The 112,731-nt window shown below is 53.4% G+C and carries 122 protein-coding genes and 6 pseudogenes (2 of these 128 running past the window's edge); 59 read left to right on the top strand and 69 right to left on the bottom strand.

Annotated elements, in window-relative coordinates; translation table 11 throughout:
- The 11 genes from QZ280_RS05825 to QZ280_RS05775 form a co-directional block, all read right to left on the bottom strand.
- A protein-coding gene (locus QZ280_RS05825) for a DMT family transporter (protein ID WP_293441628.1) crosses the window boundary here: on the bottom strand, positions 1-141 show its 5' end (the start). 699 nt of this gene lie to the left of the window's left edge; the window shows 141 of its 840 coding nt (coding positions 1-141); its start codon is at positions 139-141; the stop codon falls past the left edge of the window.
- 13 nt (positions 142-154) lie between these two features.
- Entirely contained in the window at positions 155-1,390 is a 1,236-nt protein-coding gene (chrA, locus tag QZ280_RS05820) for a chromate efflux transporter (protein WP_293441627.1), read from the bottom strand.
- Positions 1,387-2,193, bottom strand: a complete 807-nt coding sequence (locus QZ280_RS05815; RefSeq protein ID WP_293441626.1) for a sulfurtransferase/chromate resistance protein — start codon at positions 2,191-2,193, stop codon at positions 1,387-1,389. The genes chrA and QZ280_RS05815 overlap by 4 nt, the downstream gene beginning before the upstream one ends.
- 112 nt (positions 2,194-2,305) lie before the next feature.
- Positions 2,306-3,322 carry a fatty acid desaturase gene (locus QZ280_RS05810; RefSeq protein WP_293441625.1) on the bottom strand — a complete coding sequence of 339 codons (1,017 nt, stop codon included), beginning with the start codon at positions 3,320-3,322 and terminating at the stop codon, positions 2,306-2,308.
- Positions 3,323-3,583: 261 nt separating this feature from the next.
- Complete coding sequence (groL, locus tag QZ280_RS05805) at positions 3,584-5,236, bottom strand: chaperonin GroEL (RefSeq protein ID WP_293441624.1); 1,653 nt, start codon at positions 5,234-5,236, stop codon at positions 3,584-3,586.
- A gap of 51 nt (positions 5,237-5,287) precedes the next feature.
- A complete protein-coding gene (locus QZ280_RS05800) occupies positions 5,288-5,575 on the bottom strand; it encodes a co-chaperone GroES (RefSeq protein ID WP_293441623.1) in 288 nt (95 codons plus the stop codon).
- A gap of 256 nt (positions 5,576-5,831) precedes the next feature.
- The gene (locus tag QZ280_RS05795; RefSeq protein ID WP_293441622.1) at positions 5,832-7,853 is read right to left on the bottom strand and encodes a M3 family metallopeptidase; all 2,022 of its coding nucleotides are present in this window, start codon (positions 7,851-7,853) and stop codon (positions 5,832-5,834) included.
- Positions 7,854-7,914: 61 nt separating this feature from the next.
- Positions 7,915-8,952, bottom strand: coding sequence for a HesA/MoeB/ThiF family protein (locus QZ280_RS05790; RefSeq protein ID WP_293441621.1), 1,038 nt, complete (start codon positions 8,950-8,952; stop codon positions 7,915-7,917).
- Positions 8,952-9,404 carry a dUTP diphosphatase gene (gene dut / locus QZ280_RS05785; RefSeq protein WP_293441620.1) on the bottom strand — a complete coding sequence of 151 codons (453 nt, stop codon included), beginning with the start codon at positions 9,402-9,404 and terminating at the stop codon, positions 8,952-8,954. Before dut ends, QZ280_RS05790 begins: the two co-directional genes overlap by 1 nt.
- 45 nt (positions 9,405-9,449) lie before the next feature.
- The gene (gene coaBC, locus QZ280_RS05780; RefSeq protein WP_293441619.1) at positions 9,450-10,646 is read right to left on the bottom strand and encodes a bifunctional phosphopantothenoylcysteine decarboxylase/phosphopantothenate--cysteine ligase CoaBC; all 1,197 of its coding nucleotides are present in this window, start codon (positions 10,644-10,646) and stop codon (positions 9,450-9,452) included.
- A 68-nt stretch (positions 10,647-10,714) separates the two neighbouring features.
- Positions 10,715-11,593 carry an RNA polymerase factor sigma-32 gene (locus tag QZ280_RS05775; protein WP_293441618.1) on the bottom strand — a complete coding sequence of 293 codons (879 nt, stop codon included), beginning with the start codon at positions 11,591-11,593 and terminating at the stop codon, positions 10,715-10,717.
- Positions 11,594-11,693: 100 nt separating this feature from the next.
- Here QZ280_RS05775 and cobU point away from each other — a divergent pair, with 100 nt between their 5' ends.
- A complete protein-coding gene (cobU, locus tag QZ280_RS05770; protein WP_293441617.1) occupies positions 11,694-12,212 on the top strand; it encodes a bifunctional adenosylcobinamide kinase/adenosylcobinamide-phosphate guanylyltransferase in 519 nt (172 codons plus the stop codon).
- Complete coding sequence (locus QZ280_RS05765; RefSeq protein WP_293441616.1) at positions 12,213-12,788, top strand: histidine phosphatase family protein; 576 nt, start codon at positions 12,213-12,215, stop codon at positions 12,786-12,788.
- Between the two features lie 10 nt (positions 12,789-12,798).
- Here the strand turns inward: QZ280_RS05765 and gshB are convergent, their stop codons facing one another.
- The 3 genes from gshB to rsmI form a co-directional block, all read right to left on the bottom strand.
- On the bottom strand, positions 12,799-13,734 hold the full coding sequence (gene gshB, locus QZ280_RS05760; protein WP_293441615.1) for a glutathione synthase: 936 nt from the start codon (positions 13,732-13,734) through the stop codon (positions 12,799-12,801).
- Positions 13,735-13,822: 88 nt separating this feature from the next.
- Entirely contained in the window at positions 13,823-14,170 is a 348-nt protein-coding gene (locus tag QZ280_RS05755; RefSeq protein WP_293441614.1) for a YraN family protein, read from the bottom strand.
- Complete coding sequence (gene rsmI, locus QZ280_RS05750) at positions 14,163-15,023, bottom strand: 16S rRNA (cytidine(1402)-2'-O)-methyltransferase (RefSeq protein WP_293441613.1); 861 nt, start codon at positions 15,021-15,023, stop codon at positions 14,163-14,165. Before rsmI ends, QZ280_RS05755 begins: the two co-directional genes overlap by 8 nt.
- An 85-nt stretch (positions 15,024-15,108) precedes the next feature.
- Between rsmI and QZ280_RS05745 the strand changes: the two genes are divergently transcribed.
- From QZ280_RS05745 to murJ, 3 genes are read left to right on the top strand one after another with little or no spacing between them, the layout of a single operon-like run.
- A complete protein-coding gene (locus QZ280_RS05745) occupies positions 15,109-16,290 on the top strand; it encodes a penicillin-binding protein activator (RefSeq protein ID WP_293441612.1) in 1,182 nt (393 codons plus the stop codon).
- 7 nt (positions 16,291-16,297) lie between these two features.
- The gene (locus tag QZ280_RS05740) at positions 16,298-19,066 is read left to right on the top strand and encodes a [protein-PII] uridylyltransferase (RefSeq protein ID WP_293441611.1); all 2,769 of its coding nucleotides are present in this window, start codon (positions 16,298-16,300) and stop codon (positions 19,064-19,066) included.
- Entirely contained in the window at positions 19,063-20,607 is a 1,545-nt protein-coding gene (gene murJ, locus QZ280_RS05735; protein ID WP_293441610.1) for a murein biosynthesis integral membrane protein MurJ, read from the top strand. The genes QZ280_RS05740 and murJ overlap by 4 nt, the downstream gene beginning before the upstream one ends.
- Here the strand turns inward: murJ and QZ280_RS05730 are convergent.
- Complete coding sequence (locus QZ280_RS05730; RefSeq protein WP_293441609.1) at positions 20,604-21,305, bottom strand: rhomboid family intramembrane serine protease; 702 nt, start codon at positions 21,303-21,305, stop codon at positions 20,604-20,606. The genes murJ and QZ280_RS05730 overlap by 4 nt on opposite strands.
- Positions 21,306-21,386: 81 nt before the next feature.
- Between QZ280_RS05730 and trpS the strand changes: the two genes are divergently transcribed.
- The 16 genes and pseudogenes from trpS (at position 21,387) to QZ280_RS05650 (ending at position 33,683) form a co-directional block, all read left to right on the top strand.
- Entirely contained in the window at positions 21,387-22,406 is a 1,020-nt protein-coding gene (gene trpS / locus QZ280_RS05725) for a tryptophan--tRNA ligase (protein ID WP_293441608.1), read from the top strand.
- A gap of 182 nt (positions 22,407-22,588) precedes the next feature.
- Entirely contained in the window at positions 22,589-22,879 is a 291-nt protein-coding gene (locus QZ280_RS05720) for a hypothetical protein (protein ID WP_293441607.1), read from the top strand.
- A gap of 131 nt (positions 22,880-23,010) precedes the next feature.
- Positions 23,011-23,502, top strand: a pseudogene (locus QZ280_RS05715) (Hint domain-containing protein).
- Positions 23,503-23,784: 282 nt separating this feature from the next.
- The gene (locus tag QZ280_RS05710) at positions 23,785-24,240 is read left to right on the top strand and encodes a universal stress protein (RefSeq protein WP_293441606.1); all 456 of its coding nucleotides are present in this window, start codon (positions 23,785-23,787) and stop codon (positions 24,238-24,240) included.
- A gap of 68 nt (positions 24,241-24,308) precedes the next feature.
- Positions 24,309-24,632, top strand: coding sequence for a VOC family protein (locus QZ280_RS05705; RefSeq protein WP_365734269.1), 324 nt, complete (start codon positions 24,309-24,311; stop codon positions 24,630-24,632).
- A 74-nt stretch (positions 24,633-24,706) separates the two neighbouring features.
- Complete coding sequence (locus tag QZ280_RS05700) at positions 24,707-25,273, top strand: NifU family protein (RefSeq protein WP_293441605.1); 567 nt, start codon at positions 24,707-24,709, stop codon at positions 25,271-25,273.
- 3 nt (positions 25,274-25,276) lie between these two features.
- The gene (locus tag QZ280_RS05695; protein WP_293441604.1) at positions 25,277-25,705 is read left to right on the top strand and encodes a GFA family protein; all 429 of its coding nucleotides are present in this window, start codon (positions 25,277-25,279) and stop codon (positions 25,703-25,705) included.
- Entirely contained in the window at positions 25,702-26,280 is a 579-nt protein-coding gene (tsaB, locus tag QZ280_RS05690) for a tRNA (adenosine(37)-N6)-threonylcarbamoyltransferase complex dimerization subunit type 1 TsaB (protein WP_293441603.1), read from the top strand. Before QZ280_RS05695 ends, tsaB begins: the two co-directional genes overlap by 4 nt.
- The gene (locus QZ280_RS05685) at positions 26,277-26,681 is read left to right on the top strand and encodes a GNAT family N-acetyltransferase (RefSeq protein WP_293441602.1); all 405 of its coding nucleotides are present in this window, start codon (positions 26,277-26,279) and stop codon (positions 26,679-26,681) included. Before tsaB ends, QZ280_RS05685 begins: the two co-directional genes overlap by 4 nt.
- A 203-nt stretch (positions 26,682-26,884) precedes the next feature.
- Positions 26,885-27,880 (top strand): BMP family ABC transporter substrate-binding protein, encoded by a 996-nt coding sequence (locus tag QZ280_RS05680; RefSeq protein WP_293441601.1) that lies wholly within the window; start codon positions 26,885-26,887, stop codon positions 27,878-27,880.
- A gap of 83 nt (positions 27,881-27,963) precedes the next feature.
- Positions 27,964-28,320, top strand: a complete 357-nt coding sequence (locus tag QZ280_RS05675; RefSeq protein ID WP_293441600.1) for a molecular chaperone GroEL — start codon at positions 27,964-27,966, stop codon at positions 28,318-28,320.
- Positions 28,320-29,855 carry an ABC transporter ATP-binding protein gene (locus tag QZ280_RS05670; RefSeq protein WP_293441599.1) on the top strand — a complete coding sequence of 512 codons (1,536 nt, stop codon included), beginning with the start codon at positions 28,320-28,322 and terminating at the stop codon, positions 29,853-29,855. The genes QZ280_RS05675 and QZ280_RS05670 overlap by 1 nt, the downstream gene beginning before the upstream one ends.
- On the top strand, positions 29,855-30,949 hold the full coding sequence (locus QZ280_RS05665; protein ID WP_293441598.1) for an ABC transporter permease: 1,095 nt from the start codon (positions 29,855-29,857) through the stop codon (positions 30,947-30,949). Before QZ280_RS05670 ends, QZ280_RS05665 begins: the two co-directional genes overlap by 1 nt.
- Complete coding sequence (locus QZ280_RS05660) at positions 30,949-31,914, top strand: ABC transporter permease (RefSeq protein ID WP_293441597.1); 966 nt, start codon at positions 30,949-30,951, stop codon at positions 31,912-31,914. Before QZ280_RS05665 ends, QZ280_RS05660 begins: the two co-directional genes overlap by 1 nt.
- Before the next feature lie 93 nt (positions 31,915-32,007).
- A complete protein-coding gene (locus QZ280_RS05655; RefSeq protein ID WP_293441596.1) occupies positions 32,008-32,925 on the top strand; it encodes a sulfite exporter TauE/SafE family protein in 918 nt (305 codons plus the stop codon).
- Complete coding sequence (locus QZ280_RS05650; RefSeq protein WP_293441595.1) at positions 32,925-33,683, top strand: TIGR02186 family protein; 759 nt, start codon at positions 32,925-32,927, stop codon at positions 33,681-33,683. The genes QZ280_RS05655 and QZ280_RS05650 overlap by 1 nt, the downstream gene beginning before the upstream one ends.
- 26 nt (positions 33,684-33,709) lie before the next feature.
- On the opposite strand, the gene QZ280_RS05645 is transcribed toward QZ280_RS05650, so the two are convergent.
- The 6 genes and pseudogenes from QZ280_RS05645 to QZ280_RS05625 form a co-directional block, all read right to left on the bottom strand.
- The gene (locus tag QZ280_RS05645; RefSeq protein ID WP_293441594.1) at positions 33,710-35,239 is read right to left on the bottom strand and encodes an AAA family ATPase; all 1,530 of its coding nucleotides are present in this window, start codon (positions 35,237-35,239) and stop codon (positions 33,710-33,712) included.
- A 5-nt stretch (positions 35,240-35,244) separates the two neighbouring features.
- Positions 35,245-35,918 (bottom strand): annotated as a pseudogene (locus tag QZ280_RS05640) (acyl-homoserine-lactone synthase).
- Between the two features lie 84 nt (positions 35,919-36,002).
- Positions 36,003-36,287, bottom strand: a complete 285-nt coding sequence (locus tag QZ280_RS16275; RefSeq protein WP_365734265.1) for a helix-turn-helix transcriptional regulator — start codon at positions 36,285-36,287, stop codon at positions 36,003-36,005.
- On the bottom strand, positions 36,268-36,606 hold the full coding sequence (locus QZ280_RS16270) for an autoinducer binding domain-containing protein (protein WP_365734264.1): 339 nt from the start codon (positions 36,604-36,606) through the stop codon (positions 36,268-36,270). Before QZ280_RS16270 ends, QZ280_RS16275 begins: the two co-directional genes overlap by 20 nt.
- Positions 36,607-37,089: 483 nt before the next feature.
- Positions 37,090-38,373 carry a crotonyl-CoA carboxylase/reductase gene (gene ccrA, locus QZ280_RS05630; RefSeq protein ID WP_293441593.1) on the bottom strand — a complete coding sequence of 428 codons (1,284 nt, stop codon included), beginning with the start codon at positions 38,371-38,373 and terminating at the stop codon, positions 37,090-37,092.
- Positions 38,374-38,519: 146 nt separating this feature from the next.
- On the bottom strand, positions 38,520-39,875 hold the full coding sequence (locus QZ280_RS05625; RefSeq protein WP_293441592.1) for a 1-acyl-sn-glycerol-3-phosphate acyltransferase: 1,356 nt from the start codon (positions 39,873-39,875) through the stop codon (positions 38,520-38,522).
- Between the two features lie 71 nt (positions 39,876-39,946).
- On the opposite strand from QZ280_RS05625, the gene QZ280_RS05620 reads away from it, so the two are divergent.
- From QZ280_RS05620 to deoD, 5 genes are all read left to right on the top strand, one after another.
- Positions 39,947-40,252 carry a hypothetical protein gene (locus QZ280_RS05620; protein ID WP_293441591.1) on the top strand — a complete coding sequence of 102 codons (306 nt, stop codon included), beginning with the start codon at positions 39,947-39,949 and terminating at the stop codon, positions 40,250-40,252.
- Positions 40,253-40,268: 16 nt separating this feature from the next.
- Positions 40,269-40,529, top strand: a complete 261-nt coding sequence (locus tag QZ280_RS05615) for a GNAT family N-acetyltransferase (RefSeq protein ID WP_293441695.1) — start codon at positions 40,269-40,271, stop codon at positions 40,527-40,529.
- A 96-nt stretch (positions 40,530-40,625) separates the two neighbouring features.
- Positions 40,626-42,605 carry a protein meaA gene (locus QZ280_RS05610; RefSeq protein WP_293441590.1) on the top strand — a complete coding sequence of 660 codons (1,980 nt, stop codon included), beginning with the start codon at positions 40,626-40,628 and terminating at the stop codon, positions 42,603-42,605.
- 36 nt (positions 42,606-42,641) lie between these two features.
- Entirely contained in the window at positions 42,642-43,088 is a 447-nt protein-coding gene (locus tag QZ280_RS05605; protein ID WP_293441589.1) for a GNAT family N-acetyltransferase, read from the top strand.
- Between the two features lie 9 nt (positions 43,089-43,097).
- A complete protein-coding gene (gene deoD / locus QZ280_RS05600; protein WP_293441588.1) occupies positions 43,098-43,802 on the top strand; it encodes a purine-nucleoside phosphorylase in 705 nt (234 codons plus the stop codon).
- On the opposite strand, the gene QZ280_RS05595 is transcribed toward deoD, so the two are convergent.
- The 12 genes and pseudogenes from QZ280_RS05595 to QZ280_RS05540 all read right to left on the bottom strand — a co-directional run bounded on the left by QZ280_RS05595 (position 43,799) and on the right by QZ280_RS05540 (position 51,926).
- Entirely contained in the window at positions 43,799-44,644 is an 846-nt protein-coding gene (locus QZ280_RS05595) for a DUF1989 domain-containing protein (protein WP_293441587.1), read from the bottom strand. The two genes, deoD and QZ280_RS05595, sit on opposite strands and share 4 nt — an antisense overlap.
- Positions 44,645-44,731: 87 nt before the next feature.
- Positions 44,732-45,511, bottom strand: a complete 780-nt coding sequence (locus QZ280_RS05590) for a succinate dehydrogenase iron-sulfur subunit (RefSeq protein WP_293441586.1) — start codon at positions 45,509-45,511, stop codon at positions 44,732-44,734.
- A gap of 12 nt (positions 45,512-45,523) precedes the next feature.
- Complete coding sequence (locus QZ280_RS05585) at positions 45,524-45,841, bottom strand: succinate dehydrogenase (protein ID WP_293441585.1); 318 nt, start codon at positions 45,839-45,841, stop codon at positions 45,524-45,526.
- On the bottom strand, positions 45,841-47,646 hold the full coding sequence (gene sdhA / locus QZ280_RS05580) for a succinate dehydrogenase flavoprotein subunit (protein ID WP_293441584.1): 1,806 nt from the start codon (positions 47,644-47,646) through the stop codon (positions 45,841-45,843). Before sdhA ends, QZ280_RS05585 begins: the two co-directional genes overlap by 1 nt.
- A 17-nt stretch (positions 47,647-47,663) precedes the next feature.
- A complete protein-coding gene (gene sdhD / locus QZ280_RS05575) occupies positions 47,664-48,035 on the bottom strand; it encodes a succinate dehydrogenase, hydrophobic membrane anchor protein (protein ID WP_293441583.1) in 372 nt (123 codons plus the stop codon).
- Positions 48,036-48,048: 13 nt separating this feature from the next.
- Entirely contained in the window at positions 48,049-48,432 is a 384-nt protein-coding gene (gene sdhC / locus QZ280_RS05570) for a succinate dehydrogenase, cytochrome b556 subunit (protein ID WP_293441582.1), read from the bottom strand.
- A 132-nt stretch (positions 48,433-48,564) separates the two neighbouring features.
- Positions 48,565-48,861 (bottom strand): DUF4344 domain-containing metallopeptidase, encoded by a 297-nt coding sequence (locus QZ280_RS05565; protein ID WP_293441581.1) that lies wholly within the window; start codon positions 48,859-48,861, stop codon positions 48,565-48,567.
- A 6-nt stretch (positions 48,862-48,867) separates the two neighbouring features.
- Positions 48,868-49,278: pseudogene (locus QZ280_RS05560) on the bottom strand (DUF4344 domain-containing metallopeptidase).
- The gene (locus QZ280_RS05555; RefSeq protein WP_293441580.1) at positions 49,275-50,306 is read right to left on the bottom strand and encodes a MaoC family dehydratase; all 1,032 of its coding nucleotides are present in this window, start codon (positions 50,304-50,306) and stop codon (positions 49,275-49,277) included. The pseudogene QZ280_RS05560 and the gene QZ280_RS05555 overlap by 4 nt, the downstream one beginning before the upstream one ends.
- Complete coding sequence (locus tag QZ280_RS05550) at positions 50,307-50,513, bottom strand: DUF1737 domain-containing protein (protein ID WP_293441579.1); 207 nt, start codon at positions 50,511-50,513, stop codon at positions 50,307-50,309.
- Positions 50,514-50,516: 3 nt separating this feature from the next.
- Positions 50,517-51,062, bottom strand: coding sequence for an NnrU family protein (locus tag QZ280_RS05545; protein WP_293441578.1), 546 nt, complete (start codon positions 51,060-51,062; stop codon positions 50,517-50,519).
- Positions 51,063-51,068: 6 nt separating this feature from the next.
- On the bottom strand, positions 51,069-51,926 hold the full coding sequence (locus QZ280_RS05540; RefSeq protein WP_293441577.1) for a CoA ester lyase: 858 nt from the start codon (positions 51,924-51,926) through the stop codon (positions 51,069-51,071).
- A gap of 324 nt (positions 51,927-52,250) precedes the next feature.
- On the opposite strand from QZ280_RS05540, the gene QZ280_RS05535 reads away from it, so the two are divergent.
- Positions 52,251-52,556 carry a hypothetical protein gene (locus QZ280_RS05535; RefSeq protein WP_293441694.1) on the top strand — a complete coding sequence of 102 codons (306 nt, stop codon included), beginning with the start codon at positions 52,251-52,253 and terminating at the stop codon, positions 52,554-52,556.
- Here QZ280_RS05535 and QZ280_RS05530 read toward each other — a convergent pair.
- On the bottom strand, positions 52,553-53,320 hold the full coding sequence (locus tag QZ280_RS05530; RefSeq protein WP_293441576.1) for a sulfite exporter TauE/SafE family protein: 768 nt from the start codon (positions 53,318-53,320) through the stop codon (positions 52,553-52,555). The genes QZ280_RS05535 and QZ280_RS05530 overlap by 4 nt on opposite strands.
- A 142-nt stretch (positions 53,321-53,462) precedes the next feature.
- On the opposite strand from QZ280_RS05530, the gene mdh reads away from it, so the two are divergent.
- The 12 genes from mdh (at position 53,463) to lpdA (ending at position 65,129) form a co-directional block, all read left to right on the top strand.
- Positions 53,463-54,425 (top strand): malate dehydrogenase, encoded by a 963-nt coding sequence (gene mdh / locus QZ280_RS05525; RefSeq protein ID WP_293441575.1) that lies wholly within the window; start codon positions 53,463-53,465, stop codon positions 54,423-54,425.
- A gap of 84 nt (positions 54,426-54,509) precedes the next feature.
- Positions 54,510-54,980 (top strand): hypothetical protein, encoded by a 471-nt coding sequence (locus QZ280_RS05520; RefSeq protein WP_293441574.1) that lies wholly within the window; start codon positions 54,510-54,512, stop codon positions 54,978-54,980.
- A gap of 18 nt (positions 54,981-54,998) precedes the next feature.
- The gene (locus tag QZ280_RS05515) at positions 54,999-55,355 is read left to right on the top strand and encodes a hypothetical protein (protein ID WP_293441573.1); all 357 of its coding nucleotides are present in this window, start codon (positions 54,999-55,001) and stop codon (positions 55,353-55,355) included.
- Positions 55,336-55,680, top strand: coding sequence for a hypothetical protein (locus QZ280_RS05510; protein WP_293441572.1), 345 nt, complete (start codon positions 55,336-55,338; stop codon positions 55,678-55,680). The genes QZ280_RS05515 and QZ280_RS05510 overlap by 20 nt, the downstream gene beginning before the upstream one ends.
- Before the next feature lie 90 nt (positions 55,681-55,770).
- Positions 55,771-56,043 carry a hypothetical protein gene (locus QZ280_RS05505; RefSeq protein WP_293441571.1) on the top strand — a complete coding sequence of 91 codons (273 nt, stop codon included), beginning with the start codon at positions 55,771-55,773 and terminating at the stop codon, positions 56,041-56,043.
- 181 nt (positions 56,044-56,224) lie between these two features.
- On the top strand, positions 56,225-57,421 hold the full coding sequence (sucC, locus tag QZ280_RS05500) for an ADP-forming succinate--CoA ligase subunit beta (RefSeq protein ID WP_293441570.1): 1,197 nt from the start codon (positions 56,225-56,227) through the stop codon (positions 57,419-57,421).
- Between the two features lie 4 nt (positions 57,422-57,425).
- Entirely contained in the window at positions 57,426-58,307 is an 882-nt protein-coding gene (sucD, locus tag QZ280_RS05495) for a succinate--CoA ligase subunit alpha (RefSeq protein ID WP_293441569.1), read from the top strand.
- Positions 58,308-58,408: 101 nt separating this feature from the next.
- A complete protein-coding gene (locus tag QZ280_RS05490; protein ID WP_293441568.1) occupies positions 58,409-61,369 on the top strand; it encodes a 2-oxoglutarate dehydrogenase E1 component in 2,961 nt (986 codons plus the stop codon).
- Between the two features lie 3 nt (positions 61,370-61,372).
- Positions 61,373-62,860, top strand: a complete 1,488-nt coding sequence (odhB, locus tag QZ280_RS05485; protein WP_293441567.1) for a 2-oxoglutarate dehydrogenase complex dihydrolipoyllysine-residue succinyltransferase — start codon at positions 61,373-61,375, stop codon at positions 62,858-62,860.
- A 206-nt stretch (positions 62,861-63,066) separates the two neighbouring features.
- Positions 63,067-63,207: a hypothetical protein gene (locus QZ280_RS05480; protein ID WP_293441566.1), complete on the top strand. Its 141-nt coding sequence runs from the start codon at positions 63,067-63,069 to the stop codon at positions 63,205-63,207.
- Between the two features lie 52 nt (positions 63,208-63,259).
- Entirely contained in the window at positions 63,260-63,649 is a 390-nt protein-coding gene (locus QZ280_RS05475) for an MAPEG family protein (RefSeq protein ID WP_293441565.1), read from the top strand.
- A gap of 91 nt (positions 63,650-63,740) precedes the next feature.
- A complete protein-coding gene (gene lpdA / locus QZ280_RS05470) occupies positions 63,741-65,129 on the top strand; it encodes a dihydrolipoyl dehydrogenase (RefSeq protein WP_293441564.1) in 1,389 nt (462 codons plus the stop codon).
- Positions 65,130-65,133: 4 nt separating this feature from the next.
- Here the strand turns inward: lpdA and QZ280_RS05465 are convergent, their stop codons facing one another.
- Complete coding sequence (locus QZ280_RS05465; protein WP_293441563.1) at positions 65,134-65,871, bottom strand: lysophospholipid acyltransferase family protein; 738 nt, start codon at positions 65,869-65,871, stop codon at positions 65,134-65,136.
- Positions 65,868-66,314, bottom strand: a pseudogene (locus QZ280_RS05460) (FtsX-like permease family protein); the annotation flags it as partial. The gene QZ280_RS05465 and the pseudogene QZ280_RS05460, both read right to left, overlap by 4 nt.
- Before the next feature lie 224 nt (positions 66,315-66,538).
- Here QZ280_RS05460 and QZ280_RS05455 point away from each other — a divergent pair.
- Positions 66,539-67,366, top strand: a complete 828-nt coding sequence (locus tag QZ280_RS05455) for a zinc-ribbon domain-containing protein (protein WP_293441562.1) — start codon at positions 66,539-66,541, stop codon at positions 67,364-67,366.
- Here QZ280_RS05455 and QZ280_RS05450 read toward each other — a convergent pair.
- From QZ280_RS05450 to argH, 6 genes are all read right to left on the bottom strand, one after another.
- The gene (locus QZ280_RS05450; RefSeq protein WP_293441561.1) at positions 67,363-69,948 is read right to left on the bottom strand and encodes a TIGR02302 family protein; all 2,586 of its coding nucleotides are present in this window, start codon (positions 69,946-69,948) and stop codon (positions 67,363-67,365) included. The two genes, QZ280_RS05455 and QZ280_RS05450, sit on opposite strands and share 4 nt — an antisense overlap.
- Positions 69,949-69,984: 36 nt before the next feature.
- Entirely contained in the window at positions 69,985-71,250 is a 1,266-nt protein-coding gene (gene lysA, locus QZ280_RS05445) for a diaminopimelate decarboxylase (protein ID WP_293441693.1), read from the bottom strand.
- Positions 71,251-71,372: 122 nt separating this feature from the next.
- The gene (locus tag QZ280_RS05440; protein WP_293441560.1) at positions 71,373-71,969 is read right to left on the bottom strand and encodes a sugar-transfer associated ATP-grasp domain-containing protein; all 597 of its coding nucleotides are present in this window, start codon (positions 71,967-71,969) and stop codon (positions 71,373-71,375) included.
- The gene (locus QZ280_RS05435) at positions 71,970-72,431 is read right to left on the bottom strand and encodes a hypothetical protein (protein ID WP_293441559.1); all 462 of its coding nucleotides are present in this window, start codon (positions 72,429-72,431) and stop codon (positions 71,970-71,972) included.
- Between the two features lie 277 nt (positions 72,432-72,708).
- Positions 72,709-73,026, bottom strand: coding sequence for a DUF2834 domain-containing protein (locus QZ280_RS05430; protein WP_293441558.1), 318 nt, complete (start codon positions 73,024-73,026; stop codon positions 72,709-72,711).
- 171 nt (positions 73,027-73,197) lie between these two features.
- Positions 73,198-74,589: an argininosuccinate lyase gene (gene argH / locus QZ280_RS05425; protein ID WP_293441557.1), complete on the bottom strand. Its 1,392-nt coding sequence runs from the start codon at positions 74,587-74,589 to the stop codon at positions 73,198-73,200.
- A 21-nt stretch (positions 74,590-74,610) separates the two neighbouring features.
- Here argH and QZ280_RS05420 point away from each other — a divergent pair, with 21 nt between their 5' ends.
- Complete coding sequence (locus QZ280_RS05420; RefSeq protein ID WP_293441556.1) at positions 74,611-75,180, top strand: TlpA disulfide reductase family protein; 570 nt, start codon at positions 74,611-74,613, stop codon at positions 75,178-75,180.
- Between the two features lie 144 nt (positions 75,181-75,324).
- On the opposite strand, the gene QZ280_RS05415 is transcribed toward QZ280_RS05420, so the two are convergent.
- Both QZ280_RS05415 and QZ280_RS05410 read right to left on the bottom strand, forming a co-directional pair.
- Positions 75,325-75,507, bottom strand: coding sequence for an ectoine synthase (locus QZ280_RS05415; protein WP_293441555.1), 183 nt, complete (start codon positions 75,505-75,507; stop codon positions 75,325-75,327).
- Positions 75,508-75,620: 113 nt separating this feature from the next.
- Positions 75,621-76,082 carry an Lrp/AsnC family transcriptional regulator gene (locus QZ280_RS05410; RefSeq protein ID WP_009830363.1) on the bottom strand — a complete coding sequence of 154 codons (462 nt, stop codon included), beginning with the start codon at positions 76,080-76,082 and terminating at the stop codon, positions 75,621-75,623.
- A gap of 140 nt (positions 76,083-76,222) precedes the next feature.
- Between QZ280_RS05410 and ald the strand changes: the two genes are divergently transcribed.
- A complete protein-coding gene (gene ald / locus QZ280_RS05405; protein WP_293441554.1) occupies positions 76,223-77,338 on the top strand; it encodes an alanine dehydrogenase in 1,116 nt (371 codons plus the stop codon).
- A 62-nt stretch (positions 77,339-77,400) separates the two neighbouring features.
- Here the strand turns inward: ald and mscL are convergent, their stop codons facing one another.
- Positions 77,401-77,799, bottom strand: a complete 399-nt coding sequence (gene mscL / locus QZ280_RS05400) for a large conductance mechanosensitive channel protein MscL (protein WP_293441692.1) — start codon at positions 77,797-77,799, stop codon at positions 77,401-77,403.
- Positions 77,800-77,946: 147 nt separating this feature from the next.
- Here mscL and QZ280_RS05395 point away from each other — a divergent pair, with 147 nt between their 5' ends.
- The gene (locus QZ280_RS05395; RefSeq protein ID WP_293441553.1) at positions 77,947-78,645 is read left to right on the top strand and encodes a glutathione S-transferase N-terminal domain-containing protein; all 699 of its coding nucleotides are present in this window, start codon (positions 77,947-77,949) and stop codon (positions 78,643-78,645) included.
- On the opposite strand, the gene QZ280_RS05390 is transcribed toward QZ280_RS05395, so the two are convergent.
- The 4 genes from QZ280_RS05390 to pheS are packed head-to-tail and all read right to left on the bottom strand — an operon-like array spanning position 78,642 to position 82,940.
- Complete coding sequence (locus QZ280_RS05390; RefSeq protein ID WP_293441552.1) at positions 78,642-79,088, bottom strand: YtoQ family protein; 447 nt, start codon at positions 79,086-79,088, stop codon at positions 78,642-78,644. The genes QZ280_RS05395 and QZ280_RS05390 overlap by 4 nt on opposite strands.
- A gap of 58 nt (positions 79,089-79,146) precedes the next feature.
- Entirely contained in the window at positions 79,147-81,543 is a 2,397-nt protein-coding gene (gene pheT, locus QZ280_RS05385) for a phenylalanine--tRNA ligase subunit beta (RefSeq protein WP_293441551.1), read from the bottom strand.
- Between the two features lie 15 nt (positions 81,544-81,558).
- A complete protein-coding gene (locus QZ280_RS05380) occupies positions 81,559-81,876 on the bottom strand; it encodes a hypothetical protein (RefSeq protein WP_293441550.1) in 318 nt (105 codons plus the stop codon).
- Positions 81,876-82,940: a phenylalanine--tRNA ligase subunit alpha gene (gene pheS / locus QZ280_RS05375; RefSeq protein WP_293441549.1), complete on the bottom strand. Its 1,065-nt coding sequence runs from the start codon at positions 82,938-82,940 to the stop codon at positions 81,876-81,878. Before pheS ends, QZ280_RS05380 begins: the two co-directional genes overlap by 1 nt.
- A 211-nt stretch (positions 82,941-83,151) precedes the next feature.
- On the opposite strand from pheS, the gene QZ280_RS05370 reads away from it, so the two are divergent.
- Entirely contained in the window at positions 83,152-83,403 is a 252-nt protein-coding gene (locus QZ280_RS05370; protein ID WP_293441548.1) for a hypothetical protein, read from the top strand.
- Between the two features lie 193 nt (positions 83,404-83,596).
- Here QZ280_RS05370 and QZ280_RS05365 read toward each other — a convergent pair.
- From QZ280_RS05365 to pyk, 5 genes and pseudogenes are all read right to left on the bottom strand, one after another.
- Positions 83,597-84,154: pseudogene (locus QZ280_RS05365) on the bottom strand (Hint domain-containing protein).
- 510 nt (positions 84,155-84,664) lie between these two features.
- On the bottom strand, positions 84,665-85,030 hold the full coding sequence (gene rplT / locus QZ280_RS05360; protein ID WP_293441547.1) for a 50S ribosomal protein L20: 366 nt from the start codon (positions 85,028-85,030) through the stop codon (positions 84,665-84,667).
- 13 nt (positions 85,031-85,043) lie between these two features.
- Positions 85,044-85,244, bottom strand: a complete 201-nt coding sequence (gene rpmI, locus QZ280_RS05355) for a 50S ribosomal protein L35 (protein WP_293441546.1) — start codon at positions 85,242-85,244, stop codon at positions 85,044-85,046.
- Between the two features lie 115 nt (positions 85,245-85,359).
- Positions 85,360-85,584, bottom strand: coding sequence for a hypothetical protein (locus QZ280_RS05350; RefSeq protein ID WP_293441545.1), 225 nt, complete (start codon positions 85,582-85,584; stop codon positions 85,360-85,362).
- Between the two features lie 37 nt (positions 85,585-85,621).
- The gene (pyk, locus tag QZ280_RS05345) at positions 85,622-87,067 is read right to left on the bottom strand and encodes a pyruvate kinase (RefSeq protein WP_293441544.1); all 1,446 of its coding nucleotides are present in this window, start codon (positions 87,065-87,067) and stop codon (positions 85,622-85,624) included.
- Positions 87,068-87,215: 148 nt separating this feature from the next.
- Here pyk and QZ280_RS05340 point away from each other — a divergent pair, with 148 nt between their 5' ends.
- The 3 genes from QZ280_RS05340 (at position 87,216) to QZ280_RS05330 (ending at position 89,226) form a co-directional block, all read left to right on the top strand.
- A complete protein-coding gene (locus tag QZ280_RS05340; protein ID WP_293441543.1) occupies positions 87,216-87,956 on the top strand; it encodes an N-formylglutamate amidohydrolase in 741 nt (246 codons plus the stop codon).
- 6 nt (positions 87,957-87,962) lie between these two features.
- On the top strand, positions 87,963-88,862 hold the full coding sequence (locus tag QZ280_RS05335; protein WP_293441542.1) for a DMT family transporter: 900 nt from the start codon (positions 87,963-87,965) through the stop codon (positions 88,860-88,862).
- A 64-nt stretch (positions 88,863-88,926) separates the two neighbouring features.
- Positions 88,927-89,226 (top strand): DUF1244 domain-containing protein, encoded by a 300-nt coding sequence (locus QZ280_RS05330; protein WP_293441541.1) that lies wholly within the window; start codon positions 88,927-88,929, stop codon positions 89,224-89,226.
- Positions 89,227-89,270: 44 nt separating this feature from the next.
- On the opposite strand, the pseudogene QZ280_RS05325 reads toward QZ280_RS05330, so the two are convergent.
- The 5 genes and pseudogenes from QZ280_RS05325 to dgcN form a co-directional block, all read right to left on the bottom strand.
- A pseudogene (locus QZ280_RS05325) lies at positions 89,271-89,552 on the bottom strand (hypothetical protein); the annotation flags it as partial.
- Between the two features lie 273 nt (positions 89,553-89,825).
- Positions 89,826-90,689, bottom strand: coding sequence for a D-amino-acid transaminase (locus QZ280_RS05320; protein ID WP_293441540.1), 864 nt, complete (start codon positions 90,687-90,689; stop codon positions 89,826-89,828).
- A 25-nt stretch (positions 90,690-90,714) separates the two neighbouring features.
- Positions 90,715-91,338, bottom strand: a complete 624-nt coding sequence (locus QZ280_RS05315; protein ID WP_293441539.1) for a cysteine hydrolase — start codon at positions 91,336-91,338, stop codon at positions 90,715-90,717.
- 4 nt (positions 91,339-91,342) lie between these two features.
- On the bottom strand, positions 91,343-92,308 hold the full coding sequence (gene dgcA / locus QZ280_RS05310) for an N-acetyl-D-Glu racemase DgcA (RefSeq protein ID WP_293441538.1): 966 nt from the start codon (positions 92,306-92,308) through the stop codon (positions 91,343-91,345).
- 60 nt (positions 92,309-92,368) lie between these two features.
- Positions 92,369-93,370: an N-acetyltransferase DgcN gene (dgcN, locus tag QZ280_RS05305; RefSeq protein ID WP_293441537.1), complete on the bottom strand. Its 1,002-nt coding sequence runs from the start codon at positions 93,368-93,370 to the stop codon at positions 92,369-92,371.
- 278 nt (positions 93,371-93,648) lie between these two features.
- Between dgcN and QZ280_RS05300 the strand changes: the two genes are divergently transcribed.
- Positions 93,649-94,605, top strand: a complete 957-nt coding sequence (locus QZ280_RS05300) for an L-malyl-CoA/beta-methylmalyl-CoA lyase (protein WP_293441536.1) — start codon at positions 93,649-93,651, stop codon at positions 94,603-94,605.
- Here the strand turns inward: QZ280_RS05300 and QZ280_RS05295 are convergent.
- Positions 94,602-95,633 (bottom strand): zinc ABC transporter substrate-binding protein, encoded by a 1,032-nt coding sequence (locus tag QZ280_RS05295; protein ID WP_293441535.1) that lies wholly within the window; start codon positions 95,631-95,633, stop codon positions 94,602-94,604. The genes QZ280_RS05300 and QZ280_RS05295 overlap by 4 nt on opposite strands.
- A gap of 91 nt (positions 95,634-95,724) precedes the next feature.
- Between QZ280_RS05295 and QZ280_RS05290 the strand changes: the two genes are divergently transcribed.
- The 9 genes from QZ280_RS05290 (at position 95,725) to QZ280_RS05250 (ending at position 104,821) form a co-directional block, all read left to right on the top strand.
- Positions 95,725-96,207 carry a transcriptional repressor gene (locus tag QZ280_RS05290; RefSeq protein WP_293441534.1) on the top strand — a complete coding sequence of 161 codons (483 nt, stop codon included), beginning with the start codon at positions 95,725-95,727 and terminating at the stop codon, positions 96,205-96,207.
- Positions 96,204-96,941, top strand: coding sequence for a metal ABC transporter ATP-binding protein (locus tag QZ280_RS05285; protein ID WP_293441533.1), 738 nt, complete (start codon positions 96,204-96,206; stop codon positions 96,939-96,941). Before QZ280_RS05290 ends, QZ280_RS05285 begins: the two co-directional genes overlap by 4 nt.
- Positions 96,941-97,747 carry a metal ABC transporter permease gene (locus QZ280_RS05280; RefSeq protein ID WP_293441532.1) on the top strand — a complete coding sequence of 269 codons (807 nt, stop codon included), beginning with the start codon at positions 96,941-96,943 and terminating at the stop codon, positions 97,745-97,747. The genes QZ280_RS05285 and QZ280_RS05280 overlap by 1 nt, the downstream gene beginning before the upstream one ends.
- Before the next feature lie 3 nt (positions 97,748-97,750).
- Entirely contained in the window at positions 97,751-98,608 is an 858-nt protein-coding gene (locus QZ280_RS05275) for an acyl-CoA dehydrogenase (RefSeq protein WP_293441531.1), read from the top strand.
- On the top strand, positions 98,605-99,756 hold the full coding sequence (locus QZ280_RS05270; RefSeq protein ID WP_293441530.1) for an acyl-CoA dehydrogenase family protein: 1,152 nt from the start codon (positions 98,605-98,607) through the stop codon (positions 99,754-99,756). Before QZ280_RS05275 ends, QZ280_RS05270 begins: the two co-directional genes overlap by 4 nt.
- Complete coding sequence (locus tag QZ280_RS05265) at positions 99,756-100,931, top strand: CaiB/BaiF CoA-transferase family protein (RefSeq protein ID WP_293441529.1); 1,176 nt, start codon at positions 99,756-99,758, stop codon at positions 100,929-100,931. The genes QZ280_RS05270 and QZ280_RS05265 overlap by 1 nt, the downstream gene beginning before the upstream one ends.
- A 9-nt stretch (positions 100,932-100,940) precedes the next feature.
- Positions 100,941-101,333 (top strand): rhodanese-like domain-containing protein, encoded by a 393-nt coding sequence (locus QZ280_RS05260; RefSeq protein WP_293441528.1) that lies wholly within the window; start codon positions 100,941-100,943, stop codon positions 101,331-101,333.
- On the top strand, positions 101,330-102,535 hold the full coding sequence (locus QZ280_RS05255; RefSeq protein ID WP_293441527.1) for an FAD-binding oxidoreductase: 1,206 nt from the start codon (positions 101,330-101,332) through the stop codon (positions 102,533-102,535). Before QZ280_RS05260 ends, QZ280_RS05255 begins: the two co-directional genes overlap by 4 nt.
- Before the next feature lie 96 nt (positions 102,536-102,631).
- Positions 102,632-104,821 carry an NADP-dependent isocitrate dehydrogenase gene (locus tag QZ280_RS05250; protein ID WP_293441526.1) on the top strand — a complete coding sequence of 730 codons (2,190 nt, stop codon included), beginning with the start codon at positions 102,632-102,634 and terminating at the stop codon, positions 104,819-104,821.
- A 105-nt stretch (positions 104,822-104,926) separates the two neighbouring features.
- On the opposite strand, the gene arsJ is transcribed toward QZ280_RS05250, so the two are convergent.
- The gene (gene arsJ / locus QZ280_RS05245) at positions 104,927-106,153 is read right to left on the bottom strand and encodes an organoarsenical effux MFS transporter ArsJ (protein ID WP_293441525.1); all 1,227 of its coding nucleotides are present in this window, start codon (positions 106,151-106,153) and stop codon (positions 104,927-104,929) included.
- Complete coding sequence (locus QZ280_RS05240) at positions 106,150-107,148, bottom strand: ArsJ-associated glyceraldehyde-3-phosphate dehydrogenase (RefSeq protein ID WP_293441524.1); 999 nt, start codon at positions 107,146-107,148, stop codon at positions 106,150-106,152. The genes arsJ and QZ280_RS05240 overlap by 4 nt, the downstream gene beginning before the upstream one ends.
- 189 nt (positions 107,149-107,337) lie before the next feature.
- Here QZ280_RS05240 and QZ280_RS05235 point away from each other — a divergent pair, with 189 nt between their 5' ends.
- Positions 107,338-107,727, top strand: a complete 390-nt coding sequence (locus tag QZ280_RS05235) for a transposase (protein ID WP_293441523.1) — start codon at positions 107,338-107,340, stop codon at positions 107,725-107,727.
- A 32-nt stretch (positions 107,728-107,759) separates the two neighbouring features.
- Here QZ280_RS05235 and QZ280_RS05230 read toward each other — a convergent pair whose 3' ends face one another.
- Together QZ280_RS05230 and lepA are read right to left on the bottom strand one after the other, a co-directional pair.
- A complete protein-coding gene (locus QZ280_RS05230) occupies positions 107,760-108,194 on the bottom strand; it encodes a DsrE family protein (RefSeq protein WP_293441522.1) in 435 nt (144 codons plus the stop codon).
- A gap of 67 nt (positions 108,195-108,261) precedes the next feature.
- On the bottom strand, positions 108,262-110,061 hold the full coding sequence (gene lepA, locus QZ280_RS05225; RefSeq protein WP_293441521.1) for a translation elongation factor 4: 1,800 nt from the start codon (positions 110,059-110,061) through the stop codon (positions 108,262-108,264).
- 199 nt (positions 110,062-110,260) lie between these two features.
- Here lepA and QZ280_RS05220 point away from each other — a divergent pair, with 199 nt between their 5' ends.
- A complete protein-coding gene (locus QZ280_RS05220; protein WP_293441520.1) occupies positions 110,261-110,572 on the top strand; it encodes a hypothetical protein in 312 nt (103 codons plus the stop codon).
- Between the two features lie 2 nt (positions 110,573-110,574).
- On the opposite strand, the gene QZ280_RS05215 is transcribed toward QZ280_RS05220, so the two are convergent.
- The 5 genes from QZ280_RS05215 to QZ280_RS05195 all read right to left on the bottom strand — a co-directional run.
- On the bottom strand, positions 110,575-111,201 hold the full coding sequence (locus tag QZ280_RS05215; protein WP_293441519.1) for a glutathione S-transferase: 627 nt from the start codon (positions 111,199-111,201) through the stop codon (positions 110,575-110,577).
- Between the two features lie 91 nt (positions 111,202-111,292).
- Positions 111,293-111,769 (bottom strand): copper chaperone PCu(A)C, encoded by a 477-nt coding sequence (locus QZ280_RS05210; RefSeq protein ID WP_293441518.1) that lies wholly within the window; start codon positions 111,767-111,769, stop codon positions 111,293-111,295.
- 44 nt (positions 111,770-111,813) lie between these two features.
- A complete protein-coding gene (locus QZ280_RS05205; RefSeq protein WP_293441517.1) occupies positions 111,814-112,161 on the bottom strand; it encodes a hypothetical protein in 348 nt (115 codons plus the stop codon).
- 102 nt (positions 112,162-112,263) lie between these two features.
- A complete protein-coding gene (gene rpmB, locus QZ280_RS05200) occupies positions 112,264-112,551 on the bottom strand; it encodes a 50S ribosomal protein L28 (protein ID WP_009828955.1) in 288 nt (95 codons plus the stop codon).
- A 144-nt stretch (positions 112,552-112,695) separates the two neighbouring features.
- On the bottom strand, positions 112,696-112,731 hold the 3' end of the coding sequence (locus tag QZ280_RS05195; protein ID WP_293441516.1) for an acyl-CoA dehydrogenase family protein. The gene runs 1,200 nt beyond the window's last position; 36 of the gene's 1,236 nt are visible here — the last part of the coding sequence; its start codon lies off the right edge, out of view; its stop codon occupies positions 112,696-112,698.

Genomic DNA, 112,731 nt, shown 5'->3' with positions numbered 1-112,731 from the left:
CAACAACAGCGCACCCGACAAAAGGCGGATGGCTGCGTAGCTTGCGGGTCCCGTGTCACCCGGCGAAAGCGCCAGCCGGTTCAGGATCGAGTTGAACGCAAAAGCCGTCATCGTCAACGCGACCAACCAAAACACCTTCATAACCCAATCACCTTCATATCCAAGACACGCCCAATGCCAGTAACGCAGATATTGCAAGCACCTTGAGTAAGCCAATATGCAGTCTTAACAGCAAAATTGCGGCTACAAGGCTCAACACTAAAGCGCGCCAATTCAAGGTAAAAAGATCAGGGACCCAACCATAGGTCGCGCGTTCAACATCTGCGAATATGACATTCAAAGCGAACCAGATCGAGAGGTTCGCGATCACTCCTACGACAGCCGCCGTGATCGCAGATAGCGCACCGCTCAGACGTGGCTGCGCAGAGATCCATGCAATGTAGGGCGCGCCCGCGAAAATCCACAAGAAGCACGGAATGAACGTTGCCCAGAGCGTGACACAGGCCGCAAGCACGGCCAAGCCGGTGCCACCCGTATTAGAACCTGCCAGAAACCCCACGAATTGGGTCACCAAGATCAGTGGGCCGGGTGTGGTTTCGGCTAGCCCAAGACCGTCGATCATCTCATCCGCACTGATCCAATTGAGATTTTGCACCACTTCTTGCCCCATAAAGGCCAAAACTGCATAGGCGCCGCCAAAGGTGACAGTCGCGAGTTTGGAAAAGAAGATCGCTAGCTGGAATAGGAAATCTTGACCTATGATGAAGCCCAGAAACAAGATCGGCCCCCACCAAATTGTGAGCCAGATCAGAATCGTCATCGCAGTTTGTGTAACCGGGACGCGGGGTGTCGAAACATGCGACGCTTTTGGTGTGGTCAGATACCCTATCAAAGCCGCCACGCCGATGACGGCCGGAAACGGCAAGGCAAAGACGAAGATGGCGATAAAACTCGCGATGGCTAAGGCCCAATGTAGACCTGACTTAAACGCCCGTTTCGCAACTTTGATGAGCGCTTCAAGAACGATCGCAAGTACTGCGGCCTTCACGCCCAAGAACAGTGTTTGCACGACGGGAACGTCGCCGTAAGCCACATAGATCGCGCCAAGGGCGAGGATCACCAGCGCGCCGGGCAACACGAACAAAAGTCCTGCGATAAGGCCACCCAAGGTGCCCCTCAAGCGCCAGCCTGAATAGGTTGCCAATTGCATCGCTTCTGGTCCGGGAAGTAACATGCAGAATGACAAACCCGACAAGAAATCCTGTTCACTCAGCCATTTCCGGCTGTCGACCAGTTCTTTGTGCATCAAGGCGATTTGCGCAGCTGGACCTCCGAATGACAGGCAGCCTATCTTGCCAAATGTGCGCACCAAATCTGATAGTGGAGTCATGCGGTGCCTCCATGCGCGGCCCAGTCGTGGGTCTCGCCCTGAGCATCTCGTGCCCACCGATAAAGCGCATCATAGAGCGGTATCGCTGCTTCTAATTGCTCAAGATCGTCGCGGTACATGCGCGATAGTCCAAGCGAAATGGCAAGTAGACCAGCTGCTTCGGGTGCCCTCGCTTGTGGTGTGCCTTCTGCCGCGCGAATGACAGCCGCCATCGCGCGCAACGCAGAATGATCGAGGCCAAAACATGCAAGCATCGCATCGAAACTACATGTATTGTTGTGATGACTTAGCTCAGCACCCTCCACGTCAAATGGGGTTGCATTGAACTTTTCTGCAACCGCTAGCACTTCGGACGGGGCCACAAACAAAAAACGGGCATCAGGATCAATGAAACGCCGGATCAACCACGGGCACGCTATGCGATCAACTTTGGGGCGGTGTCGTGTGACCCAAAGCCCGCCACGTGCGGGCAAGCGATCTGCGCTAAGCAGTGTCCCACCAAAGTCACGCCAACCGAAAATGCCGCCTTCCAATACCTCCGCGTACACGCCCTGTGTGCGTAACAGCGCCATTACCCCTTGCGACAGTTTCTTGCCCTTTTGGCAAATCACAACCGTTTTGCGTCCTTGCAGATTGGGCAGCAATTCTTCGATCTGCTTGAAAGGATGGCGAAACGACGTTGGGATAAGTCTGGGATCTTGCGCAAAGTCTTCATCGATACAAACATCAACAAGCGCAGGGGCATCAGGTGTTCCGATCAGCCGCGCAAGCTGCGCGCGCTTCATAGTATTAGGAGCGGTCATGTCGCGTCCTCCCATGGTTGGGGGTTAATTCAGGACGCGAAACTTTGGCCGGAGCCTCACGGGGTGTTCGCGAGCCCCTTAGCGGTCAAAATGTGAGAACCCTACGTGGATGTCAACTATGGGCTTCTTTGAACGAAACGAGACGGTTCTTGGACGCATCCCAAAGATCCAAACGCGCGCACCGTAGGCTTTGGCGTAGGGTCATGCGGCCGCAATGAACGAGCTCTTCGTTATCGCGCAGCACATCCGTAAGATGATAAAACGGGATGCGACTATAAAGGTGGTGCACGTGGTGGATACCGATGTTTGCGGTGAACCAGCGTAGAACAACGGGCAAATCATAGTGCGAACTGCCTTCGAGCGCGGCTTCGTGCAATTTCCAGTCTTCGGTATTCTTCCAGTGCGTTTCTTCGAACTGATGCTGCACATAAAACAGCCAAACCCCAACGGAGGCGGCCAAAAGAACAGTTGGGAGCGTGACAAAGACAAGGGCTTGCCAGCCACCAAAGAACACGATCAGAAATACCACAAACGCCATTGCGGCATTGGTTCCCATCGCAGAAATCCAATATTTCTTACCTTGCGACATCAGGCCAAGCGGTAAACGGTTCTGCAAGACGAACAAATAACTCGGCCCAAGACCAAACATAACGGCCGGATGACGATAAAGGCGATACATGAAACGCTTGAACGGTGCGCGCGCGTAATATTCTTCAACCGTCAACGTCATCACATCGCCAATGCCACGGTGATCAAGATCACCCGCGTGGCTATGATGGATCGAATGCGTGCGGCGCCAAACATCATAAGGGGTCAATGTGAACACGCCCAAGACCCGTCCAACCCAATCGCTCAAAGTGCGATTGTCGAAGAAAGAGCCGTGTCCACAATCGTGCTGAATGCAGAACATGCGCAACAGAAAACCACCGTTCAATAGGGCAATGAAAAAGGCAGCCGTATAGCTGAACGATGCCATGTAACAGGCCGCGGCCCAGAGAGCGACGAAAGGAATCACGCTCACACCAAGTTCATAGCTACTGCGCAATGTGTTTGGTTCGCGGTACTTAGCGAGGACGGAAACCCATTCGCGGGCTTCGCGTTGATTGTGAGTACGGGAATCGTTGGACATCTACGGCTCGTTGTTCGGTTTGTTTCCATTGCGATAAAGCGAATATATGTGTTTAGCAAACAAGCATTTGTGCGCTTGCGTAAACTTGACGCGATTTATGGTGTAATTCGAAGACATTTCCAGTTTGTGACCAGCGATGAAGCAATTTGAGTTCATTTTTTTGGTCAAGCACCCAAACGAAAAGAGGCCGCCCGAAGGCGACCCCCTAATTAGTCTCCGGTATGGAGGCTGATCTAGTAATTCAACATAAGTTGAATGTGCTTACATCATGCCACCCATGCCGCCCATGCCGCCCATGTCAGGCATGCCGCCACCAGCGCCGCCGCCGGCTTTCTCAGGCTTATCCGCAACCATTGCTTCGGTTGTGATCAGCAAGGAACCGACAGATGCCGCGTCCTGAAGGGCTGTACGGCAGACCTTCGCAGGGTCGATAACGCCGAAGGAGAACATGTCGCCATACTCTTCTGTCTGTGCGTTAAAGCCGAAGGATACGTCGTCGCTCTCACGGATTTTGCCAGCAACAACTGCACCGTCAACGCCAGCGTTCTCAGCGATCTGGCGCAAAGGCGCTTCGATTGCTTTACGAACGATGTTGATACCAACAGTTTGATCGTTGTTTGCGCCTTCAAGACCGGCAAGTACCTTGCCTGCCTGAACCAGAGCAACACCACCACCAACAACAACACCTTCTTGAACCGCAGCGCGGGTCGCGTTCAGTGCATCGTCAACGCGGTCTTTACGCTCTTTGACTTCAACTTCGGACATGCCACCAACACGGATAACCGCAACGCCGCCTGCAAGTTTCGCAACACGCTCTTGCAGCTTTTCACGGTCATAATCAGACGCTGTCTCGTCGATCTGGCCACGGATCTGAGCAACACGTGCTTCGATCTCTGCCTTTTCGCCGTTGCCGTCAACGATTGTTGTCTCGTCTTTAGTGATCTGGATTTTCTTGGCAGTACCAAGCATGTCCATTGTCACGTTCTCGAGCTTCATGCCGAGATCTTCAGAGATAACCTGACCGCCCGTAAGGATCGCGATGTCCTGAAGCATTGCTTTGCGGCGATCGCCGAAACCAGGTGCTTTAACCGCTGCGATTTTCAGACCGCCGCGCAGTTTGTTCACAACGAGAGTTGCAAGCGCTTCGCCTTCAACGTCCTCTGCAATGATCAAAAGTGGCTTCTGGGACTGAATCACAGATTCCAAAAGCGGAACCATTGCTTGCAAAGAAGAGAGCTTCTTCTCGTGCAGCAAGATCATGCAGTCTTCGAGTTCTGCCGTCATCTTATCCGGGTTTGTCACGAAGTAAGGGGAGAGGTAGCCGCGGTCGAACTGCATGCCTTCAACAACGTCTGTCTCTGTCTCGAGGCCTTTGTTCTCTTCAACAGTGATAACGCCTTCGTTGCCGACTTTCTGCATCGCGTCTGCGATCTGACGACCGATTTCCGCTTCGCCGTTTGCAGAGATTGTACCAACTTGAGCAACTTCATCGGAATCAGATACTGGACGGGACGCTGTTTTGATCGCTTCAACAACTTTCGCTGTCGCCAGATCGATACCGCGCTTGAGGTCCATTGGGTTCATGCCAGCCGCAACGGATTTCAGGCCTTCGCGAACAATCGCTTGTGCCAGAACTGTTGCAGTTGTTGTGCCGTCGCCCGCTTCGTCGTTCGTGCGCGACGCAACTTCTTTGACCATCTGTGCGCCCATGTTCTCGAACTTGTCCTCAAGCTCGATCTCTTTTGCGACAGACACACCGTCTTTCGTAATGCGCGGTGCGCCGAAAGATTTGTCGAGAAGAACGTTACGACCCTTTGGGCCGAGCGTTACCTTAACAGCATCCGCAAGAATGTTGACGCCATTCAGCATCTTTGTCCGTGCGTCTGTGTCGAATTTTACTTCTTTAGCAGCCATTATGAATGCTCCACTTTAAATTAGATTGTAGGAATGAACAGGAAGGTCGTCTTAGGAAAGAATTCCCAGAACGTCGCTTTCTTTCATCATCAACAGCTCTTCGCCGTCAACCGACACTTCTGTGCCGGACCATTTGCCGAACAACACGCGGTCGCCGTCTTTGACTGCCATTTCGATCAGCTCACCGCTGTCTTTGCGAGCGCCGTCGCCAGATGCAACGATAACGCCCTCAGCAGGCTTTTCTTTTGCGCTATCAGGGATAATCAATCCGCCAGCAGTTTTCTCTTCGCCTTCTGTACGACGAACCAACACGCGATCGTGAAGTGGTTTCAATGCCATCTTTGCAGCTCCTTAAGCTCAAATGGTTACAATTTCGTCCCCAAGCCCTGAGGCTTTTCGCGGGGCATTAGCACTCATAGGGGTCGAGTGCTAACGGTGCATAGTTAGGAATGCTTTTGGAATGAGTCAACAGCCCTGCGAAAAACTTTCATCAGTTTTTTGGGCGGGGTTTACCAGCGCCTTACTTAAAAGGTTTAGGCGCTGGCAAATAGGTCAGGATTTACGCTTATTTGGCAAGATGAAGCAGGGCGTGGCTCTACGCTGCTAGGCCGCGCCCTTTGAGAAGTGCATCAACGCCCGGCATGCGCCCGCGAAACGCCAGATAAAGCGCGCCCGCGTCCTTTGATCCGCCTGAACTAAGCACAGTATCCGCCAAGCGTTTCGCAGTTTCGGGATCAAATGGATCGCCAGCCTCTTCAAATGCTTCAAACGCATCCGCATCCATCACTTCAGACCACATGTAGCTATAGTAGCCACTGGAATACCCATCACCTGCGAAAACATGCGCGAATTGCGGTGTCGCGTGGCGCATGCCGATTGCGTGGGGCATGCCGATCTCTGCAAGCACTTCCGCCTGTTTCTGCATCGGATCTGCAGTTGCATCCCCCTCGTGAAACGCAAGATCCACAAGCGCAGAGGCCACATATTCCACCGTTGAAAACCCCATGTCGTAGGTGGCCGCGCCCAAGACTTTATCAAGCAAATCTTGCGGCATCGCCTCACCCGTCTCCGCATGGGTCGCAAATTCCGCCAAAACTTCGGGAACATCGAGCCAATGTTCATAAAGCTGGCTGGGTAGTTCGACGAAATCGCGCGCAACGGATGTACCCGATACGCTTTCATACTCCACATCAGAGAGCATTTGATGCAGCGCATGGCCAAATTCATGGAACAATGTGCGCGCGTCATCGTAGCTTAAAAGCGCCGGTTTGCTTGCTGAGGGTTTCGCAAAGTTACACACATTGATCACGATTGGGGCTTGAACCTTGGGCTTGCGCGCTTGCCCACGCATTGCAGAGCACCACGCGCCGGATCGTTTGGATCCACGCGCGAAGTAGTCCCCGATGAAGACCGCAACATGTTCGCCGTCGCGCAAAACTTCCCATACGCGGCAATCTTCATGATAGAGCGGCAAGTCGAGCGGTTTGAACTCCAACCCGAATAAGCGGGTGGCGCAGGAAAAGCTGGCGTCGATCATGCGGTCCAGTTGGAAGTAGGGTTTGAGAACCGCTTCATCCAGATCATGTTCTACCTTGCGACGCTGTTCAGAATAGTAGCGCCAATCCCAAGGCTCTAGAGGTCCGTCAATTCCATCCGCATGCAGCATTTTTTCTAGAATGTCAGCGTCTTTGCCCGCTTGCGCCTTTGCGGGCTCCCACACTTGCATCAACAAATCGCGCACAGCAACAGGCTTACCCGCCATCTCCGTTTCCAACTTATAATGCGCAAAATCAGGATACCCGAGCAGGTGCGCACGGGTTTCGCGCAGCTTCAAGGTTTCGCCCGCAATGCCACGATTGTCCGTGTCGCCACCGTTCGCACCACGCGCGGCCCACGCTGCATAGGCGTTCTTGCGCAAATCGCGACGTGGGCTGAATTGCAGGAACGGTACGATTATCGAGCGCGAAAGCGTCACGACAGGGCCGCCCGTGCCCTTTTCATCGCCCGCCGCTCGTGCCGCGTCTTGGACAAAATCAGGCAGCTCCGCCAAAGCCTCATCCGACAAAGGCATGACCCAATCAGATTCATCTTTGAGCAGGTTTTGCACGAACTGCGTGCCAAGCGTGGCAAGACGCGACTTCACCTCTTTCATTAAATCTGCTTGCTCTCCAGCAAGTGCCGCGCCAGAGCGCACAAACCCGCGATGGGTGAGCATCAGAACGCGAGCCTGCTCTGGTGACAAGTCAAGCGTGTCACGGACGTTCCACAGGGTTTCGATCCGTTTGAACAGCGCCTCATTTGCGGAGATCGCAGAACTATGTGCGGATAATTTGGGGGAAAAATCGCGCTGTAGTTCCTGCCGCTTAGGTGTGCTGTCCGCCCCAGCGAGCGAGTAGAAAACCGACAGGACCTTATCTAGTGCTTCGCCCGCGCCTTCCATCGCTTCAATCGTATTCTCAAACGTTGGCGCGTCTAGACTGTCCGCGATCGCGTCGATTTCGGCCATATGGGCGCTCAATGCCTCATCCAAAGCGGGGGCGAAATGCTCATCCTCAATCTCTGCGAAGGGCGCAATTTGAAAGGGGGTGGTCCATGCTTGTAGCAACGGATTTGTCATGAAAGTCTCCTTTGAGCACAAGGTAGGGTCGCGCTTGGTTGGTTTCTAGTGCGCGCGTGTTTCACCCGCAGGTCGGACAATCTTCACGACGTTTGAGCGTTAACTTACGCGTTTCACCGAAAAGGCCATCGTAGATTAGCATCTCATCACGCAGCACATGCCCCGCGCCTGTGATCAGCTTGATCGCTTCTTGCGCCATCATCGCACCGATCACACCTGGAAGAGGTCCAATCACGCCCGCTTCTGAACATGCAGGGGCCAGCTCCGACGCAGGGGCGCTTGGGAAAATACATTGATAACAGGGAGTCCCATTCGCGGGATCAAAGACGCTGAGCTGTCCTTCCCACTGGCTCAAAGCGCCAGAAATCAGCGGCTTGCCCAGCGCATTTGCGGTTTCATTCACCAAATATCGCGTTTCGAAGTTATCGCAGCCATCCAATATCAGATCATATTCTGCAAATAATTCGGGCGCGATATCGCCAGTAAGGCGACGATGATACGGGCGCACCTCGATATGAGGATTTTGCGCATGCATGGCATTCTGCGCAGAGAACACTTTAGGCACGCCAATATCTTCATCACGATGGATGATCTGACGCTGGAGGTTCGCGTTTTCTACGATATCGTCATCAATGACGCCGATGGTGCCGACCCCTGCCGCTGCCAGATATTGCAGGACCGGCGCACCCAGCCCGCCTGCCCCGATGACCAGCACTTTCGCATGTTTCAGTTTCCTTTGCCCCGGCCCGCCAATTTCACGTAACACAATGTGGCGTGCATAACGATCGAGCTCCGTTGCTGAAAACGTCCCTCTGTTTGGTAGTACCTTGTTATCAGCTTTCGTCGCGACGCGCGCGCGGAGACGGTGCAAAAATGTGCGGTATACAAAGATCAAAGCCGCAAAGCCTGCGAGCAACGCATAAGGCTCCCATACGCCACCGAACGCATTGTGCAATCCGTGGTCTTCAGGAAAGATGAAAAGCATACCGACTACAGCAAGTAACAAGACGCCAATAAGGCTCCAACGCTGCGCTTTTGGCACTTTCATCACTGCACCCAAGCCATAAATTCCGCAGGCGATCAGGAAAAACAATGCCATCAGCCGCGACCTGTGGAGCCGAAACCGCCCTCCCCCCGAACAGTTTCGCTGAGCTGTTCGACGAGTTCGAAATCAGCGCGCACAACAGGGGCAACGATCATCTGCGCGATGCGGTCGCCATGGGCAATCGTGAATGACTCTTGTCCTGCGTTCAGCACGATCACCCCCAAAGCCCCGCGATAGTCGCTATCAACCGTGCCCGGGGCATTGGGAAGCGTAATTCCATGCTTTAGGGCCAATCCCGAGCGGGGACGAATTTGCATTTCAAAGCCCTCAGGAATCGCAAGGCGTAGGCCCGTCGGCACTAAAGCGCGTGCGCCTGCGGCCAATACCAACTCCCTGCAATCAGGAAAATTTGCCCGCAAATCAGCGCCTGCTGCACCTGCACTGGCATAGGACGGAAGGCCCAAAGATTGATCCGCGCCCGCATCCCACATCATTTCAATGCGCATCGCTGCCCCCCTTTATCTTGCTAAATAAACTCAAATCCCGCTTTCTCAATCCGCCAACGCCTCGGCCATTTTAAGCGCCAAACGCTCCGCAACCTCATTTTTTCCCATCCGTGGCCAATCCTCTGAACCATCTGCTGAAATCAACACCACGTCATTCTCGTTCCCACCCATGATGCCCGTTTCCGGCGACACATCATTGGCGACAATCCAGTCACAGCCCTTGCGTCTACGCTTGGCTGTTGCATTCGCGATCACATCATCGGTTTCCGCCGCGAACCCCACGATCAAGGCAGGACGTCCGTCTTTCAGCTGGCTCACTTGCGCAAGAATGTCGGGGTTTTCCGCAAACTCGAGCACGGGCATCTTGCCGTTTTTCTTCTTAATCTTGGAGCTGCTCTCAGTTGCGACGCGCCAATCGGCAACCGCAGCAGCAAAAACGCCCGCGTCAAAGGGCAACGCGGCCTCGACCGCTGCTTGCATTTGTACAGCACTTTGAACTTTGATCACCTCAACACCCTCTGGTGGCGCAACGTCCACAGGTCCCGTCACGAACACTACCTCAGCGCCAAGTCCCGCCAAGGCGACACCAATCGCTGTGCCTTGCGCGCCGGAAGAGCGGTTAGCGATATAGCGTACAGGATCAATAGGTTCATGGGTTGGCCCTGAGGTTACAAGAATGCGTTTACCTTTCAACGGACCGTCGCCGAGGGCACTGTCTATGGCTGCGACGATCTCCAAAGGCTCAGCCATGCGACCGGGGCCGTATTCACCGCAGGCCATATCGCCCTCGTTTGGGCCAACAAAGGCCACGCCATCCGCTTTTAAGACAGTCACGTTGCGCTGCGTCGCGGGGTGATCCCACATTCGAACGTTCATTGACGGTGCAACAAGCACCGGCGTATCCGTCGCCAATAGTAAGGTTGAGGCCAGATCATCCGCGCGCCCTTGCGCCATCTTCGCCATCAAATCCGCTGTGCACGGGGCAACCACCAGCAAATCAGCGGAGCGTGACAATTGAATGTGGCCCATTTCAGCTTCTTTGGTGAGGTCGAACAAATCGCTGTGCACTTCTGTACCCGCCAAAGCCGATACGGATAGTGGCGTGACAAATTCTCCGCCCGCGCGCGTTAATACTGGCGTCACCGTCGCACCACGTTCGCGCAGCTTGCGGATAAGATCGAGCGATTTATACGCTGCGATACCGCCACCAATGATCAGAAGAATGTGTTTCGAAGTCAGCATGCGCGCGCCTTATTAGCTATCATGTCTTAAGCTAAGCGGCGCACGCGGATCCTTCAAGCACTGAGCGCTTACATGAGGAAAGCGTGTACTTCGCTGCTGTTTGCTTCGAGCGTTTTACGCATTTTTTGAAACGCTGCTGCTTCGAGCTGGCGAATCCGCTCTTTCGAGAGGCCCAGCTCATTGCCCAGACTTTCAAGCGTGCGAGGCTCATCAAGCAATTTGCGCTCCCGCACAATAAAACGTTCGCGCTCGTTGAGCGCGTTCATCGCTCCAAGCAACCATTCGCGCATTTGCGCTGTGTCATGATTGTTTTCGACAATCTCTTCGGCCTGTGCGCCGTCATCTTCCAGCGCATCAATCCACTCGCGTCCCTCATCTTCGGCCGATTGCGTCGCGTTGAGCGAAAAATCAGAGCCGGACAAACGACCATGCATCATCTCTACATCGTTCAAAGGTACGCCGATCTCAGTAGAAATCATCTGATGCAGCTGATGGCGATCCAGTGCTTCACCACGCTGTTGTGCTTCACGTTCAAGGCGGGCTTGCACACGGCGCATATTGAAAAAAAGAGATTTCTGCGACGACGTAGACCCCGTGCGTACCATCGACCAGTTGCGCATCACATGATCTTGGATCGATGCTTTGATCCACCAAACCGCATATGTTGAAAAGCGCACGCCGCGGTCAGGATCAAACTTGTCAGCGGCTTTCATCAGGCCCAGACCTGCCTCTTGGATCAAATCATTCATCGGCGCGCCGTAGCGGCGGAACTTGGAGGCCATAGAAATGGCCAAGCGCATATAGGCATTGATCAAACGGTGAAGCGATGCTTCGCACCGCTCATCTCGCCAAGCGTATGCGAGCTTCAACTCTGTTTCAGCGTCCAGCATTTCAGCTTTCATTGCTCTGCGTGAAAACCGTGCGTCTCCTGCGTTGTCCAGCGCCATCGTAAATCTCCCTAGAGTTAGTTTGAACCCGGTTGGTTTTGACTTTGTGTTAGTTTAAGTACGCACAAAGGAATAAAACGGATCACTTGGAGTGTGAAAAATGTCTGGAACACTTTCTCTAGTGATCGGCGGTGCCGCTTCGGGCAAATCCGCGTTTGCTGAAAATCTCATCTTACAAAGCCAAAAGACACGCATCTACATAGCCACGGCCCGCGTGCTTGATGGTGAGATGGGTGAAAAGGTTCAGCTTCACAAAGATATGCGCGGGGATGGCTGGGATACGTTTGAAGCACCTCTCGCACCGGAAACGGTTTTGCACGATCGCTCCGCAAACGAAGCGGTTCTTTTAGACTGTGCAACGATGTGGCTGATGAATCATCTGATGGATGAAACAGATAGAGACCTCGCTGAGGGAAATTTGCTGGATGCGCTTATCAGCTCTGAAGCGGAGTGTGTTGTGGTTACAAACGAACTTGGCCTTGGCATCGTACCAGCTGATCCACTTTCGCGCGCCTTCCGGCAAGCGCAGGGGGAATTGAACCAACGGCTCGCCGCGCGTGCTGATCGGGTGATTAACATTGTGGCTGGCTTACCTAACGTCCTCAAAGGCACCCTCTGAATGCAACGATTATTTCTTGTACGGCACGGTCCGACCCACGCCAGGGGGATGATTGGATGGACTGATCTGACCGCCGATTTATCTGATACGGATGCGCTTGCACGGTTGAACACATATCTCCCTAACAACGCGCGTGTGGTCTCGTCCGATCTGATCCGAACCGTCGAAACGGCTCATATGATCACAGGAACCCGCCCACGCTTGCCCCATCAAATTGCCTTGCGCGAAATGCATTTTGGCGACTGGGAAAACCTCAGTTTCAATGAGGTATCAGCGCATGACGCAGACCATGTGCGCAGGTTCTACGAACAACCCGGCGACACCGCTCCACCCAATGGCGAAAGCTGGAATGAGTTTCGCGCGCGCGTATCGCCTATGATTGACGTGCTCTTATCCGATGCCCCTTCCGATCTAATCGTCGTGTGTCATTTCGGTGTTGTGCTGAGCCAATTGCAACGCGCAACCGGCCTGAGCAGTTATGACACATTCGCCCAACACATCGACAACCTCTCAGTCACAGAGATCCGAATCGAGGACGATGCCTGGACGAGCGGAGTGATCAATCACTGTCCGTGATAACGCTTGTTTAAGCGCGCTTGCCTTCAATCGCTTGCCAGATCTTTTCTGCGATATTGATCCCGTCAAAGCGTTCCAACTCTTGAATGCCTGTTGGGGATGTCACGTTAATCTCTGTCAAATAGTCACCGATCACATCAATACCGACAAAGACTTGACCCTTTTCTTTCAAAAGCGGGCCGATGCGGGTACAAATCTCCAGATCCCGATCGCTTAACCCAATCTTTTCAGGCCGCCCACCCACATGCATGTTGGAGCGCGTTTCACCTTTGGCAGGCACCCGATTGATCGCCCCGACAGGTTCTCCATCCACAAGAATCACACGTTTATCACCATTGGAAACATCGGGTAGGAATTTTTGCACAATCAAAGGCTCGCGATTAAAACCTGTGAAGAGTTCATGCAGTGATGTCAGGTTTCTATCGTTCGCATCAAGACGGAAAACCCCCGCACCCCCATTGCCATAGAGCGGTTTAAGAATGACGTCCTTGTGTTTGACCTTGAACACTTTGATCGTATCAAGATCACGTGCGATTGTTGTTGGTGGCGTAAGGTCGGGGAAATCAAGAACAAGCAGTTTTTCAGGATAATTCCGCACCCAAAATGGATCATTCACAACCAAAGTTTCTGGATGAATACGATCCAGAATATGTGTCGTTGTAATATAATTCATGTCAAACGGCGGATCTTGGCGCAGCCAGACCACGTCCATCTCGGCGAGATCAATCTCGCGTTCTTGACCCAGATGCACATGATCGCCTTGGATGCGCTGTACCGTAAAATCATGTCCACGCGCAGTGACGCGGCCCTCTTGGTAGGCGAGTTTGTCCGGTGCGTAATAAAAAAGCTCGTGCCCGCGCGATTGCGCTTCTTCAGCCAAACGGAATGAGCTGTCACCATCGATGTTCACATGCTCGATCGGATCCATTTGAAATGCAATTTTCATGTCTGCGCCTTCGTAGATTTTTCTTCTTACATGGCGCAGCGCCCATTGCTGTGCAATGGGTTTGGCTCAGAAAGCGCCAATCGTGTTTTCAAGAGTCTGAATTTCGCCACGTCCATTCACTAATGCTGAATCCACACGCATCGGTGTCAGCGACACTTTCGTGTTGTGTTCCTAAATATTCTTCTGCGGCAAGACAGATCTGTTTTTGTTGACGAGATGAAATGCGCCGTGACGCAACCGAAAAATTCTGTGCTGTTTTAATTTCAACGAAATCTATGCCTGCCCCATCAGAAAAAATAAGATCAACCTCATCAGCTTTTCCACGCCAGCGCCGTGCAGCGAACCGGTTTCCGCGACGGGCATAATCTGCCACCGCCTGATTTTCAGCATATGCACCTGAAAGATACGCAATCTTACCCGTCATCTGCTTATTCATTATCCCGATCCAATCCTAGCGCCAATTGATAGACTTTGCGACGTGGCAACCCATGTGCGCCCGCCACGACATCCGAGGCATCGCGCACGGTCATCCGGCTTAATGCATCTCTCAGGTCTGCTGCTAGATCGGAGGGGTTAACGGTTGATTGACCCGCGCGATCAATAACCACAACAATTTCGCCTTTAACCGGTTTTTCCTTCATTCCAACAGCCAATTCTCTCAAAGTTCCACGCCTGATTTCTTCGAACTTTTTGGTCAGTTCACGACAAACGGCGGCCTTTCGGTCACCAAGCACGCTTTGGCAATCAAGCAACATCGCCCCAATTCGTTTGGGCGATTCGTAGAAAACCAAAGTCGCAGGCACCTCGCGGAGGGTTTCAATTGCGGAAATTCGCGCAGATTTCGAGTTGGGCAGAAAACCCGCAAACAAAAATTTATCCGTTGGCAAACCTGCAAGCGTAAGCGCAGTTGCAATCGCCGTAGGACCAGGCGCAGAGGTAACTAGATACCCAGCCGTCGCAGCCTCAATCGATAAATCATATCCAGGGTCTGCAATCAGCGGTGTTCCTGCTTCGCTCGCGTAGGCGACAGAGCGCCCTTCAGCCAAGTATTGCATCAGTCTGGGGCGTGCGCGAGCGCCGTTGTGATCGTGATAGGACATGAGCGGACGGTCCCCTAAAGCAATACCGTGGATATCCATCAAACGTCGCATCGAACGCGTGTCTTCAGCCGTTAAAACATCTGCTGACGCAAGTATATCCAAGGCGCGCAAAGTAATGTCGCGCGCCGTCCCGATAGGCGTTGCGACAAAGTACAATCCGCCCTCCAATTTTACTGTCTTTGCATTCACCTCTGGACCCGCCTTTCCTTACGTTTATGATGCACCTCGAATTTGCGGCGCAGAAACGCGACCGTCTATCAGGGGGTAAGTCTCTATGTTTGCTTTTTTGGCTTCGGCCCGCAAGGCGCTGCCGAGCGGTGTTGTTCTATCCGGTGCATTGGCGCTGGCTGCATGTCAACCAATCTCAATCAGCGGGGGAACCTCTGGCGGAGGCCCAACAATTGACACGTCTGTTCCGGTTCCGGTCGCTTTGCTCGTTCCAAAATCAAGCGAAAGTGCGGGCGCAGTTGCCGCCTCTCTTGAGAACGCCGCGCGCTTGGCGATTGCTGATCTCACCAGCGTTAAGATTGATCTGCGTATCTACGACACAGGTGGCTCCACCGAACAAGCAGCAGCACTTGCCCAAAAAGCCGTAGCAGAGGGTGCGCAAATTATCCTCGGGCCTTTGTTCGCAGATGCCGCAAACGCCGCAGGTAATGCTGTCGCCGGTCAAAACATCAATGTCTTGAGCTTCTCCAACAACGCCTCGATCGCAGGTGGCAATGTGTTTGTGCTTGGCCCAACGTTTGAGAACACCGCCGATCGCATTATGAGTTTCGCAAAGCGTCAGGGTAAAACCAAGGTTCTGATTGCGCATCCCAACAATGTTGAAGGCCAATTTGGTCGCAACGCTGTGCAACAAGCAGCTTCGCGTAATGGCATTGCAGTTGCCTCTATAAACGGGTTCGAGTTTAGCCAACCCGGCGTCGTGGCCGTCGTGCCGCAGATCAAGGCCGCAATGGACAGCACAGGCGCGGACACATTGGTCCTTACGTCAAACTCTGCCGATGCTTTGCCGTTGCTCGCGCAAATGTTGCCAGAGGCCGGGGTGAGTCCGTCGAACGTGCAATATGCGGGCCTCGCACGGTGGGATGTTCCAGCGCAAACTTTGGAATTACCGGGCTTGCAGAACGGTTGGTTCGCGATGCCCGACCAAGGCATGATCCAGAATTTCCAAACCCGCTACACGCAAGCTTACGGAACAGCACCGCACCAATTGGCAGGCCTCGCCTATGACGGGATTGCAGCGATTGGCGCACTTGTCGAAGCTGGCAATAAGAAAGCGCTTACCACTGGTGCCCTGACACAAGGTGCTGGTTTCCAAGGTGTCGCAGGTGCCTTCCGCTTGCGTCCGAACGGTACAAATGAGCGCGCATTGTCCGTGGCAATGGTGCGCGACAAACAGGTCGTGATCATAGACCCCGCACCGATAAAGTTCTCTGGTGCGGGATTCTAAGTGTCCCATGCACCTGATCCTTCCTGCGCCCGAAAACCTTATTCTTCCGGCGCAGGATATATTTGATCAAACCGCACTGTTGGCCACGATTGAAACCGATCTCAAAGATCTTCGCAGCGCGATGGATATTCGCAAAGCTGTGGTCGGCCACCTGAATGCGGCCCGTGATACTGGCATGGCTCTGATTGCTGATGAACTGCGCGCTTCACCGCTTGCGGCGCGCCCAATGACACGGTCCTATACCTATCTCACGGATTGCTTGGTGAACGTCGCATTCACTGTAGCAACCCAAATTTTACATCCGCTGCCTAATCCAACTGAGCAAGAACGTATCGCCATCATTGCCGTCGGCGGCTACGGACGCGGTGAAATGGCACCGCAATCAGACGTCGATTTGTTGGTTATCACGCCCTACAAAGTCACCCCTTGGGCCGAGAGTGTGATTGAATCCATGCTCTACATCCTTTGGGATTTGCGCTTGAAAGTCGGGCATGCTAGCCGCACAATCAAAGACTGCGTGCGTCTCGGAACAGAAGATTTCACCGTCCGCACAGCCATGTTGGAACATCGCTATCTGATTGGCGATGCTGTTCTTGCCAAAGAGCTGGAAAATCGCCTTTGGGAGGATCTTTTCACGGGTTCTTCACGCGAATTCATCGAAGCTAAGCTCGAAGAACGCGAAATCCGTCACAACAAACAAGGCGGGCAGCGCTATATCGTTGAGCCGAATGTAAAAGAGGGCAAGGGCGGTTTGCGCGATCTGCAATCACTGTTCTGGATCGCGAAATATGTGCACGGTGTGCAAGATGTGGCAGATCTCGTCTCCGTGGGCGTTTTTACAGATGACGATATCAAGGCATTTGATGAGGCCGAAAGCTTTCTTTGGGCCGTGCGGGGCCATTTGCATTTGATCGCACGTCGCCCGATGGAACAACTAACCTTTGATCTGCAAGTCGAAGTCGCCGCACAAATGGGCTACGCGGATTCGCACGGTAGGCGTGCTGTCGAAATTTTCATGCAAGACTTCTTTCGCCATGCGACATCCGTTGGCGATCTGACCCGCATTTTCCTCACTAAACTTGAAGCGATGCATGCCAAAAGCGAACCCTTGCTTGAGCGTATTTTCCGTCGCAGGCCTAAACTGAAGTCAGGCTATATCGTCGTACATGGTCGTTTATCACTGACTAATCCAGACACTTTTCTCAGCGACAAACTGAATATTCTGCGCCTTTTTGAGGAGGGTTTGCGCACGGGTATGCTGATCCATCCGGATGCGATGCTGTTGGTGAAAGCGAACCTGCATCTAATCGACGATGCAATGCGCAACGATCCAGAAGCGCGGCGGATCTTTCTTGATCTGATGCTGAAACACGGCAACCCCGAACGCTCATTGCGTCGAATGAACGAGCTTGGGGTGTTGGGCGCGTTCATCCCCGAATTCGAAGTCATTGTCGCAATGATGCAGTTCAATATGTATCACCACTACACAGTCGATGAGCACACGATCCAATGCATTCGCAATCTGTTTGAGATTGAACAAGGCGATCTTGAGGAAGAGCTTCCGATTTCCACGGAAATTCTGACCAAAGATATAAATCGCAAGGTCCTTTATGTCGCCATGCTCCTGCATGATATCGGCAAAGGTCGCCAGGAAGATCACTCAATCTTGGGCGCGCAGATAGCGCGTAAGGTCGCGCCGCGCTTAGGTCTGAGCAAGAGCGAAACCGAAACGGTCGAATGGTTGGTGCGCTACCACCTGCTGATGTCGGATATGGCGCAGAAACGCGACATCGCCGATCCGCGCACGGTGCGCGACTTTGCAAAAGCCGTTAAAGATGTGCGGCGGTTGGACTTGCTCACCGTGCTCACGGTCTGTGACATTCGCGGTGTTGGCCCAGACACTTGGAACAATTGGAAAGCGGTGCTGATCCGCGCGCTCTATCGTCAGACGCGGCACGCCTTAGAGAATGGCCTTGAAGCACTGAACCGTGAACAACGAGGCACTGACGCAAAACGCGCGCTGCGCGAAGCGCTGGCGGATTGGCCGAAGAAAGATATCAAGGCAGAAACATCACGGCACTACCCGCCCTATTGGCAAGGCTTTCACATCACCGCACATGTCATTTTCGCCAAGCTTTTGCGTGATATCGAAGACGACAAGATCGCGATTGATATTCACCCAGATGAGGATCGCGATGCCACGCGCGTCTGCTTTGCTTTGGCAGATCATCCTGGCATCTTCTCACGTCTTTCCGGTGCCTTGGCGCTTGTTGGTGCGAACGTTGTTGATGCGCGCACGTTTACGTCAAACGATGGCTACGCGACAGCAGCCTTCTGGATTCAAGATGGCGATGATGGTCCCTATGAGAAGGCGCGCATTCCGCGGCTTCGGAAAATGATCGAGAAAACGCTCAGCGGTGAAGTCGTCGCCGCCGAGGCCATAAGAGATCGCGATAAAATCAAAAAGCGCGAGCGCGCGTTTCGCGTGCCTACGCATATCACGTTTGATAACGAAGGCTCTGAAATCTATACGATTATCGAGGTCGATACCCGGGATCGCCCTGGTCTACTGCATGATTTGACCCGCTGCTTGGCAAACATGAACGTCTACATTTCCTCCGCCGTGATCGCGACTTACGGTGAACAGGTTGTGGATACGTTTTATGTGAAAGATATGTTTGGTTTGAAGTATCACGCGGCAAGCAAGCAGAGAACTTTGGAAAAGAAAATGCGCGAAGCAATTTCAAAAGGCGCGGAACGGGCGAAAACCGCATGAGCAAAAATCGAATAATCGCGGGTGTCTTTACGGTTGGGGTATGGACCCTTTTAAGCCGCGTGATGGGGTTTGTACGCGACGCGTTAATCCTATCTTACCTTGGCACAGGTCCCGCGTATCAAGCATTCGTCGTCGCCTTCCGCCTCCCCAACATGTTTCGGCGTTTCTTTGCAGAAGGCGCGTTCAACCTCGCGTTTGTGCCCATGTTCGCAAAGCGATTGGAAGCGGATGATCAGCCTAACGCCTTCGCCAATGAGGCGTTCTCTGGCCTTGCGAGCGTTTTGATCGCCCTCACGATCATCGCACAGATCTCTATGCCCTGGCTTGTTTACGCTTTGGCAAGCGGCTTCGCGGGCACCGAAACCTTCGAACTCTCTGTGATCTTTGGGCGTATCGCGTTTCCCTATATATTATTTATCTCGCTTGCAGCACTGGCCTCTGGTGTTCTTAATGCAGCGGGCCGCTTTGCCGCCGCAGCGGCTGCGCCTGTTTTGCTGAATGTCCTGTTGGTCAGCGCAATCCTATGCGCCGCCTATGCTGGCTTTGATGTTGCGTTTGCTTTGATCTGGATGATCCCGTTAGCGGGGTTCGCACAACTGATGCTGGTTTGGAACACTGCGCGCCGCGCTGGGATAACGCTGCGCCTGCAACGCCCGCGCTTTACGCCAGATATGAAGCACCTCGTGAAAATCGCCGTACCTGCGGCCATGGCGGGCGGTGTGATGCAGATCAATCTCCTCGTGGGCCAGCAAGTCGCTAGCTATTTTGATCGCGCTGTCGGGTGGCTGTTTGTCGCAGATCGCCTGTATCAACTGCCTTTAGGTGTGGTCGGCATCGCTGTCGGCATTGTCTTATTGCCCGACCTGTCACGCCGCCTTCAAGCGGGGGATGAAGCCGGTGTGAAAGACGCGTTTTCGCGCGCTACAGAAATCTCGCTCGCTTTGACCATCCCTGCCTCTGTCGCGCTGATGGTGATCGCCTTGCCGCTTGTTTCTGTTTTGTTTGAGCGAGGCGCTTTGACGTCAGATGATAGCGCCGCCATTGCAGTCGCGGTCACAATCTACGGGTTCGGCCTTCCCGCGTTTGTCCTGCAAAAGACCTTACAACCGCTGTTTTATGCGCGCGAAGATACCAAATCTCCCTTCCGCTATGCGCTTATTGCAATGGCAGTCAATGCGCTTCTGGCCTTCGGCCTTGCGCCCTATATCGGCTGGCTTGCCCCCGCGATCGCGACGACATTTGCGGGCTGGGTCATGGTCTTGTGTCTTGCGCTGGGCACACGCCCCATGGGCGATGTCGCGCGCTTTGACGCCCAACTGAAGCGCCGGATCTGGCGGACTTGTGCAGCCTCAGCCGCCATGGGCACGATCTTGTGGAGCGCCAGCGCCTCCATGTCGACCTTCCTAGGGATGGCGGGTTGGCGCTACCTCGCGCTCGCCATTCTCGTCGGGATCGGCATGTTAAGCTACTTCGCGATCGCCCATCTAACTGGTGCAATTCGCTTGTCCGAACTGAAAGGTGCGATACGCAGAGTGCGTTAATCCCGCCGTATCATATCCCGCAAACGCGCAAAGCCACCGGGGCTGACAACAAACGACATCGCAAAACCGGTGGCGAACCCAAAGACGTCAGCGAGCCAATCGTTCTGCACGTCAAAAAACACACCAAAGATCAGCTGAATTCCCATCAAAAACCCGATCAGCGAGAAAGCACGCACCTGTTGTGCCCCCATCTCTCCCAGCCTCAGCCAAAGCAGATAGGTGAACGCACCAATCAAGCCATAAACTCCCGGGAACCCGCCGATCAGCGGTGCTTGTTCATCTAAGATAAGCGCATAAGCCAGCGCACCGATAACGCCAGAGACAATGAAAACGCTTAATGTGGCAAAGCCCGAGAAGACTTCGCCCACCATCTTGCCCAGCGCCAAAAGCATGACGCAGACGAACAGCGCGTGGGTGAAGCTGCCATGCACAAATAGATAGCTGATAAAACGGATCAGATGATCCACGGGCCATTGGTTGTTCGCCAGCATCCAGTCAAAAATCGGCCCCGAGAACGCGTAAGTCTGAAGCGCATCCAAACGCTGGCCAAGCCCTCCCGGCCCACCAATAATGCCGCGCCCCGCCAAAGTCAGCATGGCTTCAATCCCAATGATCATCAAAAATAGGGCCACCACAACGGGTGGCAAAGGATTCACAGGAGAGATAATTTCCGGTGTTTCATTGTGATCTTCGGACATGGGGGCCTGCCTGCTTTGCTTGACGTGTCTTGCCCCCATGGGTAGATCAGCCGAACCTAACAATCCAGATGGAGATTTATTATGACAGAGGTGGTCCACACACCCCGTGTCTTTTCAGGCATACAGCCCTCGGGCGGCCTAACCCTTGGCAACTACCTTGGCGCGATCAAGCGCTTTGTAGACATGCAAGAAAGCGGTATCGAGACGCTCTACTGCATGGTTGATCTCCACGCTATTACCGTCTGGCAAGACCCCGCCGATCTGCGCCACAATACGCGCGAATTGGCCGCCGGCTACATCGCGGCGGGCCTCGATCCGGCGAAATCCATTTTGTTTAATCAATCGCAAGTCAGCGCCCATGCCGAACTTGGCTGGATCTTTAATTGCGTCGCCCGCATGGGGTGGATGAAACGCATGACCCAGTTCAAAGACAAGGCGGGCAAGAACGCTGAAAACGCCTCATTGGGTCTATTTGGCTACCCTGCCCTTATGGCGGCTGACATATTGATTTATCATTCGACCCATGTTCCAGTTGGCGAAGATCAGAAGCAGCACCTTGAGCTGACACGCGATGTCGCAACCAAATTCAACCATGATTTCGGCGTAGATTTCTTTCCGATCACCGAACCCGTGATTGAAGGCGCAGCGACGCGTGTGATGAGCTTGCGTGACGGTTCAAAAAAGATGTCAAAGTCTGACCCGTCCGATGCGAGCCGTATCAACATGACGGATGATGCTGAAACGATCGCTAAAAAGATACGCAAGGCAAAAACCGATCCAGATGCGCTTCCTTCAGAGGCAGATGGCCTGAAAGAACGCCCCGAAGCGCGCAACTTGGTGAACATTTTTGCGGCTTTAAACGACCAAAGTGTCGATGCAGTGCTTACAGATGTTGGTGGCAAGCAGTTCTCTGAATTCAAGCCAATGCTTGTGGATCTCGCTGTTGAAAAGCTCTCGTCGATCAGTACAGAAATGGCACGCCTGATGAATGATCCTGCGGAGATTGATCGCATTTTGGGTGAGGGATCAAACCGCGCACGCGCAATCGCCAATCCCATCTTGCAAAAAACTTATGATATCGTTGGCATGATCCGCTCTTAAGCACTCCGTCTTAGCGGCAATCACAAAGGCGCAGCTTCGGTTGCGCCCTTTCTCAATCATTCATTATTCGCCAAACGCTAGACAAGTAATTTTCACGGTTCCGACATTTTCCACAGACATGTTAGAACGGTCAAGGTGAGCAGGTTTGTCTTTATTTTTAGACAACAGCAAAAGAGTAACTAGTGCCAGTATTTTCGAATTTAGCCTACTCAAACACAGATCTAGGCCGCCCCGCATGTTCTATTTCGACAGGAACATTCACTGTCGCCAGTGCAGGCGCAATAATAAACGTGCTCGATAACGATAGCGTGTTTGATGACGAAAGCACAGGGGGCGGACAAGCAGTAGACAGCAGCCAACAGGTGCTCGATTCCGCCTTTGACGGCAGCTACGTTGCAGGCCGATTCGTGCGCTCGGCCTTTCAATATAATGTTGTGACAAATAACACGAAAGGCGACACTGGCACGGCCTAATTGATCCACATTTACACGGGGAGCAATCCCGATCCCCTGGCGGCCAAGACTGCCCCTACTACAACACCTTTGACATCCCCGTTTCCTTGGGTGACTCGATCACGTTGTCATAGGGCAATTTTATTGGACAGGTGGATTATTCCGATCTTGTTGTGTGCTTCACATCCGGCACTGAGATTCTGACAAAACGGGGCAAACAACCCATCGAAAACCTGCGCGTCGGTGACATGATTGTAACCCGCGACAATGGCTTGCAACAACTCAAATGGATCGGCCCGAAAACTGTGCCCGCTGAAGGCTAAGCTACGCCAATTTGTATTTCAGCTGGCACGCTTGGCAATTCGAGCGATCTATTGATATCTCCCAATCACCGCATGCTGATTAGTGCCGCTTCAAGTGATTTGCTCTTTGGACTACAGGAAGTTCTCATCGACGCAAAGCATCTGCTGGGCACCCCCGGCATCTATGAGCAAAGCGGCGGCGAGGTCACCTACATACATCTGCTGTTTGATCGCCACAAAATCGTCTTCGCCAACGACGTCCCAAGCGAAAGCTTTTTTCCTGGTGAGCCAGCGCTGATCGTTCTTGAAGACGCAGTGCGCAATGAAGTTCTTTCGCTATAACCAGAGCTGAAAAATCGCACCAATTCAAACTTCGCCTCGACCGCACGGCTTTGCATTAGCCACGCGGAAGCGCTTCTGCTTGTCAACACCCTGTAATGATATCTAGCGCTTCTTCGGTCCTAAAACACCTCGGGGGGGGGGCCATCTTTGATGGACGGGGCAGCGCCCCAAATCTCATAAACTTTGGTTTGCGCAACACACTCCTTTTGACCAACGCCGAAACCCATTGCACCGCTCGCCCCCTTGCGCCATCATCTTCCCTAGCCTGCAAGGAGCAAAGACATGCGTAAATTTCTGGTAGTTCTCGATGATAGCCGTGAATGCTTGAACGCGATGCGCTTTGCCGCAATGCGCGCTGCTAATACAGGCGGTGGTGTGGAGATCCTGTCAGTCATTCCACCAGATGAATTTAACCACTGGATCGGCGTTGGCGACATCATGCGCGAAGAAACCCGCGAACGGATCCATGCTCACTTCGAGGTCTTTGCGAAGTGGATGCGGGACAAGCAAAACATCGACCCGGAACTGGTCATCCGCGAAGGCGACCCAGTCGAACAAATCTTGGCCCAATGCAATGACGATGCAGAGGTGGGCGTATTGGTCCTTGGTGCCAGCTCTGACAAAAAGGGCCCCGGTCCATTGGTAACACAACTGACCAAGAATTCTGGCAATTTGGATATACCAATCACAATTGTCCCAGGCGAACTAAGCAAAGAACGCCTCGAAGCAATCACATAACGCATGACACAGCATGTTTCAGCCGTGGCTTTGGTCGTGCCTGACTAAGACGTCGCACTCAATTTTACGTGGGCATTCTTGCCTTTGACTCGATCGAAGACACACACCTCAGCAACACCAAGCGTTGGGTTTTGATCGCGCCTAAAAATGCACAAACGCGACTGTTGCTTGCAAAAGCAGATGGACCAGAGCAAGTCGCGGCAATCGGCAATCAAACCGGAGGACGGGTTGGTTTTTTTCTGCATACCAATACGTTCGATGAGGATTTTGAAAGAATGACTGCCGCAGGGGTGCAGTTCGAAGAAAGTCCGCACAAAGAACCCTACGGTCAGGTTGCTGTTTTTCAGGATCCGTTTGGCAATCGTTGGGACTTGCTCCAACTCAGTAGCTAGTTTAGAATTATTCTAAACATTGACAAAGTGCTGCGCGCTTCACATATTTAGCGCACCCTTCCGGAGAGATGCATATGTTCATTCAAACAGAATCCACGCCAAACCCAGCCACGTTGAAATTCCTGCCCGGACAAACCGTGCTGGAGATGGGCACAGCCGATTTCCCAAGCGCTGTTGGCGCAGACGTCTCCCCACTGGCCGCACGTATTTTTGCGGTAGAGGGTGTAACGGGCGTGTTCTTTGGCACGGACTTTGTCACAGTCACCAAAGCAGACGCGGTTGAATGGGATCACATCAAACCCGCACTCCTCGGCGCGATTATGGAGCACTTCCAATCCGGCACTGCCGTGATGGCAGGCGATATGGCACAACCGAACTCTGGTCATGCCGAGCATACAGGCGAAGATGGCGAAATTGTCGTTCAAATCAAAGAACTGCTCGATAGCCGCGTGCGCCCCGCTGTGGCGCAAGATGGCGGTGACATCACATTCCACGGCTTTGAGCGCGGCATCGTTTATCTACATATGCAGGGCGCTTGCGCGGGGTGCCCTTCGTCTACTTTGACGCTGAAAATGGGTATCGAAAACCTATTGCGCCATTATATCCCCGAAGTCAGCGAAGTGCGCCCTGTCGCGGTATAAAGAATGAGTGATCAAGGCATCACTGAGCGGTGTTATTGCGGCACTGTTTCAATGAGCACGACGAGGCCGCCGATCACGGTGGCCTTTAGTCATTGCTCTGACTGTCGGCGTTGGACAGGAAATCCTGCGCCTACATTTGCGGCGTTTGACCCCAAGGATTTAAGCGCAGAGCCTGCTCTTGATGCACCTGTCATTACTAACCCTGGCGTAGAGCGTTGGAACTGCAAACATTACGGGTCCCCGCTTGCGGCTACGTTCGAATATATTCCAGATCAAACCTATACCCCTCTTGGCTTGATCGATCAGGCGGATCAACTGCCCGCTGAAATCCATTGTTTCAGCAAAAAGCAACTGCCTGGGCTGCATATCATGGACGATGCTACTCGCGGAATCGGTAGTACGTGCGATGCGCTGATCGGGACTGCCGAATGATCGTTCTTGGCTTTGACACCAGCGCTGCACATGTCGCAGCGGCGCTTTGGCGGGGTGGCAAGCTCCTTGCAGAGCAACGCGAAGAGATGTCGCGCGGGCAAGCGGAGCGGTTGATGGTGATGTTGGAAGATATGCTCGTGGAGCAAAACTTAAAATGGAGTGATCTTGACGCGATCGGTGTTGGTGTCGGTCCCGGTAATTTCACCGGAATCCGCGTGTCGGTGAGTGCTGCACGTGGGCTGGCCCTTGGGCTTGATATCCAGGCGATTGGCGTGAACCAGTTTGATGTGATCAAGACTGCGCTTGGGGGACATGGCCTCCCAAGTGTGTCGGCCCCACAGGACAAGGTTTATGTGCAAGAGGGCGACAAGGCTCCACGTTTGATGGATTTGAATGACGCGCGCACGCTTGGGCGGCCTTTGCTTTTTGAACCAGAAGAGTTCAACCCTGCACCAACAATTGCGCAGATTGCAGCAGATCGCATCGAGGAAACAAATGCACGCCCTGCGCCGCTCTACATCAAATCAGCGGATGCAGCACCAGCGCGGGATGCGCCGCCTCGGATCATTCAATGACACCACAAGAGATGGCCACATTGCACGCGAAAGTCAGTGACACCCCGTGGAATACACGCAGCTTTGAAGCACAGCTCGCCCAGCGCGGCGCGTTGTTCGCAGCCCAACCCCATGCTTTCGCACTTGGGTCCGTGACCTTGGACGAAGCCGAGTTGTTGCAAATCGCCACCGATCCCACTCATCAACGCATGGGGCATGCGCGCGCGATACTTGATCAGTTCGAAACGCTTGCCCGTAACGCGAAATGCACTCGGCTTTTGTTAGAGGTGGCCTTGCACAACAGCCCTGCTATCGCGCTTTATACCAACACAGGCTGGTTGCGGGACGGAGTACGTGCAAATTATTACCGCCTTAAAAACGGGCAACGTGCTGATGCAGTGCTCATGTCGAAAAGCATCTAACTTCAGATACTTCAGGCCAGAGTTCACTGACGTAAAGTCAAGACGAACCTTGGCATGCCACTCCGTAAAAACATTAAGAATCGGTTGACCCCGCCCGTCCTGTGCGCCCTAATCCTGCAATGAGCGCGCGATCAATCGCGCACGGTGTGAATGGACGTATGTCCATCTCTATACCCTTACACTAAAACAACTGGGAGACTTCAATGTCTGTAATGCACAAAATTCTTGGTGGCGCAGCCGCACTGGCGATGACAGCTGGCGCATTGGCCGCAGAGCCTGCGATGATCTTCGATCTTGGTGGCAAGTTCGATAAATCCTTCAACGAGTCTGCTTTCTCTGGAGCACAGCGCTGGGCAGAAGAGACAGGCGGTACATTCCGCGAGATCGAACTTCAGTCCGAAGCTCAGCGTGAGCAAGCCCTGCGACGTTTTGCGGAAGCGGGCTCAAACCCGATCGTCATGACTGGCTTCGCCTTTGGCAACGTTTTGGCCGAAGTTGCACCTGATTATCCGGACACGAAGTTCGCGATCATCGACATGGTCGTTGATCAGCCAAATGTCCGCTCCGTTGTCTTTAACGAGCACGAAGGTTCCTACCTTGTTGGTATGATGGCAGCGATGGCGTCCAAATCCAACACAGTTGGCTTCATCGGCGGCATGGACATCCCGCTGATCCGCAAATTCGCATGTGGCTATGCGCAAGGCGTGAAAGCCACGAACGCAGACGCGACAGTTGTAGCCAACATGACAGGCACGACGCCTGCGGCTTGGAATGACCCGGTAAAAGGCTCTGAGCTGACGAAAGCACAGATCAGCCAAGGCGCAGACGTTGTCTATGCAGCAGCTGGTGGCACAGGCGTAGGTGTTCTTCAGACAGCAGCGGACGAGGGCATCTTGTCTGTTGGCGTTGATAGCAACCAGAACTATCTGCACCCAGGCAAAGTTCTGACATCCATGATGAAGCGCGTTGATAACGCTGTGTATCAGGCCATGAAAGACGGCCCTGAGATGGAAACAGGCTTCAACGTAATGGGCATCGCAAATGGTGGTATCGGCTACGCGATGGATGAGAACAACGCTGAGTTGGTCTCTGCCGACATGCAGAAAATGGTTGATGACGCAGCCGCGAAGATCTCGTCAGGTGAGCTGATGGTTCATGACTACATGTCCGACGACAGCTGCCCAGCGCTGAGCTTCTAAGACCTGGGTCCTTACTAACGAAAAGGCCGCGCACAATGGTGGCGCGGCCTTTTTGATTTATAATTTTCTTTGGGAGAGATCAGATGAGCGACAGCATGACCACATTTTTCGATGCTTGGGGCATGATCGACGACGCGCCACGTGTGGAAGCGATCAGCGCTGCATTCAAAAGCGATGATAAGTATGCAGACCCACGCTCTCCCGATGCTTTACGAGGCCCAGCAGCTATTGCAAGCTACGTTTGCAATTTCAGCGCAGGCGCGCCTAATTGGACGGCAAAGGTGGTGAACCTCAGCACAATCGGCACCTCGCATGGCGCGGCAGTAGCAACTGGCGGTATGGAGCCAGATGGCAAAGAAATGTTGCAACACAGCCAATATTTTGCGGACATGGACGGCGACAAAATCACGCTCATGGTCGGTATTGGAGAGCCTGAATAATGACAGTCTCCCCCGCCATTGAACTCAAAGGGATCTCCAAAGCGTTTGGCCCAGTACAAGCGAACAAAGATATCTCTATCCGCGTGATGCCGGGCACAATCCATGGGATTATTGGCGAAAATGGAGCAGGTAAATCGACGCTGATGTCTATTTTATATGGCTTTTACAAAGCCGACAAAGGCGAGATTTTTATTGGCGGCACGCAGACATCTATTCCCGACAGCCAAGCCGCGATCGCTGCGGGCATTGGCATGGTGTTCCAGCACTTCAAGCTAGTGGAAAATTTCACGGTACTTGAGAATATCATTCTGGGCGCAGAAGATGGTGCGATGCTCCATCCATCCTTGGCGAAAGCGCGTCAATCGTTGACGGATCTGGCGGCAGAGTATGGTTTGGACGTTGATCCTGATGCGGTTGTCGAAAACCTGAGCGTTGGGCATCAACAGCGCGTTGAAATTCTCAAAGCGCTCTATCGTCAGGCCGATATTCTGATATTGGACGAACCAACAGGCGTGTTGACCCCTGCTGAAGCGGATCAACTGTTTCGCATTCTGAACCGTTTGCGTGAAGAGGGTAAAACGATCATCTTGATTACCCACAAGCTACGCGAAATCATGGATACAACGGATACCGTTAGCGTTATGCGTCGCGGTGAAATGACGGCGACGGTGAAGACCTCAGACACCTCTCCCGCTGGATTGGCAGAGTTGATGGTCGGGCGTAAGGTCTTGTTGCAAGTGGATAAAGTCCCTGCGACCCCGAAAGAAACAGTGCTTGAAGTCGAGAACCTGCGCGTTGTCGATGAAAAGGGTATTGAGCGTTTGAAAGGGATTTCGCTGGACGTAAAAGCGGGCGAAATTCTCGGCATCGCAGGTGTTGCTGGCAACGGTCAGTCTGAATTACTCGAAGTGCTCGGCGGCATCACATCAGGCACAGGTATGATTTGTGTGAACGGGCAAGATATCGACCTGACGGGGAAATACTCCAACGGACAATCCCGCCGTGCACGCGGCATTGCGCATGTGCCAGAGGATCGTCAGCGCGAAGGTTTAATCATGGACTATATGGCGTGGGAGAACACAGCGTTCGGATATCACCACGACCCGGCCTATCAATCCGGCATCTTGATGAATAACGCGGCGATCCGTGCGGACACGGAAGAGAAAATGGAGCGCTTTGATGTGCGTCCACCGAATCCGAGGCTCGCTGCCAAGAACTTCTCAGGCGGCAATCAGCAAAAAATCGTCCTGGCGCGGGAGATTGAACGCAATCCTGATTTACTGCTCGTAGGCCAACCCACGCGCGGCGTCGATATTGGGGCGATTGAGTTTATCCACCAACAAATTGTCGCTTTGCGAGATCAGGGTAAGGCGATCTTGCTAGTGTCTGTTGAGCTAGACGAAATTTTCGCTCTCTCGGATCGTATCGCGGTGATGTTCGACGGACAGCTTATGGGTTTCCGTGATCCTGCAAAAACAGATGAAAAAGAGCTGGGCCTGATGATGGCTGGCGTCGTTGAAGAAGAGGCAGCATAATGGAAAAGATGCCAACATGGGCCGACGCGGTCCTCGTCCCACTTATCTCGCTGTTGCTCGCGGCTATTCTTTCAGCGCTTGTGATCATTGGCATCGGTGAGGACCCCGTGGCGGCGGTCAAGCTCATGGTGCAAGGCTCTTTGGGCAGCACATATGGCTGGGGTTACACGCTTTATTACGCGACGAACTTCATGTTCACAGGACTCGCTGTCGCCGTTGCCTTCCATGCACGCATGTTTAACATCGGCGGTGAAGGTCAAGCGATGCTGGGCGGGCTAGGTGTGGCTGTTGTTTGCCTTTACATGCCTTGGCCACATTGGTCATTGGCCCTGATTTTCGCGACCTTGTCATCCGCTGTGTTTGGCGCTGCTTGGGCGTTCCTACCTGCGTATTTACAAGCGAAACGCGGCAGTCACATTGTGATCACGACAATTATGTTCAACTTCATCGCCGCGGCTTTGCTCAATTATCTCCTCGTCAACGTTATGCGCCCCAAAGGATCAATGGACCCAGCAACCGCGAAGTTTCCTGAAACGACGCATCTACCGACGCTGCACGATATCCTAGAACCTTTCGGCATCGCATTCTCCAAAGCAGCCCCAGCGAATGTGTCGCTGATCGTTGCAATCACCGCCTGTGTCGCGGTCTACTTCCTAATCTGGCGCACGCGTTTGGGCTATGAAATCCGCGCTTTCGGACACTCAGAATCAGGTGCGAAATACGCAGGCATCAGCCCTGTGAAAATCACAGTTGTCGCGATGCTTATTTCAGGTGGCCTCGCTGGTATGATGGCGATCAACAATGTCATGGGCGAAGGCGAGCGCCTAATCATGAACTCGACAGAAGGCGCAGGTTTCATCGGTATCGCTGTCGCACTAATGGGGCGTTCACATCCCTTCGGAGTATTCCTTGCGGCGATCTTGTTCGGCTTCCTCTACCAAGGCGGGGCAGAGTTGGCGCTTTGGACGACCATCCCACGCGAATTGATCGTGGTGATCCAAGCGCTGGTGATTCTCTTCACAGGCGCGCTTGATAATATGGTTCGTATGCCGCTTGAAAAACTCTTCCTGTTGTTTCGTAAGGGAGATGCATGATGGACTTTCTTACAATCATCCAAGTGCTCGACAGCACTGTGCGCCTCGCTACACCGCTTTTGTTGGCATGCCTTGCTGGCTTGTACTCTGAACGTGCGGGTATCTTCGACATCGGGCTTGAGGGCAAAATGCTCGCCGCAGCTTTCTTTTCTGCTGCGATTGCGGCGATGACAGGCTCTGTTTGGCTCGGGCTTCTTGCGGGTATTGCCGCGTCGCTCGTTCTGTCTGGCGTGCATGGTCTCGCCTCCATCACATTCCGTGGCAATCAGTTGATTTCCGGGGTCGCAATCAATTTCCTTGCGGCTGGCATGACGGTCCTCATCGCACAGAGTTGGTTTAAACAAGGCGGGCGCACGCCCTCTCTTATTGGCGGAGGTCGTTTCAACCCGATTGAATTGCCTTTCGCAGAAACGCTCAGCACCGTTCCGATCCTTGGCCCAATATATTCAGAGCTGATTTCAGGCCATTCCATCCTTGTCTATGTCGCTTTCGCCGCTGTGCCTGCTACCTGGTGGCTGCTCTACCGAACACGGTTCGGCCTGCGTCTCCGTGCTGTCGGCGAGAACCCTGCCGCGGTTGATACGGCCGGTGTCTCTGTCGTTGGCCTGCGCTTTGCCGCTGTTGCGATTTGCGGCGTTCTTTGCGGTATTGCGGGTGCCTACCTCGCCACAGGTTTGCAAGCTGGGTTTGTTAAGGAAATGACCGCTGGTCGTGGCTTTATCGCGCTAGCTGCGCTCATTTTCGCCAAATGGCGACCTTGGTATGCACTGAGTGCTTGCCTGTTGTTTGGTTTCTTACAAGCCATCGCGCTGCGCTATCAAAATATCGATCTCGGCGCATTCACGGTACCTGTACAGGTGATGGATGCGCTTCCCTACATCCTAACGGTAGTCATCCTCGCAGGCTTTGTAGGTAAAGCCGTTCCGCCGCGTGCGGGGGGTGAGCCGTATGTTAAAGAGCGTTAGGGTAAGTCCAGTTCTGCGATCCATATCAGTCCTGTGGTCGCAGAGGGGGCGCGCTGACTTGCATAAGACGCCCGCATGGGTTTAAGGAAGCCCATGCAAATATACCTCCCCATCGCCGAAGTTTCGGTTAACGCTTTTCTTCTTTTGGGGCTGGGCGGCATTGTGGGAATCCTATCAGGTATGTTTGGCGTTGGTGGCGGCTTTTTGATGACGCCGCTGTTGTTCTTTATCGGCATTCCCCCTGCTGTCGCGGTTGCGACGGAAGCGAACCAGATTGTTGCTTCCTCGTTCTCCGGTGTTCTTGCACATGTGAAGCGAAAATCTGTTGATTTCAGGATGGGAACGGTTCTACTGATAGGCGGCCTTGTGGGCGCAGCTTTAGGTGTTCTTGTCTTCAACTATCTAAAGAGCATGGGCCAAGTCGATCTGCTTGTGAAGCTATGCTACGTACTGTTCCTTGGCATCATAGGCGCGCTCATGTTTGTCGAAAGCCTGAACGCGATCCGCAGATCCAAAAAACCCGGAAGTGCGCCCAAGCGCAAGCAGCGTGGCTGGATTCACGCATTGCCGTTCAAGATGCGTTTTCGCACGTCGGGTCTTTATATTTCAGTTATTCCGCCACTAATCGTCGGCGTTTGCGTGGGCATTCTTGCAGCAATCATGGGTGTTGGTGGTGGCTTCATCATGGTGCCCGCAATGATTTATCTGCTGGGCATGCCAACCAAAGTGGTTGTCGGCACATCCCTCTTCCAAATTATCTTCGTGACTGCCTTCACAACGCTCTTGCACGCCACAACCAACTTCACGGTGGACATGGTCCTTGCGGTTCTATTGCTGGTCGGCGGCGTATTTGGTGCGCAGATTGGAACGCGGATCGGCACCAAGCTTAAGGCTGAACAGCTGCGCATTCTACTTGCAATTATGGTACTCACGGTGTGCGGCAAGCTCGCCTTCGATCTTCTTGTGATGCCATCAGAACTATATTCGCTTGGCGCGACGGGGGGGCACTGATGTTGCGCTGGCTCGCCATTCTCGTTGCCCTCGCCATGCCCGCATCCGCGGAAGAGGTTGTGCTTGGCATGTCCCAAGACAAAGTCGCGATCACAGCAAATTTTGATGGCTCGGAAATCCTGATCTTTGGCGCGGTGAAACGTGAAGAAGCGATCCCCGAGGGCGATCCTTTGCAAGTGATCGTTGCAATCCAAGGTCCATCAGAGCCGATTACCGTGCGCCGTAAAGAAAAGCGTTTTGGGATCTGGGTGAATACGCAATCTGTGGACGTTGACGCCGCCCCGAGCTTTTACGCTGTCGCCACAAGCGCACCGTTCGACGAGGTCCTCGGCTCGACCGAGGACCTGCGCTATAAGATCTCGATCCCAAGCGCGATCCGCTCTGTGGGTGCACCAATGACTGTGCAGGATTCCCAAAGCTTTACTGATGCGGTGATCCGCGTGCGCAAGGCCAACAGCCTGTTTCAGCTGAATGAAGGCAGCGTCGAGTTTTCGCAGGACACCCTGTTCAAAACGTCGATTGCGATGCCTGCGAACCTGACTGAGGGCGCATATCGCACGCGCATTTATTTGACCCGATCCGGCGTCGTTGTTTCAGAGTATGAGACGGAAATCGACGTGCGCAAAGTAGGCTTGGAACGTTGGCTTTACACGTTGTCGCGTCAACAACCTTTGATCTATGGGTTGCTGTCCCTTGCCATCGCAATTTTCTCGGGTTGGGCTGCCTCGGCGATCTTTACGGGTTTGCGCCGCGGCTAACCAATCATCCGTCGTTAGAATGGGTTTCAGCTCTCTTCGCTTTCCAAGGTCAGTGTTGCCGCCGGTGTGGCGCGCAAATCATCTACCTGCAACAGACCTGAAGGGCGCGACAAGCGGTTGCGCGTCACCCAGATAAGCCGCTCTTGTGCACGGGTGATGGCAACATAAGCAAGACGCTTCCAAAGCGGTTGGCCGGCTTCGACCCGCCCCATGTGCGCCGCAACAAATAGATCCGGCGAAAACACTTGCACCGTATCCCACTGACTTCCTTGCGCTTTATGAATGGTAACAGCGGCACCATGTAAGAAGGTCGCACCCATGCGGGCCGCAAACGGGATGAACGGTTCCTCTTCATCGGGCATTTCGATTTTCACGATTGATGCTGCCGAGACTTGCGGGTCTTCAGCGCCCATCACGTGCAAACGCGAAAATCCAGGCTTGCGACCGGGTCCAAGGTAGATGACCTGCGCCCCTTTAATCAGGCCGCGTGCTTCCAGATCGAGACGCTTTTTGCGGTGCTTCAATGGGAGTTCGATACCATCACAAATTAACGGTTCCCCCTCAAGAAGCGCGTCAGACGGTGCGCCGTGCACGGAGCGGAACGCGTTGATCAACCTGATCCGCGTCGCATTGCGCCAGACGAGAACAGGGGAGCGCGCCATCAAATCAACTTCGACGCGCAGACCCCAAACAACGCGCTCATCTTTCTGCGCGGCCTCTTCAACCATCTTTTCAAACGACTGAAAATCCAGCTGCGGGTCCGCCAAAGCATGAGCAAGATCAAGAATCGGATTGTCCGCATCTTGGCGATGAATTCGGCTAAGCTCCAATTTGCGCGGACCACTCAGCCCATCAAACACCATCGCACCCGATTGATTGACAGGCGCAAGCTGAGCAGGGTCGCCGAACAAAACCAAGGTCGGAAAAATCTCTTTCAAATCATTGAATTGCTTTTCATCGAGCATTGAGGATTCATCGACAAACCCAATATCAAGCGGATCTTCACGACGTTTCCAGCCTGTGATGAAGTCAGATCCGCGCAAACCTGCTGTCGCCAATGCGCCAGGGACAGACTTATTGAGCTGGTAAAACTCCATCGCGCGATCAAGCGCTTCGTCTGTAAGTCCATCAATGCTGGGACGTTCACCATTACCCGCAAGCCATTCGGCAACTTTTTCATATTCTGGATCATATACGGGGGTGTAGAGAATGCGGTGGATGGTCGTCGCTGGCACGCCACGCATCCGCAAAACAAATGCGGCTTTGTTTGTGGGTGCGAGGATCGCAAGCGTGCGCTTGTCTTTCTTTTTGCGGCTCTCAAATTCGCCGGACACAATGCCAACGCCAGCCACTTCAAGCGCTTTGTAAAGTTCGGCCAAAAGTAACGTTTTCCCAGAACCCGCCTTACCGATCAGAGCCATTACGCTTTGCTCTGGACCTTGCGGGGGCATGAGCAGCGAGTCCTCTAGATCGATGCCCGCAGAACGCAGCATATCTGTCACCGCATCAAAAGCGGCAGCCTGGTCGTCAGAGAGGGTAACGGATGGAAGCGACATGAGGCTCAAACTATCTGCACCCCATGCAAAGTGCCAGCGCTGGTTTGTTTAACTCGAGCGAATTCTGATACTTTTGGGGCGTCTGATCCGAAGGCCCACTCGCACCAGAGCTTTGAAAGTGCGGCAGAAATTCCTGCTTTTTGAGCGACAAGCAAACGCGCTTCATCGGTGAAAAACCACAGTCCGACGCTAATTTTCTCGCGACCGTCACCTGTGCTGCCCAGCACCTCGAGGCTTGCCCCTATCATGTAATAGATGCGCACATCAAACACACCAAAAAATGCTTCACCCCAAAGTTCTCCATGACCTCGCCCCCAGCCAGCATTAAGGCTGCGGCTGTGCGCGGCTCTGTGTTGCGTGCAAGACAAAATCGGGTGAATTCCCAGATGAATGGACTGCGCACATCACCGCTACCAAGGATCTCAGAGAAGTGTTCATTCACCATTGTACGCCCCGTGCTGGGCAGTAACCGCATCGAGCCACCCTGCGTACCATCCGCTTTTTGATAGATCACATAGAGAGGGTTGTGGCTGTCGTATTCATCTCGCTCATAGCCATTGTCTTCAAGCATCACATCCCAACCAAGCCGTGTTTTGAATTGATCCACACAGTCGAGAAACATGGTTTCTTTCAACAAGGGCGCTGTCTTAAGTTCATCTTCATACAAGTATCTGATCATTGCCGCACTCCACACAAAATTGATGTGGCCGCTTGCGACTAATGATTTTAGGGTATGTGAACAGGCCGCGCGGTAGCTTAAAGCTTACACAACGATCAGCCCACGGCTCATCGCGCGCGCGACCGAGTGGGTCGTATTGATTGCTCCCAATTTGAAGTGGGCAGATTCAATGTAGACTCGCAACGTGTGCTCCGAGATCTCCATCTTGTCGGCTGCTTTCGCGCGGTTGAAGCCCATAGCGAGAAATGTCATCGCGTCCGTTTGACGTGGCGACAGCGTTGTTGAGGCTTTAGGAACGCGATCAGGTTCAAACTCCAAAGCTTTCTGGTTGAAAAATGCGCGAGCAGGATCAACTGGTGGAGTGCTCATTTTTGAAGGTTTGCCAATCCTCATCAGAGCAATGATGTGACGCCATGAAAAACGCGTATTGCCCGTTCGGCCCCGTCATCGGGATAGAGAAGCCTTGATGGCCAACCCAATATTCCATCGCTTCCGCGCGAAAACCGCACGCCGCTTTTGATGACCAATCGAGACGTTTCCAATCAATAGGATGAAACCTTTGATAGCACCCCAAAATTACCAGATCGATGCGGAGGTATTCTTTCTCCAAATATCGTTCAACCCAAGCAGGTGAATATGTGCCGCACCCGTATTGGTCCCCTTGGCTATACACTTGGTGATAGACCATATGGTCGATCTTGCAGGCCTCACACAGCTTGACGATAGCCGTCTGCGGGTCTTGAAGCCCGGAAGCGCGTTCCAACTCGGCCAGACTGCGGTCAACGTCCGCGGTGTTCAGTTTTTGAGCCCAGGATTGGCCTTTTGTTCAATGCATCAAGTTCTGCGGACGCCACGCGATGTGTGCAATCAAGCTCGTTCTCCAAGGCTTTAAGGCCGTTCATAGATGTAAAAGTTTTCAAGTCCGTCAGAACGTCAAGTATCCAAGTGTTGTTCATAATGACTCTCGTTATTAGATGTTAATGAATAGTTGACTCAACCTTAACATGAGTCGGTTAATGAGTAGTATTCACGGAAAATACTCCCCAGAAGTAGCGAGGGAGAGAAATGCAACCTATTGAGAATGCTTGGAACACCACTGAAACGTGAAACGCCCGCGATCAAAAACCTGATTCACGGGCGCTTTGGTTTCCAATTTGTAAACAGCCAAAGCCTATTTAGCAGATAGAGCATCCTCAAATGTACGCAGACCCGTCTTTGGCGCTTGCACGAGAACCGACATATTGCCCGGTTTGTGTTCGTTGCGCAGCATTTTCATGTGAGCTTCGGGAAGATCATTCCATTCGAACACTTCAGACATGCATGGATCAAGACGACGTTCTAGCATCAACTGGTTCGCAGCGGAGGCCTGCTTGAGATGTGCAAAGTGGCTGCCCTGAAGACGCTTCTGATGCATCCACATATAGCGTACGTCAAACGTCAGGTTAAAGCCGGATGTGCCCGCGCAGATGACAACCATGCCACCCTTCTTCACCACAAACGTGGAGACAGGGAAGGTCGCTTCGCCCGGGTGTTCGAACACCATGTCGACGTTGTTTCCTTTACCTGTGATGTCCCAGATCGCCTTGCCAAATCTGCGCGCTTCTTTGAACCAATCTGCATATTTGGGCGTGTTCACCGTTGGCAGTTGACCCCAGCAGTTGAAATCCTTGCGGTTCAACACGCCTTTGGCACCCAAGCCCATAACAAAGTCGCGCTTAGATTCATCTGAGATCACGCCAATCGCATTTGCGCCAGCCGTATTAATCAACTGGATTGCATAGGATCCAAGACCACCAGATGCGCCCCAAACAAGAACGTTTTGGCCCGGCTTCAAGTCATGCGGCTCATGCCCAAATAGCATCCGGTACGCAGTCGCGAGGGTGAGCGTATAACACGCCGCTTCTTCCCACGTCAGATGCTTAGGACGGTGCATTAGTTGCTGCGCCTGCACGTTCGTGAACTGCGCGAACGAGCCGTCAGGCGTTTCATAACCCCAAATACGCTGACTTGGCGAATACATCGGATCGCCGCCATTGCAATGCTCATCATCACCATCGTCTTGGTTGCAGTGGATAACGACTTCATCGCCAACTTTCCAACGCTTGACTTTGTCACCGACGGCCCAAATGATGCCAGATGCATCAGAACCCGCTATGTGGAAGGGTTTACCATGACCATCAAACGGTGAAATCGGCTGACCCAAAGAGGCCCAAACACCATTGTAATTCACGCCCGCGGCCATCACGAGAACAAGCACTTCATGGCTATCAAGTACGGGAACATCGACCACTTCCTGCTGCATTGCTGTATCAGGCTCACCATGGCGTTCGCGGCGGATCGCCCATGTATACATCTTCTTCGGGACATATCCGAGCGGGGGCATTTCGCCTATTTCATACAGGTCCTTCTCCGGCGCATCATACGCCACAATCCCAGTCTCTGTGTTCAAAGCCATGGTGCCCTCCTCAATACAGTGCTGCGGCGCAAAATCGCCGTATCACGAACTGAGTTAGAGATTTTCACGCAACAATGCAACTAAAGAAAGTCAATTTAAGTAATTTTATAACCCAGCAACCGCAGCATTTATGCTGCAGACGCAAACTACCGTTTCAAGTGCGCAATGGAGTTGGCATAATAGCGCAACGCAAAACGCTGCTTCTCATCAACGACAATCATATCGCCTTCTGTTCGTAAAATGCGGCGTTCACTCAGGTGCTTGAGCGCAATTTCAACAGCATAACTAATCTCACCACGCGGCATATGAATATGCACGCTATTCAACTTGCTCAGCTCAACATCCAAAAGCGCTGGCAATTCATCGCATTTCACGCTTTCGCGGTCGCGCATCACGGAGGCCAGCAAGGGTACAGGAACGACAGGGACGATATCCGCGATCCTTTGCATTAGTTCTGTCGCCAATTGCTCCGCATCCGGCGCACCGTGGGTCTGAACATGAGCGCTAAGCGAAACAGCGGGACCGAAACTGACCGCAGCATATCCGAAACGATGAAAGCGTCCGCTTATGCGCAGCCAAAGCTGTTTGACGAAAAACCCGGTCACGACACCAATGCGCGCACGAAACCGACGCGTACCCGCCGCATCCGCAGCCATCAGAATGCGATCTTCGAGTACCCTGTCATAATTCAAAGCGACGGGAACGAATAGAACATCGCGGTCGCCATCGGCGTAACCATCAGTGATATATTTGAGCAAGCCCAGTTTAGGCGGTGCTAATTTCCCATCCAGGGATAGCCCACCCTCAGGAAACATCGCTTGGGTGACCCCGGCTTGCGTTGCCAGATGCACATAGCGCGCCAAAACCCGTCGATAGAGGTCCCCGCGTGATTTGCGGCGGATAAAGTAGGCACCCATTGCCTTGATCAAACGGCTTAGCGGCCAAACCCGCGCCCATTCCCCAACTGCGTAAGCAAGCGCAGAGCGCTCAGCCGCCAAATAAGTGACCAAAACATAATCCATGTTGGAGCGGTGGTTCATCACGAAAACAACCGTTGCATCTTTGTCGAGCGCGCTTAGCCCAGCGTCATCATGATAGCCCAAGCGCACACGATAAAGCGCATTGCTCATCCCACGTGCAATTCGGATCGCGATGCCAAAATACGCGGTCGCACTAAAGGAGGGGACGATCTCGCGGGCATATTTGCGCGCTTGCTCGAACGCTACGTTTTCAGGAACGCTGTTGCGCCTTGCGTGATCTGCAATCGCTTGGCTTACCTCAGGATCATAGATCAGGCGTTGGATCATATCGTAACGCCGCGCCAATTTGAATGGTTCAATCGGGCGTTCTAGACGTTCGTTCACACGCTTTACGACGCGCTCCATCCGGCGGCGAAAGAACCAACGCACAGACGGGAACAAAAAATGGGATGCAAAGGTAACCACTGCGAAAAACAGGATCAAAATAAAGAGCCAAATCGGCAGTTCAACAGTTTGCATCATCCGCGGACCCTTGCAGCAAGGGCCCCGAGGGTAAATATGTTTCTTATCAGCACGCATAGGATATCTCGAAAATGTCGAGCTTTCGCATCACTCAAGGGTTCACAGACGCCGAGCGTCCCATCGTCGCAGCACTGTTTTGGGAAGACTTCGGTGCAAAACTATCCATTGGCCTCAGCCCCGAGGCAAAAGCGCTGAAGTTTCTAGCACACGTCGCTGAGCCGCGCTTTGCGCGCGTGATGCCAATGGGACCCTTTTGGGGCGTCGTTGGTTTTAAAACGAGTAAAGGCGCGGTGATTTTGATGACCAGCACGCGGTGTTCGGTACAATGGGTGCCATATGGAGCACTGCATTACTGTCATTGCTGGAACGCAATTTAAAAGCGAAACCCAGTTGATGGATGGCATCTTCGTCACACAGAATGCGCGTGGTATGGGGCTTGGCCGCGCACTGCTGCAGGCGATCAAGACCAAAGCTGACCAGCGAAACTGTAGCGACGTGCGTCTCGATGTAATTGATAACAATCCACGTGCACGCGCACTGTATGAACGCGAAGGCTTTATCGCTGGCAAAGTACAGACGCTTGGTCCGCTCAAACATCTCTTCGGGTTTTCAAGTGCAACTGAAATGCGCTTTACGCTGCACTCGCATTCTTGAGAATGCCGCAACGCGGCGAATTGACAGTTGCGTAAAATTCCACATATACATTACCAAACGCAATAAAATTACTCAAGTAATTCAAGAGGGCGCGCCATGACTGATACACAACCTGCTGCTAAAAAAGATCGCCCTTGGCTCATTCGGACCTACGCGGGTCACTCAACGGCGAAAGCTTCCAACGCGTTATACCGTGGGAACTTAGCAAAAGGTCAGACCGGTCTATCAGTCGCTTTCGATCTTCCAACGCAAACAGGATATGACAGCGATCATGTGCTCGCTCGCGGTGAAGTGGGCAAAGTTGGCGTGCCCGTTTGCCACCTTGGTGATATGCGCACGTTGTTCGATCAAATCCCGCTTGAGGATATGAACACATCGATGACGATCAACGCGACCGCCCCTTGGTTGCTTGCTCTCTATGTGGCCGCTGCAGAAGAGCAAGGCGCGGATGTATCCAAGCTGCAAGGCACCGTGCAGAACGATCTGATCAAAGAATACCTGTCGCGCGGTACATATATCTGCCCACCAAAACCCAGCCTTAAGATGATCGCGGATGTGGCCGAATATTGCTACACGAACATCCCCCAATGGAACCCGATGAACGTGTGTTCCTATCACTTGCAAGAGGCAGGCGCGACGCCAGAACAAGAGCTGGCCTTCGCCTTGGCAACCGCCACAGCCGTTCTCGATGAACTCCGCCCGCGCGTTCCTGCCGAAGACTTCCCAACCCTTGTTGGGCGTATTTCTTTCTTTGTGAATGCGGGCATTCGGTTTGTCACTGAGATGTGCAAGATGCGCGCTTTCGTAGATCTATGGGATGAAATTTGTCTGGAGCGTTATGGCGTTCAAGACCCAAAGATGCGCCGCTTTCGATACGGTGTTCAGGTCAACTCGCTTGGTTTGACCGAGCAGCAACCAGAGAACAACGTCTACCGGATCCTCTTAGAAATGCTGGCCGTGACCTTGTCCAAGAATGCCCGCGCCCGCGCCGTGCAACTCCCCGCATGGAACGAAGCACTTGGCTTGCCGCGTCCTTGGGATCAGCAATGGTCGATGCGCATGCAACAAATCCTGGCCTATGAAACGGACTTGTTGGAATTCGATGACCTGTTTGACCAAAACCCTGCCGTGGAACGCAAAGTAGAAGAGCTCAAGTCTGGCGCGCGTGCGGAGCTTGCGAACCTTAGTTCCATGGGTGGTGCCATTGATGCGATTGATTACATGAAGTCGCGTCTGGTGGATTCCAACGCGGATCGCCTCAACAAGATCGAGCGCAATGAAACCATCGTCGTGGGCGTAAACAAATGGCAGCAAGGTGAGCAATCACCATTGCAAACAGAAGATGGCGGCATCATGGTCGTGGATCCCACGGTTGAAGACGAGCAAATTGCGCGTCTAAACGATTGGAAAGCCAATCGCGATGCCCAAGCTGTGCAAACCGCGCTCTCAAACTTGCGAGAGGCATCAAGGAAGGGCGAAAACGTAATGCCTGCCTCCATCCAAGCTGCGAAAGCTGGCGTCACCACTGGCGAATGGGCCACCGAAATGCGCAAAGTCCACGGTGAATATCGCGGCCCGACAGGCGTCTCCGCATCCGTGTCGAATAAGACAGAAGGGCTCGACGATATCCGTGAGGCTGTGAACGTGGTCAGCGATAAACTTGGTCGTCGCCTTAAGTTCCTTGTGGGCAAACCAGGTCTTGATGGGCACTCCAATGGATCCGAGCAGATTGCGTTCCGTGCACGCGATTGCGGTATGGATATCGAATACGATGGTATTCGTTTGACGCCTGAAGAGCTTGTCGCCTCAGCGATTAAGACCAAAGCACATGTGGTCGGGCTATCGATCCTTTCTGGCAGTCACATCCCATTAGTCGAAGACCTGATGAAACGCATGCGCGATGCGGAGCTTGGCGACACCCCCGTGATCGTTGGCGGCATCATCCCAGATGACGACGCTGAGCGTTTGCGCGCGATGGGTGTTGCACGGGTCTACACGCCCAAAGATTTCGAACTGAATGCGATCATGAAAGATATCGTCACGCTTGCTGATCCCAACGCGATTGCGGCTGAGTGATTGACCCTGCCACAGGGCGGTTCTACCGTCCAGCGCATGACAAACACTCTCACCATCCGCCTACTTAAGAAAAGCGACGAAGCCGATTGGCGCCGTCTTTGGAATGCGTATCTCGAATTTTATGAAAGCAGCGTTCCCGAAGAGGTCTATGCGACCACATTCGAGCGTCTAATTGACCCTGCAAATACCGCGCAAAGCGCCGCTTTGGCGTTTAGCGATGGCAAACCTGTCGGCCTCGTCCATTGGATTTATCATCCGCACAACTGGAAGATTGAAGACGTCATCTACCTGCAAGATCTCTACGCTGATCCATCTGTGCGCGGCAAAGGCATTGGGCGCGCTTTGATTGAACATGTTTACGATGTGGCCGATCAAGGCGAGACGCCGACGGTCTATTGGATGACGCAAGAATTCAACGCAACAGCGCGCCAACTTTATGACCGCCTCGCAAGCAAAACCGAATTCTTACAATACAAACGTTAGGACTCACCCATGACCATTCATATCGGTGCCGACAAAGGCCAAATCGCTGAAACCGTCCTTATGCCCGGTGATCCCTACCGTGCGAAATGGGCGGCTGAGACGTTTCTTGAGGACGCAGAGCTTGTAAACGAAGTGCGCGGAATGCTGGGTTTTACAGGCACTTGGAAAGGCAACCGCGTCACAATCCAAGGCAGCGGTATGGGCATGCCATCGCTGTCGATCTATGCCAATGAATTGCTGAAAGATTATGGTGCAAAGACCTTGATCCGCATCGGGTCTTGCGGAGCGATGCAGCCTTATGTCGGAATCCGCGACGTGATTATCGCGATGACGTCTTCGACGCTCTCCACGCCTTCGTTGGGGTTTTTCAAAGAGTTAAACTACGCGCCGTGTGCGGACTGGGGATTGTTGCGCGCAGCTGTAACAGCCGCCGAAGCAAAGGGCACGAAGACCCATATTGGCGGCATCTATTCAGCGGATGTTTTCTACGATGAGCGCCCAGATCTAAATGAGCAGATGACCCGCCATGGCATCCTAGGTGTGGAAATGGAAGCGGCAGAACTTTACACGCTTGCAGCCCGCTATGACGCACGCGCCTTGGCAGTGCTGACAGTGTCGGATCACTTGATCACTGGTGACGCTTTGCCCTCTGAAGACCGCGAAAGCAGCTTTGGCGAAATGTTAGAAATCGCTTTGGAAGCGGCTTTCGCCTAACGCCCGTGCGTGCCGTCGTACCCGTTTGGTTGCGGCGACGCCCACCCTATCAGCGCGTCGGCTTCTGGCTTGAACACTTCGACCAACAGTGGATGGCATTGCGCCTCGTCGCTAGAATGAACACTTGAGCAATCCCCGCCGGGGCAAGCGCTGAGCGCGCCAAGCAAATCGATTTCGGCGAAAAACTCCAGATAGTCATCTGGCCGCACAGGGCTGGATTTCATGAAATACTGACCAGTATCGCGCGTAAACCCAGTACACATGAAAACGTTGAGCACATCATGCACATGCGGTTCTGCTTCTTTCAGGGAAACGCCAAGGTGATCCGCCAAAGCACGCGTCAGGTTCGAATGACAGCAATGGTGATATTGCGTTCCAGACAGTAGATTGCCCGTGTAGGGATCGCAGCGCGTGCCGATCACATCGTGCACAGAGCCGCCATAGGGATCGATGCCATACCACTCAAGCGTGTCTGTCGTGATTATTGCCATAGGTCGCAGGGTGGGAAGAGAACTCCACATGCTCTGAGCGGTGGTGATATGCGTGCCATGCAGCGCCCGCGTTTTGCCGGAATAAAAACGCTCGCTCAGATCATTTGCATTCCATAGATTTAGATCGCCCACTTGAGGGCCATCGGGGCACGAGATGCGAAAGAAATGGCCCACGGGCGCGTGAAACGTGCGCGCATCACGCGCAGGCACCTGTACCTCATCAACCTTCACAGCATCTTCGCGGGCTTCGCTGTAAAGCGCCATATCCCGCTTTGGCAAACCGGCAACAGGATAGCATACGACAGGCCCAATGTTGCGTCGATCTTCGGCATCGCTTGGTTGGTTTGGCATTTTACGCTCCCTCATTAGAGGCATCAGAAAACCCGCTGCACCAAAGCGCAACGGGTTAGTATGGTATTTCTAGAAATACTCTTGCGCTTAAACGGTGCGCTCGACCATCATTTTCTTGATCTCTGCGATTGCGAGCGCGGGGTTAAGACCCTTAGGGCAAGTCTTCGCGCAGTTCATAATCGTGTGGCAGCGATAAAGCTTGAATGGATCTTCGAGTTCATCCAAACGCTCACCCGTCGCTTCGTCGCGGCTGTCGATAATCCAGCGATATGCGTGCAGCAATGCAGCCGGTCCAAGATAGCGATCGCCATTCCACCAGTAGGACGGGCAAGATGTAGAGCAGCACGCGCACATAACGCACTCATAGAGACCGTCAAGTTTCTTGCGATCCCCGATAGATTGCTTCCACTCTTTCGCTGGGCGATTTGTCTTTGTCTCAAGCCAGGGCATGATCGACGCGTGCTGCGCATAGAAATGCGTCAGGTCCGGGATCAAATCTTTCACCACAGGCATGTGTGGGAGCGGGTATATTTTCACATCGCCCTTCACTTCATCCATGCCATAAATGCACGCAAGTGTGTTGATCCCATCGATGTTCATCGCGCAGGAGCCACAAATCCCTTCACGGCACGAACGGCGGAATGTCAGCGTCGGATCAATCTCGTTCTTGATCTTGATCAGCGCGTCCAAAATCATCGGGCCGCAGTTGTCCATGTCGACCCAATAGGTGTCCACTGACGGGTTTTTGCCATCATCGGGATTCCAGCGATAAATCTGCAGCTTGCGAATGTTGTTCGCGCCTTCAGGCTTTGGCCACGTTTTGCCAGTCGTCATGCGGGAATTCTTGGGGAGGGCCAGTTGTACCATCGTCTCACTCCTTTACAAAAACAGGCCAAGGCCGTTTTTAGAAATGCACTGCACCGTTTCAGGGGGCGATGCGATTGTTGTTACAGTTTCGACAGTCGCGGGCGTGACGCCTGTCGCACCAGCTTTGACGATTTCGAAGATCTCTACCCGCGACGCATTGTCTATCACCCAGTCTGTGATCGAGGCTGCATTCACGCCTGGAAACTTTTGCGCAACAACACCGTTCACCGCAGTTTTCACCGTGTTGCGCGCAACTGTGTAAGCGGCGTCATTTGCTTGCACACAGGCACCAAGGGTGGTTGCGATTGAAATTTCTTGCAAAGCCCGCATTAGAAAGTCCGCTCTTTTGGGGCGATTTTCTTGAGGCTGATGCCGCCTTCAGCTTCAGTCGTAAGTGGATCGGTGACTACAGGACGATGCGTCAGTTCGACATCCTTCCCATCGACACGGCTGATCGTGTGCACGCGCCAGTTTTCATCATCACGCGTCGCGTAATCCTCATGCGCATGTGCGCCGCGGCTTTCTTTACGCGCTTCCGCACCAAAAATCGTCGCCAATGCGTTTGGCATCAGGTTTGTCAGCTCAAGCGTTTCCATCAGATCAGAATTCCACACCAAAGAGCGATCCGTCACTTTCAAATCATCCACTTTCGACGCGACGTTCGTCATCTTTTCTACGCCTTCTTTCAGCGTTTTATCGGTGCGGAAGACCGCTGCGTCTTCTTGCATGGTTTTTTGCATTTCAAGGCGCACTTCAGCAGTTGGCGTTGCGCCACTCGCGTTACGTAGGCCATCAAAGCGATCAAAGGCGAAATCAACAGAGATTTGGTTCAGGGCTGCAGGCGCTGCCTCAGCATCCACAACTTTACCAGCGCGGATCGCAGCGGCGCGTCCAAAGACCACGAGGTCGATCAGAGAGTTGGAGCCAAGACGGTTCGCGCCGTGCACAGACGCACAGCCCGCTTCACCAACAGCCATAAGGCCCGGAACAACGGCGTTCGGATCTTTCGCTGTCGGGTTCAGAACTTCGCCGAAGTAGTTCGTCGGAATACCACCCATATTATAGTGAACCGTCGGCAGAACCGGAATTGGCTCCTTGTTGACGTTCACGCCTGCGAAAATCTTCGCGCTTTCAGAGATACCTGGAAGGCGTTCCGCCAGAGCATCAGCAGGCAAGTGTGACAGGTTCAGGTGGATGTGATCGCCACCCGCACCAACACCGCGCCCTTCACGAATTTCCATCGTCATACAGCGCGATACATAATCACGCGGCGCGAGATCTTTGTAGTTGGGTGCGTAGCGCTCCATGAACCGCTCGCCCTCGGAGTTAGTGAGATAACCGCCCTCCCCGCGCGCACCTTCCGTGATCAAACAGCCGGAGCCGTAAATCCCTGTCGGGTGGAACTGAACAAACTCCATATCCTGCAAAGCAAGACCCTGACGTGCGACCATGCCGCCGCCATCGCCCGTACATGTGTGTGCGGACGTCGCGGAAAAATACGCGCGGCCATAGCCGCCCGTCGCAAGCACAACCATCTTTGCATTGAAGACATGCATCGTGCCATCATCAAGCTTCCAGCAAACAACGCCTTGGCATTGGCCGTCTTCGGACATGATCAAATCAATGGCGAAGTATTCAATGTAGAATTCCGCATTGTTTTTCAGGGATTGGCCATAGAGCGTGTGTAGGATCGCGTGACCTGTACGGTCCGCTGCGGCGCATGTGCGCTGAACGGGTGGACCTTCGCCAAATTCAGTGGTGTGACCGCCGAAAGGACGTTGGTAAATTTTACCCTCTTCCGTGCGCGAAAAGGGAACGCCATAGTGCTCTAACTCATAGACCGCTTTGGGCGCTTCACGCGCGAGGTATTCCATCGCGTCGGTATCACCCAACCAATCAGAGCCTTTGACGGTGTCATACATATGCCACTGCCAGTTATCTGGGCCCATGTTGGACAAAGACGCGGCAATGCCACCTTGTGCTGCGACTGTGTGCGAACGCGTCGGGAAAACCTTGGTCACACAAGCTGTACGCAGGCCCTGCTCCGCCATGCCAAGCGTCGCGCGCAAACCTGCGCCACCCGCACCAACCACCACAACATCATAGTCGTGGGTTTCATATTCATAAGCTGCCATCTGGGATGCTCCGAAACTTAAAGTGCGAGTTTAGCGATGGCGAAAATGCCAACCGCTGCTGCGCCGTAGCTGAGGCAAGTTAGGAGAATGATCAGAATTTTCTGCATGAAACCATGCACATAATCCTCGATCAGCACCTGCGCGCCATCATTGAAATGTTTGAACCCAACAAGGATCGTCAAAGCAGCGACAATCGCGGGAAAGGGCCGTGCGAAGTAGGCCATGACTTCAGCGTAGTTAGATCCGAGGATACCACCGAATGTGAGGATGAACATCGGCACGAGAAAAAGCAAAGCCACGGAACTTACTTTCATCGACCAGAAATGATGTGTGCCAGATTTTGCGCTACCCATGCCGGATGCGCGCTTGCGGTCTGTTAAGAATGCCATGTCTCGCGCCCCTTTAAATGATGATCACAGTGATAAGCGTCACCAAGATAGAACCGCCGATCACAGCGTAGCCCATCTTTTCGGCTGTGTTGATCTCTAGGCCAATCGCATTGTCCCAAATCAAGTGACGCAGGCCCGCAAGCGTGTGATACCACATGCCCCAGAGCGACAAGAACAACACAAGATCACCGAACCAGCTGGTCAGGAACCCATCTGCGACCGCGAAATAGCTCTCCGATGTGGCGGCGGCCAAGAACCACCAAACAATGAGCAGTGACGTAACAAGCATTGCGTTGCCTGTGATCCGCGTCAAAATCGACGTCATAGATGTCAGTTGCGGCCGGTATATTGAGAGATGCGGCGAGAGCGGGCGATTGCCCCTATTCACATCAGCCATGGCTATATCCTTTTTCGAGTCCCTGCCGTTGTTTTAGCGCATTATTCGCTGCTGTCACCTAACAGGATCTAAACAACGCGCAGTAATTTCGAGCAATTTACAAAAAATGCAAATTTTGTGATCACACAAACTTTAGCTGTGATCACAAAAATAGTTCACACCAATTTGTTTAACAATTCCGCTCGGCCAGCCCGTCAGCTCACGACACATTGTTATGCTCTGTTCATCCAGATCGTAAAATGCGTTGGCTTCGCCGCAGTCCTCCAGCTTAACTGGAATATCGCGCGGCCAACTGAACTTAACGTTCAGAGCTTTAATCCCTTGCGAGATTACTGAGTTTTCAGCACCCGCTTGCAAGACCAGCTGGCCTTTCAAAGCGTTGCTTTCGCTCACCCCATCAAGGACACCGTTCCAGCTATCCGCCGCCAAAGCAAATTAGTCTTCGCAACCATCCGCACGCGCTTGTGGCAACTCAAGATCGCTAACGAAATCTTCGAGCACATCAGGATCAGCCCCATAAAACAAGTACACGGTATTGAAATAACGTTTTTCGTCAGGCCCGTGTGTGTCCCAAAAAGCCGGCTCATCCTGCGCTTCAGCTCAAAAAAGGCTAGCGCTGTCATAGGCAATGACTTCCGCATCATCACTGTCATAGAGCGCGTCGATCAACAGGATCGAGAGTGAGTCCGCTGCGTCTTCTTCCTGCCCAAAGATCGGCACTTGCATCGGATCAATGACCGCATGGCCCAATTCATCGTAGCAAATCGCTAAGAGGTCGTTCTCTGTAAAATCCGCAAATGCGGGGGCTGGCAGAAGGGTCAAGGCCGTTAAACACGCACGGATCATTTCGGCATTACCACCCAATAATCGAGATCCAGCAAAACTTGCGACATGTGTTTACCGTTCTCGCCTTTCAGCTGGAACACGGCGTCACCCTTGTAGGCCACCAAACGCAAACGCAGTGCACCAACGCCAGGAGCGGATGTGTCAGCTTTGTCCAGCACTTCGGACCACGCGCGCACAGTATCACCGCTAAAGCACGGGTTTGCATGGGCACCGCCATTTAAGCCAACAATCATTTGTGCGTTCGCCAAGCCGTTGAACGACAATGTACGCGCCATGGAAATCACGTGACCACCGTAAATCAGGCGTTGCCCATCATCGCGGTGGGTGGCGTCAAAGTGCACTTTCGCTGTGTTCTGCCAAAGTCGCGTCGCCATCATATGCTCGGCTTCTTCGATAGTCACGCCATCAACATGATCAATCTTTTCGCCAATCTTATAGTCACCCCAGCGATGCGGTTCGCCCGACATCTTGGTGTCATAGTCGGTAAAATCCAGACCATCAGGGATCACCAGATCGGAAATATCCAGCGTGTCTTTGAGGTCTGGAACAACCGTTTCCGGCGCAGGCGCAGTGTCGTCGCGTTTGCGCACCATCACCCAGCGCACAAATTGCATCACAGTTTCATCATTCTGATTGATGCCAGAAGTCCGAACATAGACGACACCGGTTTTACCGCTTGAATTTTGCTTTAAACCGATCACTTCGGACACAGAACGCAACGTGTCGCCTGCATACACAGGCTTTAGCCAGCGCCCCTCCGCATATCCAAGGTTCGCAACCGCGTTGAGCGAAATATCGGGCACCGATTTGCCAAAGACCACGTGAAATGCCGCCAAATCATCCAGGGGTGAAGCTGGCAAACCACTTTGGCGCGCAAATTCATCCGAGGAATAAAGCGCGTGGCGTGCAGGATAAAGCGCGTGATAGAGCGCGCGCTCACCCCCAGATACAGTGCGTGGCACGGCATGATAGATTACATCGCCGATAGAATAATCTTCGAAAAAGCGGCCTGGGTTGGTCTTGAGCATTTATTGCGCCCCCAATTTCATGTCCGGCGTGTAGGGTGCATCGATGTCTTTGGTGATCGATTGCCCGCAGCGCATGATCCCTTTGACAGGATCAAAGGTCTGCGTCGGGGAGCCATAAAGCTCCCAGCCCTTAGCCAGTGCATCACTGACCTTATGGCAAAAAGCTGATGTGTCATCTTCGCTGAGGAAGCGGTAAATCTTGCTCATGGATTAGCCTCCAAAGGGCGACACGCCCAGCAATACGTGGATAGTTGCGACAACGAGGAAGCTGACCAAGGTGATGATAACTAAAAGTTTGTCTTTCTTGGCATCGCCTGGATCCGGACGCACCCACTCTTGGCTGCGATTGATCAAAATCACCGAAACGGTCGCCCAAGCAAACATGCCACCAAACAGTATGATCGAGACGAGATCGCCATTCACTAACAAATGCGCCAACGCCCAAATTTTTACCGCTGTAAGCTGCGGATGACGCATTTTGCCGCGCAAACGACCTGTCGTCGCGCTCATCCCGAAGACGAAAAACGCGCATAGCATAAGGAGGTTGTTGATATAGGTAAAGAACGCAGGCGGCGACCAAACAGGTATGAATTCAGCCCAGCGATAGCCAAAGATCATCAACAGCAAGGATAGGACCAACACAATCGCAATCGCTCCCTTGCCCTTTTCACCCATTTTTGCGCGATGCGCTGGCAAAAGACGTTTGTAAAAGTGGGCGAGGCTCCACAGAAGCAGGCCGAGAATTAAAAGGGTCATGGCTGGCTATTCCTTTGCTAGCGCGTCTATTGCCTTTGCTTTTGCCAGAATTTCACCTGCACTGGCAACGTGTAGGTTTTCAACGATGCGTCCGTCGACGACTGCAACACCCTGCCCGTCTGCTTTTGCGGCTTCAAAAGCTGCGATTTGGCGGGTGGCGAGATCAATTTCGGCATCACTTGGCGCGAAGGCGGTGTTGGTCACAGCGACCTGTGCAGGATGGATCAACGTTTTGCCGTCAAAGCCCATGTCGCGCCCCTGCTCACATTCCACCGCGAGGCCGTCATCGTCTTTGAACGCATTATACACTCCATCGACAATCACCAACCCTTCGGCTTTCGCAGCAAGCAGACACAATTGCAGCGAGGTCAGCATCGGCAAGCGGTCCGCACGGAAACGGCATTGCAGCTCTTTCGTGAGATCGTTGGTGCCCATCACCATGCCCTCAAGTTTAGGATGCGCGGCAATCGCGCTTGCATTCAACATGCCGCGTGGTGTTTCCATCATCGCCCAGATTGACAAATCACCCGTGATCTGAGCCAAAGCATCAAGATCTGCAGGAGCCGCGACCTTTGGCAGCAAGATTGCATCTGCATTTATATGCGTCACGGCTTTGGCGTCCTCTAAACCCCACTCAGTGTCAATGCCGTTGATCCGAACGATCTTGTAGCGCGCGCCGTAGCCGTCTGTGTCCAGAGCCTCTTTCAAGGTCTCGCGCGCAGCGACTTTTTCGTCAAACGCAACCGCATCTTCAAGATCGAAAATGATCGCATCGACCTGTAGGCTACGCGCTTTGTCCAACGCGCGCGGTTTTGAAGCTGGAATATAAAGAACGGAACGAAACGGACGCTGTCGTAAATCCATGGAAATTTCCTGAGACTTGAGTGTAATAATGTTGCGCTCAAATGCACATTTATTTCCATTTCATTCAAGTTGAAAATGCCGCGATGCAGCAAAAATACTTAAATTCGATCCAACACCCCCACAGCCCACGTTGGCTTAACCGAATTTACATACCTCGCCTTGCATGCTGGTTTGGTTGATCATTGCGAGACGTTGCCCAGTATAACGCTGGTTTTTAGTCCCTGTGCTGGACGACGGACTGAACCGAAAGGTGCCGTTCTCAACATACTCTGAACGCGCTTCCTAGTGCCACTTTTTCAAAAGGACGATGCGATGAACATGCAAATGACATTTGGTGCGCTCGGGTTTGGAATTATTGCGCGCGCGGGCTCGACAGCCTTTGCACAAACCAATCGCTACTGCGCGCCGCGCGAGGTTGTCGTTGAACGACTTGCGCAAAAATATGGTGAGGCCCGCCAATCGGTAGGTCTCGTGTCCAACAACTCTATGGTTGAAACATTCTCTTCGTCAGAAACAGGCACTTGGACAATCACTGTAACGCTTGCCAATGGAACCACGTGTTTGGTCGCCTCCGGCCAGAATCACGAAGCGCTCGCAGAAAGTCTGCCAACCAAGGGCAACGACGCTTAAGTGAGTGCGTCGAAAATCAACTTGGTTCCCGTTAAAACAAGCAACACGTAAGTTATCGCGTAAAATGGCTTTTCGGGCACCAAACTATGCGCTTTCACACCCAGCCACGCGCCCAAAAGCGCAAATGGGGCAAGCGCAAGGTTTACCAGCAACAGATCCAGTGTGAATATTCCAAGAGCACCGTAGGCTATCGCCTTCATCACATTGATGATCCAGAACACAAAAACTGTGTTCGCTTGATACTCGGTTTTGCTAAGCTTCAACGACAGCATATACATAGCAGAGGGTGGGCCACCTGCGTGGCTAACAAAACTGGTGAACCCGGATGTCACACCCACGATCAGGCCGACGCTATCGGGCAAAGGTCGCGATGAAATCTTCAACATCCCCCGTGTGCGCGCGATTTGCCAAATCACAAACAGCAGTGACATGGCACCGATCAAAAACCGGATCACATCATCATTTGTCATGCGGTACACCAAAGCCCCAATAATGACGCCTGGCACACCTCCGATCAGCAATAAACGTGCGGATGGCCAATGCCACTTGCGCCAATAGGGCCGCAACGTCGCGAAGTCGATCAACAACAGCAATGGCAACATCAACCCAAGTGCTTCGCCCGGCGTGAGCACAAGCGCCAGAATCGATGCCGCTGCAAAAGCCGCACCTGACCCAAATCCACCCTTTGAAATACCCGCAAAAATAACCGCAGGGATTGCGACAGCGAAAAAGGAAAAGTCCCAAAACACAGCTACGTCTTTCATTTTATACGCTTCGGCATAGCCTTAGCGCGCTAAGTGGGGTCTTGCCAGCCTTCACAATTTTGACGCCGCAGCGCAGCACACTTGCGCAGCGCAGCAGAACACACTAGCCATGCGCCAAATTTAACGGACCGGAGAGAGATCCATGGCCAGACCTAAGATAGCACTGATTGGTGCAGGACAGATTGGTGGCACACTTGCGCACCTCGCAGCGTTGAAAGAATTGGGCGACATCGTCCTCTTCGATATTTCCGAAGGCACGCCTGAAGGCAAAGCCCTCGATATCGCGGAATCCGGCCCATCTGAGGGTTTCGATGCGACAATGTCCGGCACACAATCTTATGAAGATATCGCTGGCGCAGACGTGTGCATCGTAACTGCGGGTGTTCCACGCAAGCCAGGCATGAGCCGCGATGACCTGCTGGGTATTAACCTTAAGGTTATGAAGTCCGTTGGCGAAGGTATCCGCGATCACGCCCCAGACGCATTCGTGATCTGCATCACCAACCCGCTTGATGCGATGGTCTGGGCGCTGCGCGAATTTTCTGGCTTGCCACACGAAAAAGTCTGCGGTATGGCGGGTGTTCTCGACTCCGCACGCTTCCGTCACTTCTTGTCAGTTGAATTCAACGTGTCCATGAAAGACGTCACAGCCTTCGTTCTAGGTGGACACGGCGACACGATGGTGCCGCTTGAGCGCTATTCAACAGTCGCAGGCATCCCATTGCCGGATCTGGTCGACATGGGTTGGACTACGCAAGACAAGCTCGACGCAATAATCCAGCGCACGCGTGACGGTGGTGCTGAAATTGTTGGCCTCTTGAAAACAGGCTCCGCTTTCTATGCGCCCGCAACGTCTGCGATCGAGATGGCCGAAGCCTTCCTCAAAGATCAAAAGCGCGTTCTGCCATGTGCTGCGTATGTTGACGGTGCTTACGGCCTCGACGGCTTTTATGTTGGCGTTCCGACAGTGATCGGTGCTGGCGGCGTCGAGCGTGTTGTAAACATCAAGATGAACAAAGACGAACAGGCGATGTTCGACAAATCTGTCGATGCCGTCAAAGGCTTGGTTGCTGCATGTAAAGAGATCGACGGTTCACTCGCGTAAGCGGCGTTTGACTTCATATAACCCTGATGGTCCACTAAATGCGCAGTCTTTCGAGGCTGCGCATTTTCATTTGGGGGGCGCTCCATGCGTTCAATAATTTTCGCGGCACTTTTCGTCTTGGCACCCTTTTCACCAAGTTTTGGAACTGCGCACGCGCAAACATCTGCGTTTTCGATCCGCAGTTTAAGCGAACAGATCAAAGACGTTCAAGACAGCGCAAACCCGAACCCGTTCCAGATTGGCATGCTACAATCGCTCCGCGCCATCGAGGGCATGCTTCAAACGCGTTACAACTTCGGGCTTGGTGCCTCTTTGCGCAGCTTGCCCTTGTTTCGCCTGCCTTTGCCAGGCCCTGCAAATCCGCGCCCAGAACCGTTCAAAGGTCAGGTTATAACAGATCTAATGACGGATTTCTTGCAAGGCATGAGCGCGGCTCAAACCTCGCTTGACGCTGAATTGCCCCAAAATGCGCGCGCATTCGAGCTGACCTTGCAAGACATCTGGTTCGACATTGATCAAAATGGTATCCGTATTGAAGGTGAAGGCGCGCTATAATTGCTCGCGGCAAGGCTCATGTCTCGTCGCGATCTGCGTGAGATGAAAGAAAGCGGTGCCTTTGAGAAACCCACGACCGTGCGATTTGACAGCGCGGATCATGCGTGGCTGACCGTCTATACGCATTTGCTGTCGGGTTTTGCCAATTTCGTCTTGGCCTATGATCCAGCGCCTGTCATCGACTTGCTCGCCACGAAACGCAAAAGCGCCTTTGATACGCCCACATCACAGGCTGAGGAGAGCCCTGACCTTGCCGAACTTTCAGAAAACCTCCGAGACGCTGACAACGCTTTGCGCGCCGCCAAAGAGAAACGCGTGCGGGCAGAAGAACGCTATGCCGATCTCGAAAAAACAAATGTTTTCTATCCAAGATAAACTGACTGCCGACGATAGAACCGACGAAGACATCGCAGAGGCCATTAGTAATCTGCGCAAGTATGTGACCCAAACGCAGTTTGCGAAAACCCACATGGATGAGGCCCGGAAAGAAGAAAGGCGCACTTTTGATGCGACCGATGCACGTAAAGCATTTGAGAGGGAACTGACCAAACGTCCTGTCATGCCTAAGGACCAATTCGGAAACTTCCTTGACCCTATTTATATCGCTTTGACCGCCTTGGCCCAAGAACCTGCAAACGAAAACATCACTGCGGCCATGACACATTGGAAATCGATGATCCGACAGAACCGCCTTTTCTAGCGTTTGCTGGCCATTGAGACCGACAATAAGCGCGAATGGATTCCAAATCCTAATCAGCGCTCGGTTTTTGGAATTAGGATTTCCGAAGACATGGCAAATGCGTGGCAAGATGTGCTCGATGATGCTGACGCCTTGATTGAGGGTGAAAAGCTCATTCCTCATCCTCTTTTCCCTGAGAGTTACAGAATTAGCCTTTCCGCATTCGCTAAAAACCCCGGTCCAATTGACATTATTGAGAGCATCCATGGCATTGGTTCCTGTGAGTATGCGATGCAAGGCGAGCGGGTTTACACCGCAAGTTGGCGCGTATTCCGAAGGATGACGGCTGGGAATCAAATCGGTTTCGCAATTTTCCTGAATTGATTTCCAGTTTTGTCGATCTGAGGGCGAAATTTTGCCACACTTTGTAATTTTGTGATCACAGAAAAAATACGTGTGATCACAAATGTGCGATTTATACCGTCTGCGGCATTTTATCGTTTAATCCGCCCTTAATATTCACACTATAGGGACAAATAATCGAAGCAAGACGGGACCGTTTCTAATGAACATCCACGAATACCAAGCCAAGGCACTGCTCAAGAGCTATGGTGCGCCAGTTTCAGATGGCCGCGCTGTGCTCAAAGCAGAAGACGCCAAAACAGCCGCTGGCGAGATGGACGGCCCACTTTGGGTTGTTAAGGCGCAAATCCACGCAGGTGGTCGCGGCAAAGGCACATTCAAAGAGACCGATGCAGGCGAAAAAGGTGGCGTACGCCTCGCTTTCTCCGCCTCCGAGGCTGCTGATGAAGCTAAGAAGATGCTTGGCCGTACATTGGTCACACACCAGACTGGCCCAGCGGGCAAGCAAGTGAACCGCATCTACATCGAAGATGGTTCCGACATCGAAGCGGAACTTTATCTCGCTCTGCTCGTGGATCGTCAAACATCACGGATTTCCTTCGTGTGCTCCACAGAGGGTGGCATGGACATCGAAGAAGTTGCAGCAGCAACTCCTGAGAAAATCATAAGCTTTTCCGTTGATCCCGCGACAGGTTACCAAGCGTTCCACGGTCGCCGCATCGCATTTGAGCTCGGCCTCAAAGGCGCGCAGGTAAAACAGTGCGTTAAGCTGATGGGTCAACTTTACCAAGCCTTCGTTGAGAAGGACATGGAGCAACTGGAGATCAACCCGTTGATCGTTCTGGAAGGCTCCGGCGATCTTAAGGTTCTCGACGCGAAGGTCGGTTTCGACGGCAACGCACTTTATCGCCACGCCGACATAATGGCACTGCGCGATGAGACAGAAGAAGACAGCAAAGAGCTGGAGGCATCCAAGTATGACCTCAACTACATCGCACTTGATGGCGAAATCGGCTGCATGGTCAACGGCGCAGGTCTCGCGATGGCGACGATGGACATCATCAAACTTTATGGCGCAGAGCCTGCAAACTTCCTCGACGTAGGCGGCGGTGCGACCAAAGAGAAGGTGACAGAAGCTTTCAAAATTATCACCTCTGACCCACAAGTCAAAGGCATCCTCGTGAACATCTTTGGCGGCATCATGCGCTGTGATGTCATCGCGGAAGGCGTTGTCGCTGCGGTGAAAGAAGTCGGTCTGCAAGTTCCACTTGTTGTGCGCTTAGAGGGCACAAACGTGGAAGAAGGCAAAGCAATCATCAACAACTCCGACGTTGACGTGATTGCAGCGGACGACCTGAAAGACGGTGCACAGAAAATCGTCAAAGCGGTGAAAGGATAATCCCATGGCTGTTCTCGTAGACGAAAACACAAAAGTAATTTGCCAAGGCCTCACAGGTTCGCAAGGTACATTCCACTCCGAGCAAGCGATTGCATATGGCACAAAGATGGTCGGTGGCGTGACACCCGGCAAGGGCGGTACAACGCATCTTGACCTGCCGGTCTTCAACTCCGTGCACGAAGCACGTCACGTGACCGAAGCGAACGCATCGGTAATCTACGTACCTCCTCCCTTCGCGGCGGATTCGATCCTAGAGGCGATCGACGCCGAAATGGAATTGATCGTGTGCATCACCGAAGGCATTCCAGTGCTCGACATGATGCGTGTTCAGCGCGCTCTTGAAGGCTCTTCTTCGCGTCTTATCGGACCTAACTGCCCGGGCGTGATCACACCTGACGCTTGCAAAATCGGCATTATGCCGGGTCACATCCACAAGCGCGGCTCTTGTGGCGTTGTTTCCCGCTCCGGCACGCTAACGTATGAAGCAGTTAAGCAAACGACGGATCTTGGTCTTGGCCAATCCTCTGCTGTCGGCATCGGTGGCGATCCGATCAAAGGCACAGAGCACATCGACGTGCTGGAAATGTTCCTCGCGGATCCAGAAACACAGTCCATCATCATGATCGGCGAAATCGGCGGCTCTGCTGAAGAAGAAGCAGCGCAGTTTCTTGCGGATGAGAAGAAAAAGGGCCGTTGGAAACCAACAGCTGGATTCATCGCTGGCCGCACGGCCCCTCCCGGACGCCGCATGGGCCACGCTGGCGCGATTGTCGCTGGTGGCAAAGGTGGCGCCGAGGACAAGATCGAAGCTATGCGCTCCGCTGGAATCGTCGTGGCAGACAGCCCCGCGACCTTGGGCGAAGCTGTGATTGAAGCGATCGGTTAACGCGAGCACCAAACGCTTGGGCCTCTTTGGCCCAAGCCATCAAACGTTTGGGCCCTGCCAAGGGCTGCATTCAGGACACGGCCCCTTTTGGGAGAGCAAGAATGACAGATCAAAGTTCCAACGATCAATTCCACGCGTCAAGCTTCATGCAAGGCCATAACGCCGAGTATCTCGAACAGCTTTATGCGCAATATGCCAATGATCCAAATGCGGTCGATGCAGCATGGCAGGGCTTTTTCGCCCAGCTTGGCGACGCTGATCTGGACGTGAAGGCAGAAGCCACCGGCCCCTCTTGGGCGCGCGCCGATTGGCCGCCCCTGCCGAACGACGATCTAACAGCCGCGCTTGATGGGCAATGGCCTGCGCAATCAGAAACCAAAGCTGCAGGCGACAAGATCAAAGCAAAGGCCGCAACAGCGGGCGTCGAAGTCAGCGACGAAGCTATCAAACGCGCTGTACTCGATTCCATTCGTGCGCTCATGCTCATTCGTGCTTACCGTATTCGTGGCCACCTCGCCGCTGATCTCGACCCACTTGGCATGCGCGAAGCATCCAAACATCCAGAGCTTGACCCGAGATCTTACGGCTTTACTGACGCAGATATGGATCGCCCGATCTTTATCGACAACGTATTGGGCTTGCAGATCGCCTCCATGCGCCAGATCGTCGACATCGTGAAACGCACGTATTGCGGCACGTTTGCCCTGCAATACATGCATATTTCTGATCCAGAAGAAGCAAGCTGGCTCAAAGAGCGTATTGAAGGCTTGGGCAAAGAAATCCAATTCTCACGCGAGGGTCGCAAAGCCATTCTCAACAAGATGGTCGAGGCCGAGGGCTTTGAGAAATTCCTTCATGTGAAATACATGGGCACCAAACGTTTCGGCCTTGATGGCGGCGAAAGCTTGATCCCTGCGATGGAGCAAATCATCAAACGCGGCGGCGCTTTGGGCGTTCAAGACATCGTCATCGGCATGCCGCACCGTGGGCGCTTATCCGTTCTTGCAAACGTGATGAGCAAACCCTACCGCGCCATTTTCAACGAATTTCAAGGCGGCAGCTTCAAGCCTGAGGATGTGGACGGCTCTGGGGACGTAAAGTATCACCTTGGTGCCAGCTCTGATCGTGAATTTGACGGCAACAACGTGCACCTTTCGCTGACTGCGAACCCCTCACACCTCGAGGCGGTTAACCCTGTGGTGATTGGGAAAGTGCGTGCCAAGCAAGACCAGCTCAACGATGAGGAGCGCATCAAAGTGATGCCGATCCTACTTCACGGCGATGCGGCCTTCGCGGGTCAAGGCGTTGTTGCGGAGTGTTTTGCGCTCTCGGGTCTGCGCGGCCATAAAACTGGCGGCACGATGCACATCGTTGTTAACAACCAGATCGGTTTCACCACGGCTCCGCATTTTTCACGCTCCTCGCCCTATCCAACAGACAACGCTTTGGTTGTGGAAAGCCCGATTTTCCACGTCAACGGCGATGATCCAGAGGCAGTTGTTCACGCAGCGAAAGTCGCGACTGAGTTCCGCCAGAAGTTCCACAAAGATGTCGTCATCGACATCATTTGCTACCGCCGCTTTGGTCACAATGAAGGGGATGAACCGATGTTCACCAACCCCGTCATGTACAAAAAGATCAAGACGCATAAGACCACGCTCAGTCTCTATACAGAGCGGCTGGTTAAAGACGGTCTCATCCCAGAGGGTGAGATCGAAGATATGAAAACAGCCTTCCAAGCGCATCTGAATAATGAGTTTGAAGCCGGCAAGGATTACAAACCCAACAAGGCTGATTGGCTGGATGGCAAGTGGTCACATCTGGATCGCCGTAAGGACGAATACCAGCGCGGTGAAACCGCGATTGCGCCAGAAACACTCGCCGAAGTGGGGACCGCACTCACCAGAACGCCAGACAATTTCCCGCTGCATAAAACAGTCGGGCGTTTGCTCGATACAAAAAAGAAAATGTTCGAAAGTGGCGAGGGCTTCGATTGGGCCACGGGCGAGGCTTTGGCCTTTGGCGGATTGCTAACCGAAGGCATGGGCGTGCGCCTCGCGGGTCAAGACAGTACGCGTGGCACGTTTTCGCAGCGCCACTCGGGTTTGATCAACCAAGAAACCGAAGAGCGGTATTACCCGCTCAACCACATCCGCGAAGGCCAAGCGCATTATGAAGTCATCGACTCTATGCTCTCGGAATATGCGGTCCTCGGTTTTGAGTATGGTTACTCAATGGCGGAGCCAAATGCGCTGACTCTTTGGGAAGCCCAGTTTGGTGATTTCGCCAATGGCGCGCAGATTATGTTCGATCAGTTCATCAGTTCCGGTGAAAGCAAATGGTTGCGCATGTCGGGTCTCGTTGTCCTTCTACCTCACGGTTTCGAGGGCCAAGGACCAGAGCATTCGTCCGCTCGACTTGAGCGTTTCTTGCAAATGTGTGGTCAGGACAACTGGATCGTCGCGAACTGCACGACGCCGGCAAACTACTTCCACATTTTGCGCCGCCAGTTGCACCGTACTTTCCGAAAACCCCTGATTTTGATGACGCCAAAATCTCTGCTGCGTCACAAATTGGCCGTCAGCAAAGCGGAAGAGTTTACGACTGGATCCAGCTTTCACCGCGTCCTCTGGGATGATGCGCAATACGGCAATTCGAACACAAAACTGGTTGCCGATGACAAGATCAAGCGCGTCGTGATGTGTTCAGGCAAGGTATACTATGACTTGCTCGAAGAACGCGACGCACGCGGTCTTGATGACACGTACATCATGCGTTTTGAGCAATTCTATCCTTTCCCTGCGAACTCTGCGGTCAAAGAATTGGGTCGCTTCAAGAACGCGGAAATGGTCTGGTGTCAGGAAGAGCCCAAAAATCAAGGTGGCTGGACCTTTATGGAACCGAACCTTGAGTGGGTCCTGAACCGCATCAAAGCGAAACATGAGCGCCCTGTCTTTGCGGGTCGTTCGGCAAGTGCCTCCCCAGCAACGGGTCTGGCCAGCATTCACAAAGCACAACAAGCAGCACTCATCGACGATGCGCTGACACGGAAAGGGAAGTAACCCATGAGCACAGAAATTCGCGTTCCAACATTGGGCGAGTCGGTCACAGAGGCCACCGTTGCCACATGGTTCAAGAAGCCAGGAGATGCCGTTGCTGTTGATGAAATGCTTTGTGAGCTGGAGACTGACAAGGTTACAGTCGAAGTGCCTGCAACGGCCGCAGGTACTATGGGCGAAATCGTTGCCTCAGAAGGCACAACTGTTGGCGTTGATGCTCTGCTCGCGACCATCATTGAAGGATCCGGTACCGTGAGTGCACCCGCTAAACCTGCGAAAGCCGCAGCGAGATCAGACAGTCCAGCGGCAAGCGTTGATGTCATGGTCCCAACCTTGGGTGAATCCGTGACCGAGGCAACGGTCAGCACATGGTTCAAGAAAGTCGGCGACACGGTCGCGCAGGACGAAATGCTCTGTGAGTTGGAAACCGACAAAGTCTCCGTCGAAGTGCCTGCACCATCTGCTGGCGTTTTGTCTCAAATTATCGCCGCGGAAGGCACAACAGTTGATGCTGCAGCCAAGCTCGCCGTCATTGGCGGCGCGGCGGCCAGCGTGAGTGATGCACCAGCGGCAGCTACCGCACCCACTACCAGCGCAGGTGGCAAAGACGTGGAAGACGCGCCTTCCGCGAAGAAAGCGATGGCCGAAGCGGGCGTTTTGCGCGATGCTGTCACAGGCTCTGGCCGCGATGGCCGCATTATGAAGGATGACGTTGCCAAAGCGCTCTCCGCAGCTCCTGCCCCCGCTGCCGCACCTGCACCCGCGCCGCGTGCCCCTGTCAGTGCCGACGATGCCTCGCGTGAGGAGCGTGTGAAGATGACACGCCTGCGCCAGACAATCGCGCGGCGCTTGAAGGAAAGCCAAAACACGGCAGCCATGCTCACCACCTACAACGAAGTTGACATGACCGAGGTGATGGCCCTTCGCAATGAATACAAAGACCTGTTTCTTAAGAAACATGGCGTCAAATTGGGCTTCATGTCTTTCTTCACGAAGGCCTGTGTTCATGCGCTGAACGAAGTTCCCGAAGTAAACGCTGAGATTGATGGCACTGACGTTGTTTACAAGAATTTTGTCCACATGGGTATTGCGGCGGGTACGCCAACAGGTCTGGTCGTTCCTGTGATCCGCGATGCAGATTCAATGTCATTTGCTGGCATCGAAAAAGCAATCGCCGAAAAAGGCGCGCGCGCGCGCGACGGCAAACTATCGATGGCGGAAATGCAGGGCGGCACCTTCACAATTTCCAACGGTGGCGTCTACGGATCGCTGATGTCTTCACCGATCTTGAACCCGCCACAGTCGGGCATTCTTGGCATGCACAAAATCCAGGATCGCCCGATGGCCATCAATGGTGAAGTTGTGATCCGCCCGATGATGTATCTTGCCCTGTCCTATGATCACCGCATCGTGGATGGCAAAGGCGCGGTAACCTTCCTTGTGCGCGTCAAAGAAGCGCTCGAAGATCCTCGCCGTCTTTTGATGGATCTGTAACCTACCGCGATGGCCTATTTGGAACCCAAAACGCTGACCTACCCGCATTGTGGCTTTAGCGCCAAGGTGAATTGGGTCGTCGAAGTTGGGCAACACAGCAGACTTGGTCAGACGCCCTCGCGGCGTCTGCATCATATCGCGCCTTTCATCCGTGATCCGTTAGATCGAAACGTGGTTATTTGCCCGAAATGCAAGGCTGCTGTTACATGACTAAAGCAGCGAAGACAGCTGTGATGGCCTGTATGCGCAATGGGGGGCTCTTCATTGTTGAATGGCTCGCATATAATCATGTGATTAGCTTCGATCAGGTCGTGATTTATTCAAGCATCGCGCCGCCACGCTTCTAACACCAGCGCAGATCAATGCTTGGTCCAAACCGCACGCAAGGAATTCACAGTAATGACACCCGAACTAATAACTCTTACGCTCGCGGCATTGCTGCAAATCTTGCAGTTTTGTGCATACTCAATCGCTTCAATCAGTCAGGTTGGCGTCTATAAAGCAGCGGGTCCACGTGATAAACCCATCGAACTCACTGGCGTCGCAGGCCGACTTCAAAGGGCAATGAACAACCACTTTGAAGGGCTGATCCTTTTCACAATCGCCGTGGTCGTCGTCACTTATACGGACCAATCCAGCGACATCACGATGCTATGCTCATTCGCCTATCTTGGCGCGCGTATTCTCTATATTCTGGCATATGTCTTCGGCCTTGCCCCATGGCGCTCGCTCATCTGGTTCGTTGGATTGGCTGCAACCATTGCAATGCTTCTTTCCACGCTTTTTTAACATTCGCTTTGCCAAATAAACTCTGGGGGATGCTCGGCTTGCCGAGACGGGGGCAACGCCCCCACCCCACCAAACCCAAAAAGGACACATCATGTCTGACTATGACGTTATCGTAATCGGCTCCGGCCCGGGTGGCTATGTCAGCGCAATTCGCTGCGCACAATTGGGGCTAAAAACTGCCTGTGTTGAGGCGCGTGACACGCTTGGTGGCACATGTTTGAACGTGGGCTGCATCCCGTCTAAGGCGCTGCTTCACGCCTCCCATCAATTGCATGATGCGCAGCATAATTTCGCTAAAATGGGTCTCAAGGGCAAAAGTCCTTCGGTGGATTGGACCCAAATGCTCGCCTACAAAGATGAAGTGATTGAGGGCAACACAAAAGGTATCGAGTTCCTGTTCAAAAAGAACAAAATCGATTGGCTCAAAGGCTGGGGCAGCATTCCCCAGGCCGGCAAAGTCAAAGTTAGTGATGAGACACATAATGCGAAGAACATCATCATCGCGTCAGGTTCAGAACCTTCATCACTGCCTGGCATCGAGGTGGACGAAAAGATGGTCGTGACATCAACAGGCGCGCTTGAGCTTGGCAAAATACCGAAGAAAATGGTTGTCATTGGTGCGGGTGTCATCGGCTTAGAGCTTGGCTCTGTCTATGCACGTCTTGGCGCAGAGGTGACGGTCGTTGAATTTCTCGATGCGATCACGCCGGGAATGGACGCAGAAGTGCAAAAAACCTTCAAACGGATTTTGGGCAAACAGGGCTTGAATTTCGTGCTTGGCGCGGCGGTTCAGGGGGTTGAGACCACCAAGAGCAAAGCAAAGGTCACCTATAAACTTCGCAAAGATGACAGCGAACACATGATTGATGCGGACACGGTTTTGGTCGCAACAGGGCGCCGTCCGTTCACAAATGGTCTCGGCCTAGACGCCTTGGGCGTGGAAATGTCCGAACGTGGCCAGATCAAAACGGGCAGCGATTGGCAAACCAACATCAAGGGGATCTACGCGATTGGCGATGCAATTGATGGTCCAATGCTCGCGCACAAAGCGGAGGATGAGGGCATGGCCGCCGCAGAACAGATCGCAGGCAAGCATGGTCACGTGAACTACGGCGTGATTCCCGGTGTGATCTACACGCATCCCGAGGTCGCGAATGTGGGCAAGACAGAGCAAGAGCTCAAGGATGCTGGCCAAAACTACAAAGTTGGCAAGTTCTCATTCATCGGCAACGGTCGCGCCAAAGCGAACTTTGCGGGCGACGGCTTTGTTAAGATCCTCGCGGACAAAGACACAGACCGCATTTTGGGTGCCCATATCATCGGACCAAGTGCGGGTGATCTAATCCATGAAGTCTGTGTTGCCATGGAATTTGGAGCCTCGGCAGAGGATTTGGCGATGACCTGTCACGCGCATCCGACCTACTCAGAAGCCGTGCGCGAAGCAGCGCTTGCTTGCGGTAATGGCGCAATTCACGCGTGAGCGTTTAAACTTCGAAACCCGCTTCACGCATCAGCGCGTTAGAGCGGGTTTCGACCCGCTCTTCGAGCAAAGCCATGAACTCTTCGCGCGTAAGGCCCGCATCTATTGGCTCAAGAAATTCAACAACGGCCACACCCGGTTTTCGGTAAATCCCTGTGCGCGGCCAAAACACTCCAACATTGGTTGCAACGGGATAACATGTTTGTCCCATCTGTTCGTAAAGAACGCCCGTGCCAACCTTGTAAGGCTTCTGCGCACCCGGTGCGACGCGTGTACCTTGGCTGTAAATAATCAGCTGACCCGCTTCGACCAAGCCTGCCTTTACATCCGCGACCATCTTTTCAATCGCCGCCCCACGCTTGCCGCGATCCACGGCGATGCAGTTCAACAGCTTCGCATATTGCCCAATCACTGGCGTCCACAGGATTTGCTTTTTCATGATGAACTTGCCCGCAGGAATAGCGGTAAAAATCATCATGATATCTAGAAAGCTCTGGTGCTTGGCTGCAACCAATCCCGGCTCTGTCGGTGGTGTGCCACGCACTTCGATCTTCAAGCCCACCATCCAGCTTGCGGTCCAAAAAACCCAACGGCTGTAGGTCTTGCAACAGGTGCGCGCACCGCGCTTTGAAAACAACGCCCAAGGTGCAAACAGCAAACCAATTATCAGCATCATTAAATAGATTTGCCCCACAAACAAAAGCGAACGCAGCCATTGCACAGGGTTTTTCTTTTCGTTCATGTGAGGCTCCATAGGGTATTTCGCGCGGCAAGACGCGTGGGAGGGGTCGCGGCGACAGCCGCAAGAATAGGGATCAAAAAAAGCAGAAACCAATGCCCGCCTTGTAAGCCAAGTCCTGTCAAGAACCCACCCTCTTCGGAAGCGCTGGGAAGAAACAACAAAGCAACCATACCGAGGACAGTGCCTATCGCCGCGCCCGTCAAGGCACGCAGGGTAAAGCGCCGCATGAACGCTTGTGCAATGTAGGAGTCGCGCGCACCCACGAGCCGCATAACAGCGATCACTTGCGCGTTGGCTGCGAGCGCGGCCAGTGAAATCATCGCGCCTTTCGCAAGTGCGATCAGAATGATTGAAATCCAGCCCAGCATCCGAAGTGAGCTGGCCGCAGACACCAAAAGTGCGCGCCACCGTGCGTGGTAGACCGCGCCGGGAACTTCACCGCTGTAGGTATGGGCAACTGTATGGAGTTCGATCAAGCTCTGGCCTTTCCTGCCTGCTGCCGTTTGACGACAAACCTGTGCCTTGTTCTGCCTCAGCGCGCGCGCGGTTTCAATCACTCGTCGCGCGATCGCGCGTATGGGATTTACCATATTGCCTGCGCGGCATATGGTATTCGCTGGAAAGGCCGTTTTTGGTCTGCTGAATATGCCAGAAGGCAAGGTGTGATATGCGTTTGATTTGTCCAAATTGCGGGGCTCAGTATGAGGTTCCAACGGAAGTCATCCCGACTGAAGGACGCGATGTCCAATGTTCAGCGTGCTCAAACACGTGGTTTCAAGCGCGTCCCGATCATGATGCAGGCCTTGCGGATGAGGTGGATCGCGCCAGCGTAGAACCTGTCGCACTACCGCCAGAACCTGAACCTGCTCCCGAACCTGTGCAAGACGCACCGACGATGATGTGGCAAGAACTGGACCATGAGATTTCCGACATTTTGCGCCAAGAGGCGGAGTTCGAAGCCGCAGCTCGCGCCGCAGAGCAGGGCGCGCCTTTGGAAACACAACCTGATCTTGGACTGGAAGCAAAACCAAAAAACGAACGCGAGTGCCGTGCACGCGAAGCGCGCAAGCGGATGGCGCGTATGCGTGGTGAGCCTGAGCCAGACGAAGTTGCAGTCGCCGCAGTGACCGCAGCTGCCGGATCGCGCCGCGATTTGCTGCCTAATATCGAAGAAATCAACTCGACTTTGCGCTCATCTGGTGAGCGTCGCCGCCTGGCCGAAGCAGATGATGCAGGTTTGCCCGGAACGACAACGCGTATTGAGCGCAAAGGTCGCAGGTTCAGACGCGGCTTCGTTACGATGATAATGCTTGGCGCTGCCGCCGTTGGTGCCTACATTTTTGGCCCCCAAATTACAGAATTTGTCCCCGCTTCTGAACCTTATATGGCGCAGTATAGTACGTTGGTTGAGGATGCGCGCACTTGGTTAGGCGAGTCTGTTGACGGCGGCCTTGCGTGGTTAGATCAAAAGGCTGCGGAAACAACCAAACCTTAGAATCGATCCAGTAATCGTCGAAGGTAATCGCGTTCGACTTCCGGTCGCACGCTCTCGCCGCTGCGCTTGCGAATTTCGTCCAGCAGTTCACGCGCACGACGATACACATCCTCGCCCTGCAACAAGCCTTGATCTGTGCCCGCTTGCCCTGTCGCGCCGGGATTGCGACCTAAAGGATCACGTTGCTCACCGCCTTCGCGCCCGTCTGCTGAGCCTTGCTGACCCTCGCGCCCTTCCGCTTTAGCCATTGCTTCACCTAGATTTTGCATGCCTTCACGCAAGGCATCCATCGCTTCGGCTTGTCGATCAATCGCTTCGGGTAAATCATCACTCTGCAAAGCCTCCCCCGCCCCGCGCATCGCGTCTTCTGCACGGCGCAGTGCCTCGCGTGCGGCGTCACCTGCCTCGGATCCAGCGCCGGGCAAAGCACCACGCTGACGCTCGACTTCGCGGCGTAGGTTCTCTTGACGCTCAGCCAAACCTTGGCCTTCGCCTTGCTGTCCATCGCTGGCCTCACCAGATTGACCCTCGCCCTGCCCCTGACCTTCGCCAGATTGTCCTTCGTGCAACTGACCACGGCCCTGACCGCCGTTGCGCCCTTCGTTGCCATCACTTTCGCCCGCTTGCGCGCCCGGATTGTATTGCTCTTGAAGATCGCGGAATGCCTGGTCCGACAAGCCTTGCTGACCACGCAACACATCCGCAAGACCTTCCATGGCTTGTTGACCCTCAGATTGCTGGCCTTCGCCTTGTTGGCCCTCAGCGACCTGCATGTTCTCCATCATCTCTTGCAGCTCTTGCAGGGCTTGCTCTGCCTCGGCCATGCGGCCTTCTTCCATCAGTTCCTGAATGCGATCCATCATATCTTGCAGATCATCCTGCGTCATTTGCATCGCATCATCTCGCATGCCTTGCTGGCGCTCTTGGGTCTCACTATTGCGCGCAGTTTCGCGTTGTAGCTGGTTGATGTAGTTCTCATTTGCGCGCCGCAACTCATCCATCAACTCTGTAATTTCTTCGTCGCTCGCTCCGTTTTTCATCGCTTCTAATAGGCGCTCTTGCGCGCGGTGCATCCGCTCCAATGCGTCCTCAACATCGCCATCTTCGATCAAAGTCGCGAGGTCCCAAAGCGCGACCACCGCTTCATCGCGCGCCTCTTTTGTAAACTGATCAAACGCGATTTGCGTCTCCAAGCGTCGCAAAATCATGCGCATCCGTAAGTATGTGGTCTTAGAGCGGAACACATCATCGGGTCGATGCGAGATCGCGCGTATCATCTGTGTTGTGCGATCCGCGTTATCTTTCGACCACAAAAGCCACTGACGCTGTTCGATCAAAGCCCGTGCCATCGGATCGAAAAAGCGACGGCCCGGCAAAATCAAATGCGTGGTGTTCACGTCAGAGCTTTGCCCCTTGGCATCTTGCACCGTCATTGACAGTTTCACAGGCAAGTTCGCAAAGGGATGTTCAGAGAAATTCCCGATCAAAGTTTCAGCAAAGTCACTACGATCGCCGGAAATAGGTAGCGGCAAGTCAAGCGCGATGTTGGCGCGCACCTCTGGATCAACCGACAGCCCATAGCGGCGTGAAACCGCATTCAGATCCAGCGCTATTTCTGCTGATCCGCCGACAACCTCATAATCGTCAGAGGCAACAAACGGCAAGCTCATGACACCATCCGCCCCCCTCTCCGCCGCGCCCACAACTTCAACGCGCGGCTGCGTGTCAGGCGTGACCGCAATATCCCAAAGTCGCCCATTCGGCCCGGCAATTTCCAGTGTTCCACTTGTAAGTGCTATGAAATTTTGTCCCGGATCAGCTGCGCTACCCGTGCCTTCAATCCTTTGCGAAACGGTTTCAGCGACGGTTAACGCGCCTATTTCACCATATAAGCGTAGACTAATACGGCTGCCCTCGGGCACATCTATTTGCCCATCTTGATCGTTCAAATAGAGGCTGGGTTTGCCTGTGTAGGCAGGCGGTTCAATCCACCCCTCCCACACCGGACCGCTCATCACAGCCCCGTTGTTCTGCGCAATCTCAGTGACTGTGCCCACACGCCAGAGCGAGCCGAACAACACAGCAACCCCAAACAGCAAAGCCGCAACATAACGCAGCGCGAAAGGGTCGCGCGCGGCAAGGCGGACCTTTGGCTTAACGGCTTTCGCATCGGCTGTCCGCGCCGCCATTCTCGATTGATGTACCCGCCAGACCACCGCAGAGGCCTCATCGCTTGGCCCGATCGCTTGCGTGTCCATCAGTGCTTGGATCGGGCGACCAGCTAAACTGCTATCGAGCCGTGCCATCGCTTCCATGCGGTTTGGAAGGCGAAAGAGCATGAAGCCACGGATCAAAAAATAAAGTCCAGAAATTGCGGAAAGAACAGCTATGCCCCAAACCGCCTCAATTAGAAAACTCTCGTGCCAGCCCAACATCAATACGGCAAGCACCGCAATGATAATGCTCCAAAGCGGCCACAACGCGCGCGCGGCGCGCTCCGCAGTCATCCCCGCCCAAGTCATCCAAAGCGGGCCACGCAAACGCGCGATCACCTTTGAATACTGGGATGTTTCAGGACCCATGCGTTGCTCCCCGCCCATCACGCGCGGGGATGCGCGTCAGAGCCATTCAGGGATGGTATCTCGATTTATCATTTCGTCAAAGGTCGGACGAGGCCGAATGACAGCGAATTGATCACCTTTGACCAGAACTTCGGGGATAAGGGGGCGCGTATTATACTCTGACGCCATCACAGCACCGTATGCACCAGCCGAACGGAACGCGACCAAATCGCCCGCTTTCAGGGGCGGCATATGCCGTCCTTTGGCAAACGTATCACCGCTCTCACAGACAGGCCCAACGATGTCATAAGGTATCGGCAAAACACCGACTTCTGACTCCACCACAGGTACAATATCGTGGTGAGCATCATACATGGCCGGGCGGATTAAATCGTTCATCGCCCCGTCAATTATAAGAAATTCGCGATCCTCACCGGATTTCACATAGATCACTTGGCTGACCAAAAGCCCCGCATTGCCTGCGATCAAACGACCCGGCTCAATCTCGATCTCGCAGCCCAAGTGCCCGACACATTTCTTTATCAACGCGCCGTAATCCGTCGGCGACGGTGGTGCTTCATTCGAGCGCGCATAAGGGATACCAAGCCCGCCGCCGAGGTCCAAGCGAGAGATCTCATGCCCATCGGTACGAAGTTGCTCAGTCAGCTCTGCGACCTTGTTGTAAGCGGCTTCAAACGGCGCAAGATCGATCAATTGGCTGCCGATGTGCACATCGATCCCAATCACTTTGAGACCCGGAAGCGACGCGGCCAGGTCGTAGACCTCGCGCGCACGGCTAATCGGTATACCGAACTTGTTTTCAGACTTTCCCGTTGCGATCTTCGCATGGGTTTTCGCATCAACATCAGGGTTCACCCGAATGGTAATCGGTGCGATAACATTAAGCGCAGTTGCAATTTCCGAAATGACCTGCATCTCGGGTTCGCTCTCCACATTGAACTGGCGAATGCCACCCGTAAGCGCCTGATGCACTTCTTCGCGCGTCTTCCCGATGCCGGAAAATACGATGCGCTCGCCTGGCACGCCTGCAGCCTTCGCACGCGCATATTCCCCGCCAGAAACGACGTCCATTCCAGCACCCAACGCTGCAAGCGTCTTGAGAATTGCCTGATTGGACGCTGCTTTCATGGCATAGCATACAAGGTGCTCTGTGCCTTCAAGCGCGTCGTCTAACAGCTTAAAATGACGCTCTAAAGTCGCGGTGGAATACACATAAAACGGTGTGCCCACGCTTGCGGCAATCTCGCTCAGCGGGACATCTTCGGCGTGCAAAGCGCCATCTCTGTAAAGAAAGTGATCCATGCGCGCGTGAATAATCACAAACTCGCGCGCATTCAATCACTATCGCCATGCCCCGCTTCTTCAGTCCTAATATACCACGGGGGAGGCTCAGCTTGCTGAGACGGGGGCAGCGCCCCCAGTTCTTAAACCTGTTGTTCTTTGCGAAGCTGCTTCATCTGCTCGGTGCGCTCTTTCAAGATCGCCTGCGCGCGCGCCTCAACACGATCAAACACGGGAGCGAAATCAGCATTATTGATGCCGCGATCATGAGGCAATTGATAGAGCGCATGGAACGGGTTAGCATTGCATTCGATAATCACAGGACCATCTTCGCCAACCGCGATATCCCAACCAAAAACACCAAACTCTGGGAAAAGGCTGTGACCTTGATTCGCGACTTCTTTCACCTTGTCCCAATGCGGCACTTGGAAACCGGCAAAGCTCTTGCCAGAGATCGGATGTTGCTCAAGAATTTGACGGTCAAGGCCAGCGCCAGCATGACTGACTTTGCCAGTCTCCGCATCAACCGCCCCCAGCATAGAACCGGATTGCCAGGAGTTATCTGACATCGCTTTCGGGGATGGGATTTTCCAAAACGCATATAGAACACGCGGCGCGCCTTCTTCAATCACTGTGACAACGCGCATGGTTCCCACGGCTTGCCCTGCCAAAGCCGAGACGGCTTTGTGCTGTTGCACAGCACTCTGGAACGTAAATCCTTCTGGATAATCTGCGATCACCTAATGTGCGAAGGCGTCGATGTCGAACGATTTTCCATTGCCCATCTCGATCAAACCTTTGGCAGCATCGATGCCCGTCAGTAAGGCTGAGCCTACAGATTTCGACCCTTCCAAGGTTTTTGCAAAGACCGGATAAATCGCTTCAGATTTCAGAAACCACGAAACATCCGAAGGTGCGCGCAGGGTGTTGATCCCACCGAAGCCGCGCTCGGAATGGGCAACCGCTTGGGTTTCTGTTGTGGGCAGGTTCATGCCTTTCAGCATCGTCGTGTAGAGCACCTTGTCGCGAATGAATGAGCGCTTATCGCCAAGCTTCGCAGGCGAAAGGCGCAGGTTCAGCTGGTAGCTGCCTTTTTCACCGTCAAACTGAAGCTTTTCTTCCGCAGTCAAATACGTGCGGTAATGCTGTGCTGCGTAATACTCAACAAACGCAATGCCCGCCTTACGATCCAATTTGAACATTTCGCGCATTGCTTGATTGGGCTGACACCAAACTTGCGTGCGACCTCAACGATCATCTTGGACGCGGGCATCGCCGCTTTATCTGGTACCGCCAAAAGCGCTTTGTTGCTGTGGATCTGCGACGCGTCGATGCTGCTCATGGGATATTCCTCTGCGTGAATTGCCTGTTGCTGAGAAAAATGGCCCTCAAATGTACTCAAACTTGGACAGATTAAGGCCAAAGTCAGGAAAATAGATCAAATACAGCGTTTCTGTTTCCAAATCCGCAAACAAGCGATCATCTGGCGGGACGGGTGCGCAAAAACAGATACAAAGGCAAACCACAGCTGACACCAATGCAAAAGGTTGCAGGGATCGCGATCAGCGCACTCCAATTGCGGCGCGTAAACACCTCCACCAAGATCCAGACCGTCAAAGCAACCGCAGCAATTGTGAGATCCCAAACCAGCCCGGAACTCGCCGTGTTGCTATGCCAAGCATCCACCATTTTCATGATGTTCCAGCCCTCGGCCTGAAACCACTTAATGAAATAAAACATAGGATGGATCGCGCCCCAAACGGCAAGCGCGAGATAGATCAAACGTAGGGGCGACATCGTGGTCTCCTTATCAAACTCAGCTGTCTTGTTCCTGTTCAGCGCTTCCTTGTGCGGCGGCGGCTCTTTCCTCTAGTCGTTCTTTCAATGGTTTTGTGGGTTTTGTGGGCCTCCCATCAGCTCCGCAAGACGCAACAAACGCAACAACAGTCAAACCGAACATAAGCCGTTTCATGCCAAAATCTCCCGCCAACGCGCCACTTGGGCACGCACTTGCACGGGCGCGGTTCCCCCATAGGACGTGCGCGATGCCACGGAGGCCTCAATTGTCAGTACAGAAAACACGTCTTCCGTGATCTCGCCGTGAACAGATTGCAGCTGCTCCAAACTCAAATCAGGCAAGTCACAGCCCTCTTTTTCAGCCAAGGCTACCAAAGATCCCGTCACATGATGCGCGTCGCGAAACGGCATGTCCAACGCGCGCACACACCAATCCGCCAAGTCCGTCGCAGTGGAGAAACCAGACCCCGCAGCCGCAGCGAGACTTTCACGGTTTGCCGTCATATCGCGTACCATGCCATCCATTGCCGCCAGCGCGAGCATCCAGTTATCCGCCGCGTCAAACACCTGCTCTTTGTCTTCCTGCATGTCCTTGGAATAGGCCAAGGGGAGACCCTTCATCACGATCATCAACGCTGTGTTGGCACCAAATATCCGTCCAATCTTCGCACGGATCAATTCCGCTGCATCAGGGTTTTTCTTCTGTGGCATGATGGAAGACCCCGTCGAGAATCGATCTGACAAAGTCACAAACCGGAATTGTGCAGATGACCAAATCACGAGTTCTTCTGCCAAACGGCTGAGATGAACCGCGCAAATTGATGCTGTGCTCAAAAACTCCAAGGCAAAATCACGATCACTTACCGCATCGAGCGAATTTGCAGAAGGACGATCAAACCCAAGCGCCTGTGCTGTGGCATCCCGATCAATCGGAAATGACGTTCCCGCCAAAGCAGCCGCGCCAAGCGGGCTTTCATTCATGCGCACACGCGCATCTCGCACACGCGACAAGTCGCGGCCCAACATCTCGACATAGGCCATCATGTGATGCCCCCAAGTCACCGGTTGCGCCGTTTGCAAGTGCGTAAACCCCGGCATAACCCAATCCGCGCCTGCTTCAGCTTGATCCAACAAACCGCCAATCAAAGACAAAATCGCGCCTTCGGCTGCATCAAACTGATCCCGTACCCATAGTTTGAAATCTGTCGCGACCTGATCATTGCGCGAACGCGCCGTGTGCAAACGACCTGCCGGCTCGCCGACGATCTCTTTCAAACGCGCTTCCACATTCATGTGAATGTCTTCTAAAGCGGCTGAATACTCGAACGATCCCGTTTCAATCTCTGACAAGACCGTGAGCAGCCCTTCCCGAATGGCTCCCGCGTCGGTATCTGTAATGATACCTTGGGCCGCCAACATGCTTGCATGGGCTCGGGAACCGTCGATGTCCTGACGCGCCATACGTTTGTCAAACCCGATCGAGGCATTAATTGCCTCCATAATCGCATCGGGTCCGGCAGCAAAACGGCCGCCCCACATCGCATTGGAAGAAGTTTTGGTCATGTGCCTACCCTTGGAGGGAAAATGAAAAAAAATGTTGCTGCGCTGATGTATACCGCTCTGATGATGGGTGCAAATGCTGCCACCGCCGATGTGAGCGAAATCGCCGCAATGCGCAGCGGTGACATGGGCAAACTGAACTTCCATTCCGAGGCGAAACAAGCCTCCAACAATGAATACGTGAAAGACGATGGCACGACAGGCACGCTCGCGGATCACGAAGGCAGAGTTGTGCTGTTGAATTTCTGGGCCACATGGTGTGCTCCATGCCGTAAAGAAATGCCGATGCTCTCAGAGCTGCAAAGCGAACTTGGCAGCGATCAATTCGAAGTCCTTACGCTTGCCACAGGTCGCAACGCCCCCCCTGCGATGAAGAAATTCTTCAAAGACATCGGCGTTGATAACCTGCCGCTACACCGTGATCCGAAACAGAAAGTTGCACGAGACATGGGCGTACTTGGCCTGCCGATTACGGTCATTCTAAATGAAAAAGGCGTAGAAATTGCACGCCTACGCGGGGATGCAGATTGGTCTTCGGACAATGCTAAAGATATCCTGGAAGCGGTCATCGCAAAAAGCTTTCCAGCACAGTAACTTCTTTGGTCTCAAAATACTGCAGAGTTTGTGGCACCGCCTCAACCCACCAGCTTTAGCGGGCTAAACCTGCGCGCCCCAAAAGGCGCGCATCAATTGACGGCCATGTTTGTCGAGCGCATAGATCGTACCTACTTTGATCGGTTATACGGTCCCGTCAGCGACCTCGATTTCGCCAGATCCCACGATGCAATCGTATACTTCCAAGTGGTTACTGTATTGCAAATACGACTCGGTGCCTGCGTTCACGACCGTATGGCACACCGTGGATCCCATCTCATCAGCTCTCGTCAATAGTCGATGGCTTGCCCTATTTCCATAGTCCACGAAAGGCTCCGTCTACGCGACATCATCCAGGCTTCTTACGAACATAACAGTGTCCTATTCAAACTCATTTCAGAATCGGAAATATCTTAACTTGGGCAAGAATTTGACGCATTCTAAGTCACGGGAAGAGCTGTGGTCTTGAACACCGTTCGCAAGGCAAAAGAGCTTTGCATCTGTGCGACCCCCGGCAGTCTTGCGAGATATTGGCGGTGAATGCGCGCGAAATCTTCTGTGTCCTCCGCCACAACCTTAAGCAGGTAGTCGGCAGATCCTGCCATCAAATGACATTCCAGCACGTCAGGAATGCGCGCGACCGATTTCTCAAACGCGTCAAGCACATCATCCGCCTGCCCGCGCAGCGTTATTTCAACAAAAACCGTAGACGGCACTCCGACCTTGCGCGCATCCAGCAACGCAACATAATCGCGAATATAGCCCTCTGTTTCCAAACGCTGCACGCGCCTATGGCACGCAGAGGGCGAAAGATTAACCGCGTCTGATAGAGCCGAATTCGACATACGCCCGCTCTTTTGCAAAGCACTCAGAATACGTTTATCGGTTGCATCAAGGCTCACTGCGCAAATTTCCTTTCGTCAAAGCGACCAAAATTCGAATAATCTTGTGATTTAGGGCGCTACCATAGCCAATATTTCATTACACTTGCAGCCAACTTCTTGCCAATTTCAAGACAAATCGCAAACGGAGGATATGCGAGATGAAAATTGGGTGCCCATCAGAAATAAAACCACAGGAATTTCGCGTTGGCATGACGCCAAATGCCGCGCGCGAAGCGATAACGCATGGTCATAGCGTGCTGATCCAGACTGGCGCAGGCGTCGGCGCGGGTTTCGCGGATGCGGATTATCTCGCGGCAGGCGCAGAGATCGCAGGTAACGCCGCCGACGTTTTCGCCAAAGCGGACATGATCGTCAAAGTGAAAGAACCCCAAGCCGGTGAGCGCAAAATGCTACGCGAAGGCCAGCTTTTGTTCACCTACCTCCACCTTGCACCGGATCCAGAACAAACCAAGGATCTTTTGGCCTCCGGCTGTACGGCCATCGCCTATGAAACCGTCACGGATCGTAATGGTGGCCTACCTTTGCTTGCGCCGATGTCGGAAGTTGCGGGCCGTTTGGCACCCCAAGTTGGCGCATGGACATTGCAAAAGGCAAACGGTGGTCGCGGTGTCTTGATGGGCGGCGTTCCCGGTGTTGGGCCTGCTCGGGTCGCTGTCATTGGTGGCGGCGTTGTGGGCACACATGCCGCACGGATTGCGGCTGGCATGGGTGCGGATGTGACTGTACTTGACCGCTCCTTGCCGCGCATGCGCTATCTTGATGATGTCTATCGCGGCACGTTCAAGACCAGTTATGCAAGTGCGGGCAACACCGCAGAACTGGTTGCAGAGGCCGATATGGTCATCGGCGCGGTCCTAATCCCCGGTGCAGCCGCTCCGAAACTTGTGACACGCGATCAACTCAGCACGATGAAGTCTGGCGCTGCGATCGTGGATGTCGCGATTGACCAGGGCGGATGTTTCGAGACCTCAAAGGCCACAACCCACGAAGATCCGATCTATGATGTGGATGGCATCATGCATTACTGCGTTGCGAACATGCCCGGCGCAGTCCCACGTACATCAACGATTGCGCTTGGCAATGCAACGATGCCCTTCCTTCTTGCATTGGCAGATAAGGGCTGGAAGCAAGCCTGCGCAGATGATCCACATCTTCTAGAAGGCCTCAACGTGCACGCAGGTCAGTTGACCTATTTCGCTGTAGGCAAGGCGCTTGGCATGGATGTGACCTCGCCACAACTCGCCATCAAATAACGAAAAAAGGCGGCCCACATTCGGGCCGCCCCTCATAATCTAAAACCAAATGGGTTACTTCTTCACGCTTTCAGGATGTCTGCAAGCAGCTCTTCCTGAATTGGGCCTGCTGGCTCTGGCGCTGGCTCTTCTGCTTTCTTTGTTTTGTTCACTGCTTTTACAAGCATGAACACAACGGATGCGATGATGAAGAAGTTGATGATCGCCATGATGAAACGACCCCACGCGAAGACAGCAGCGCCTGCTTCTTCTGCGGCTGCAATGGATGCGAACTCACCCTCACCCAGCAATGGGTACTGGCTGGCAAAGTCGATGCCAACCATGAAGAGGCTGATGATCGGGTTGATCAAATCGCCAACGAGAGATGTTACGATAGCCGTGAACGCCGCGCCGATGATTATACCAACAGCCATGTCCATGACGTTGCCCTTGGCGATGAAATCTTTGAATTCTTTAATTATAATAGTCCCTTTATTTTCCGTTACCCTGTTCCTGCGCTTGGTTATATTATATTTACGCAGGTCAAATATGCTGATTTCGCACAGATTTTTCACTGTTTTAATGGGAAAACGCACTTTAGTTCGTCACATCAGATAAGGAGACATGATATGAGCACCCTCACCGACTTCGCCATCACCGAACGATGGCCCGCGGCAGATCCTTCCAAAATTCAGCTCTACTCATTTCCAACGCCCAATGGCGTAAAAGCATCGATAGCACTTGAGGAAATGGGCCTACCCTATGAGGCGCATTTGGTGACATTGTCTGATGTGGATGTGAAAAGCGAAGAGTTCTTGTCACTGAACCCAAATAATAAGATCCCTGCAATCATCGATCCTAATGGGCCAGACGGCATACCCATTGGTTTGTTTGAGAGCGGTGCCATTCTGCTCTATCTCGCAGAAAAAATAGGCAAGTTCATCGGATCAAACGCTACGGACAAAGCCAAGATCACACAGTGGTTGATGTTCCAGATGGGCGGGCTAGGGCCAATGTTTGGCCAGTTGGGCTTTTTCTACAAGTTTGCAGGCTCTCAGATCGAGGATCCACGCCCGCGTGATCGCTATGTCGGAGAGGCCAAACGCCTATTGGCCGTTGTCGACAAACAACTCGAGGGTCAGGACTGGATCGCTGGAGAATACTCCATTGCAGATATCGCGATTGCCCCTTGGTTGCGCGCACTTGATTTTTACGGAGCGCGTGAGGTGCTTGAGTGGGACAGCTACAAAAATGCCAATGCTTATCTTGAGCGGTTTTTGGAACGGCCCGCTGTTCAAAAAGGCCTTGCCACACCACCACGACCTTAAGCAGGCAGCGTGCCGTTCAAAACATAGCGAAGAATCTCAGCAACTTGCTGGGGTTCTTTGCAGACAGCCAAGGCCGCTGCATCGACTTCTTTCAGCGCATGCTGGTGCTCATCCTGATGCAAAATGATCAGAGATTTGCCAAGCGCAGCCGCATAGCCTGCGTCAAAGGCTGCGTTCCACTGCTTATATTTCTCGCCAAAGCGCACAACGACGACATCTGAGTCACTAATGCCTTTGCGCGTACGGATCGCGTTAATTTGTGCACCTTTAGTGTCGTGCCAAAACTTGTTGGGTTCTTCCCCAAGGATCGCAACGCCGCAATCATCGCTCGCGTCGTGGTCCGTGACAGGGGCAGAGAAAGACACATCAAGACCCTTTGCGCCCTCGATAATTTGCTCGCGCCAATCCGTGTGAATTTCACCCGATAGATAAACCTTAAGCATCTCGTCTTCCTCTTTCTAAAAATATCCCCGCCGGAGGCATTAAATCTCTTAAAAATCGCTACCCGCGCAAAACACCACCTGTGGCTTTACTGACTTTCTCGATGATCTTGACACCAACTGCTTCGATTTCCGCCTCTTTCAAGGTCGCCTCAACAGGTTGCAGTCGCACAGTGACGGCGATGGACTTCTTGCCCTCGCCCAATGATCCACCGATGAATTCATCAAACACACACACATCTTCGATCAACGTCTTGTCCGCACCAGCCGCCGCATTCACCAGCGTTAATGCTTCAACATCAGCATCCACAACAAAGGCAAAGTCACGCTCAACCGCTTGCAAATCGCGCAAAACCAATGGCGCGCGGGTCGATGACTTCTTCTTCGGCAAAGGCACCTCGGAGGGCCAAATCGTAAAGCCCATCGCAGGCCCTTTGACATCCATTGCGGCCAGAACCTTGGGATGGATTTCGCCAAACACACCCATGACTTTCTTTGGTCCAAGGCAAATCTTGCCATGACGCCCTGGATGCCACCATTCTTCTGCACCGCGCAATATCTGCACTTTCGCGGGCGCACCAATCGCCGCCAAGATTGCCTCAGCGTCCGCTTTCGCATCAAACACATCCACAGCGCGCGACGCACCAAGCACATCTTTTGGACCCGTGCGCCCAACAATCAAACAAGAGATCTGGACATGCTGCTCACCCGGTTCACCGCCGTGAAACGCAGTACCCACTTCGAACAATGCCTGATCCATCAAGCCACGTGCCTGATTGCGCGCGGCCGCTTGCAAGAGGCCCGGCAAAAGCTGCGGGCGCATGTGGCTCATCTCGGAACTGATCGGATTGGCCAGCATCGTCGCATCAGAGCCACCACCGAACAGAGCGGCAGAGGGTTGATCGATAAAGCTATACGTCACGCATTCATTATACCCAAGCGCCGCCGCCGTGCGACGTGCAGAGCGTTCACGCAATTGCGCAGGCGACAAGATCGCTCGGGTCACGCCATCGTGCGGGCGCGGCAAAGGTTTGCCCACAAGTCCTGTCAGCGATTCAATGCGCGCAACTTCCTCGACCAGATCCGCTTCACCTTGCACGTCAGGACGCCAGCTTGGAACTGCCGCCATATCGCCATCCATGATGAAACCGAGTGACGTGAGGATTTCACGCTGACGATCTGCCGCAATCTCCATACCCACGAGCGACGAACAACGATCCGTATCCAGCCTATAGCTGCGCGACACATCTGGCGCATCGCCCGCTTGGATTAGCTGCGACGCTTCACCGCCCGCATGATCGACGATCATCCGCACCGCATGTTCCAAACCAACAGGTGTGAACGCCGGATCTACACCGCGCTCAAAGCGGTATCGCGCGTCGGAATTGATCTTCAAAGCCCGACCCGTGTAGGCAATCTGGATCGGGTCCCAATAAGCGCTCTCAACGAAGACGTTAACAGTCTCGTCTGTGCAGCCGCTCTCAAGCCCCCCCATGACACCCGCGATGCTTTCTACACCGTTGTCATCAGAAATCGCCATCTGACCCGCTTGCAGCGTGTACTCTTTGTCGTCCAAAGCCACAATTGTTTCGCCACCCTTTGCCCGATGCACACGCAGGTTGCCTTTGACCTTATCCATGTCGAAGACGTGCAACGGACGGTTTTGATCGTATGTGAAATAGTTGGTCACATCGACGAGGAAACTGATCGGACGCAGCCCAATCGCGCGCAAAGCGTCTTGCATCCACGCAGGGGATGGACCGTTTTTCACATCTTGGATCACGCGACCGCAGAACACAGGGCAGCCATCCAATGTATCCTCTTCGATGACGACTGACAGGTCGGAAGAGACCGTCGCAGGCACAACTTCAACATCGCAAGACTTCATCACACCAAGCCCACGCGCCGCCAAGTCGCGCGCGATGCCGCGCACGCCCAAAGCATCAGGGCGGTTCGGCGTAATCGCGATTTCGATCATCGGATCGACTTTGCTCGGATCATTTTCCGCCAGCCAATCAACAAAGGTCTGACCGACCTCACCAGAAGGCAGTTCGATAATGCCGTCATGCTCTTCAGACAGTTCCAACTCACGCTCGGACGCCATCATACCATGGCTTTCAACACCGCGAATATTGCCAACGGACAAGGTCACATCAATGCCCGGCACATAATCGCCCGGCTTGCACAGAACCACGGTGATCCCTTCGCGTGCGTTAGGTGCACCGCACACGATCTGCTGCAAACCCTCGTTGGTCTCCACTTGGCACACGCGCAAACGATCCGCATCGGGGTGTTGCGCGGCAGATTGCACCTTGGCCAGCGTAAAGCTCTTGAGCTTATCCACAGGGTTGCTCACCTCTTCCACTTCCAGACCCAGATCGGTCAAAGCGTAGAGAATTTCATCCAAAGTCGCCTCGGTCTCGAGGTGCTTTTTCAGCCAGGACAGTGTGAATTTCATCGCGTCGTTTCCTGTTTACCTAAGGCCCAGCGCTTCACGCGCCAAAGCCTGCCAATCCATATCAATGCCCTCGGGCACTTGCACCCAATCCTTGAACGGCCTGCCCTTGCCCGATGGGTCAAACGGCACGGCCTCAGGATGGGACGCATAAATTTCTTGAACGCGCGTCGCGCTCAGTTTGAAGACCATGCTGTCTTGAAAAAATGACAACACGGGCTTTCCCCCACCAAGTTTCGCGCAGGGCTTTCCGAACATCTGCGTGATCTCAAGGCTTGGTGCCTCCACGCGCATCTCTTCGATGAAGTCGCTGAAGGCTTGGGGGATTGCAGCCATTACAACCCCGTAGCCAAGTTAGGCTGCTGCAAACTTGCAAACCCATAGTGGCGCAACCAACGCAGGTCTGAATCAAAGAACGCGCGCAGATCGGGGATGCCGTACTTCAGCATCGCCATGCGGTCGATCCCCATGCCGAAGGCAAAACCCTGCCATTCAGCCGGATCAATGCCGCCCGCTTGCAAGACCTTGGGGTGCACCATGCCTGAGCCGAGAACTTCGAGCCAATCATCGCCCTCGCCCACTTTGACAGAGCCGTTTTCCCAGCGGCACTGGATATCCACCTCGGCGGAGGGTTCCGTGAACGGGAAGTGCGAGGCGCGGAAGCGGGTTTTGACTTCTGTGCCGAAGAACACGGAGAAGAACTCCTCCAACGTCCACTTCAGGTTCGCCATAGAAATGTCCTTGTCGATGGCGAGACCCTCGACCTGATTGAACATCGGCGTGTGCGTTTGATCATAATCGGCGCGGTACACGCGACCGGGGCAAATGATTCGGCACGGCGCGCCATTGGCTTCCATATGACGGATTTGCACAGGAGAGGTGTGCGTGCGCAAGACGTGTGGTGGGCGGTTATCACCCTCTGCGCGATGCGTGTAGAACGTGTCCATCTCTGCGCGCGCAGGGTGATGGCCGGGAATGTTTAGCGCATCGAAGTTATACCAATCAGACTCGATCTGCGGGCCTTCGGCCACGGCGAAGCCTAGATCGGCAAGGATCGCAATGACCTCTTCCGTGACTTGGCTGATCGGATGGATGGACCCTGCCGGACGCTCTCGCGCGGGCAACGTCACATCAAGCCATTCGCCGCGAAGACGCTCATCCAAAGCAGCATCCGCAAGCGCCGTTTTCTTTGCGGCCAGCGCTGAGTTAATCTCGTCCTTCAACGCATTCAGCTTGGGGCCTGCAACCTGACGCTCTTCAGCGCTCATCTTGCCGAGCGAGCGCATTTGCAAGCTGATCTCGCCCTTCTTGCCAACCGCCTGCACGCGCAGCTCTTCCAACGTGTTTTCGTCGGACGCATCCGCGATCAAACCTACGTATTTATCTCTTAGATCATCCATCACGGACCTCGCACACTTCGTTGCTTTGTGAGTTACCCGCTTGCCTGCGCGCGTGCAAGTTGCCGCAGCCCCTTTAATAAAATCGCAAGGTTTCTGCTCAATTTCGCCACTTTTGCGCCACGCGGGCCTCCCGAATTCTTCGGCACTTAGCACTACGGCCCGCTGCTGGGTCAGTCATCAAAATGAATTACAAATTCTAAGGAGCCGGCTGGTGAAAACGATTCTAGCCCTCACCGCTGCATACTTAACATTCGGCGCAGTCACAGCAGAGTCGCAACAAACGCTTTACAATCCTAACCCCACCTATCTGCAGGCTCGACAGTGGTACATCGCGCCAAACGGCTGTTCTTACTCGCATACACAAGCACCCGGAGAAGGTGTGGTTTCAAAGTTCATCTCAAACCCGCATCATATTGGCGGGCAACATTCGCATAACGGATATGCCAGAATGATGCGTGGTTAAGGCCCTAAACTGCCTTTAACAATTGGGTCATACGGCCTTGTTGAACTGGCCACACAAAACCGCTTTTTCCATGCGCAGCCGCGATGGCCCGTGGAAAAATGGTTTGGATTTCAACCTGCATACCGGTGAGCGCTCGCAGGCTGCTTTCACCTGGAAAGAAGCTTTCACTGACGAAGTTCGAACACGTCACAAGTTAGTGGCGATCAAACATGAGGTGAACATAAGTCACTTTGGCCCTAGGAGCGCGCGTCACGCTTGTGCCATTTAAGAGCACCACGGCAGACACCAAAATCTCGCTCTGACCAAAGAGCAATTCGCTTTGCCAGCCTTGCACAAGAACGCGGTGCTGTGGCGAAAAAAGTTTGTTTTTCTGCGCACAAAGGATGCCTTTTTGGAATTTCACACGCGCAAACTTGCCCTTTGCTGCGACATAGGTTTCGCCGATTCAACGCACAGGGCAAGGGCCATTGTCGATTGTATTAACCAAATCACCTGCGCTAAGAAATTCAATCGACACAACGCCGTTTGGCGTGTCGATCAACGTTCTTTTTGCAAAGCAAGCGATGCCTGAATCGCCCGGAGCAACCGCTTCATACACAAGCCTATCCGGGTTAGGTTGATTCAATTGCAGCGTCATGGTCTTAGAGTTTAGCCCAACGATGACGGGCAAGTTTTCCGAGGTCGCACCCACCGCAATTCCATTGTTCGCCGTGATGTTTTGCGTGCCTTCACCGATGTCATAGAAATCCACCACGGTGCTCGTGTCGGTATTCACAAGCGCGTAGGCTTCATAGTTGTTGTAGCCACTACCATCAGGATCCGTCAGCCGAGTGCTAAAGAAATCTACTAAAATTACGTAAATCAGCTCGCTACTGTCCGGATCGATGGATGTCTGAACACCCGGATCACACAAAGGGATTTCAACGCCGACGGTGCCGTTGGCTTGGTAGAAATAGACCTTAAAATCCGCAGGATTTTCGTCGAGGCGCAACGCGACTTCAAGAAACTCCGCAACCCCAGAGGACGCAGCATAGGCATTGGAGTAGTGCAGCTCACTAATGCGTGCCGTGGCGCTCTGATTCTTTTCAATGTTTACAGTTGGTAAACAAAATAGGGATCAAGTCATCGAATGGGATGGGGAAAGTGGCTTGATTTGGCTCATCCTCGCCAAAACCGCATACATAAATTGTCTCCATTTCAGAAACGCAAAAGCCGCCCCTTAGCGGAGCGGCTTTCTAAATTTCAGCAATGAGCGCCGTAATTAAGCAGCCAAAGCTGCTTTCGCTTGATCTACAATCGCTGTGAATGCTTCTGGCTCGTTTACTGCGAGATCGGAGAGAACCTTACGGTCGACTTCGATACCTGCAAGCATCAGACCATTAATAAAGCGGCTGTATGTCAGTGCTTCGTCGTGGCTGCGAACTGCGGCGTTGATACGCTGGATCCACAATGCACGGAAGCTACGCTTCCGGTTCTTGCGGTCGCGTGTCGCGTACTGGTTCGCCTTATCGACAGCCTGTGCTGCGACTTTGAATGTATTTTTACGACGTCCGTAGTAGCCTTTAGCTGCTTTGACGACTTTACGGTGACGGGCGTGGGTTACTGTACCACCTTTAACGCGTGACATCTCTCAAATCTCCTTAACGTGCGTAGGGCATCATCGACTTAATGATTTTCTCATCAGGAGCCGAAAGCGTGGTCGTGCCACGTGCGTTGCGAAGGAATTTGTTAGAGCGCTTAATCATACCGTGTTGTTTGCCAGCTTGCGCTGCCACAACACGGCCGCTCGCCGTTGTTTTGAACCGCTTTTTGCAGCTCGATTTTGTCTTCATCTTAGGCATTTCCGTCTCCTTTAAGGCCGGTAGAAACGCGCGCACTCGGCATGCCAAATAGGCCGGACGCGCGGATTAGAGAAGGCCGTTTAGGACAGGGCGAAAGATTCCGCAAGCGTTAAGTTTACCCCAACAGCGCGCGCGTCACTTTCATGAACACATCCGGGATCTGTTCCAGCGTGTAGCCACCCTGTTTTGTGGTCAGCGCCCACGCAATCAATCCGCCACCAAGTAATACCATCAAGGAGGCTGCGCGCAGTGCTCGACTGTCAGAAAAAGCCGAAACAATCGCGGGGATAGAAAACCCCGCAATGACGATACCAAGAACCAGTGCCAGGTCAGGATTCATGAAAAGCGCCTCTCAACAGTGAGTGTTGCGCAGCAGTCTACTCTGGATCAGAGGCGTAAATTAAACGCTCGTCGCACGGGGCAACCCTGAGGATGTTGGTGGTGCCAGGAACATTGAAAGGCACACCCGCAGTCACGACGATCTGGTCGGTTTTACTTGCCAAACCGGCGGACCGCGCTGCGCGCGCAGCCGAAACAACGGCGCTTTTAAAGCGATTGAACTCATCCGTCATCACACAAAGCGTTCCCCACGTCAGCGCAAGACGACGCGCTGTTCGACGTTGTGAGGTCATTGCGATGATTGGAACACGCGGACGTTCGCGCGCTGTCAACAGCGCTGTTGTACCACTTTGGGTAAAGCAGCAGATAGCCTTAATCTCAGTCGTTTCCGCAATTTCGCGCGCCGCTGCAACGATACCATCCGCAACCGATGTCCGGCTCGCGGTGCGTGAGGATTCGATCACCTCTGTGTAGGTCGGATCGCTCTCAACCTCTTGCGCGACGTTGTTCATTGTTTGAACCGCATCAATTGGGTAGTCGCCCGCAGCACTTTCCGCGCTGAGCATGATCGCATCCGCACCTTCATAGATCGCAGTCGCAACGTCAGAGACTTCCGCACGCGTTGGCATTGGGCTTTCAATCATGCTTTCCAGCATTTGCGTGGCAACAATCACAGGTTTCGCAGCCGCACGGCATTTGCGCACAAGACGTTTCTGGATGGGTGGGACGCATTGCACAGGCAGCTCAACGCCCAAGTCGCCACGCGCAACCATGATGCCATCAGAGGCATCAAGAATTTCCTCAAAACTTGTGACAGCAGATGGCTTTTCGATCTTGGACAAAACAGAAGCACGACCTTTCACAAGGTCGCGCGCATCCCAAACGTCCTTCGCACGCTGCACAAAGGACAAAGCAAGCCAATCGACACCAAGCTCACACACGAATTCCAAATCTGCGAGGTCTTTTTCAGACAAAGCTGCCAAAGGCAAAACAACATCAGGGACGTTCACGCCCTTACGGTTAGAAATCGTGCCGCCGATAACAACTTCGCAATTCGCGAAGTCAGCGCCGCATTCTTTGACCTTCAAACGGATCTTGCCGTCATTCACCAGCAAAGAAGAACCTTCTTCAAGCGCTGCGAAAATTTCTGGGTGCGGCAGCGTCACACGCTTGAGATCACCTGGAGTGTCGTCAAGATCAAGACGGAAGTCAGCACCGATATCCAGCTGTTCAGAACCGTTCTTAAACTCACCTACCCGCAATTTCGGGCCCTGAAGGTCTGCAAGGATTGCAATCGGGCTACCGAGGTCTTCCTCAACTTTGCGAATGGCCGTGTGCAGCTCTGCAATTTTCTCGTGGCTGCCGTGGCTCATATTTAGGCGAAAGACATCTGCGCCTGCTTCGTGCAACTTACGGATCATTTCGTAATTGTCAGAAGCTGGCCCCAGCGTTGCTACGATTTTTACACTGCGTTCGCGTTTCATGTCTTTTCCTCATTCCGGTTCGGCGTCTTTAATCGTCATTTTAGATTAAATACTGTTACCGCTAACATATTGCGGAGCTTATTGCGCATTTCACATTGTTCGGCAACTGCCCTATTGGCTAGGGAGCGATAAATAAAGAGGCAGTTTTGTGACTTATCAGCCCTTCTTTGAATTTGGGACAACACGCAAGAGCAGATGGACCGTCACCAGCGATCATGCGGCCAATACCGTGCCCACCTTCGTCAATGGCGGCGATCTTGGCATCAGCGCCGCGGATATGAACCGTCATATCGCCTATGACATCGGTGCGGCGGGGGTCGCGCAAGAGTTGGGCGCGTTGCTAGACGGACCTGTTATCTGCTCAAACTTTTCGCGCCTCGTCATTGACCCCAATCGCGGCAGTGATGACCCAACATTGTTAATGAAGCTTTACGATGGAACGATTATTCCCGCGAACCGTCATGCCGGCCCTGATGAATTAGAACAGCGTATGGTGGCCTGTTATCGCCCTTATCGCAGCGCACTTGATACGCTCATGAAACGTCGCGACAATCCTGTTTTGCTCTCTATCCATTCTTTCACCCCCCAGCTCAAAGGTCGGCCTTGGCGACCCTGGGAGATTGGCGTTCTTTATGCTGAAGATGATCGCCTCGCGCGCGCTCTGATCGATGTTTTGCACACAGAGACAGACCTCACAATCGGCGACAATAAACCCTACCACGGCCACCTGCTAGGGGATGCGGTCGATACACATGCGCTTAAGCACGGACATTTGAACGTGCTAATCGAGTTGCGCAATGATCTGATCGAAACCGAAGCGGATCAAAAAGCTTGGGCAAGCCGACTCACGCCCTTGCTTGAAAAGGCTCTCTCGCATGTGGGTTTGTAAGACAGAATGAGCGCGCGCACCAATTTCATTGCGGGGATTGGCCTGCGCCTTTTGGCGACATTCTTAATGACCGCAATGTCTGCCGCCGTGCGCGCTGTGGCCGAAACGGTGCCCCTTGGCCAGCTCATCTTCTGGCGCTCCTTTTTGGCGTTGATCCCAATCTGCCTTTACATGGTGTGGCGGCACGAATTCCCCAGTGCGTTGCGCACGAAACACCCCCGCTTGCACACTACTCGTAGCCTGCTTGGCATCTTCGCAATGGCGATGTTCTTCACAGCGCTTGCCTACCTGCCCTTAGCAAACGCGCAAGCGCTTGGGTATCTAGCGCCAATTCTCGTGCTCCCACTCGCAGCCATGGTGCTGAACGAGCAACTGACACCACGCATTTTCACAGCTGTTTTTCTAGGCTTTGCTGGTGTGATCTTTCTACTGTGGGACGCATTCAACCTCCCGTCCGAGGGCGCTCTGATTGGGGTTGCGGCGGGTTTAGTGTTTGCATTCATCATGGCCTTCGTGCGGGTGCACACAAAAACGATGACGCAGACAGAAAGCAGCGCAGCAATAGCATTTTATCTCGCGCTTGTCGGCTCAGTGGTTGGGTTTGGTACAATCTTCTTTGGCTGGATAACGCTCAGCACATCTATGTTCGCATGGCTCGCGCTGGCCGGATTTCTAGGTGGGATCGGCCATATTGTCGCTAATGAAGCCACCGCGCGCGCGCCGGTCAGCACCCTTGCGCCTTTTGATTTCGCAGGTTTGATTTGGGCGCTTGGGTTCGATCTGATCTTGTTTTCGATTGTGCCAGGGCTGATGGGATTGATCGGGGTATTCGCCATTACTTTTGCAGCCCTGATGGTCACATTCACCAAACCCAAGGCTACGAAAAATCCTACAACTGGCGTTTAACGCTTGAACCGTGCGCGACCAAAACACATGTTACTCCAAAGCCGCATAGACAGGAGCCATCCCGATGGACGCACAAACCCAGCTCGAACTTGAAGCCGCCGCCTTTCGCCGTTTGCGCGACCATCTGGCAGACCGCACGGATGTGCAAAACATTGACATGATGAACTTAAGTGGCTTTTGCCGCAATTGTCTGTCGCGTTGGTATCAAGAAGCCGCGAACGAACGCGGTATTGAAATGAGCAAAGACGAAGGGCGCGAAGCGTTCTACGGAATGCCGTTCAATGAGTGGCGTGCGAAGCATCAAAGGGATGCAACAGATGCACAAAAGGCCGCGTTTGAGGTGTCCCACAAAGACGCGATCTAGAGTGCGTATGCTCTACGAGAGGCCTTTCGCAGAACAAAGTTTTATTAAACGTCGCCACCCTCTACACGCTTAGAGAACTCCGTTTCACCACCCGCAGCAAGCAGCTTGGCTTGCTCGATCCATGCGTCTCGGCTCACGCAACCTTTGAAGCCTTCGAGATTAGCGTTAACCCATGCCTCTTCATCCGGCGTCCAAGCGGCGATCTGATCGAAGTGATAAAAGCCAAGCGCGTTACACATCTTTTCCATCTTCGGCCCGATACCTTTGATCTGCTTGAAATCATCCGCCACGCCACCGCGCGCACCGTCAAGCGTTGCGGGTTTCGAGCCTTCATTTTCGCCCTCAAGGATACCATCACCATCATAATCTAGTGCACCTTCAGACGCGACGCCTGCTTCATGTGCTGCGCTGACAGAGGCATTCGCATCTGCGCTCAAGACCGCAATGCGTGCGTTTTTCTCCGCATGTTTCGCTTTGCACGCCCTCTTCTCGCTTAAATAAGCGGTAGACTACTGATTTCTCTAGACGCAGAAAATGGCATCAGCGAACCTCTGCGCAAGGAGAATGAATGGCTTTCAATGATGTCAAAACGATTGGTTCTAGATCGCTTTTTTCAGGCTCTCTTCCAGATAGATCTCGCGCAGCCGCGGTGTCACCGAACCAGGTGCTCCATCCCCCAATGAGACGCCATCAATTTCGACAACGGGCATCACAAAGGTAGACGCCGAAGTGATAAACGCCTCATCTGCTTCCTTAGCTTCATCGATGGTAAAGTTGCGCTCTTCCACTTCCATCTGCGCCTCGCGTGCGAAACGCAAAACAGCGGCGCGTGTAATGCCGTGCAGGATGTCGTTAGACAATGCGCGGGTGATAATCTTGTTACCTTTGACAATGTAGGCGTTGTTGGAGGTACCTTCTGTCACAAAGCCATCCTCAACCATCCACGCATCATCCTTACCCACATTCTTCGCCATCATCTTGCCCATGCTCGGATAAAGCAGCTGTACAGTCTTGATATCCCTACGCCCCCAGCGCGCATCCTCGATGGAAATGACTTTCATGCCCTTTTTGGCAGCAGGGGAATTGGCAAGACCCGGCTTGTTCTGTGTAAACAAAACGATAGTTTGAGGTGTGGTTTCGGGATCTGGAAAGACGAAATCGCGATCATCAGGCGCGCCGCGGGTGATCTGAAGATAAATCATCCCTTCATCGATCTCGTTCACGCGTACCAATTCGCGGTGCACTTCAAGCAGCTCCTCTTTGGAGATCGGGTTGTTCATTTCCAGCTCGTCCAAAGAGCGCTGCAAGCGCACAGCATGACCATCAAAATCGATCAATTTGCCGCCCAGTACGGAGGTCACTTCATACACCCCATCAGCCATCAGGAAGCCACGATCGAAAATCGACACCTTGGCTTCGTTTTCTGGGAGGTATTCGCCATTCACATATACAGTACGAGTCATGAAGCTTGGTCCTTATTAGATCGGTTCACGCGCTTTGTTTCATAACTTGAAGCACATCTTCAAGGCTACGAATGGCGCCAGTTTGCAGATATTCCATTGCTTTGAGCGAGGCGTCATGCGCCTCAAGGCTCGAACCCGCAACGCAATCCTCGATCACGCGGGTGAAGTAGTCCTGCTGGTGCGCATCCACGAATGTGTATTGCACGCAAACATCTGTGAGGCCGCCTACAAGGATCAAGGTCTCTGCCTTCAGACCTTTGAGCAGGATTTCCAGATCGGTACCAAAGAAAGCGGAGTAGCGGCGTTTTTGAACGATGTAGTCCTTTGGAAGGATGCCCATTTCCTTCACCGCAAGCGCGGTCTTTGGATTGTCCTCAAGGCAATGTATATCCTCATCGCCATCGAGTTCGCGGCCAAAGTCGATCAAATCAGGGCGATGCACTTCTTGGATAAACACCACAGGAATATCCGCCGCACGCGCACCATCAATTGCTTTGCGCGCTTCTAACATACGCTCTTTATAGCCTGGCATATTATCGATGGAGCGCACGACACTATCGTCGATAAATGTGGACGCTTGAATGTCGATCACGATCAGAGCGGCTTTGCCTTCTATCAATGCGCGCTTGGATGTGTTTGCGTTAGCCATGTGACTATCCCCAAAGCTCTGGTTTAGGCGGATGCACACCCGCGACATCAAATTGCAATGGCGTCGCACGATCTTCGGCAAGCAAAAGTGGGCCGTCGAGATCAGTGAACAGCGCGCCCTGAGCTAGCAATGTCGCCGGTGCCATTGCCAGTGATGAACCGACCATGCACCCGACCATAACGCCATAGCCTTGGGCCAGGGCTTCGTTTTTCAAAGCAAGCGCTTCGGTCAGACCACCGGTTTTATCAAGCTTGATGTTGGCCACATCATATTTGCCTTTGAGCTTGGGTAAGCTGCTACGGTCATGGCAAGATTCATCAGCGCAAACAGGCAAAGGACGTGCGATCTCGCTCAACATATCATCCGCACCGGCGGGCAGCGGTTGCTCTACCAACTCAACCCCAAGGCCAACCAAATGCGGTGCGAGTTCAGCGTAAACATCCGCCGTCCAGCCCTCGTTCGCATCAATGATGATGCGTGACTTGGCTGCGCCACGACGCACCGCCTCTAAGCGGGGCATATCATCAGGCGTACCTAGCTTTATCTTGAGCAAAGGGCGGCTCGCATTCTCAGCCGCTTGGGTTCGCATTTTCTCAGGCGTGTCGAGCGACAAAGTATATGCCGTGATCTCTGGCCCCGGCTTGACCAAACCTGCAAGTTCCCAAACAGGTTTGCCCGCTTGCTTCGCTTCCAAGTCCCAAAGGGCACAATCAACAGCGTTGCGCGCAGCACCCGGCTCAAGCAATTCGTATAAAGATTCGCGATTGAAATTTTCAGGAAGCGCGCGAATTTGCGCTTCAACACTTTCTAGCGTCTCAGCGTAACGCGCATAGGGTACGCATTCGCCCCAGCCTGACACATGACCATCGGTCAGGCGAACGGTGAGAACTTTCGCTTCTGTGCGCGATCCACGCGAGATAGTGAACGCTTGGGCGAGTTTGAACACGTCATGCGTGACATCGATTTGCATTGGGAGCTTCCTATGGGTCGTGTGTGCTTGCGCCAGTCAATCCAGCGCAAGCGAAAGGCATCAGATATCAGCTAAAGCGTCAACCAGACGATCCGCACCGTGACGATATGGATCAACTGTTGGCAGACCCATACGCTCTTCAGTTTCCTTCAGATAAGCAACGGCTTCGTCCTCGGACATGTGCTGAGTGTTCACCGAAATGCCGACGACTTTACACGCAGGATTGCCCACTTGCGCCAAAGGTAGCGCCGTATCGCGTAGCGTCTCCAAAGAAGGTGGCTTGAACGTCGGCAGGCCACGCATGTGCCTGCGGGTAGGTTCATGACATAGGATCAAGGCATCGGGCTGACCGCCGTGGACCAACGCCATTGTGACACCAGAGTAAGAAACGTGGAACAAGCTGCCCTGCCCTTCGATCATGTCCCAGTGATCCTCATCATTATCAGGCGTAAGGTACTCGACCGCGCCCGCCATGAAGTCCGCGACAACCGCGTCGAGCGGCACGCCGTGACCAGTAATCAAGATACCCGTTTGACCCGTTGCGCGGAACGTAGACTTGAGACCGCGCTCGTTCATCAGCTTGTCCATCGCCATAGCCGTGTACATCTTGCCCGCAGAGCAATCTGTGCCGACAGCCAAACAACGCTTGCCCGTGCGCTTGATACCATTCGCGATTGGATAACCAACTGTTGGCACACGCACATCATGCAAGGTCGTGCCAGCAACCTGAGCCGCAGCGACAAGATCGCCCTCATCACGCAAAAGATTGTGCAGGCCAGAGGCAAGATCGTAGCCCATTTCAATCGCTTCAATCAGTACATCTTTCCAAGCTTGGCTGATAATTCCACCCCGGTTGGCCACGCCGATCACCAATGTTTTGGCACCTGCTACTTTCGCATCTGCCAAAGTCATTTCGGTCAAACCTAGGTCCGCGCCACAACCCAGCAGGCTCAACTGACCAACAGAGTTTTCAGGACGCCAGTCTCTGATACCGATCGCGACTTTCGCTGCAAGCTGGTCCGGTGCGTCGCCCAAAAACAAAAGATATGGTGTTTCGATCATGATGCTCTCCTTAGAATCGAGTATTGCGACTGTTTGCAGCGTATAGTTCGCGATTTTCTCTCGTTTACTTGACTAAATTTATATTTTTTCGAAGAATCCTGCGTATTACTGCATAATTTTCGATGAATTTTTACTCAGTCTTATCGTTGCGAAAAGAATCTCCATTTCTGCGATGCAGCAAGGATAATGCAAGTGCAGAAAAAACCTTGTGCCTAACCCTGCAACGAAATAACAAAACGCTAGATAAAAACGTAATTTAATTACTCGAAAGAATCGCCATGAGCTTCCGTATCCAACCTACTCCTGTCGCCCGTCCCAATCGTTGCCAACTCTTTGGACCCGGTTCTCGCCCAGCGATCTTTGAGAAGATGGCCGCTAGTGCCGCGGACGTCATCAATCTGGACCTCGAAGATTCCGTCGCTCCGTCTGACAAAGACAGCGCACGCAAGAATACCATCATGGCCATCAGTAATATTGATTGGGGCAACAAAACCCTTTCTGTGCGTATCAACGGTCTCGACACACCGTATTGGTATCGCGATGTTGTGGACCTGCTGGAACAAGCAGGCGATCGCCTTGACCAGATTATGATCCCAAAGGTTGGGTGCGCCGCAGACATTTATGCGGTCGATGCATTGGTCACTGCGATTGAAACTGCAAAAGGGCGCAGCAAGCCGATCTCTTTCGAAGTTATCATCGAAAGCGCCGCTGGCATCGCGCATGTCGAAGAAATCGCAGCCGCCTCTCCGCGCTTGCAAGCGATGAGCCTAGGTGCTGCCGATTTCGCAGCCTCTATGGGCATGGCGACGACGGGTATCGGCGGCACGCAGGAAAACTATTACATGATGCGCGACGGTGAAAAGCATTGGTCTGATCCATGGCATTGGGCGCAAGCGGCAATAGTCGCGGCGTGTCGCACCCATGGCGTGTTGCCAGTTGACGGTCCTTTCGGCGACTTCTCGGATGACGAGGGCTTTAAAGCGCAAGCGTACCGCTCTGCGACGCTTGGTATGGTCGGCAAATGGGCGATCCATCCCAAGCAGATCACGCTCGCCAACGAGGTATTCACTCCTTCCGCAGAGGCCGTCGCAGAAGCACGCGATATCTTAGCCGCGATGGAAACCGCGAAAGCAAATGGCGAAGGCGCGACTGTTTACAAGGGCCGCTTGGTGGATATCGCATCCATCAAGCAGGCCGAGGTTATTGTGCGCCAATCCGAAATGATCGCGGGTTAACCCTTAGCGCAAATCGCAAAGCTGTCTGCGAGACCTTGTAGCAGCGACGTGTAGAGATCGGGGCCGGGCAAAAGTCTGGCCCCAATTGCATCAAGCTCTCCTGTTTTGACGTCGGTCCCCTCAATTACCACTTTAACAAGCTTGTCGCTTTGTTGTGGTTCCGTGAAGACGCAAGCCGCATTGCTTTCCTCGAGGATCTCTTGGGCTTTGGCAATACGCGCGGGGCTTGGGGTACTGGCATCGCCGAGCGCAATAGAACTTGCGAATTTAAGTTCAAAACGGCGGTCAAAATACTGAAACGCATCATGAAGAACGAGGTAAGGATTCCCCTTCACCGGCTCCAATTGTGCTTTCAGTTTGACCATAAGCGCGGTCAACTCCACCAAAGCTGCTTGCGCATTCACTTGGTACGTGACCGCATTCTCTGGGTCTTTTTTGGCGAGCGCTTCAGCGATCTGAACCAGCCAGATTTTCGCATTCTCAGGATCAAGCCAACCGTGCGGATCTAGCCCTTCGTCACTGTGACCGTCGCGATGACCATCCGCATGATCTTCTTTGTGATCATCTGCATGATCTTCATCATGGGTATCCGCGTGGTCATCGTCGTGATCTTCTTTATGATCATCTGCGTGGTCGTCGCTGTGATCGTCTTCATGACCGTGACCGTGATCATGATCGCCACCCGAATCGCGATATTCGAAATGTACGTTCGCCTCATCCGCCATAACTTCGATCACAAGCGCATCACTCGCTAACGTCTCAAGTGGCGTGGTGATCCAAGGGGTCAGGCCATCGCTAGTGAAAAACACAATATGTGCCTCTTCCAACGCAACAGCTTGGGACGGGCGCAGTGCGTAGGAATGCGGTGACGATGTTGGCTCAATCAATAATTTCGGCTGCGCAACGTTCCCCATAACCTTGGCAACAAGGGAATGCAGCGGCGCAATATCCGCGACAACGCGTGGCGCTTCTGCGTAAGCGGCGGTAGAACATAAGAGTGCGGCGGCAATCGCGATTGATCTTTTCATGGTTATAACATATCCGGTTGCTGTTTTCCGTAATATGTTATAATATAACACTGAACGTCAACCCAGTTTCTCACCTAGCGAAAGCGCTTAGATGGACCCCATAGGATTTTCAAGCCACGACCACACCCATTGCATCACTGACAATCTGGCGCAGATCGAAGCACATTGCGCCAAAGAAGGTTTGCAATTGACGTCTGTCCGTCGTCGCGTGCTCGAAATCCTGTTGCACGAACATCGCGCACTGGGGGCTTATGACATACTTGATAAACTACGTTCAGAGGGGCTTGGCTCGCAGCCGCCAGTTGCCTATCGCGCGTTGGATTTTTTGGTCACGCACGGGTTTGCCCACAAAATTGAACGTTTGAACGCCTTTGTGGCCTGCGCCCATCCCGGTGAAGTACATGATCCAGCCTTTTTGATTTGCCGCAAGTGCGATGGCGTCGCAGAAGCACAAACCAAATCAGCACGTGGGCAGTTAGGGTCAAGCGCGAAGATCGCTGGATTTCACATTGAGCGTGCCGTGTTAGAGGCCGTGGGGGTCTGTCCGAACTGCGCAGAAAGGCCCGCAACATGACCTTGATCAGCGCCAAAAACATTTCCGTCAATCACGGCAACGCACCTGTTTTGCAGAACGTGACATTGGACATCAACGCAGGCGAGATTGTTACGATTGTCGGGCCAAACGGGTCGGGTAAATCGACGCTTTTGCGCGCTTTCATCGGTGCCACCCCGCTCAAAAGCGGGACGCTGACACGCAAAGACGGTCTTCGAATCGGCTATGTCCCGCAAAAACTACATATTGACCCAACGCTTCCCATAAGTGTCGCGCGGTTTCTGTCGCTCCCCTTACGCGTGAGTGCGTCCGCTGCCAAAGACGCGCTTGAGCAAGCCGGCTCAGGGGCGCTGGCGAACCGCCAAATGAGCGATCTCTCTGGCGGGCAATTTCAACGGGTTCTACTGGCCCGCGCCTTGCTTGGAAAACCTGAGCTGTTGATCTTGGATGAGGCGACACAGGGGCTTGATCAACCAGGATCTGCCGCTTTCTACCGCGAAATCGAGAGCTTGCGCGAAACACTAGGCTGCGCCGTGCTGATGGTAAGCCACGAGCTACATGTTGTGATGGCCGCCTCTGATCGCGTGATCTGTTTGAATGGTCATGTGTGCTGTGAAGGCACGCCCGCAGTTGTCGCCTCCGCACCAGAATACCGCGCGCTGTTTGGCTCGGGCACCCAAGGAGCCTTGGCACTGTATCGCCATGATCACGACCACCATCACCATGCGCACGATCACGAACATGAGGACGCATAATGGACATCTTAGACAGCTTTCTTGTGCGCGCGGCCCTTGCTGGGTTTGGCGTTGCACTTGCCGCGGCCCCATTGGGGTGCTTCGTGGTTTGGCGGCGTATGGCATATTTCGGCGAAGCGACTGCGCACGCGTCGATCCTAGGCATCGCGCTGGCTCTATCGTTCTCCACCTCAATCTTTGCGGGCGTACTGATCATCACGCTACTGATGGGCTGGACCGTATCCACGCTTTCTGGGCGTGGCTATGCGATGGATACGCTCCTCGGGGTGATGGCGCACTCCGCACTGGCCATTGGCCTGGTTGCAGTGTCGTTTTTGCAAGGGGTACGCATCGACTTGATGGCTTATCTCTTTGGCGACATCCTCGCAGTATCACGATTCGATTTGCTGATTGTTTGGATCGGTGTGCTGTTGGTCCTGCTGCTTTTATGGTGGCGTTGGTCCGCGCTATTGACTGCGACCCTCAGCAACGATCTTGCATATGCCGCAGGCATTGATCCGCGCCGTGAACAGATGGTTCTGACTATTGCACTCGGGGTGGTCGTGGCGGTCGCCATTAAAGTCGTCGGCGTTTTGTTAATTGCGGCTCTCTTGATCATCCCAGCCGCAGCCGCACGTCCATTCGCAGGAACACCAGAACGTATGGCTTTCATAGCCGCCGGTATTGGCGCGATCTCGGCTATGGCCGGTCTGCAAGCCGCTTATATTTTCGACACCCCCACGGGTCCGACAATCGTTTGCGTCGCTGCCGCTTGCTTTGTGCTTGGCGGTCTGCTCAACCTGCTGAAAGGGCATGTGGCGGGTTAAGCGATGATCGACGTTAAACATTTGCAAAACTGGCAAGGACGTCGTGAGACGCGGGATGACCTGATCGCTGCGTTTCCCGCAAATGCACTGGCAGCAACGCTAGATCGCAACGATGAGGAGTATCATATTGGCGATGCGTTGCCCCCGCTCTGGCATTGGTTGCATTTTCTACCAATCCATAAGTTGGGTGAGAGTGGCTATGATGGGCATGCGGCGCTTGGTGGGTTCCTGCCGCCCGTGCCTTTGCCAAGACGGATGTGGGCAGGCAGCCGTTTAGAGTTTCTTGCCCCTGTGACGATTGGCAGGTCAGCGCGCAAGCGCTCCACTGTCAAAAGCGTGACACATAAATCAGGGCGCAGCGGGGATTTGGTATTCGTCACGGTGACCCATGACGTTTTTGAGGATCAAAAACATTGCATTCGCGAAGAGCAAGACATCGTCTATCGCGCTTTGCCAGATCCAAACGCCCCCACACCAACGCCGCCACATGCGCCGACGTCGTGTGATTTTTCTAGAAAAACCGTGCCCGACCCCGTTCTCTTGTTTCGCTACTCCGCACTCACCTTCAATGGCCACCGCATCCACTACGATCATCCCTTTTGCGTCGGAGCAGAGGGCTACGGCGGGTTGGTCGTGCATGGCCCTTTGCTCGCAACCTTGATGCTGGATCTTTTGCGCCGTGAATACCCAGCAGCAAAGGTCACGCATTTCAACTTCCGCGCGCTTGCACCTGTGTTTGATACCCAGCAATTTTCTGTCCATGGCACTTGTGCGAACAATGGTGAGATCGAGCTTTGGGTCGCACGGAAAGATGGTGCATTTGCGATGAAAGGCACAGCACAGATCAAGGACAAAACATGAGCGAAGCCTACCAAGACATCCGCGACGCCGTACGCGCGCTCTGCGCTGAGTTTCCACCCGAATATCACCGCCAGATAGACCAAGACCACAGCTACCCCGAAGCCTTCGTTGATGCCTTGACCAAAGCTGGTTGGATGGCCGCATTGATCCCCGAAAAATATGGCGGCTCCGGCCTTGGCCTGACCGAAGCGAGCGTGATCATGGAAGAGATCAACCGCTCCGGCGGAAACTCCGGTGCGTGTCATGGGCAGATGTACAATATGGGCACGCTCTTGCGTCATGGCTCGGACGCGCAAAAACAAAAATACCTGCCGCGCATCGCCTCCGGTGAGCTGCGCTTACAAAGCATGGGTGTGACGGAGCCGACAACAGGCACCGACACCACCAAGATTAAAACCAAAGCGGAAAAGCGCGCCGATAGATACGTGATCAACGGGCAAAAAGTCTGGATCTCGCGCGTACAGCACTCTGATCTGATGATCCTGCTGGCGCGCACAACGCCCTTGGCCGAGGTCACGAAGAAATCTCTTGGCATGTCAATCTTCATCGTCGATTTACACGACGCGATTGGCAACGGGCTAGAGGTCAAACCGATCCCCAATATGGTCAATCACGAAACGAATGAGTTGTTCTTTGACAACCTCGAAATCCCCGCAGAGAATCTGATTGGCGAGGAAGGGATGGGCTTCAAATACATCCTTGATGGGCTGAATGCAGAGCGCGCCTTGATCGCCGCCGAATGCATTGGTGATGGCTATTGGTTCACCGAAAAGGTCACGGAATATGCCAAGTCGCGTGAAGTGTTTGGCCGCCCTATCGGTCAGAACCAAGGGGTTCAGTTCCCCATCGCAGAGGCCCATATCGAGATCGAAGCCGCCAATCTCATGCGGTTTGAAGCATGCCGCCTGTATGACGCAGGCGAACCCTGCGGAGCTCAAGCGAATATGGCGAAATACCTTGCTGCTAAGGCCAGCTGGGAAGCAGCAAACGCCTGTATCCAGTTCCATGGCGGTTTCGGCTTTGCCGCTGAATATGATGTGGAGCGCAAATTCCGCGAAACCCGACTTTATCAAGTCGCACCAATCTCCACCAACCTGATCCTATCATATGTGGCCGAACATATCTTGGGCCTGCCGAGGTCGTTTTGATGTTACCGCTCGATGGTATCAAAGTGATTGCGCTGGAACACGCGATCGCGGCCCCGTTTGCGACACGTCAACTGGCCGATCTAGGTGCGCGCGTAATCAAGATTGAACGCCCGGGAAAAGGCGATTTTGCGCGCAGCTACGACACGCGCGCGCGTGGGATGTCTTCGCATTTCGTTTGGACCAACCGCTCCAAAGAAAGCCTGACGCTTGATCTGAAATCGCCCGAAGGCATAGATGTGCTTGGTAAATTGATTGAAGGCGCAGATGTGCTGGTGCAAAACCTTGCCCCCGGTGCAGCAGATCGCATGGGACTGGGTTTTGAAACGCTTCATGAAATCCACTCTGAACTGATCGTCTGCAATATTTCTGGCTACGGTCCCGACGGCCCTGAAACCGACCGTAAGGCCTATGATCTTTTGGTGCAAGCAGAGGCGGGGTTCCTATCGATCACAGGCACAGACGCAAAACCCAGCAAGGCAGGCATTTCCGTCGCTGATATCGCCGCAGGCATGTATGCTTACACCAATATCCTCGCCGCACTTTTGCAGCGCAGCAAGACAGGCCTCGGCGTTGAGATCAATATTTCCATGCTCGAAGCGCTGGCTGAATGGATCGGCTACCCGATGTATTACGCCACTGATGGCGCAGAACCGCCCGCTCGCGCAGGGGCAGCACATGCCACAATATTTCCCTATGGCCCTTTCATTGCGGGCGACGGGAAAGAGGTGATGTTGGGGCTGCAAAATGACCGCGAATGGGCGGTGTTTTGTCGCGATATCCTTGATGCACCAGCGCTTGAAACCGACCCGCGCTTCGAGAGCAATCATGCCCGCGCGGCCAACAAGCTGGATCTGACAGCAATCATCATGGCCGCCTTTTCCAAGTGGAATGCTGAAGAGGTCATCGTGCGACTTAGCGCCGCCGGCATCGCCAATGCGCGGATGAACGATATGGCGGGACTTTGGGCGCATCCACAATTACGAGCACGGAATCGTTGGCGCGAGGTGAGCACGCCCATCGGCCCCATGCCCGCCCTCTTGCCCCCTGGCGGCGTCGGAGCAGCGCCCCGCATGGATTCCATTCCAGCCTTGGGCGAACACAGCCGCGCCATACTGGAAGAATTAGGGATGGACAGCGCTCGCATTGAAGCGCTTTCTAAAGCTGGGATTATTTAGGAGATTGTGGTGGCAAAGCTCAAAACACCAGCGGCAGACATGGTCGCCGCCGCGCGCGTAGATATTCGTGAGATTGAAACGCCAGACCTAATTGCGATGCTGGAGGATCCGAAGCTCGTCGTTGTTGATATCCGTGACGTACGCGAACGCCAGCGCAGTGGCTTTATCCCCGGCAGTTTTCATGCACCACGCGGGATGATCGAATTCTGGATTGACCCGGACAGCCCCTATTTCAAACCGATATTTGGCGAAGACAAACAGTTCGTCTTTCATTGCGCTTCTGGCTGGCGATCTGCCCTCACGGTTCAAACCCTGCAAAACATGGGTTTTGACGCGGCACACCTGCGTGAAGGCTTCTCCACTTGGGCTACACAAGGTGGCCCTGTCGAAAGAGCGCAATGAACACCCCGAGCAAAACCCACTACGATGTCGTGATCATCGGTGGCGCAATGATGGGGTCGTCGACGGCTTGGTTCCTCACAGACAATCCCGATTTCGACGGCTCTGTGCTGGTCGTTGAGATGGACAGCAGCTACGCTAATTGTTCTACAGCGCACACGAATTCCTGCATGCGTCAGCAATTTTCCAATAAGCTGAATGTGCAAATCAGCCAGTTTGCGGCTGATTTCGTCAAGAACCTGCGTGGCTACATGGGCAACGATACGCGCGTGCCGGAACTGGATATCCAGAACTACGGCTACATGTATCTCGCAGACACTGACAGTTTCGCCGACACACTACGCGAAAACCAAAAGGTGCAGCTTGAGATGGGTGCAGAAACCCAGCTTTTGAGCGCAGAAGAGATCTATTCGCGCTATCCGTTTTACAATGTCGATGACATCAAACTAGGCTCTATCAACCTCAAGGATGAGGGCTATTGGGATGGCGGCACGGTTTTTGATTGGTGGCGTCGCGCCGCCAAGGATCGCGGTGCGGAATATGTCACGAACCGCGTGGTTGCGATGGATGTTCAAGAGAGCAAGGTGTACTCTGTCACGCTTGAAAGCGGTGAGTTGATTGGCGCAGGTCAAGTTGTCAACGCCTCTGGTCCACGTGGGGCCCTGACCGCAAAGATGGCAGGAATCGCATTACCTGTTGAGCCGCGTAAACGCTTCACCTGGATTTTCAGCGCCAAACAACCGCTTAATCAGGACCTACCGCTGACGATTGACCCTTCAGGTGTGCATTTCCGCCAAGATGGTCCCAAAACCTATCTCGCCGGTGGCCCCCCTGACCTTGAATACGACATCGCGGTCGATCCAAGCGACTTCAACATGGATCATAGCCGCTGGGAAAATCACGTGTGGCCAATCATTGCGACCCGCATCCCCCAGTTCGAGGCGATCAAAGTCGTCACCGAATGGGCAGGTCACTACGCCTACAACACGCTGGATCAAAACGCAGTTCTTGGTGCCCATCCAGAGATTACGAACTTCATCTTCCTCAATGGATTTTCCGGCCACGGCTTACAACAAAGTCCTGCAATGGGCCGCGCGACAGCGGAATGGCTGACTTATGGCAGCTACCGAACACTCGACATGGCGCCTTTCGGATTCGAACGCATAGCAGAAGGGCGTACATTTGAAGAAAAAGCGATCATTTAGACTGCAAACTGCGACACCGCATACCACGGTATACTGTAGACGACTCGCTGATGATCCACTAAGGACACCTCAACACCATCTTAAAGAGGTTTCCAGATGTCCGATATTATCTACACAAAAGTCGATGAAGCACCCGAATTGGCCTCCGCGTCGTTCTTGCCGATCATTCAGAAATTCACCGCCGCCGCGGGCGTGTCTGTGGGCACAAAAGACATCTCTCTCGCAGGTCGCGTTCTGGCGACCTTCCCCGAGCATCTGAAAGAAGATCAGCGCCAATCTGATGATTTGGCAGAGCTTGGTCGCTTAGTCAAAACGCCAGAAGCGAACGTGATCAAGCTCCCCAACATCTCGGCTTCCGTGCCCCAATTAGTCGCTGCGGTGAAAGAACTCCAGTCGCAAGGCTTCGCACTTCCCGACTACCCAGAAACACCCGAGACGGACGCTGAAAAAGAGATCCGCGCGAAGTTTGATGCGATTAAAGGCTCTGCTGTGAATCCGGTTCTGCGCGAAGGCAACTCTGATCGCCGTGCAGCAAAAGCGGTAAAAAGCTATGCTCAGAACAACCCACACCGCATGGGTAAATGGACTGCCGACAGCAAAACGCGCGTGTCCTCTATGGCCTGTGGCGATTTCTTCTCCAACGAAAAATCCGTAACCCTCGCCAAAGAAGCCACCGCAAAAATCGTTCTCGAAACAGCCACAGGCGAAACCGTATTGAAAGAGGGTCTTAGCTACCCCGCAGGCACAGTCGTCGACGCCACATTCATGAGTGCAGCTGCGCTTGATACCTTCCTCGCAGACGAAATCGCAAGCACGAAAGAAGACGGCACGCTCTTCTCGCTACACATGAAGGCAACGATGATGAAGGTCTCGGACCCGATCATCTTCGGCCACGCGGTCAAGGTTTTCCTTGCCCCCGTCTTTGATCTATTCAGCGCTGAAATGGCAGACCTCGGCGTGAACCCGAACTCCGGTCTTGGTGATCTCTTGGAGCGTGTGAAAAACCAGCCAGAGATCATGTCAGCAATTGACGCCTGCATGAGCAAACGCCCCCCTATGTATATGGTGGATAGCGACAAGGGCATCACTAACCTGCACGTCCCATCTGACGTGATCATCGACGCGTCTATGCCTGCACTTATCCGCGCTGGTGGTAAAGGTTGGGGCCCAGATGGTGCCGAATCTGATGCAAACTGCGTTATTCCAGACAACTCCTACGCACCTGTCTATGATGAATCCGTTAAGTTCTTCAAAGAAAACGGCGCGCTGAACCCGGCGACCGCAGGCACCGTGCAAAACATCGGCCTAATGGCGCAAAAGGCGGAAGAGTACGGTTCGCACCCAACAACTTTCGAAATGCCATCGGCAGGCACGGTCAAGATGATTCTCGATGATGGCACCGTTCTGCATGAACACAAGGTCGCGGCGCAGGACATCTGGCGCTCCGCCTCTGCGCGTAAAGCCCCGATTGAAGATTGGGTGAACCTCGCGATCTCCCGTCAAAAGGCGGAAGGCTGTGAAGCGATTTTCTGGCTCGACGCTAACCGCGCACATGATGCGGAACTGATCGCCTATGTTAAGCCGATCCTTGAAGCAAATGGCGTTGCAGACAAGTTCCAGATCATGGCCCCACGCGAAGCAACACGCGCCTCTCTCAAGACGATTACGAAGGGCAAGAATTCCATCGCGATCACTGGCAACGTACTGCGCGACTACCTCACAGACCTCTTCCCAATCTTGGAACTCGCGACCTCCGCCAAGATGCTTTCCATCGTGAAACTAATGCAGGGTGGCGGCCTCTTTGAAACAGGCGCTGGCGGCTCTGCACCCAAGCACGTGCAACAACTTATGGAAGAGAACCACTTGCGTTGGGATAGCCTCGGCGAGTTCTGCGCGCTCGGAGAGAGCCTTCAGTTCCTCGCAGACGCACGTTCTAACGAGAAGGCCCGCGTTCTTGGCCAGGCGGTTGATGCGGCCACTCAAGGTATCCTAGACGATAACCGCTCACCTTCCCGTAAGGTGGGTGAACCTGACAACCGCGACAGCCACTACTGGTTCGCGCGCTACTGGGCCGAAGCACTGGCTGCACAAAACAGCGATGCGGATCTCGCCGCACACTTCGCCCCAATCGCCAAAGCATTGGCCGACGGTGAAACAGCAATTCTGTCAGAACTCGCAAACGCCCAAGGCCCTACAGTTGACTTGGGTGGCTACTATCACGGCAATGCGGCAAAAACCACAACCGTTATGCGCCCCTCCGCGACGCTCAACGCGATCATCGGCTAAACGACTCAGGGCCGCGCGCAACATTTCTCGCGCGGTCTCGGCTTCTTTGGTCTCCAAATACCTCAGGGGAGGCTCAGCTTGCTGAGACGGGGGCAGCGCTCCTTCTTAAGCGACGCCCGACTGTGGCAATCGGCGCGCAACACCCGCGCTCAAAAACAGCATCAGCGACGCGATCAGAAGACAAAGTTCCAAGCCACCGCTTTGATATGCGATCCCGGACAATAGCGTTCCCAGCAATCGTCCCGCCGCGTTGGCCATATAGTAAAATCCCACATCCATGCTAACGCGCGCGTTCGTGCTGAAACTTAAGATCAAAAAAGAATGCCGCGCAGAGTTAAGTGCAAAACCAAATCCGAATACAAAGAGGCCGATGACCACGAGAGGCATAACTGTGCTATTGCTGAACAAAAGCACGATCGCCAGAATTAGGGGCACAAACGCTAAGGGCATTGCCAATTCAAAAGCGCTTTGCACAGGCAAGCGCGCAAGAATTTTCGGTGCACTCCCTTGCACTATCCCATAGGCAACCACCCAAAGCGCCATGAAACTGCCAATCATAAAGAAGGCCGCTTTGTTGCCCGCATCTGACCCGTCAGACCATACGCCATAGAAGTAAAGCGGGACGCCTACGACGAACCATACATCTCGGGCCGAAAACAGAAAAACCCGAGCGAGACTTAGCCAATTCACCGCCTCGCTTGTAGAAAAGACCGCGCTGAACTTTGCACCCTTCATCCCAGACGGCAGCCCAGACGGCATGCGCCACACGACCAGCGTGAGGAGAAAACCAAGCGCACAGGCCATTCCAAGAACAGCCCCTTCAAATCCAAACACCGCCAGCAAAGCACCACCCAAAAAGAAACCCAAACCTTTGATCACATTCTTTGATCCGGTCAGCACAGCTACCCACTGGAAAAGTGTGCTATCCTCAGACGGGGCGAGCAATTTTACCGCGGATTTACTGCTCATCTTGGTGAGATCTTTGGCGATGCCAGACACGCCTTGCGCGCACATCACGAAGGCGACGGAGATAGCAATGCTCCAACTCGGGTCGAGTTGTGTTAACGCTAAGAGCGCAACAATCTGCAAACCAAGGCCTGCATAAAGCGTTGTGGTTAAACCGAAACGCACAGCCAGCCAGCCCGCGCAAAGATTGGTCACCATCCCCGCAACTTCATAGAGCACAAAGAGATAGGCGAGTTGGACAGACGAGAAACCAAGCCCATGAAAATGCAACAATACCAGCATCCGCAGGGCACCGTCCGTCAGCATGAAAGCCCAATAGGCTCCAGTGACGACTAGATAGGCTGCAAAGCCTGTTGGCCGTGTCACAACGCCTCGCCAACCATACGCGCGACATCGATGAGACGGTTCGCATAGCCCCATTCATTGTCATACCACGCGTAGACTTTAACCTGTGTACCGTTCACGACCATGGTAGAAGGCGCGTCAATGATCGTGCTGCGCGGATCGTTCACGTAATCGGCAGACACCAACGGGCGGGTTTCATATCCCAGAATGCCTGCCAGCTCCGCCTCTGAGGCGGCTTTGAACAGCGCGTTCACTTCGGCTTCGCTCGTTGCGCGCTCCACTTCAAAAACGCAGTCGGTGATGGACGCATTGAGCAAGGGCACGCGTACTGCGTGGCCGTTCAGTTTGCCAGTCAGTTCAGGATAGATCAGCGTGATCGCCGTGGCTGAGCCCGTTGTCGTGGGGATCAGGGAATTCAAAGCAGACCGCGCACGCCGCAAATCCTTGGCGGGACGATCCACGATTGTTTGTGTGTTAGTGACATCATGGATCGAAGTGATTGAGCCATGTTTGATCCCCAGGTTTTCATGGATCACTTTCACAACGGGCGCGAGGCAATTTGTTGTGCAAGACGCCGCCGTAATGATTTTTTGCGTGCTTGCATCGTAATCGTGGTTGTTGACGCCATAAACGATGTTAGCCGCATTTCCGTCTTTGACAGGGGCAGAGACGACAACTTTCTTCACACCTGCTTTGAAGTAGGGTGCGAGCTTCGCTTCGGTCTTAAACGCGCCTGTACAATCGATCACAACGTCGACACCGTTTAGCGGCAGCTCTTCAAGATTTCGCGTATTGCAAAGCGGAAGCGTTGTTCCATTGATGCTTATCGTATCTTCATCATAGCTGAATTCAGCATCCCAACGCCCATGAACAGTATCAAACTCCATTAGATGCGCATGCATTTCTGGATCGCCCACAGCGTCATTGAGAAAAGCGATTTTAGCGCCACTTTCAACAAGCGGCCGCAGAGCGAGTTTTCCGATTCGGCCAAGGCCATTTATTGCATATGTTGTCATGAGAACTCCTTTAGAACTCGAATGTAACAGATAAATGACGATGCGTGATATCATGCACCTTGCTGGGATTCATCAGTTCTTAAACATGATATTCCACAAAGGGCGCATGTCTAATTATACACGCCCCACATTCGCGGTGCGACGGTCTTCTTCACTGTAGGCCTGCGCCTCCAAGGCTCTGATACGCTCTTGCGCGAAATTCACCTGTTGCGCAGCGCAGTCGCACGCACACTTCGTGAACGACCCGTCACTGTGAATGCGTGGGTGGTTCTGCCCGATCACATGCATTGCATCTGGACCTTGCCGCAAGGCGATTGTGATTACTCTACTCGATGGCGGATTATCAAATCTCGATTCTCGCGCAATCTGGCGAAAGTACCGCTACTCGCGAGCGACACTAGACGCCAAGAGCGCGGTATTTGGAACCAACGGTTTTGGGAACATCATATCCGCTCAAAGGCCGACTACGATTCACATATGGAGCATTGCTGGCTGGACCCAGTGCGGCACGGGTTCGTGAGCAAACCTGAACACTGGAAATATACATCATTTGCGAAGTTACGACGCGCGTCAGCATAAGGTGCGTGGCACCACGCCCCTTACCTATCGACCTAAGGCTTCACGTAGGCAAAGCCATCTTCTTGAAGTTCGATCAACCGTACGACACCCGAAGGCACCATATTGGCTTCGTCCAGCAGAGCGATATCTTCACCCTTCTTTGCAGACATCTTTCGATGCGTGTTACCACAAGCTGCAAAGCTCAGATTGTCCATTTCTAGTGACATCGTCGCGATACGATCTGCAACAGGCGATTTACCATCAATCAGCATGTTCAAGCCCGGACCGTATGTAACCACCTCAACTTCAACGGTATCCCCTGTCGAATGATAGTAGTTCGTCAAGTTCTGCACATTGTTGAGCGCAATATTCATAACCGCTGGGTCGTTCTCGTTCACGTGAACCGCAACCTTGTGTACGATTCCTTCAGCAAACAAAGTTCCTGCACTAAGCGATATTGCGATCGCCATTCCAAACACTGTTTTCATTGATAGTCCTCCCGTGAGGACTGCAAGCCTAAGCGAACATGCCTGATCAAATCAAGCGCGCACCAAATCAACTATCCATCTTGAGCGCGGAAATAAACGCTTCTTGTGGGATATCGACCTTGCCGAATTGACGCATCTTCTTCTTACCCGCTTTTTGCTTTTCAAGCAGCTTCTTCTTACGCGTCGCATCACCACCATAACACTTAGCGGTTACGTCCTTACGCATCGCAGACAAAGTCTCCCGCGCAATGACTTTTCCGCCAATCGCCGCCTGAATAGGGATCTTGAACATATGGCGTGGGATCAAGTCTTTCAGCTTTTCAACCATCGCTCGTCCGCGCATCTCTGCACGATCACGGTGCACCATGGTTGAAAGCGCATCTACAGGTTCATCATTCACGAGGATCGACATTTTCACTAGATGATCCTGACGATAGCCCGTCATTTGATAGTCAAACGACGCGTAGCCTTTGGTCACCGATTTCAACCGATCATAAAAATCAAACACTACTTCGTTCAGAGGCAAATCATATACCACCATCGCACGCGTGCCTGCGTAGGTCAGGTCTTCCTGAATGCCACGACGGTCTTGGCACAATTTTAAAACATCGCCCAGATACTCGTCAGGTACGAGAATAGTTGCTTTAATCCGTGGTTCTTGCATGTGATCCACGAACGTCAGATCAGGCATATCTGCAGGGTTATGCAACTCCTGCATCGTGCCGTCTTTCATGTGAATGTGATAAATCACAGACGGCGCAGTCGTGATAAGCTCGATGTTATACTCGCGCTCGATCCGGTCTCGGATAACTTCCAAATGCAACAAGCCAAGGAAACCACAGCGGAAACCAAAACCCAAAGCCGCAGATGTTTCCATCTCGAAAGAGAAGCTCGCATCATTCAAAGCAAGCTTATCGATCGCATCGCGCAAATCTTCGAACTCAGCACTGTCCACAGGGAACAACCCACAGAACACAACAGGCTGCGCAGGTTTAAAGCCCGGCAAAGCTTCGTCCGTGCCCTTTTTCTCATGGGTGATTGTATCACCTACCCGCGTATCACGGACCTGCTTGATGGAGGCGGTCAAGAACCCCATCTCGCCCGGTCCAAGCTCTGCAATCTCTTCACGTTGCGGTTTAAACACACCGATGCGATCCACATGATGCACAGACCCGTTGGAGAGCATCTTGATCCGCTCGCCCTTTTTCAGCACGCCATCGATGATGCGCACCAGAACGATTACGCCCAGATATGCGTCGTACCAACTGTCTACCAGCATCGCCTTTAGCGGCGCATCGCGCTCGCCAACGGGTGCCGGAAGGCGGGTAACAATTGCTTCCAAAGTCTCGCGAATGCCTTGTCCCGTTTTCGCAGACACCTGAATAGCATCTGTCGCATCAAGGCCAATTACATCTTCTATCTGTTCCGCCACGCGGTCACAATCAGAGGCGGGCAGATCTATCTTGTTAAGGATCGAGACAATTTCATGATCCGCATCCATCGCATGATAGACGTTAGCCAAAGTCTGCGCTTCCACCCCTTGCGAGCTATCAACGACGAGCAAAGATCCCTCTACCGCGCGCATAGACCGTGACACCTCATAAGCGAAATCCACGTGACCAGGTGTGTCGATCAGATTAAGCACATAATTTTCACCATCATCTGCCTTATAGTCGATCCGAACCGTGTTCGCCTTGATAGTAATCCCGCGTTCGCGTTCGATATCCATGCTGTCGAGCATTTGCTCTTGCATGTCGCGATCTTTCACAGTGCCCGTCTCTTGAATAAGGCGATCAGCCAAGGTGGATTTCCCGTGGTCAATATGCGCCACGATGGAGAAATTACGGATTTTGTTCAGCTCTGTCATGAGTGGGATATGAGTTGGTTTTGCGACTTGGTCAAGGTGGCGAATGCGCCACGCATGCCTACCAAATTTGGCAAGGCTTCGCCTAGCAAGCACGTGAATTGAATCTTCACTGTTTTTGCGCTAAATTTGAGAAGAGAGTAATCGGCATGTGAGTCAACGGGCAAAAGAACCGCAACCATGCCGGAAAAGAGGCAAGACTATGAAACACATCATTTTGTCGCTCGCTTTGGCGGGCGTACTAGCACCTATGGTTCCCGCTCCACTTGAAGCTGGCACAATCACGCGCGCTTGCATGAAATCAGATCGCAAAGCTGCGAATCGCAGGTTATGCGCGTGCATTCAAAGAGCGGCGCGCAAAACCCTGAGCTCCTCTGAACAGCGAATGGCGGCATCCTTCTTTAAAGACCCGCATCGCAGCCAGCGGATCCGTCAATCAGATCGCTCTAGTCACGAGACGTTTTGGAAGCGCTACAAAAAATTCGGCGAACGCGCAAAACAGATGTGCTCTTAAGATTAGGGAAAATAGATTGCCACGTCGTCTGTTTGCCAAAACGCGTGTTTACCCATGACATCCTGAAACGCAGACGAGTCTAAAAAGCGCGAGAGCCATGCGTGCAACCGCTCCCATGGCTGCGCATCAAAAAGCGTTTTGTCGATGAAAGCAAATTGGCGCACGAAGGGTAAAATCGCAAAATCTGCAAGGGTTGGCCGATCAAACACCCATTCCCCCATCGAAGCATTCAAATCACTTAGCTGGTGATGTGCCATCGCTCGTTGTTCTAAAGGGTCCAGTTCAGGATGTCGCACAACGTACTTTGTGCGATCCAATGCATCTTTAAACGGCCCATCGAACTGCTCGATCAACCGCCAACCCACCTCCGGCATATCCAACCACCCCTGCGGGTCATTGCGCGTTAAGGCCCAAATCATAATATCGAGGCTCTCATCGATGACGCCATCATCGGCCGCCAAACACGGCACGGTGCCGCTACTGGAAACTTGCAAAAACGCAGGGTGTTTCCCTTTCAAACTAATTTCTCGAAGCTCGACACGCACGCCGGACATCGCCACCGCCAAGCGTGCGCGAATTGCATAAGGGCATCGACGAAACGAGTATAGAATTGGATTGTCGTCGCTCATTTCGCTCCCCTAAAGTACAACGCCCCGCTTCTTCTTTCCAAATAAACTTTGAGGGAGCGCCAAAGGCGCGGGGGCAATGCCCCCTCACCGCTTAATGATCCATATCGCCATGCTTCATTGCGCCATGATCCTGACGCTCAAGATCAACAGGGATCTGCACTACCATGTCTCCGGCCTGCTCGAACGTCAACGTGACCTCAACGCTCTCGCCTTGGATCATGTCTTCGGTCAGTCCCATGAACATCACATGATCGCCACCCCGTGACAGACCGTGCATGCCACCTGCGGGGATCACAAACCCCTCTTCAACGTGCATCATCTTCATGACTCCTTCGCCCATATCCATATGCGTGTGCAGCTCAACCTTTTTTGCCACATCCGATGCGGCAGAAATCAAACGGTCGTCAGTGTCTGAATGGTTCATGATCTGCATGAAGGCCGCACCTGATTTCGCTCCCTTCATAGCCGTGCGCACATAGGCGTCTTTGATCATAATGCTGTCCGCAAACGCGGGGATGGCGAAGGTGGTGACCGCAAGTGCGGCAATGAGTTTAGTAGTAAAAGACATCGCGTCTCTCCTTTACTGATTTGATTACGAGAAAAAAATTTGAATCAGATCAAGTTAGGAGGACCCCGCGCGCTTGGGGTGCCAAACTTCAAAATCACGCGAGACCGAGCAAGATCATCCGTCCGCTCTTTAAACCAAACACCCGAAGATAAAGAATCGATTTCCGACGGCGTCAAAGCAACAATAAGGGACAACGCATACTCAGGACAAATCTGTGGCGCGCCAGTCGGCTCACCTTGTTCATCCACGTAGACCATCATTGGGCCAGTGCCGGTGCAAATCACCATTTGGCCAGTCGCATCCGTCATCGTGCGCGCAACTGCTGCGCTTTGCGCAGTCAGCACAATCAGCGCCACGAGGCTGAAACTAAGGATATGAGCAAATCGCTTCATCAAGCCAGACTTAATGCGACAGCACACGGTCTTCAACGGACAAAAAGAAGCGCCCCGTAGCGTAAGCCACGGGGCGCAAAACTTTAGCAAGGCTCGAAAGGTTTAGGCGGCTGCCTGTGCTTTCGCGATCTCTTTTTTCACTTTCAACGCGCTGTCAGACAATTCGCTGTCCTTGGACTTAGCGAAAAACTGATCCAAACCACCGCGGTGGTCAACAGTGCGCAATGCAGCAGCACAGATCTTGAGCTTAATGCCGCGACCCAGAATCTCGGACTGAAGCGTCACATCATTCAAGTTTGGCAAAAACCGACGGCGTGTGCGGTTCTTAGCGTGGCTTACGTTGTTGCCCGTCATCGGGCCTTTTCCGGTCAATTCGCAACGGCGCGACATGGGCATATCCTCGTGTTCATTTGGTGCTAAGCGAACCCTAGCGTGCAAAATTGGGCAAAGCTTTCGCTAAGGCGTATAAATCTCTTGGCCGCTCTTAGGGGGATATCAGATAGGCGTCAAGCGATTCACCATCCCTCAGGCGGCTTACATGCGCTCTTGTGTGTATTTTTTCAACTCAGC

Source organism: Planktotalea sp., from assembly GCF_018607995.1.
Lineage (GTDB): Bacteria > Pseudomonadota > Alphaproteobacteria > Rhodobacterales > Rhodobacteraceae > Planktotalea.
The sequence above is the reverse complement of the archived record's forward strand: the minus strand, read 5'-3'. Positions and strand labels throughout refer to the sequence as shown.

Excerpts from the sequence above, each read along its gene's own strand:
- rpmI (WP_293441546.1), bottom strand. The coding sequence starts at position 85,244 with ATGCCTAAGATGAAGACAAAATCGAGCTGCAAAAAGCGGTTCAAAACA.
- pheS (WP_293441549.1), bottom strand. The coding sequence starts at position 82,940 with ATGGATGATCTAAGAGATAAATACGTAGGTTTGATCGCGGATGCGTCC.
- QZ280_RS05590 (WP_293441586.1), bottom strand. The coding sequence starts at position 45,511 with ATGGTACAACTGGCCCTCCCCAAGAATTCCCGCATGACGACTGGCAAA.
- QZ280_RS05505 (WP_293441571.1), top strand. The coding sequence starts at position 55,771 with ATGGCAAATGCGTGGCAAGATGTGCTCGATGATGCTGACGCCTTGATT.
- chrA (WP_293441627.1), bottom strand. The coding sequence starts at position 1,390 with ATGACTCCACTATCAGATTTGGTGCGCACATTTGGCAAGATAGGCTGC.
- QZ280_RS05285 (WP_293441533.1), top strand. The coding sequence starts at position 96,204 with ATGACCTTGATCAGCGCCAAAAACATTTCCGTCAATCACGGCAACGCA.
- QZ280_RS05710 (WP_293441606.1), top strand. The coding sequence starts at position 23,785 with ATGCGTAAATTTCTGGTAGTTCTCGATGATAGCCGTGAATGCTTGAAC.
- QZ280_RS05335 (WP_293441542.1), top strand. The coding sequence starts at position 87,963 with ATGAGCGCGCGCACCAATTTCATTGCGGGGATTGGCCTGCGCCTTTTG.
- QZ280_RS05655 (WP_293441596.1), top strand. The coding sequence starts at position 32,008 with ATGCAAATATACCTCCCCATCGCCGAAGTTTCGGTTAACGCTTTTCTT.
- QZ280_RS05675 (WP_293441600.1), top strand. The coding sequence starts at position 27,964 with ATGAGCGACAGCATGACCACATTTTTCGATGCTTGGGGCATGATCGAC.
- QZ280_RS05430 (WP_293441558.1), bottom strand. The coding sequence starts at position 73,026 with ATGTCGCCCCTACGTTTGATCTATCTCGCGCTTGCCGTTTGGGGCGCG.
- QZ280_RS05595 (WP_293441587.1), bottom strand. The coding sequence starts at position 44,644 with ATGCCAAACCAACCAAGCGATGCCGAAGATCGACGCAACATTGGGCCT.
- QZ280_RS05535 (WP_293441694.1), top strand. The coding sequence starts at position 52,251 with ATGACATTTGGTGCGCTCGGGTTTGGAATTATTGCGCGCGCGGGCTCG.
- QZ280_RS05605 (WP_293441589.1), top strand. The coding sequence starts at position 42,642 with ATGACAAACACTCTCACCATCCGCCTACTTAAGAAAAGCGACGAAGCC.
- QZ280_RS16270 (WP_365734264.1), bottom strand. The coding sequence starts at position 36,606 with ATGGTCTATCACCAAGTGTATAGCCAAGGGGACCAATACGGGTGCGGC.
- QZ280_RS05490 (WP_293441568.1), top strand. The coding sequence starts at position 58,409 with ATGACAGATCAAAGTTCCAACGATCAATTCCACGCGTCAAGCTTCATG.
- pheT (WP_293441551.1), bottom strand. The coding sequence starts at position 81,543 with ATGAAATTCACACTGTCCTGGCTGAAAAAGCACCTCGAGACCGAGGCG.
- QZ280_RS05665 (WP_293441598.1), top strand. The coding sequence starts at position 29,855 with ATGGAAAAGATGCCAACATGGGCCGACGCGGTCCTCGTCCCACTTATC.
- dgcA (WP_293441538.1), bottom strand. The coding sequence starts at position 92,308 with ATGCAAATCGATGTCACGCATGACGTGTTCAAACTCGCCCAAGCGTTC.
- QZ280_RS05475 (WP_293441565.1), top strand. The coding sequence starts at position 63,260 with ATGACACCCGAACTAATAACTCTTACGCTCGCGGCATTGCTGCAAATC.
- rplT (WP_293441547.1), bottom strand. The coding sequence starts at position 85,030 with ATGTCACGCGTTAAAGGTGGTACAGTAACCCACGCCCGTCACCGTAAA.
- QZ280_RS05380 (WP_293441550.1), bottom strand. The coding sequence starts at position 81,876 with ATGGCTGCAATCCCCCAAGCCTTCAGCGACTTCATCGAAGAGATGCGC.
- QZ280_RS05390 (WP_293441552.1), bottom strand. The coding sequence starts at position 79,088 with ATGCTTAAGGTTTATCTATCGGGTGAAATTCACACGGATTGGCGCGAG.
- QZ280_RS05455 (WP_293441562.1), top strand. The coding sequence starts at position 66,539 with ATGCGTTTGATTTGTCCAAATTGCGGGGCTCAGTATGAGGTTCCAACG.
- QZ280_RS05670 (WP_293441599.1), top strand. The coding sequence starts at position 28,320 with ATGACAGTCTCCCCCGCCATTGAACTCAAAGGGATCTCCAAAGCGTTT.
- QZ280_RS05530 (WP_293441576.1), bottom strand. The coding sequence starts at position 53,320 with ATGAAAGACGTAGCTGTGTTTTGGGACTTTTCCTTTTTCGCTGTCGCA.
- QZ280_RS05510 (WP_293441572.1), top strand. The coding sequence starts at position 55,336 with ATGTTTTCTATCCAAGATAAACTGACTGCCGACGATAGAACCGACGAA.
- QZ280_RS05210 (WP_293441518.1), bottom strand. The coding sequence starts at position 111,769 with ATGTCTTTTACTACTAAACTCATTGCCGCACTTGCGGTCACCACCTTC.
- QZ280_RS05610 (WP_293441590.1), top strand. The coding sequence starts at position 40,626 with ATGACTGATACACAACCTGCTGCTAAAAAAGATCGCCCTTGGCTCATT.
- QZ280_RS05520 (WP_293441574.1), top strand. The coding sequence starts at position 54,510 with ATGCGTTCAATAATTTTCGCGGCACTTTTCGTCTTGGCACCCTTTTCA.
- dgcN (WP_293441537.1), bottom strand. The coding sequence starts at position 93,370 with ATGATCGAAACACCATATCTTTTGTTTTTGGGCGACGCACCGGACCAG.
- QZ280_RS05585 (WP_293441585.1), bottom strand. The coding sequence starts at position 45,841 with ATGCGGGCTTTGCAAGAAATTTCAATCGCAACCACCCTTGGTGCCTGT.
- QZ280_RS05700 (WP_293441605.1), top strand. The coding sequence starts at position 24,707 with ATGTTCATTCAAACAGAATCCACGCCAAACCCAGCCACGTTGAAATTC.
- QZ280_RS05555 (WP_293441580.1), bottom strand. The coding sequence starts at position 50,306 with ATGCTCAAGACCAACCCAGGCCGCTTTTTCGAAGATTATTCTATCGGC.
- pyk (WP_293441544.1), bottom strand. The coding sequence starts at position 87,067 with ATGAAACGCGAACGCAGTGTAAAAATCGTAGCAACGCTGGGGCCAGCT.
- QZ280_RS05800 (WP_293441623.1), bottom strand. The coding sequence starts at position 5,575 with ATGGCATTGAAACCACTTCACGATCGCGTGTTGGTTCGTCGTACAGAA.
- odhB (WP_293441567.1), top strand. The coding sequence starts at position 61,373 with ATGAGCACAGAAATTCGCGTTCCAACATTGGGCGAGTCGGTCACAGAG.
- QZ280_RS05765 (WP_293441616.1), top strand. The coding sequence starts at position 12,213 with ATGCAACGATTATTTCTTGTACGGCACGGTCCGACCCACGCCAGGGGG.
- QZ280_RS05815 (WP_293441626.1), bottom strand. The coding sequence starts at position 2,193 with ATGACCGCTCCTAATACTATGAAGCGCGCGCAGCTTGCGCGGCTGATC.
- QZ280_RS05435 (WP_293441559.1), bottom strand. The coding sequence starts at position 72,431 with ATGTTCAAATTGGATCGTAAGGCGGGCATTGCGTTTGTTGAGTATTAC.
- QZ280_RS05450 (WP_293441561.1), bottom strand. The coding sequence starts at position 69,948 with ATGGGTCCTGAAACATCCCAGTATTCAAAGGTGATCGCGCGTTTGCGT.
- sdhA (WP_293441584.1), bottom strand. The coding sequence starts at position 47,646 with ATGGCAGCTTATGAATATGAAACCCACGACTATGATGTTGTGGTGGTT.
- dut (WP_293441620.1), bottom strand. The coding sequence starts at position 9,404 with ATGCGCATTGAAATGATGTGGGATGCGGGCGCGGATCAATCTTTGGGC.
- QZ280_RS05745 (WP_293441612.1), top strand. The coding sequence starts at position 15,109 with ATGTTTGCTTTTTTGGCTTCGGCCCGCAAGGCGCTGCCGAGCGGTGTT.
- QZ280_RS05205 (WP_293441517.1), bottom strand. The coding sequence starts at position 112,161 with ATGAAGCGATTTGCTCATATCCTTAGTTTCAGCCTCGTGGCGCTGATT.
- lpdA (WP_293441564.1), top strand. The coding sequence starts at position 63,741 with ATGTCTGACTATGACGTTATCGTAATCGGCTCCGGCCCGGGTGGCTAT.
- lepA (WP_293441521.1), bottom strand. The coding sequence starts at position 110,061 with ATGACAGAGCTGAACAAAATCCGTAATTTCTCCATCGTGGCGCATATT.
- QZ280_RS05300 (WP_293441536.1), top strand. The coding sequence starts at position 93,649 with ATGAGCTTCCGTATCCAACCTACTCCTGTCGCCCGTCCCAATCGTTGC.
- cobU (WP_293441617.1), top strand. The coding sequence starts at position 11,694 with ATGTCTGGAACACTTTCTCTAGTGATCGGCGGTGCCGCTTCGGGCAAA.
- QZ280_RS05320 (WP_293441540.1), bottom strand. The coding sequence starts at position 90,689 with ATGACTCGTACTGTATATGTGAATGGCGAATACCTCCCAGAAAACGAA.
- QZ280_RS05240 (WP_293441524.1), bottom strand. The coding sequence starts at position 107,148 with ATGACAACATATGCAATAAATGGCCTTGGCCGAATCGGAAAACTCGCT.
- QZ280_RS05660 (WP_293441597.1), top strand. The coding sequence starts at position 30,949 with ATGGACTTTCTTACAATCATCCAAGTGCTCGACAGCACTGTGCGCCTC.
- QZ280_RS05255 (WP_293441527.1), top strand. The coding sequence starts at position 101,330 with ATGAACACCCCGAGCAAAACCCACTACGATGTCGTGATCATCGGTGGC.
- QZ280_RS05540 (WP_293441577.1), bottom strand. The coding sequence starts at position 51,926 with ATGGATTTACGACAGCGTCCGTTTCGTTCCGTTCTTTATATTCCAGCT.
- QZ280_RS05650 (WP_293441595.1), top strand. The coding sequence starts at position 32,925 with ATGTTGCGCTGGCTCGCCATTCTCGTTGCCCTCGCCATGCCCGCATCC.
- QZ280_RS05775 (WP_293441618.1), bottom strand. The coding sequence starts at position 11,593 with ATGGCGCTGGACAACGCAGGAGACGCACGGTTTTCACGCAGAGCAATG.
- QZ280_RS05755 (WP_293441614.1), bottom strand. The coding sequence starts at position 14,170 with ATGAATAAGCAGATGACGGGTAAGATTGCGTATCTTTCAGGTGCATAT.
- QZ280_RS16275 (WP_365734265.1), bottom strand. The coding sequence starts at position 36,287 with ATGAGCACTCCACCAGTTGATCCTGCTCGCGCATTTTTCAACCAGAAA.
- sucD (WP_293441569.1), top strand. The coding sequence starts at position 57,426 with ATGGCTGTTCTCGTAGACGAAAACACAAAAGTAATTTGCCAAGGCCTC.
- QZ280_RS05740 (WP_293441611.1), top strand. The coding sequence starts at position 16,298 with ATGCACCTGATCCTTCCTGCGCCCGAAAACCTTATTCTTCCGGCGCAG.
- QZ280_RS05730 (WP_293441609.1), bottom strand. The coding sequence starts at position 21,305 with ATGTCCGAAGATCACAATGAAACACCGGAAATTATCTCTCCTGTGAAT.
- sdhC (WP_293441582.1), bottom strand. The coding sequence starts at position 48,432 with ATGGCTGATGTGAATAGGGGCAATCGCCCGCTCTCGCCGCATCTCTCA.
- QZ280_RS05350 (WP_293441545.1), bottom strand. The coding sequence starts at position 85,584 with ATGAATCCTGACCTGGCACTGGTTCTTGGTATCGTCATTGCGGGGTTT.
- sdhD (WP_293441583.1), bottom strand. The coding sequence starts at position 48,035 with ATGGCATTCTTAACAGACCGCAAGCGCGCATCCGGCATGGGTAGCGCA.
- QZ280_RS05615 (WP_293441695.1), top strand. The coding sequence starts at position 40,269 with ATGGATGGCATCTTCGTCACACAGAATGCGCGTGGTATGGGGCTTGGC.
- gshB (WP_293441615.1), bottom strand. The coding sequence starts at position 13,734 with ATGAAAATTGCATTTCAAATGGATCCGATCGAGCATGTGAACATCGAT.
- murJ (WP_293441610.1), top strand. The coding sequence starts at position 19,063 with ATGAGCAAAAATCGAATAATCGCGGGTGTCTTTACGGTTGGGGTATGG.
- QZ280_RS05480 (WP_293441566.1), top strand. The coding sequence starts at position 63,067 with ATGACTAAAGCAGCGAAGACAGCTGTGATGGCCTGTATGCGCAATGGG.
- QZ280_RS05280 (WP_293441532.1), top strand. The coding sequence starts at position 96,941 with ATGGACATCTTAGACAGCTTTCTTGTGCGCGCGGCCCTTGCTGGGTTT.
- QZ280_RS05250 (WP_293441526.1), top strand. The coding sequence starts at position 102,632 with ATGTCCGATATTATCTACACAAAAGTCGATGAAGCACCCGAATTGGCC.
- QZ280_RS05515 (WP_293441573.1), top strand. The coding sequence starts at position 54,999 with ATGTCTCGTCGCGATCTGCGTGAGATGAAAGAAAGCGGTGCCTTTGAG.
- QZ280_RS05330 (WP_293441541.1), top strand. The coding sequence starts at position 88,927 with ATGGACGCACAAACCCAGCTCGAACTTGAAGCCGCCGCCTTTCGCCGT.
- QZ280_RS05215 (WP_293441519.1), bottom strand. The coding sequence starts at position 111,201 with ATGAGCGACGACAATCCAATTCTATACTCGTTTCGTCGATGCCCTTAT.
- QZ280_RS05620 (WP_293441591.1), top strand. The coding sequence starts at position 39,947 with ATGTCGAGCTTTCGCATCACTCAAGGGTTCACAGACGCCGAGCGTCCC.
- QZ280_RS05545 (WP_293441578.1), bottom strand. The coding sequence starts at position 51,062 with ATGACCCTTTTAATTCTCGGCCTGCTTCTGTGGAGCCTCGCCCACTTT.
- deoD (WP_293441588.1), top strand. The coding sequence starts at position 43,098 with ATGACCATTCATATCGGTGCCGACAAAGGCCAAATCGCTGAAACCGTC.
- QZ280_RS05790 (WP_293441621.1), bottom strand. The coding sequence starts at position 8,952 with ATGGCATTGTTTTTCCTGATCGCCTGCGGAATTTATGGCTTGGGTGCA.
- QZ280_RS05270 (WP_293441530.1), top strand. The coding sequence starts at position 98,605 with ATGAGCGAAGCCTACCAAGACATCCGCGACGCCGTACGCGCGCTCTGC.
- QZ280_RS05295 (WP_293441535.1), bottom strand. The coding sequence starts at position 95,633 with ATGAAAAGATCAATCGCGATTGCCGCCGCACTCTTATGTTCTACCGCC.
- QZ280_RS05275 (WP_293441531.1), top strand. The coding sequence starts at position 97,751 with ATGATCGACGTTAAACATTTGCAAAACTGGCAAGGACGTCGTGAGACG.
- QZ280_RS05220 (WP_293441520.1), top strand. The coding sequence starts at position 110,261 with ATGAAACACATCATTTTGTCGCTCGCTTTGGCGGGCGTACTAGCACCT.
- QZ280_RS05695 (WP_293441604.1), top strand. The coding sequence starts at position 25,277 with ATGAGTGATCAAGGCATCACTGAGCGGTGTTATTGCGGCACTGTTTCA.
- lysA (WP_293441693.1), bottom strand. The coding sequence starts at position 71,250 with ATGGATCACTTTCTTTACAGAGATGGCGCTTTGCACGCCGAAGATGTC.
- QZ280_RS05810 (WP_293441625.1), bottom strand. The coding sequence starts at position 3,322 with ATGTCCAACGATTCCCGTACTCACAATCAACGCGAAGCCCGCGAATGG.
- groL (WP_293441624.1), bottom strand. The coding sequence starts at position 5,236 with ATGGCTGCTAAAGAAGTAAAATTCGACACAGACGCACGGACAAAGATG.
- QZ280_RS05230 (WP_293441522.1), bottom strand. The coding sequence starts at position 108,194 with ATGAAAACAGTGTTTGGAATGGCGATCGCAATATCGCTTAGTGCAGGA.
- sucC (WP_293441570.1), top strand. The coding sequence starts at position 56,225 with ATGAACATCCACGAATACCAAGCCAAGGCACTGCTCAAGAGCTATGGT.
- QZ280_RS05395 (WP_293441553.1), top strand. The coding sequence starts at position 77,947 with ATGAGCACCCTCACCGACTTCGCCATCACCGAACGATGGCCCGCGGCA.
- QZ280_RS05315 (WP_293441539.1), bottom strand. The coding sequence starts at position 91,338 with ATGGCTAACGCAAACACATCCAAGCGCGCATTGATAGAAGGCAAAGCC.
- QZ280_RS05625 (WP_293441592.1), bottom strand. The coding sequence starts at position 39,875 with ATGATGCAAACTGTTGAACTGCCGATTTGGCTCTTTATTTTGATCCTG.
- QZ280_RS05265 (WP_293441529.1), top strand. The coding sequence starts at position 99,756 with ATGTTACCGCTCGATGGTATCAAAGTGATTGCGCTGGAACACGCGATC.
- QZ280_RS05680 (WP_293441601.1), top strand. The coding sequence starts at position 26,885 with ATGTCTGTAATGCACAAAATTCTTGGTGGCGCAGCCGCACTGGCGATG.
- rpmB (WP_009828955.1), bottom strand. The coding sequence starts at position 112,551 with ATGTCGCGCCGTTGCGAATTGACCGGAAAAGGCCCGATGACGGGCAAC.
- ccrA (WP_293441593.1), bottom strand. The coding sequence starts at position 38,373 with ATGGCTTTGAACACAGAGACTGGGATTGTGGCGTATGATGCGCCGGAG.
- tsaB (WP_293441603.1), top strand. The coding sequence starts at position 25,702 with ATGATCGTTCTTGGCTTTGACACCAGCGCTGCACATGTCGCAGCGGCG.
- QZ280_RS05465 (WP_293441563.1), bottom strand. The coding sequence starts at position 65,871 with ATGAACGAAAAGAAAAACCCTGTGCAATGGCTGCGTTCGCTTTTGTTT.
- QZ280_RS05685 (WP_293441602.1), top strand. The coding sequence starts at position 26,277 with ATGACACCACAAGAGATGGCCACATTGCACGCGAAAGTCAGTGACACC.
- QZ280_RS05420 (WP_293441556.1), top strand. The coding sequence starts at position 74,611 with ATGAAAAAAAATGTTGCTGCGCTGATGTATACCGCTCTGATGATGGGT.
- QZ280_RS05795 (WP_293441622.1), bottom strand. The coding sequence starts at position 7,853 with ATGACAAATCCGTTGCTACAAGCATGGACCACCCCCTTTCAAATTGCG.
- QZ280_RS05645 (WP_293441594.1), bottom strand. The coding sequence starts at position 35,239 with ATGTCGCTTCCATCCGTTACCCTCTCTGACGACCAGGCTGCCGCTTTT.
- coaBC (WP_293441619.1), bottom strand. The coding sequence starts at position 10,646 with ATGCTGACTTCGAAACACATTCTTCTGATCATTGGTGGCGGTATCGCA.
- QZ280_RS05290 (WP_293441534.1), top strand. The coding sequence starts at position 95,725 with ATGGACCCCATAGGATTTTCAAGCCACGACCACACCCATTGCATCACT.
- trpS (WP_293441608.1), top strand. The coding sequence starts at position 21,387 with ATGACAGAGGTGGTCCACACACCCCGTGTCTTTTCAGGCATACAGCCC.
- mdh (WP_293441575.1), top strand. The coding sequence starts at position 53,463 with ATGGCCAGACCTAAGATAGCACTGATTGGTGCAGGACAGATTGGTGGC.
- argH (WP_293441557.1), bottom strand. The coding sequence starts at position 74,589 with ATGACCAAAACTTCTTCCAATGCGATGTGGGGCGGCCGTTTTGCTGCC.
- ald (WP_293441554.1), top strand. The coding sequence starts at position 76,223 with ATGAAAATTGGGTGCCCATCAGAAATAAAACCACAGGAATTTCGCGTT.
- QZ280_RS05550 (WP_293441579.1), bottom strand. The coding sequence starts at position 50,513 with ATGAGCAAGATTTACCGCTTCCTCAGCGAAGATGACACATCAGCTTTT.